Origin of the sequence: Streptomyces sp. NPDC051109 (genome assembly GCF_044455885.1) — a bacterium.
GTDB lineage: Bacteria > Actinomycetota > Actinomycetes > Streptomycetales > Streptomycetaceae > Streptomyces.
The window spans coordinates 1-115,343 of the sequence record NZ_JBITFF010000018.1 but is presented as its reverse complement, the minus strand read 5'-3'; the positions used below and the strand labels follow the sequence as shown (position 1 = coordinate 115,343).

Here is a 115,343-nt window from a genome sequence, read left to right as displayed (position 1 = left end):
GGCTTTGATCCGCGATGACGTCCATGGCCCGATGTTCGCAGTGCGCGCACCGGCCGGGGCAGTGAGCGGGCTCATCGGTTCGTATGACAGACGTCATGGCACCCGGCCCCTGCTGTACGGCAGCGCCGTTCGGCCGGGCGGTGCGGATCCACGGGGTGTTCGGCGTGGTTCCGGGTGGCGGACCCGGGGGTTCCCGGAGCCTGGGCGCCGGGGGGCGGCTCCCCCTCCCTCGGTACTCCCTCCCCCGACAGGTACTGAACGCCGGTGGGTCGGCTTCGGTCCCTGTCCCTTCAGTCACTGCATAAACCTGCAGGTCAGCGGGTTGAGGCCGGTGGTCCAGGGACTGAAGGGACCCAACTTTCCAGTTATGAGCCGGATATGAACTACCAGGCTTCTTATATGCCTGCGCGCATACACGCACGCACGTAAAGAGCGGAAGTAGTCATTCCCAGTCCCTTCAGTCCCTGAGCCGACAGGTGCGAGGCTCTGACCTGCATGTTTGTTCAGGGACTGAAAAGAGAGGGACTGAACGAGGGGCTGAGTGGTTCAGTACCTGTCTCGGGGCCGGCCTGCTGACGCGCCTCCGGGGGCTCCGCCCGGCACGCCGTCCTTGCGCCGTACTCGAGGGTGACTGGAGGCCCCGGTCGAAGGGCGGGGGCCTGGTCGCGACACGCCCGGGGTGACAGCCAAATCGAAGACGTAACTTTTCTGGACGAACCAGGGTAGAACTTCAGGGACCGAGGGACTGAAGGGACTGAATTCTCGATATAGCGATGCCTGCCGCCCGAGCCCCCGCAGTCCCTGCGGTAATCTCCGCGATAGTGAATCTTCAGTCCCTCTGGTCCCTGAGGCGCAGGTCAGCCAGCCTGTACGCCAGGGACCGGGCCGGGGACACGAATAGCCGCCCCCGACACCGTGTCAAGGAAGAGCCAGTGCTGGTCCATCCCGAGAACCCGCGCCGCGGCGTGACCGGCGGGACGGCGCTGGACGTGGCGGCCTGGCTGGCCTCGCGCGGCTATCCGGTGCACCCCCTGGCCCCGGGGACCAAGACGCCCGCCGCGAACTGCCGGGAGTGCACGGGCCGTCAGCACTCCCCCGAGGCGTGCCCCTGCCATGCGCAAGGCCGTTGGTGCCACGGGTTCCACGCGGCCACCACCGACCTGGCCACCCTGCGCGAATGGTGGCGCAGGGAGCCCGAGTTCGGCATCGGAGTGGCCTGCGGCGCCGCGGGGCTCGTCGTCATCGACGTGGACGCCCACGCGACCGAGCTGCCCGACCGGCAGCGGCTGCTGCCCGGCATCCCCATCGACGACCGTGTCGACCTGACCGGACTGCAGAGCGGATTCGACACCTTGGCGCTCCTGGCCGCCCACCGGTCCCGGCCCGACCCCTGCGAGGACGCTTCGACCCTGCGGGTCCGTACGCCCTCCGGGGGGATGCACATCTGGTACCGGGCGCCCAAGGGCGGTCCGAGACTGCGGTGTTCCAGCGGGTCGAGCTCCAGGGTCGCGCTGGCCTGGCAGGTCGACGTACGGGCCGAGGGGGGCTACATCGTGGCGCCGACGACGCGCACGGCCGCCGGTACGTACCGGGCGCTGCCCGGGGCGCGGCTGCCGGCGCCCCTGCCGCTGTGGCTGGCCGCCGAGCTCGTCCGCACCGGGCACGTGGACTCCCCCGCGCCCACGGCGCCTTCCACGCCCTCCCCCCGCCCTTCTGCGGCCCCCGGACCGGCGTCGGGCCGTCCCCTGCGCGGCGGCCGGCAAGAGGCCGGGAGGCGGCTGCTGAAGGGCCTTCTGGAGGAAGTCGGGTCCTGCGGGGCGAGTCCGTCCGGAACGGCCTTCAGCGAGAAGCTCAACCGGGCGGCCTTCACCGCGGGCGGGCTCATCGCCGGCGGCCACCTCGACGCGGTGGAGGGCCGCCTGCTCCTGCTCGAAGCGGCGGGCAGGGCGCGGCCCCACCAGTCGCGCCGCAACGTCCTCATCGTCGACTCAGGGCTGCGCGCCGGAAGCGATCGGCCGATCCACCCCAAGGAACGCACATGAGCAGCGCCAAGAGCACGGGGTTCAACGCCCAGGCGGCGGCGGAACAGCTCGCCGCGTTCACGGCGGAGACGACCGTCGAGCCGGGTGCGTCCGGTGGGCCCGGGGTCGCGGCTGCCGGGTCGTCGGCGCCCACGGCGTCCGCCGTGTTCGCCGCCGCGGCCGCGCGCGGCAGGCGACGCCTGCCCGCGCAGCAGAACTCGGCCCCGCCCCCCGGGGGCGGGGGCGCCGCCGACTTCATCCAGACCGGCCTGCTGCACAACCTGAGCGACCGCGGCAACGCCAAGCTGTTCGCCCACCTCCACCACGACCGGTTCCGCCACGTGGAGGGGCTCGGCTGGTACGTCTGGGACGAGTACCGCTGGAAGCGCACCGGCGGCGAGAAGGCCGCCATCTGGGCCGCGGGCGACATGGCGGAGGAACTGCCCCTCCACGACCCGCGCGGCGCCTTCACCGACCGGGAGCTGGCCCAGCACCGCAAGCGCGCGATGTCCACCTCGGGCGTCAAGGCCATGCTCACCCAGGCGAAGGCCTCCCCCGAACTGGCCCTGGACCCCGACACCCTGGACGGCGACAAGTACGCGCTGTGCACCCCGGCGGGCGTCGTGGACCTCCGTACGGGCGACCTGCACAAGCCGGACCCCACGCGTGACCTGCACTCGCGCGCCACCCACCTGGCGCCCGAGGCGATGCCGACGCCCCGCTTCCACCGCTTCCTCGACGAGACGTTCGGGGACGACGAGAAGGGGCAGGAGATGATCAATTTTCTTCATCTCCTGCTCGGCTACTCCATCACCGGAGACGTCGGCGGGCAGGTCCTGCCCTTCCTCTACGGCGTCGGCGCGAACGGCAAGTCCGCCCTCCTCGACGTCGTCATCAAGATCCTCGGGGACTACGCGGACGTGGCGCCGCCCGGCTTCCTGATGGAGCGCGGCAAGTTCAACGAGCACTCCACCGAGCTGACCGAACTGCACGGCCGGCGCCTGTTCGTCTGCAGCGAGCTCAAGCCGCACGACAAGTTCGACGAGGCCCGGGTCAAACTGCTGACCGGTGGAGACCGGCTCAAGGCCCGGCGGATGCGGCAGGACTTCTTCAGCTTCGAGCCCACGCACAAGCTCTGGCTGCTCGGCAACCACCGTCCCGAGGTCGGCACCGGCGGACATGCGTTCTGGCGCCGCATCCGGCTCATCCCGTTCGAGAAGGTCGTCCCCGACCACCGCAAGATCGACAACCTGGCGGAGACGCTCGTGCAGGAGGAGGGCCCCGGCATCCTCCACTGGATGATCCAGGGGGCCAAGGCGTATCTCGCGTCCAAGCCGGCCCTGACCGGGCCGAGCGTGGTGCGCAGCGCCACGCAGGCGTACGCGACGACCGAGGACCACATCGGCCGGTTCCTCGCCGAATGCTGCACCACGGGCGGCACGGACCTGCCCGATCCGCGCGACCTCAAGGTCGAGCAGGGCGCCCTGTACCGCGCGTACAGTGCCTGGTGCCTCGACGGCGAGGGGCTGCGCCCCGCGACCACGCGCGCGTTCGCGACACGCATCCGCGCCGAGGTCGGTGTCGCCTCGCCCAACGAGATGCTCCGCTCGAACGGGCAGAAGTTCTACCCCGGACTGGCTCTGCTGGCCGATGAGGAGCAGACTCCGCGCGAGGCGAACAGGGCAACCACGACGTGATCGGACGATGGGTGATGCCGCCCCGGGGTGGGCACGCCTACGATGGACCAGGACGATGAACAGACCCACCACCCGGCTGCGGCCCGCAGGGCCCAGCTGCATACCGGCATCGGCGCCGCCGCCCGCGGCGTGGAGGGACCAGGGGCCCCACCGGGCCCACGTGATCGAGGAGGGACCCAGGCCATGAGCTCGCTACTGACATCAAGCGATCTCGCCCACGAGGACAAAGTGGTGTGGCTGGAGGACCCCGAAGAGCTCGACTACGTGCGCCAGGCCCTGGACAAAACGCCCCGCCGCCGGGGCAAGCCGCGCTATCACCGCGACGGGCGCATGATCGGCTTCACCGAGCTCGGCGACACCGCCGAGGCGGACCCGGACAGCGGCCTGCAGAAGCGGCGCGTCTTCTACCTGCTGCCGCACGACCGGGACGCCGAGCCGCACGGCCTGTACCGGGAGGGCGCACCGGGCGAGGCGGTCGACCCGCGGACGATCGGGCCGCGGCAGGTGGGCAGGAAGACCGAGCGCTCGCAGCGTGGCCTGTCGGCGCCCACGGTCGCGTGACGTGCGTCGGTGTGCGGGGCGCGGTCGCGTGGTGCGGGTCGGCTGAGGTCGGTCTGCTGACTTCCGGATTCCTGGTCTCCGTTTCTGATTCCTGATTCCGTTTTTCGGTCCCTTGAGTCCCTCCGGTCCCTGTTCGGTCCCTCTCCTGTCCCGGCTCCGGCGTCAGGACGGGGCGAGGACGCAGAACTCGTGGCCCTCCGGATCGGCCAGCCACGTCCACGGGACGGCGCCCTGGTCGGGGTCGGGGTCGAGGTCGGTGGCGCCGAGGGCCCGCAGCCGGGCCGCCTCCGCCGCTGCGTCGTCACCGGGGTACGGCAGCAGGCCGAGACGGACGCGGTCCGGCACGGTCTTCACGTCGGGCGTGCGGATGAATTCGAGGTACGGGCCGGCCCCCTCGGCGGAGCGGAACACCGCTTGGTCGTCGCTCACCCCGTGCAGGGTCCAGTCCAACGCCTCGCCCCAGAACCGGGCCATGGCCCGCGGATCCGCGCAGTCGACCACCACCGCGGCGATCGGCCCGGTGTCCCGGTAGACCTCCCGGGGCTCCAGCACGCAGAACTCGTTGCCCTCGGGGTCGGCCAGGACCGTCCACGGGACGGCGCCCTGGCCCACCTCGGCGGGTTTCGCACCGAGCGCGCGGAGGCGCGCGACCAGCTCCGCCTGATGGGCCGCGGAGGTGGTGGCGAGATCGAGGTGCACACGGTTCTTGGTCGCCGTCTTGGGTTCCGGGACGGCGACGACGTCGATGCCGACGGCGACCGGGTCCGGCCGGCCGGAGGGGCCGGCGGGCCCGACGTACGTGGTCGGACCGGGTGTTCCGGCGCACACGCTCCAGCCGAGGGCCTGCGCCCAGAACCGGCCGACGGCCGAGTCGTCGAGAGCTTTGACGTTCACCTGGACGGGTCGCAGTGCCATGCCGGTGATCTTATGCACGCGCTCTGTCACGTCACATCTCGGTCACTTCAGACCCTGCGGGCGGTGGTCCTCAGAACGCGAAGTCGACGTAGTCGATGTCGGTGAACTCCACCAGCAGGCCGCCGGCGCGGGCGCCGTTGTCCTTGAAGTAGATCTCCTGGAGCCCTTCCGCCGCGATGGCGCGGAGCTGTGCCTCGCCGGCGCCGGCCTCCTGGGCGGCGAAGAGGCGGCCCGCGTACTCCGGGGGAAGGTGCTGGGTGATCCGGCGCATGCGGCCGTCGTCGGTGGTGCCGGGGGCGGCGGTGAAGCCGAAGCGGGCGCGGGTCTCGATGACCAGGCCGGTCGTCCGGGCGGCCTTCGTACGGGCGCGTTTGCGCACCAGGGGCTGCCAGCGGCGGCGCACCTCGGACTCCAGGCGGGCGGCGAGGGCCGGCTTGGGCTGCCTGAGCTGGTCCTTGACGTAGCGCTCGACCGTGCGCTGGGAGATGCCGAGCAGGCGGGCCGCTTCGCGGGTGGACTTGAGCTGCTTGACGAGGAAACGCATCTGGGCGCCCGCCGACTTGGGGACGGGGCGGGTGAAGTGCTGTTCGTCGGCGCGGGTGAGGCTGTCGTCGATCTCGGGCATGTCCGGCTACTCTCCGTCGGCCGCGGCGTCGTGGCCCTTGATGTGGCGGGCGGGGTTGAGTCCCTGGTCGAGCATCTCGACGGCCCACAGCAGGGGCTGGGTGCCCTCGTGCTTGACCATGCCGGGGCTGACGCCGATGCGGAAGCCGCCGGGGAGCGGCTTGCCCTCGGGGGTGCGGGGGAGGAAGTCGAGGGGGCTGGGGCCGTCGGAGAGGTACACCGCGCAGTCGGAGAGGACGGCGATGGGGTGGAGTCCGGCGGCGGCGAGCGCCCGCATCTTGCGGTGCATGTTGACGCGTGCCGTAGAGATGACGGCCGCGCGGATGTCGGGGCGCCAGGTGGGGCGTTCGAGGGCCGGCCAGGGTTCGCCCGGGCGGTACGCGGCGCCCTGGGGGCGTTCGCGGAGCTTGCCGATGCCGCCCTTGACGGTGGACTTGATGGCCGAGAGGACCGGCTTCAGGACGGGGTCGGGGTGCTCTTGGAGCTCGGCCATCGCCGCGAGGAACTCGGGCTCGGGGAGCGCGGAGGTGACGCCGAGGTCCGCCATGGTGGCCACGTACGCGTCGCGCAGCCGGGTGTACCAGGCGTCGAGGTACGGGCCGTGGTCCGGGCGGAGCCAGGCCTCGGTGGGGTGGACCGGGTGGCCGAGCTCCTGGGCGTAGGCGAGGGTCGGGGTCGCGTACCAGGCCGGGCCGGCGGGCGGGTGGCCGTTGGGGGTGAAGGGGCTGGGCAGGCGCGGGTCGAGTTCGAGGGAGGAGAGGTCCGCGAGCCAGCAGCCGGGGACCTTCGGGTCGAAGCGCGGGGCCCGGGTGTGGACGGCGGGGCCGAGGCCGACGGGAAGGCGGTTGGCCGCCGCGGCGAAGGCCATGTTCACGTCGATGCCGACGGCGTGGCTGCGGGTGCACTCGGCGTCGGTGAGGAGCTGGGGGTCGCGGATCCAGTCGTACGCCTCCTCGTCGAGGACCTGGTCCGGGGTGCGCTGGTGGGCGCGGGGGTACAGGGCGGCGACGACGGGGTGCTCGTCGGGGGCCTCCGGGGGAGCCGGGTCGACGGGGCGGGTGAGGGAGCCGGCGACGGGTGCGGACTCCCAGACGTTGGTGTCGGGGTTGCGGGCGGCGCGGGTCGGCGGGCGCAGGGCCGTCATGAGTTCGAGGCCGGAGACGGCGGTGGAGCCGCGGGGGGTGAGGACGCGGGTGGCGTACGTGGTGAGCAGCGCGGCGAGTTCCGGGGCGGGGAGCTCGGCGGTGTGCTCGCCCCAGGCGCGGGCGTCGAGGGCGCCCCAGGGAAGGATCGCGAGCTGGACGCACTGGCGGCCGGTGGTGGGGGAGGCCGGCCGGTAGATGCGGGGCCAGGGACCGAAGCCGCGGCGGGTGAGCTGCCACTTGGCCTTGGTCAGGAGCTTGAGGGTGGGGTGGTCGTCCGGGAGGCGCAGGGTGCGGCGGTCTTCGAGGGTGGGGGGAAGGCCGAGCGCCTCGGCGGCGGCGGAGGTGAGGACGAGCAGGGGGTCGCCGTCCTTGCCGTTGCGGTGGAGGCGGGGGGAGCGGAGGTCGGCGTCGGGGCCGAGGGCCCAGGCGATGAGGGTGGGGAGGTCGGTGCGGGCCTTGGGGGGAAGGGGGAGGAGGAGGCCGGAGGCGGCGTGGGCCTTGTCGGTGCCGTCGAGGACGGCGAGGGGGCCGTTCCCTTCCAGGGGGGTGGGGAGGGGGGCCTTGGCCTTGGCGGGCCGCCGGGGGGCGGGGGGAGCGTTAACGGCGTTAACGCCGTTAACGGTCGGAGGCGCTGCCGCCGGTGCCGGGGGGGTGACGGCGCTCACGGTCGGAGGGGCCGGAGAGGGGGTGACGGCGTTAACGGCGTTAACGGTGGGCGGGGCCGGAAACGGAGACGGCGTCGGGGCGTTAACGGCGTTAACGGTCGGCGGGGGCGCCGGGGCAGGTGCAGGTGCAGGTGCAGGGGACGGGGCGGTGACGTCGTTAACGGCGTTAACGCCGTTAACGGTCGGGGTGGGGTGGAGGGTGGAGAGGCCCTCCAGGAGGCGGGCGTAGGCGGCGCGCTTGGGGGCGCGGGGGGCCGTACGTCCGGTCTCCCAGGACGTGACCGTTTCGCGGCGGACGGAGAGGGCCTTGGCGATCTGGTCCTGGCTCAGGCCTGCGGCTTCGCGCAGGCGCTTGCGCTCGTCCGGGTGGGGGAGCGGGTCCTGGGCGGCTTCCTCCAGCAGCGCGTCGACCGCTGCGAAGAGGCTCTCTTGTTCGTCGGGCATCGGTACCTCCGGGTGCAGCCTAGGTGAACCGCACGGTTGAACGCACATGAAACGCACGTGGGGGCGTTGACGGCATTAACGGCGTTAACGCCCCCGGCGTGGGTGTTGCCTCGGATGCCGCGCTCAGAGTCGCTGCATCAGGAGCTCGGTGACGGCCTTGAGGTCGTCCGGGGTGAGGTGGGCCGTCAGGCCGTCCGCGATCGTCTCCGGGGAGTCCGTCGCGATCGTGATCCGGGGGGCGGCGGGTGCGGGGGACCGGGTGGGTTCGGGTGCCTGCGCCTCGGTCCGACCGTTAACGGCGTTAACGGTCGGAGGGGCAGGGGCAGGGGCAGGGGCCGGGGCCGGGGCGTTAACGGCGTTAACGGCGTTAACGGTCGGCGGGGGGGTGTGCGTGCGCTGGCGCGGCGGGTTGGCGGCGTTCAGCGTCTCGTCGGCCGCCGCCTCCTGCCGCTCCTGGGGGAGGCGCCCGATCCGGCGGGCCGGCTCGACCTTGAGCTCTCCCGTGTCGACCTTCTCCTGGAGGGCCGGGGTGAGGTTGAGGAGGGTGAGGCGCTGGGAGACCCAGGCCGCCGTCTTGCCCAACCGCTTCGCGACCTGGGCCTGGGAGCCGTGGACGTCGACGAGCTCCTGGAGCGCACGGGCCTGGTCCATGGGGGCGACGTCCACGCGGTGGACGTTGGCGATCAGGGCCGATTCCAGGATGTCCGCCGCGGAGGCGGAGAGGGCGTCGTTGACATGGATGTGCATGGTCTTCAGCCCCGCCAGCTGGGCCGCCGCGAGACGGCGGTTGCCGTCGATGACCACGTACGGGGCGCGGCCCAGGCCGTCGGTCTGGCCCGGGTGGGCTTCCATGAAGGCCATGCGGGTGGCGACCGCGAGGGGCTGGAGCTGGCCGCGGGAGATCAGGGACTGGGCCAGCTCGTCGAGTTCGGTGAGGTCCTCGCGGAGGTTGAACGGGTTGTGCGCGAGCGCCTCGATCGGCACCTCGGACGGGGCCGCGATGCCGGACGTGGGAGCTCCGGTGGCCTCCGCGATCGCCGCGCGACGGGGGCTGACGCCGACCGGCTGGGCTCGTGCGAAGGATGCCGAGACCCCGAGTTTGTCGGCCTTGCTCATGAGATCTCCCTGGCGAGGGCGCGCAGGGCGATGGCCTGGTCGCCCTTGGGTGAGTAGACGAACAGCGGCTGCTTCACGCGGACGGCTTCGCGCTGTTCCTTGAGGTCGGGAACGATCGCGACGACACGCGGATCCTTTATGTCCATCCAGGCCTGGAGCGAGGAGGTCGCGATGTAGCCGCGGCGGCCGTCGTAGAGGTTGACGACGAGCCCCAGGTAGTCGATGTCCAGGCTGAGGTCGTCGCGCAGGTCGTTGATCTGGGAGGTGAGGAGGTCGTACGCGTCGGCCGACGAGTCCTCCGCCTGTACGACGATCAGCGCGCCGGAGGCGCCCGGCTGCTCGGTGTCGCGCCGGCGCCCGTAGTAGATGGCGGCGTCCATGCTGAGGCCGAGGCTCGGCGGGCAGTCGATGAGGATGACGTCGTACTCGGACTCGACGGGGGCCAGGGCGCGTTCGAGGGCGGCCTCGCGGGCGCGGACGGTGGAGAGGCGGACGTCGAGGAGGAAGGCGTCCGTGCAGGCGGGCAGGAGGTGGAGGCGGTTGCCGAAGCGCCGGTCCGGGACGGGGACGATCAGGTCGGCGAGGGGGCCCTTGGCCTCGCCGGCCATGTGGCAGGTGAGGCTGTCGCCGCCGATGGGCAGCGGCTGCTGGCCGAGCTGCTTGGTGAGGTGGCCCTGGGGGTCGAAGTCGACCAGCAGGACGCGCATGCCCAGGCCGGGGAGGTCTTCGAGGTCGAGGGGCGTGGTCTCCGGGGGCTGGTGCCCGCCCTCCCTGCCGTCCTCGCCGTCTTCGGCCGCCGAGAGGCGGGCCAGCTGGCGGGCGATGCGGACGGGGTGGAGGCTGTCCGGGTCCTCGGCGAGGGCCTCGGCGGTGCCGGCGGTGATGGCGGTCTTGCCGACGCCGCCCTTCTGGTTGCACACCACGATGCGGCGTACGACGGAGGGCCGCTTCACCGTGGGCGCCGGGTTCATCTCCAGCCAGAGGCGGACCGCTTGGGCGAGACCTTGGATGAGGGAGACGCCGCGGTCCTTGGAACCGGCGCGGAAGGACTCCCACTGGCCGGAGGGCAGCCAGGTGGAGAACGATTCGGCGCCAGAGGTGTCGACGGGGGAGGGGGCCGAGGCGAGGGCGCTCCAGTGGGCGATTCCCTGGTGGACGGCGTCCTGGATGTCCACCCGCAGTTGGGCGGTGCGGATTTTCAACTCCTGGCGGAGCCACGGGGGGAGCTTGGAGACGACCTTCTCTCGGTCGCTCTGAGACGAGGGCGAAGTCATGAGAGGGACTTTACTAACGTTCGTGGGCCGATGTGCGCGCCACGCTTGGGTTTTGCTAACGAAATGGTCCGTCGTTGCGTAGCGGAGTGGGTGTGGGACCGGGAGTCACGGGATCCGGGTACGCGACAGGGCGGCCTCGCACACGCCGTAGCGAGCACCCCCGTGGTTCACCACGGCGTGTACGAGGCCGCCCTGGATACGCCGTCAGCCGACCGCTACGGGCGGGGAGTCCGGGGCGGCGGTCAGCCCGAGTTCGGCCCGGCACTCGGGCGAGCCGGCCGGGTCGAAGCGGGGGAGGCGGCCTGCGGGGACGATGCCGGGGAGGAGGAAGTTCCACAGGTCGATGAGCCGGGTGTGCAGGTCTTCGCGGCCGGTGCGGACGTGCGAGGTGACCTGGATGCCGGTGAACGAGCCGACGAGGAGCGTCGAGAGGTCGTACAGGTCGAGCGACGGGAAGACGTCCCCGCGGTCCTGGGCCGGCTTCAGGCAGGCGAAGGCGGTGTCGATCCAGGCGTTGTACGGGGTGGGGTCGGGGTTGGTGAAGGAGCCGAACTCGATGACGAGGCGGATGGCGGCGCGGATGCGGACGTTGGAGCGCAGGCCGTGCGCCATCTGGTGGGTCAGGTCGATGACCGTCTGGAGGCCGGGTTCCTCGATGGCGGGTACGCCTTCGGAGACCTGGAACTGCTCGTCCATCAAGGTGCGGGCGAGGGCTTCCTTGGACTGGAAGTGGAAGTACAGGGCGCCCTTGGTGACTCCGGCGTGCTTGACCACGTCGCTGAGGCTGGCGGCGCCGAAGCCGAAGCGGTCGAAGGCGATGGCCGCGCCGTCGAGGATCGCCTGCCGGGTGATCTCGGCACGTTCCTGACGGGCCCTTGCCATGTGGGGGTCTCCTGGTGCTTCTCCGCTTGCGGTGTGCCGGTCGTCCTTGCCGGTGTGCGGGCCCTGACCACTGCTGCGGTGAAGGCTCGTACAAAGTTCAATTTAGTCAGGCGATGCCAAAGAAAACCAGTCGGCAAGTACTTTTCCATGGGGTGGGGTTGACGGTTTGTCGGGGACTGGGGCGGTTTTCGCTATTACGCTTTGGGAGGACGGGCCGGATTCGGGCCGCGCGACCGTTAACGGCGTTAACGCCGTCAACGCCGGTGGTGCGGACCCCTGGAAGTGCGGGGCGGTTCGTTGCCCGGGCGGGGGCTTCGGCGCAAGCCTGTGGTGGTGGGAGCGTCACGTGATCCGCTCGAAGCCGTGCTGGTGGCCGTACCCGTCGTCGTTCTCGCGTGCGGTGTGGCCGGCGCCGTGATGCGCAGACTCGGGCAGACGGCCGTGGTTGGGGAGATCCTGGTGGGGATCCTGCTCGGTCCCTCGTTGCTCGGGTGGCTCTGGCCGGCGGGGAGCCGGTGGATGCTGCCGGGCGAGGTCCTTCCGTACCTGGGGGTACTGGGGAACCTGGGGCTGCTGGTCTTCATGTTCCTGGTCGGCCTGGAGCTCGATCCCGGGCTGCTGCGGGGGCGCGGGCGGGCCGTGGCGGTGGTGAGCCAGGCGAGCGTGTGGATCCCCCTGGGGTTCGGGAGTCTGCTGGCGCTCGCGATGTACGGCACCCTCGCGCCGGAGGGGGTCGGGCGCGCCGAGTTCGTGCTGTTCGTGGCCGTCGCGATGAGCGTGACGGCCTTCCCGGTGCTGGCGCGGATCCTCAAGGACCAGGGGCTCTACGGGACGCCGGTGGGGGCGCTGGCGATGGCGTGTGCGGCGGTGGCCGACGTGGTGGCGTGGTGCCTGCTGGCGTTGGTGGTGGCGATGGCGCAGCCGCTGGGGGGCGGGGGAGGCGGCGGGTGGGGGGCCGTCGGCATGGGGGTGCTGGCCGGGGTGTTCCTGGCGGGCATGTGGTGGGGGGTGCGGCCCCTGCTGGCGTGGGGGATCGCGCGGTGGGCCCCGGATACGGAGTCCGGTGCCGGCTCCTCCTCCGGAGCCGGGGCGGTGGTGGGGCTGTGCAGTGGGCTCTGCCTGGCGGCGTACGCGACGAACGCGATCGGGGTGCACGCCCTGTTCGGGGCGTTCGTGTTCGGGGCGGTGGTGCCGAGGACGGCGGTGGTCGAGGCGGCGGCGGAGCGGATGCGCGCGTTCGCGGTGCCGGTGCTGCTGCCGTTGTTCTTCGTCGGGAGCGGGCTGAGGACGGACGTGGGGCTGCTGGGCGGCGGCGCGGTGGGGCTGTGGGCGGTGGCGGTGCTGGCGGTCGCGGTCGTCGGGAAGTGGGGCGGAGGGGCCGGGGCCGCGCTGCTGGCCGGGCAGCCGGTGCGGGACGCGGTGACGCTGGGGGCGCTGATGAACTGCCGGGGGGTGACGGAGCTGGTGGTGCTGAACGTGGGGCTCGGGCTCGGGGTGATCGGGGCGGAGCTGTTCACGGCGCTGGTGCTGATGGCTTTGGTGACGACGGCGGTGACAGGGCCCGTGGTACGGGCCCTGCGGGAGAGGGAGAGGGAGAGGGAGCGGGATCGGGAGCGGGGGGCCAAGGCCGACACGGTCGGCAGCCTTCGGCGTTAACGCCGTTAATGATCCACAAGGAGGGGCGCCGCCCGCGTCAGCGGCGTTAACGCCGTTAACGGTCCGACCATGGCTGTCCGGGTTCCGGCCGGGGTGGGCCCCGGCGTCAACGGCGTCAACGGCGTCAACGGCGTTAACGGCGTTAACGGTCCGGGATGTGGAAACGGGGAGTGCGGGAGGCGTGTGCCGGTGAGCGCGGGTGGTTCCGCAACGTCCTGAACGATGGAGACTTACGCGGACACCTCCCGGCGAACGCCGCCGAGTCGCTCGCTCACGGGGTGTGCGGGGTGGTGGCGGAGTCCAGGGCGGTGAGTGCTGCCGGCCAGGGGAAGTGGGGCGGGGCGTCGGGGCCGGCCGGGCCGGGGACGAAGCCGCCCTCGCCGTAGAGGACGGTGACGCCGGCGCCGCGCAGGGTGGCCAGGGACTGGTCGAACTGCGGGTGGGCGGCGAGGGCGGCGTTCATGCAGGGCATGGTGACCACGGGAGTGCCCTTGCCGATCGCCTCGGCGGCGACGCCGGCGGCGAAGCGGTCGGTCAGGCCGAGGGCCCAGGCGTTGAGGGAGTTGAAGGTGGCCGGGGCGAAGAGCAGGGCGTCGGCGGGCGGCCATACGTCTGGCTCGCCCGGGAGTTTGTACTGCCAGCGCACGGGATGGCCGGTCAGGGCGGCCAGGCCGTCGAGGCTTCCTGAGAGCCAGTGCGCGGCGGTGGGCGTGAGGCCGAGGCAGACGTCCCAGCCGCGGGACTGCGCGTCCTCGATCACGTGGGCCACGTCGAAGACGGGCGGGGCGGCGGAACAGAGCAGGTAGAGAGTCCTCGTGGGGGTCATACCGACATGTGATCACATTGCTTGATCTCGGCCCTAGTTGAGGGGCTGTGATCGGCCACTTTGCGCGGAGCGCGAGTGTTTTCGTCGTGCGGCGATGAGTTCCGCTCCCCGGTGGGGTCTACCCCTGGACAGAGGATGACATCCGATACGACAGGAGCACGTCGAGATGAGCGAGCCGGTCAAGGGCCCTGCCAGTTACTTCCCTTCGATCGAGAAGAAGTACGGGCGCCCCGTCGCGGAGTGGAAGGACTTGATCCGGTCCTCGCCGCTGTCCAAGCACATGGAACTCGTCTCCTGGCTCAAGGCCGAGCACGGAGTGGGGCACGGTCACGCCAACGCCCTCGTCGCGCACACCCTCGCCGAGGACGCGGGACGGGCCTGATCCGCGTCTGGACGCTCGCGTATGGAGTTGAGCTTTTCGGCGATGTCGCGTCTCGCCGGAGCGGGCTTGACTTGAGCCATGACACGGACACACGCATCTACGGATCATCCGGCTGCCGCCCTCCTCATCGGGGGGAACGGCAAGACCGGGCGGCGGGTAGCGGAAAAGCTCCGGGCCCAGGGACGTCCCGTGCGGATCGGATCGCGGACCGGGGCCCCCGCCTTCGACTGGAACGTACCCGGGACCTGGGGACCGGCACTGGAGGGCGTCGACCGGGTGTACGTGACCTACCACCCGGACCTCGGCTTTCCCGGGGCCGCCGAGCAGGTCGGGGCGTTCTCGGAGGCGGCCGTGGCCGCCGGGGCGGGCCGGCTGGTCCTGCTGTCCGGCCGGGGCGAGGAGGCCGCTCGGCGTGCGGAGGAGCGCCTGAAGGCGTCCGGCGCCGAGTGGACGGTCGTCAGGGCCAGCTGGTTCAACCAGAACTTCGACGAGGACTTCTTCCTGGAGCCCGTACGGGCCGGGGAGATCGCCCTGCCGACGGCGGACGCAGTCGAGGCCTTCATCGACACCGACGACATCGCCGACGTGGTGGTGGCCGCGCTCACCGACGACCGGCACGTCGGTCGGACGTACGAGCTGTCCGGGCCGCGGCTGATCAGCTTCGCCGACGTCGCCGCCGAGCTGTCGAAGGCGACGGGGCGCGAGATCGCGTATGTACCCGTCTCGGACGCGGAGTACCGGGCGGTGCTCCGCGCGAACGGCCTGCCGCAGGAGTTCGCCGACCTGTTCGCGCAGATCCTCGACGGGCGCAACGCGCACCTGGTGCACGGGGTGGAGGAGGTGCTCGGCCGGAAGCCGAAGGACTTCGCCGACTACGCGCGCGAGGCGGCGGCGAGCGGTGTCTGGGAGGTTTGAGTCTCCGGCACGGGCCGGGCTCGCGGGGGAGGATGGGGCCATGGACACGCTGACCGGTCTCCTCGAAGGCCCCAAGGCCCGGGGTGCCTTCCTCCTCAAGACCGTCTTCAACCCGCCCTGGGCGGTACGGATCGAGGACCGGGCCCCGCTGTCGGTGGCCACGATGGTGCACGGAGCGAGCTGGCTGCTCCCCGAAGGCGGCGAACCGGTACGGATCGGCCCCGGGGACGTGGCCGTCATACGGGGACCGGAGCCGTACACGATCGCCGACTCCCCGGACACGCCGGTGCAGATCAGTGTGGACCCGGACCAGCGGTGCAGCACCGAGGGGGGCGAGGACGTCACCGAGAGCATGGCGCTGGGCGTGCGCACGTGGGGCGCGGAGTTCCGGCAGCCCGGGTCGGCGGTGATGCTGAGCGGCACGTACCAGGCGCCCAACGAGATCGGCCGCCGGCTGCTGGGCGCGCTGCCGACGGTCGTGGTCCGGTCGGCGGCGGCCGCGGACGCCACGCTGATCGGGCTGCTCGCCTCGGAGATCTCCCGGGACGAGCCGGGCCAGGAGCTGGTCCTGGACCGGCTGTTGGACCTGCTGCTGATCGGGGTGCTGCGCACGTGGCTCGCGGATCCCGGCTCGGGGGCGCCGGGCTGGTACCGGGCGCAGGGCGATCCGGTGGTCGGCCGGGCGCTGCGGCTGCTGCACGAGAACCCGGCCCACGGCTGGAGCGTGGAGGAGCTCGCCCACAAGGCCGGGGTCTCGCGGGCCTCGCTGGCGCGGCGGTTCACGGAGCTGGTGGGGGAGCCGCCGATGGCGTACCTGACGGGGTGGCGGCTGGCGCTGGCCGCCGATCTGCTGCGGGAGCCGGACGCCACGGTGGCGACGGTGGCCCGGCGGGTGGGGTACGGGTCGGCGTTCGCGCTGTCGACGGCCTTCAAGCGGGTGCGGGGCGTGAGTCCGCAGGAGTTCCGTACGGGGGCGGCGGCCGCGCCGGCCCGGTCGGCGGACGCCGTCGCCGCCGGGCCTTCGCGCACGGTGGTCCTGCCGGGTACGGCTCAAGCCGGCGGGAGGTCCAGTACCGCTACGGTCTGGCCGCCGCTCAGCTCGCCGGTGAGCCGGAAGCCCAGGCCCAGGTAGAACGGCTCGGGCGTGCCGGGGCCGGGCTCCCATGTCACGTACGCCCGGTCGGCGCCGCGGCGGCGGAGCTCGGCGGTGACGGCCTGCACCGCGAAGCGGCCGTAGCCCTTGGCCTGGTGGGCGGCGGAGACGTTCAGGCGCCAGATGCCCGAGCGGATGTCGGCCGGGTCGCGCTCCGGGTCCCAGGCGATGTCGACGAAGGCCATGACGAAGCCGACCACCTCGTCGCCGTCGACGACGGCTCGCGCCCACGCGGTGTCCCCGTGGACGTAGGCCTCGGCGAGGGACTTGACGACGGGGGAGACCAGATGGTCCTGGTCGGGCCGTACCCGGACCGCGCACACCGCATCGAAGTTGGCTGCGGTGACCGGCTCCAGGCGGAGTGCGGAGGTGCTCATGGCCGCACCCTAACCGAGGGCGCGTCCCGCGCGGACGGCGGATGTTCCGAGAGGGAACCGACAGCGGAGAAAAGGAGCTTCACATGCGGACGGACATCGCCGCCGACGGCGGCAGCCGGATCGCCACCGCCCTGCTCATGGTCTCGACCGTGCTCGTGGGCCTGATGGCGGGCCTCTTCTTCGCCTTCGACGTCTCGGTGATGCCGGGGCTGGCGCGCGGCGACGACCGGACGTACGTCACCGCGATGCAGAACATCAACGCGGTCATCGACGGCAACGCGCTGTTCGGCGCGGTCTTCGTGGTGGCCCCGCTCGCCGCCGTCGCCTCGGCGGCCGTGGAACTGCGCAGGGGGCGGCGCGGGGTCGCGGTGTGGGTGGGGGCGGCGGCCGTGCTGTACCTCCTCGTCCTGGTGATCACCTTCACCGTGAACATCCCGCTGAACAACGACCTCGCGGACGCGGGCGACGCGGCCCGGATCGCCGACTCCTCGATCGTGGACCGGTTCAAGGGCACCTGGGTCGCCGCGAACATCGTGCGTACGCTCTGCTGTACGGCGGCGCTGACCGCCCTCGTCCGGGCGCTGGTGCTGTACGGGCGGGGCCACCGCCCGGTGACGGAGCCGCAGGGACCGCGCGTCAGAGGCGGCCACTGAGGACCAGGGCCCAGGCCAGGCAGCCGAGGGCGATCGTGCACAGCAGCGTCCGCCAGTGGTTGGCCCGCACCCAGCGGGACTCGAAGGCCCGGCGGACGGCGGCCGGGTCGGCGATGCGCTCGACGGGGCCGGCCCGGTCCAGGGCGTTGTTGAGCGGGACGTTGACCCGGCCCGTCACCGCGAGCTGGAGGACGTACGCGACGAGCGCGGCGATCAGCGGCGGCGCCACGGAGCCCGCGCCCGAGGCGAGGTGCAGGACCAGCGCGAGGGCCGTCAGCAGCAGGGAGCCGAGGAAGACGGTCATGAACAGGCCGTTGACGATGGCGACGTTGACGCGCTGCATCACCAGGATGAGCGTACTGTCGTCCGAGCGCCGCAGCGCCGGCATCACGGACACGTCGAAGGCGAAGAACAGGCCCGCCGTCAGGCCCACGAGCACGGTCGCGGCGACGAGTACGACGAGTCGTGCGGTGTCCACGTCCTGTGCCCCCTGCTGAATCGGATCGGCTGCGCGCGGTCGTCCACGGGTCAGCCGATCGTAGGGGCACCCGGGGTGTCCGGGGTGGAGGGCGCTTCGGAAAAGTGCGCGTGTGCGTACAGACTCCGCCCGGAAGCGACCGGTGCTCGCGGACCTGATGGCACCATGCACGTGCCGTCGTCTACGCACCCGCACTCCCCGGAGGACACACGTGAAGGACTCGAAGGACACGCTGGAAGCACTGCGGGCCGAGATCGAGCGCCGCAACCCCGCGCAGCCGGAGTTCCACCAGGCGGTGCGGGAGGTCCTGGAGACCCTGGCGCCCGTCTTCGCCGCGCGGCCCGAGTACGCGGATCCGGCGGTGGCCCTGGTGGAGCGGCTGACGGAGCCGGAGCGGCAGATCGTGTTCCGGGTGCCGTGGCAGGACGACCGGGGCCGGGTCCACGTCAACCGCGGCTACCGCGTCGAGTTCAACAGTGCGCTGGGCCCGTACAAGGGCGGTCTCCGCTTCCACCCCTCCGTGGACATCGGGGTGGTGAAGTTCCTGGGCTTCGAGCAGATCTTCAAGAACGCGCTGACGGGGCTGGGGATCGGCGGCGGCAAGGGCGGCAGCGACTTCGACCCGCGCGGCCGCTCGGACGCCGAGGTCATGCGGTTCTGCCAGTCGTTCATGACCGAGCTGCACCGGCACATCGGTGAGCACACCGACGTGCCCGCGGGTGACATCGGCGTCGGCGGCCGTGAGATCGGCTACCTGTTCGGCCAGTACCGGCGCATCACCAACCGCTGGGAGGCCGGCGTGCTGACCGGCAAGGGGGCCGGCTGGGGCGGCTCCGCGATCCGGCCGCAGGCCACCGGCTACGGCAGCGTCCTGTTCGCCGCCGAGATGCTGAAGGTACGGGGCGAGTCGCTGGACGGCCTGTCGGCGGTGGTCTCCGGCTCGGGCAATGTCGCGCTGTACACGATCGAGAAGCTCCAGCAGCTCGGTGCGAACCCGCTGACCTGCTCGGACTCCCAGGGCTACGTCGTCGACGACAAGGGCATCGACCTCGCGCTGCTGAAGCAGGTCAAGGAGGTCGAGCGCGGGCGGGTGAGCGAGTACGCGCAGCGGCGCGGCTCCTCGGCGCGGTACGTGCGGGGCGGGCGGGTCTGGGAGGTCCCGGCGGACGTGGCCTTCCCGTCCGCCACGCACAACGAACTGGACGGCCAGGACGCCCGTACGCTCATCGCGAGCGGCGTCAAGGCGGTCTCCGAGGGCGCCAACATGCCCACCACCCCGCAGGCGGTACGGATCCTGCAGGAGGCCGGGGTAGCGTTCGGGCCCGGCAAGGCCGCCAACGCGGGCGGGGTCGCCGTCAGCGCCCTGGAGATGAGCCAGAACGCCGCCCGCACCGCCTGGAGCGCGCAGCGCGTGGAGGACGAACTCGCGGGCATCATGCGCTCGATCCACGCGGTGGCGTACGAGACCGCCGAGCGGTACGGGGCGCCGGGCGACTACGTGACGGGCGCCAACATCGCCGGTTTCGAGCGGGTCGCCGACGCGATGCTCGCCCAGGGCGTCATCTGAGCGACGGGCCGACACGCGGGCGGTGGGTCCGGGGCTCCGGCTCCGGACGCCGCTCCCCGAGCCCCTGTGGGGCAGCTGGGCCGTAGCCTGGGGCCGAGCTGCCGGAGTGACCACCGAGGGGGACGTGACCGTGCTGACGGCGTTGGACGGGGTGTACGGGGATCGGAAGGACGCGGTCTCCGTCGCGGGGCGGAGCGCCTCGTACGAGGAACTGCTGGGTGCGGCGCGGGCGGTGGCCGCCGACGTGGCCGGGGCGAAGTCCTTCGCGGTGACCGCGACGGCCTCCCTGGAGACCGTCGCCGCCGCGGTCGGGGGGCTGCTGGCCGGGGTGCCGTTCGTACCGCTGCCGCCCGACGCCGGGCCCGCGGAGCGCGAGCACATCCTGCGGGACTCCGGGGCCGAGGTCGTGGAGGTGGACTTCGCCCGGCGCTCCGACTGGACCGGGCGCGCGGCCGCGCCCGAGGACCCGGCGCTGGTGCTGTACACCTCCGGGACCACGGGTGCGCCCAAGGGCGTGGTCCTGACCGGCGCGGCCCTCGCCGCCGACCTCGACGCGCTGGCCGGCGCCTGGCAGTGGAGCGCCGAGGACACCCTCGTGCACGGGCTGCCCCTCTTCCACGTGCACGGGCTCGTGCTCGGCGTGCTCGGGGCCCTGCGCACCGGCAGCCGCCTCGTGCACACCGGGCGCCCGACGCCGCAGGCGTACGCGGACTCGGGCGGAAGCCTGTACTTCGGGGTGCCGACCGTGTGGTCCCGCATCGCCGCGGACCCGGAGGCCGCGGGCGCGCTGTCCGGGGCCCGGCTGCTGGTCTCGGGCAGCGCGGCGCTGCCCGCGCCCGTGTTCCGGGACCTGGAGCGGCTGACCGGGCTGCGGCCGGTGGAGCGGTACGGGATGACGGAGACGCTGATCACGGTCAGCGGGCGGGCGGGCGGCGAGGTCCGGCCCGGTACGGTCGGCACCCCGCTGCCGGGGATCCGTACGCGCATCGCGGCCGAGCCGGGCGCCGGGATCGGGGAACTCCAGCTGACCGGCCCGACGCTGTTCGCCGGCTACCTGGGCCGCCCGGAGGCCACGGCGGCCGCGTACACCGAGGACGGGTGGTTCCGTACGGGCGACATCGCGGCCGTGGACGAGGCGGACGGCGTGCACCGGATCGTGGGGCGGGCCTCCATCGACATGATCAAGACGGGCGGGTACCGGGTCGGCGCCGGCGAGATCGAGAACGCGCTGCTGGACCATCCCGCGGTGAGCGAGGCGGCGGTGGTGGGGGTCCCGGACGCGGACCTGGGGCAGCGGATCGTGGCGTTCGTGGTGGCGCAGGGAGTGACGGGGGAGGACCTCACGGACTTCGTCGCCGCGCACCTGTCCGCGCACAAGCGGCCGCGGGAGGTGCGGTTCGTGGCGGCCATCCCGCGCAACGCGATGGGCAAGCCGCAGAAGAAGCTGCTGCTGACGGGGGAGTACGGACCGCAGGCGGGCTGAGGGGACGGTAGCGCCATGTGGCGCCATGTGGCGCCACGTGACGCCATTCGGTGCCACATGGCGCCCCCATAAGTGCGTCTGTGGGTGCTGGATCCTTCCGACCTGAGGAATTACTCCGGTGTTTGCGCAGTTGGGAGCCAGTTCCTGGAGTCTGGCGCCATCGATGGTGCCATGAAGGCTTGCAAGTGGTGCCATCGTGGTGCCATTATTGGGTCATGGACCTCACGCCCTATGTCGACAACCTTCGCCGCGAGCTCGCGGTGGCCGCCGAAGCCGGTGGGGAGGAAGCGCGCAACCTGGCCGATCGCCTCACGGCTCCGCTGGAGTCGGCGACCCGGCTGACCATGCTCAACGTGCTGTCCGCCGCGATGGACGAGATCACCCGCGAGCTCGCGCCCGGTTCGGTCGACGTACGGCTGCGCGGGCTGGACCCGGACTTCGTGGTGACGCTGCCGCCCGCGGAGGGCGGCGCCCCCGCCGGGCCGGCCGCGCCGTTCGAGCCGCTCCCGGCCCCGGCCCCGGTCGTGGCCGACGGGGACGAGGGCAGCACCGCCCGGGTCAACCTGCGCCTGCCGGCCCACCTCAAGGCGCGCGCCGAGGAGGCCGCGAACCGCGAGGGCCTGTCCGTCAACGCCTGGCTGGTGCGGGCCGTGTCGGCAGCGGTCGACGGCGGCGCCCGGCCGCGCCCGGCGGAGAAGGCCAAGAGCGTCGGACAGAGCATCACCGGCTGGGTGCGCTAGCTCAAAGCCCGCCCGCACACACACGTACGCACGCACGCAATAGCCACCACTTCATCCCACTGACCCAAGAGGACGGGACAGCCATGCCTTCTTTCGACACTCCCGAACCGATCTCGGCCACGGCGCGCGTGGAGGCCGGTTCCATCCAGTTCGTCGCCGGAGAGCGCACCGACACCGTCGTCGACGTGCGCCCCCGCGACCCGAAGAAGGACCTGGACGTGCGGACGGCCCAGCAGACCGAGGTCGCCTGCTCGGGTGGCGAACTGACCGTCAGGACGCCCAAGTCCAACATGTTCGGCCGCACGGGAGTCGTCGACGTGACCGTCGAACTGCCCGCGGGCTCGCGCATCGACATGACCGGCTCCTGGACCCAGGTGTTCGGCGAGGGCCGGCTCGGCGAGGTCCGCGTGAAGACCTCGTCCGGCGACGTACGCCTCGACACCACCGGCCCGCTGCACCTGAAGGCCTCGCACGGGTCCATCACCGTCGACCGGGTCGAGGGACCGGCCGAGATCACCACCAGCTCCGGCAGCCTGCGCGTCGGCCTCGTCGACGGGCCGGCCGTCCTGAAGAACTCGCACGGCACCACGACCGTCGGCGCCGCGATCGGCGAGCTGCGGGTGAGCGGCGCCAACGGGGACATCGAGATCCGGCGGGCCGAGGACTCGGTCACCGCCACCACCGCCCACGGCACGCTGCGCGTCGGCGAAGTGGTCCGCGGGACCGTCCAGTTGGAGACGTCGTACGGAGCCATCGAGGTCGGCGTCCGCGAGGGCACGGCCGCCTGGCTCGACGTCACCTCCACCTCCGGCCAGGTCCGCAACGGGCTGACCCCGTCCGAGAGCCCCGAGGGCGGCGAGGAGACCGTCCAGGTCCGCGCCCGTACCCGGCACGGCAACATCGACGTCCGCCGCGCCCAGGCCTGAGCACCGGACACCCCGCCCCTCTTCAGTTCATCTTCCCGAGCCTTCGAAATGGAGGGCCTCATGCCTTCTTCTGTCATGCCCACGCCAAGGCAGGCCGGCGGTCACGCGTCGCCCGCCGCCGTTTCCACCACCGGTCTGCGCAAGTCGTACGGCGACAAGACCGTCCTCGACGGAGTCGACCTGCACATCCCGGCCGGGTCCGTGTTCGCGCTGCTGGGGCCCAACGGAGCCGGCAAGACCACCGTCGTGAAGATCCTCTCGACGCTCATCTCCGCCGACGGCGGGCAGGCCCGGGTCGCGGGCCACGACATCGCCACGGCGCCGGACGCGGTGCGCGCCGCGATCGGCGTCACCGGGCAGTTCTCCGCCGTCGACGGGCTGATCACCGGTGAGGAGAACATGCTCCTCATGGCGGACCTGCACCACCTCCCCCGCAGCGAGGGGCGGCGTGTGGCGGCCGAGCTGCTGGAGCGCTTCGACCTGGTGGCGGCGGCGAAGAAGCCGGCGTCCACGTACTCGGGCGGCATGAAGCGCCGCCTCGACATCGCCATGACGCTGGTGGGCGACCCGCGGATCATCTTCCTCGACGAGCCGACCACCGGCCTCGACCCGCGCAGCCGCCACAACATGTGGCAGATCATCCGCGAGCTGGTCACGGGCGGCGTCACCGTCTTCCTCACCACGCAGTACCTGGAGGAGGCGGACGAGCTCGCCGACCGCATCGCCGTGCTCAACGACGGCAGGATCGCGGCCGAGGGCACGGCGGAAGAGCTCAAGCGGCTGATCCCCGGCGGGCACGTCCGGCTCCGCTTCTGCGACCCGGCCGCGTACCAGAACGCCGCCGCCGCGCTGCGCGAGGCCACCCGGGACGACGAGGCGCTGTCGCTGCAGATCCCCAGTGACGGCAGCCAGCGCGAGCTGCGCTCCCTCCTCGACTGGCTGGACTCCGCCGGCATCGAGGCGGACGAGCTGACCGTGCACACCCCCGACCTCGACGACGTGTTCTTCGCCCTGACCGGCGGCGACAAGGGCGACCAGAGCAACCACAGGAACCACAGGAACCAGAGCAACCAGAGCACCGAGACCAAGGAGACTTCCCGATGAGCTCGCTCGCCCTCGCCGTCCGCGACTCGTCCACGATGCTGCGCCGCAACCTCCTGCACGCACGGCGCTATCCGTCCATGACGCTGAACCTGCTGCTGACGCCGATCATGCTGCTGCTGCTCTTCGTCTACGTCTTCGGCGACGTGATGAGCGCCGGCATGGGCGGCGGCGCCGACCGCTCCGCGTACATCGCCTACCTGGTGCCGGGCCTCCTGCTGATGACCGTCGGCTCCACCACCATCGGCACCGCCGTGTCCGTCTCCAACGACATGACCGAGGGCATCATCGCCCGCTTCCGCACGATGGCGATCCACCGCGGCTCGGTGCTCGTCGGGCACGTCGTCGGCAGCGTGCTGCAGTCGGTCGTCAGCGTGGTCCTGGTGGGGGCCGTGGGCGTGGCCATCGGCTTCCGCTCCGTGGACGCCACGGCCCTGGAATGGCTCGCGGCGTTCGGGCTCCTGACGATGTTCGCCCTGGCCCTCACCTGGATCGCGGTCGGGATGGGCATGGTGAGCCCGAACGCCGAGGCGGCCAGCAACAACGCGATGCCGCTGATCTTCCTCCCGCTCATCTCCAGCGCGTTCGTCCCGGTGGACGCGATGCCGGGCTGGTTCCGGCCGATCGCCGAGTACCAGCCGTTCACGCCGGCCATCGAGACCCTGCGCGGGCTGCTGCTCGGCACCGAGATCGGCGTCAACGGGTGGCTGGCGCTCGGCTGGTGCCTCGCGCTCACCCTGCTCGGCTACTTCTGGTCGAAGGCGGTCTTCGCCCGGGACCCGAAGTAGCCGGGAAACCGGCCCGGCCCAGCCGGGCCGCTCCGGGGCGGCGTACTCCGACACCACGTCGGGGTGCGCCGCCCCTGCGCGTCGTTCCAGTCGCTGCTCGTTTCCCGCCGGAGCGGGGCTCCAGACACGCTCAAGACGGCCCGGAGCGCGCCGGGCGGGGGGCAGCGACTGAGGAAAAGCGACTGAGCGACTCTTCGGTCGCTCTCAGAGCGAAAGAGAAAGCCCAGGTCAGATGGTGTGGCCAGGGGAAACAGCGACTGAAGCGACTCAGGGCCCGGGTATATGGAGACATTGGCGTGCGCGTTGCGCATGCGCGTGTGCGCGTCATATATAGGGGTCTTGAGTCGCTTCAGTCGCTGTTTTGCCTTGCGCAAGGCTGTGACCTGGTGTTCTGTGAGCGACTCACCGAGCGACCGAACGAGACTGAGTCGCTGTGCGTTCAGTCGCTCGGTCGCTGGGGCTCCTCGTGGAGACGTACACGTGTTCTGGCTCATATGCCTCTCGCCTCCTGGTGGTTTCGCTAATCTGTTTGTCGGGCGTTGAGTCGCTTCAGTCGCTGATGGGGGAAGTGAATGGCAGCTGAGCTGCGGGTTTCGCGCAGCGACCCAAGGCGGTTCACGAGAGCTGCCGCGGTCGTGCCGCAGCCTCTGACGACCGGCATGTGGTGCGCGCGCCAGGGGTGGCCGGTTCACCCCCTTGCGCCGGGCCGCAAGACGCCTGTGGGCAACTGCGAGTCGTGCCGCGTTCCGGGCCACGACCGCGGAGCCTGCGCGTGCCTGCGGGCGGGCCGCTGGTGCCACGGGTTCCACGCCGCCACCCTCGACCGCGACCGGATCCGCCAGTGGTGGGGCGCGCGTCCCGATCTCGGGGTCGGCGTCGCCACTGGTCCGGCGGGGCTCGTCGTCATCGACATCGACGCGCACGCCCGCGAACTCCCCGGGCGCGAGCGGCTGCTGCCGGGCATACCCATCGCCGACACCGTCGACCTGACCGGGCTGGCCAACGGGTTCCACACCCTGGGCGTGCTGGCGGCGTTACGCGGAGCCACGAGCCCGGCGGACGACGAGACCACCATGCGCGTACGGACCCCGTCGGGGGGCCTGCACGTCTGGTACCGCAACGAGGGCGGTCTGCGCTGGCAGTGCTCCGCCGGGTCGGGCAGCGGCCGGGCGCTGGCCTGGCAGGTCGACGTACGGGCCAACGGCGGGTACGTCGTGGCTCCGGGGACCGTGACCCCCGCCGGGGTCTACCGGCCGCTGGGAGCCGTACGCGGGCCTGCGCCGCTGCCGGGCTGGCTCGCGGGAGAGCTGGAGCGCACCGGGCACCTGCCCGCCGAGGCCCTTCCCGGGCCCCGGCCCGTGCCGCCGCGGGCCCGGCAGGCCGTCATCGCGGCGGGCGGGGGACGAGCGGCGTCGGACCGGGTGCTCGCGGGAGTGCTGGCCGAGGTGGCCGGCTGCGCGGCGGTACCCGAAGGGGCGGCGTTCTCGGAGAAGTTGAACCGCGCGGCCTACACCGCCGGGGGACTCGTCGCCGCCGGGCACCTCGCCGAGGCCGAGGCCCTGCGGGCCCTGGAGGACGCGGCCGAGCTGGCCCGCCCCGGGCAGGAGGGCCGCTGCCGCGCCATCATCCGCGGCGGGCTCAGTGCGGGCCTGGCGCGCCCGCTGGCCCTCCGGGGCCGCGTGTGAGGCCGCATGTGAGGCCGGAAAGCGACAGCATGCTGACCGGTTTCGACGAACAGCCCGGTTTCGACGTACAGGCCGTCGCGGCGCAGATCCTCGCACAGCCCGTACCGGCGCCCCGCGCCCCCCAGGAGTGCCTGGAGCCCTCCGCGTACGCGCCCGGCCGGGAGACGGCCGACGGCGGCCCCGCAGAGGCCCTGGAGCCCCTGGGCGCCCTGGCGGTGGCCGCGGCGGGCGGCGAGGCGACGGCCGAGGGACTGCTGCCCGACACGCTCACCGACCGCGGCAACGCCAAACTGTTCGTCAAGCTCTACCGCAACGACTACCGGCACGTCCCGGGCATCGGCTGGTACCGCTGGGACGGCACGCGCTGGCAGATCGACGAGGACGACACCGTCATGTGGTCCGCGGGCGACCTGGCCGAGTCCATGGCGACCACCGACCCGCGCGACGTCCATCCCGCGACCGCGCTCCAGCAGCACCGCCGCCGCGCGCTCAGCACCAGCGGGATGAACGCCATGCTCACCCAGGCGAAGTCCGCCCCGGGGATGGTGCTCAACGCCGCCCGCCTGGACGCCGACCCGTACGCGCTGTGCACGCCGGCCGGTGTCGTGGACCTGCGGACCGGCCGCGTCCGACCCGCCGAGCCCACGAAGGACTTCCACTCCCGCTCCACGTCGGCGGCCCCGCGGCAGATGCCCACGCCCCGCTGGAACCGCTTCCTGACCGACACGTTCGGCGAGGGGCCCGAGGGCGCGGAGATGATCGACTTCCTCCAGCTGCTGCTCGGCTACTCCGTCACCGGCGACGTCGGCGCCCAGGTCATGCCGTTCCTGTTCGGCTCCGGCAAGAACGGCAAGTCCGTCCTGCTGGACGTCCTGATGAAGCTGCTCGGGGACTACGCGGACGCCGCGCCCCCCGGGTTCCTGATGTCGCGCCCGTACGAGGGGCACCCGACCGACCTCGCCGAACTCCACGGCCGCCGCGTCATCGTGTGCAGCGAGGTCAAGCCGGGCGACCGTTTCGACGAGGCCCGGGTCAAACTGCTCACCGGCGGCGACCGCATCAAGGCGCGCCGCATGCGGCAGGACTTCTTCAGCTTCGAGCCGACGCACAAGATGTGGCTGCTGGGCAACCACCGGCCCGAGGTCGGCACCGGCGGTTTCGCGTTCTGGCGGCGCATGCGGCTGATCCCGTTCGAGCGGGTCGTCTCCGACGACCGCAAGATCGACAACCTGGCGGACGTGCTCGTCACCCAGGAGGGCCCGGGCATCCTCAACTGGCTGATCGACGGCGCCCGTCGCTACCTCGGCGGCGACCGCGACCTCACGGGACCGGAGCGGGTCCGCATCGCGACGACGGCGTACGCGGAGACCGAGGACCACACCGGGCGCTTCATCGGCGAGACCTGCCGGCTGGAGGCCGATCTGCGGGCGGAACAGGCGCAGCTCTACGCGGCCTACAGGCGCTGGTGCCAGAATGAGGGCGCTCCGGCGATCTCGTCCCGGGCCTTCGCGGCGAGGGTGCGCGAATCGGTGGGACTGGCCTCGCCGAAGGAAATGATCCTGTCCAACCAGCGCAAGTACTACCCGGGCATCGGCCTGCTCGCGGACGAGGAGAGAGTGTGAGCGCCCTCATCGCAGAAGACGAGCTCGTCCACGAGGTGGACCTCGTCTGGCTGGAGGACATCAGCCGGCTCGACTACGTCCGCCAGAGCCTGGACCGGCTGCCGACGCGGCGCGGACGGCCCGCGTACCACCGCGACGGGCGGATGGTCGGGTACGCGCTGCTGGGGCCGAAGGCGAAGCCCTCGCGCTCCTCCGGCACGTTCCGGCGGCGGGTGTTCTGGCTGCTGCCCCACGACCGGGACACCGCCCCGGAGGGGCTGTACGCGACCGGGGCGCCGGCGGAGGCCGTGGACGCGCGGACGCTGGCGCCGGGCAAGAAGGGGCGCAAGACGGAGCGTTCGGAGGGCGGCCCGATGTCCTCGGCGGTGCGCGGACTGCTTCCGTAGCAGGGGCGGCGGATAGCCCAGTGGTCCCCGTTCCTCCTTGGAAAAGAAACAGGACACCCGGTATATTTCCGCGCCTGAGGGGTCGTCAACGGGGAGGCAGTCGCTGTGCAGGTGGAACGTGGGGCGCGGGCGCAGGTCGCTGTGGTGGGAGGCGGGCCCGTCGGAATGCTCGTGGCGGCCGAGTTGGCCGCGTTCGGAGTCGACACGGTGCTCCTCGAATCCCGCTCCGGCGTGTCCGACCGGCCCAAGGCGACCACGCTGCACGCCCGGGCCGTGCAGTGCCTGGCCCGACGCGGCCACCTGCCCGCGCCGGCCGCCCCGTATGCCGCCGCCCGGGGCGGCCGGGCCGCAAGCCCCTTCCACTTCGCCGGGCTGTCCGGCCTGTTCATCACCGCTCCCGAGAGCGAGCCGGAGCCGATCCTCAAGTGCCCCCAGGCGCGGCTGGAGCGGGAGTTCGAGGAGCGGGCGCGGGCCGCGGGCGCGCGGATCCTGCGCGAGCACCGGGTCACGGGGCTGGTCCGGGAGGCGGACGGCGTGCGGATCGAGGCCGAGGGGCCGCACGGGCCGGTCGCGTACGAGGTGGGGTACGTGGTGGGGGCGGACGGTGCGCGCAGTACGGTCCGCGATCACGCGGGCATCGGCTCCGAGACTCATCCGGCGACCATCTCCGCGCTGATGGGCGCGGTCCGGCTCGCCGAACCGGACGCACTGCCCGCGGGCTGGCACCGGACCCCGCGCGGCTGGATCGTGGCCAAGGGCGACGACGAGGGGAGGACGCACCTGCGGACGCTCAACTGCGCCGGGGCGCACGCCGACCGGCACCTGCCGCCCACGCTGGAGGAACTGCGCGCGGAGGTGTCCTGGATCGCCGGACGGGAGGTCGCGATGGACGAGCCGCGCTGGCTCGGCCGGTTCAGCGATTTCGCCCGGCTGGCCCGGACCTTCCGCGAGGGGCGGGTCTTCCTGGTGGGGGACGCGGCGCACGTGCATTTCCCGATCGGCGGGCAGGGCCTGAGCACCGGGGTCCTCGACGCCCTCAACCTGGCCTGGAAGCTGGCGCTCGCGGTGCGCGGGGAGGCGGGCCCGGAGCTGCTCGGCACCTACGACGCCGAGCGCAGGCCGGTAGCCCGGCGGGTCATCGAGAACACCCGGGCCCAGCTCGCGCTGATGCGGCCGGGCCCCGAACTCGACGCCCTGCGCGGGGTGTTCTCGGGGCTGCTGGCGCAGGACGGCGCCCAGGGGCATCTCGGCGGGCTCATCAGTGCGCAGGACACCGTGCTCCCGGCGGTGCTCCCGGCGCAGCCCGGGCCTTCCTGCCCGAGCGCAGGAACGTTTCTGTACAACGCCGTGCTGACCACCTCGACCGGCGAGACGGACGTCATCCGGCTGCTCCAGGGCGGCCGGCCGCTGCTGCTGCTCCTCGGGGACAAGGGCGCCGTCCACCGCGAGGAGGCGCGGGGCTGGGAGGGGATCGTGCGCGTGGTGCACGCCCGGCCCACGCCCGACGTGCCGTACGAGGCCCTGCTGGTGCGCCCCGACGGGTACATCGCGTGGGCACCGGGAGGCGCGGACCTGGGCGCCGCGCTGTCGGTGTACTTCGCCGCGAGCGCCCGGACGGGGTGCGCGTGACGGAGCGGGGGCCGGCGATCCGCCGGCCCGGTCCGGCGGACTGCGGACGCCGGGCCTCAGCCCGCGGTGGCGAGCGCCTGGTCGTCCGCCGTCTTGCGGGCCTCGGCGTAGACCGCGGCCCCGCGGGTCTCGGCGAGGTCGAGCGAGGCGAGGACGGAGGGCACCACGACACTGGGCAGCAGGTGCCGCATCAGGGCCGAGACCCTGGCGACCAAGTCACCGTAGTCGCAGATGGCCTGGGACATGGACTGGATGCCGGCGAACGAGCCCACGATGACGTCCGCGGTCTCGGGCACGACGACGTGCGGCAGCAGCTCGCCCTGGGCCTGCGCCTTCTCCAGCAGCGTGCAGCCGACCTCGGCCCAGCGCACGAACGGGCCGCTGCGGTCGAGGCCCTGCGCCAACTGGTCCATGGACAGCCGTACGCCGGCGCGCACCATGGAGTCGGTCTGCAGGCGGTGGGCGTGCAGCATGACCACGTCCACGATCTCCTGCACCTTGGAGGCGCGTTCGGGGACCATGAGCTGCTGGTCCTGTTCGGCGAGCACCCCCTGGGCCAGGTCTTCCTTCGACTGGAAGTGGAAGTAGAGCGCGCCCTTGGTCACTCCGGCCGTGCCGAGGATCTGGGAGATCGTGGCGGCTTGGTAGCCGTGCTCCTCGAAGACCCTGGCCGCTGCGGAAAGGATCGCCTGCCGTGTACGGACGGCCCGGACTTGCTCAGCCACTGTGCCTCCTCCCTTCCTCGGGGGTGTTCCCGTGTGGGCCACAAAAAAACCGCCCAGTTCGTATCTTACAGCGAGTGACGCGCATCGGTCGCAGGCGGCCGAAGAAGAACGTCACCTCAGGGAGGAAAGCCCATGATTCTCGTCACTGGTGCCACCGGGACGGTCGGCCGTGCACTGGTCGGCCGACTCCCCGCGGGCGTGCCGGTCCGTGTTCTGGCGCGTGAGCCGGCCCGTGTCACGGGCGCGCCCGCCGCGGCCGAGATCGTCCGCGCGGATTACGGTGATCCGCGCTCGCTCGCGCGCGCCCTCGACGGGGTGGGCTCCGCCTTCCTGGTGACCAGCCGTGTCGGGGACGACGACGAGCGCTTCGTACGGGCGGCGCTGGCGGCCGGGGTGCGGCACGTGGTGAAGCTGTCGGCGGCGGCGGTCACGGACCGGCGGGCGGATGACGCGATCACCCGGTGGCAGCGGACGACCGAGGACCTGCTGCGCGGCTCCGGGATGGACTGGACCCTGCTGCGCCCGCGCGCGTTCATGTCCAACGCCCTGTCCTGGGCGCGGTCCGTCCGGTCGGACGGTGTGGTGCGCGCCCTGTACGGGGGGTCGATCAACGCGTGCGTCGATCCGCGCGACGTCGCGGAGGTGGCGGCACGCGTCCTCACCGAGGAGGGGCACACGGGGCGGGCCTACACGCTGACCGGGCCGCGGGCGATCAGCGCGGTCGAACAGACGGCCCAGCTCGCCGAGCTGCTGGGCCGTCCGCTGCGTTTCGAGGAACTCGGTCCGCAGCAGGCGCGAACCGCGCTGGCCGCGCGCTATCCGCAGGAACTCGCCGAGGCGATCCTGGCCGGTGCCGAGCGCCAGTGTGCGGGGGCGAAGGCCGGGGTGGATGTGACGGTCCCCGCGCTGCTGGGCCGTCCCGCGGGCACCTTCCGCGGGTGGGCCGAGGCACATCTGAGTGCCTTCTCGTCCCCGTGAAGGTGCCCTGCGGTGGTGCGCCTTCCCGTCCGCCGCCGGTCAGAGGCCGTGCTCTCCCGCGGTCACGGTGGCCCTGAACACCATGACGCCGTCCTGGTGCCCGGTCACCAGCACCGTCTCCTCGCCGTCGGGACCCCCGGGGAGCCGGTGCGCCTCGATCATGCAGGGCGAGTCGAGTTCGGCGTACCGCTTGAACTCGGCGGCGATGCTCAGCGGGAGGTACGAGGACCGCCCCAGTGCTGAGGCCGTTGCCTGCCGGGCCGCCTCGAGCAGCACCATGCCCGGTACGTGGTCCACCGCGTGCTCGAACAGTATGGGGTGGCGCGTGTCCACCCTCAGCTGCCAGCGGTCGGTCTCGCCCGTGGGGGAGAGGACCACGTCCATGGGCGACATGCGTCCGACGCTCTGCGGCGCGGCCGGGCTGATGAGCGGCAGCTGGTACCAGTCGCCGCCGAGGTTGTGGCCGCCGCGGACGCGCCGGTACACCCCCGGTGCCATGCAGGAGAACGAGCCGCCACCGGTGGCGACGACGTTCCCCTCGCGCCGCAGCACCGCCTCGAAGCGCAGACCCGACACGTTCCTGCCGCGCCGCTTGACCTCCGTGCAGACGACCTCGATGTCGAGTGCGGCGGGGGCCCAGCCCACCCGCAGGTGCTGCGGGTGCACGGCTATGTCGATGTCCCAGACGATGAACTGGTGGCCGAGGGGGACGCCGAACTCGGCATGGCCCAGCAGCATGCCGATCTGCCGGATTGTTTCGCAGCCGATCAGCGGATCGTGGTAGCCGTCCGCGACCGGCGTGAAGAAGCTGTGCCCCCGGGGCCATTGGGCGGTCAGCTGGAAATGCGTGTCGTCCACCCGCTGCCAGTCGGTCAGGACGACCTCGGCGACGGAAGCCCGGTGCACTAATTCCTTCGGCACGGTGAACGTCAGCGACGGGAAACGCGTGGAGAGGTCCCTCGTGGGCTCTTCGCCGACCGTTGTGCGCTCAACTTGGAATGTGCTCGCAGACATTGCTCCCCCTGGGCTCCGCTGGCGAGAAGGGCGTGATTGCCTCTGGCTGGGAAAGATACATACCAACCGGTTTAATTTCCAGCGGTATCTGACCATCCGCTCGTGTGAATGCGGATGCTTTCATTCCGAATAGAAGGTTTCCGCTGGTCAGGATCATTCTCCTCGCCTCTGCCTCAGTCTAGCCGCGCGCTGTGGGGCCTTTCGGGGTATCGGGTGTGTCGAGTGCGGGCTGAGCGTTTCTCGAGCCTGCTGATCAACGGTGTCCGAATGTCACCGGTCCGGCGCGTTCTCCGGTCAACCTCGCTCGATGTTCGGCCGCGTGAGCCCTCTTGCTTAAAAACCGCACAGACGGTTTGTTATAGTGAGGCCCTGGAGCGCGCGACAGCATCGCGACGCTCCGCAGCCAGCACCCGCCGGCCCGCCTCCACAGGCGTGGCACGCCTCGCAGTGACGGAGCAGTCGATGGTCAAGCAGGAACGCGCGGCGCGCACCCGTGAAACTCTGATCCGGTCCGCAGCCGAGACCTTCGACCGGGACGGCTTCTCGGTGGCTTCCCTCACCGCCATCAGTTCGCTGGCCGGGGTGAGCAACGGGGCGCTGCACTTCCACTTCCCCAGCAAGGCCGCGCTGGCGCATGCCGTGGAGGAGGCGGCGCTGACCCGGCTCCTGGCGCTCACGGGGGACGCCCGCCCGGAAGAGGACGTGTTCCGGGCCGGGTCGAGCCGTGTGCAACTCATCGTCGACGTCACCCACGGCCTCGCGGCGGCGTTGCGCGCCGACCCGGTGCTGCGGGCCGGGTTCGCACTCAGCGGCGACCTGTCCCGGCCGCGCCCGGGCGACCTGCGCGAGCGCTGGCGCGGGTGGGTCGAGGCGACGCTGCGGCAGGCGGAGGAGGACGGGGAACTGCGTCCCGAGGCGACGGCCGGGGACGTGGTGACCGCCGTGGTGGCGGCCACCGTGGGCTTCGAGGTGCTCGCCGTACGGGACCGCGCGTGGCTGTCGGCGGCGACGGTGACCAGGTTCTGGCGGCTCCTGCTGCCGACGGTCGTACCGGCGGGCCGGCTCGCCGGCTTCGAGGCCGCCGGGACGCTCCGCCCCTCCGCGTAGTCGTCGCGCCAGTCCCTCTGGTCCCTCTCCACTCCTGTGGCTTCGGCCGGGTGGCGGGACAGTGCCCCAGCCCCCCCGCTCGTGCGCGAGGGCCGGGGCCGCTTCGTCTGGGGTGCACGGGTGGGGCCGTGGTCCACCAGGCTTGAGCAGAGACTTCGCGGTTTGTTTTGCCCCATCTAGGGCTGTCCCTGAGGGAGTGCGGAGCGAAGCTGCAGCGGCGCCCGGACTTCATTGATCCCATGAAAGTGCAGGTGGGAGCCTAACTGTGAGGGATCGTTAGGTGAACTAAGAAACAAAACAGCGCGGTCGGTTTCGTATTGACAAACCGCCGGTCCTGTTTTTTACTGGCGAAGTCTCATCCACGGACAGGGGAGTACGGCGTGGACATCGAAGTACTGGGCACACTGGCGGTGCGCGAACGCGGAGTCTCCGTGACGCCGACCGCCCCGAAGCCGCGACAGGTGCTGGCGCTGCTGGCGCTCCATGCCGACCAGGTCGTCCCGGTCTCGGCTCTGATAGAGGAACTGTGGCAGGGGGCGCCTCCGCGCAGCGCGCGGACCACGCTCCAGACCTACGTCCTGCAGCTGCGGGCCCTCATCGCCACCGCCCTGGAACAGGGCGAGGACGAGGACGAAGCCGCCCCTGCGGGGCGGCGCACCGCCAAGGACGTGCTCGTCACCCTGCCCGGCGGCTACCTGCTCAACAGCGGCGGCGGCACCAGCGACGTCCGCGAGTTCGACCGGCTGGCCGGCATGGGCTACCGGGCGATGGACGCGGGCGACTTCCCGAACGCGGCCCGGCTGCTGCGCGAGGCGCTTGCACTGTGGTCCGGACCGGCCTTCGCCGACGTACCCGGCGGCATCCAGCTGGACATGGAGACGCGGCGGCTGGAGGAGACCAGGCTCTGCGCACTCGACCAGCGGATCGAGGCCGATCTGCGGATCGGGCGGCACCGCGAACTGCTGGCCGAACTCACCGTGCTGGCCAGCCGCTACCGCACCCACGAGAACCTGCACGGCCAGTTCATGCTGGCCCTGCACCGGTCCGGGCGCCGCGGCGAGGCCCTCGACGTCTACCAGCGCCTGCGCGCCACGCTCGTGCGCGAGCTGGGGCTGGAGCCCTCGGTCGCCCTGCGCCGACTGCAGCGTTCCATCCTCATGGCCGGTCCCGAGGCCCCCGTGGCGGCGGAGACCAACAGCGAGCGACTCGTACGCGTGGGCTGAGATGGCCGCCGCACGCGAGACCGAAACCGGGAACGCTGCCGGGACCGGGGCCCGGGGCCGGAGGCGCTTCCGGACCACGGACCGAGGAGGCAGCGCCGTGCAGGAGAGGTCGGAGCGGACCCGCAGGAAACTCGTCCACGCGGGCGCCGAGATGTTCCACCGCAACGGTTACGCGAACGCGACGCTCTTGGAGATCGCGGCGTTCGCCGGAGTGACGAAGGGGGCGCTGTACTTCCACTTCGCCTCCAAGGACGAACTGGCGGAGGCGGTACAGCTGCGCGGCTGCGAGCTGCTGCGCGAATCGGTGCGCGAACTGCGCGCATCCGGCCGCTCCCCGCTCCAGACACTGGTCGACACGACGCACTGGCTCGCGCTCAACCTGCGTGAGGAGCCGGCGATCCCGGCCAGCTTCCGCATCACCAAGGAGTGCGCCGGGCTGCCCGAGCTCGCCACCGACTTCCACCGGATCTGGCTCGCGGAGGTCTGCGGACTGCTGCGCGAGGCCCGGGACGCGGGTGAACTGCGTGCGGAGGGCCGCTGGGAGAGCATCGAATCCCTGGTCGCCGCGGCCGCGTGCGGCATCGAGGCGCTGGCGGCCACGGGCATGCCGTACGCCGAGTTGCAGCGCCGGGTGTCGGGGCTGTGGTCGCTGCTGCTGCCGAGCCTGGTGCCCGAAGGCGCGGAACGGGAGTTCCGGGTCGGGATGCCCGACCCCGACATGGCGCCCGGGCGGGTGGGGGACGCGGCGAACGAGGCCCTGCACGCCGGGGTGCACCACTCGTCCCGTCCGGTGTTCTCCGGCAGCAGCGCCTGACCGTGAGCCTGACCGTGACCGTGTTCCACCCGACGGCTTGGAGGAGCCTGCGATGACGATGGATCATCCCGGGGACGTACTGACCGACCTCATCGGAGTGCTCGGCGACGTCCTGCGCGTCAAGGCGGAGAAGATCGACCCCGAGCAGACCTTCCAGTCCATGGGGCTCGACTCCCTGCTGGTCGTGGAGTTCGTGGCCGTCGTCAACACCAGGTACGGGCTGCGCGTGCGCGCGACCGACCTCTACGACTTCCCGACCCCGGTGTCCTTCGCGCGCGAGGTCGCGCGGGCCGCGAGCAGCGCGGGCGCCGCGCCCGCGCCGGCTCCCGCGCCGACCGAGCCGGTGGCCGCGGCCGGGCCGGCGCCCGCCGCGGCGGGGCACGAGGCACCGGTCACCGCCTCCGCCCGGCAGTCACCGGCGGCCGCAGCGGCGACCCGGATCGCGGAGGTGCTGCGCGAGCAGCTCGCGGGGATCCTGTGCTGCGACCCCTGGGACATCAACACCACGGCCGCGTTCAACGTGCTCGGTGTCGACTCGATGGTGGGCGCGGAATTCATCGCCGTCGTCAACCGCAGCTTCGGCCTCCATGAACGGTCCGTCCTGCTGTACGAGCACCCGAACCTCGCCGCCATGGCCGCGTACATCGCGACGCGGACGGGGGCGGCGGCGCAGGCGGTCCAGGCCGTGCAGTCCGTGCAGGCCGTGCAGGTGGCGCAGGACTTCGCCCCGGCCCCGCGGACGCAGGCGCCGGCCCTCCGGCCGGCCGGTGCGTGGTCGGCCCCGGCTGCCACCGCCACCGCCGCTGGCGCCACGGCTCCTGCAGTCACGGCTGCGGCGCCCGGCGCACGGTCGCTCGCGGGCGGCGACCTCGACACCCTGCTGGACGCGATCCGCGACGACCGGCTCACCGTGGACGAGGCCCTCGTGCTGCTCGGCCGCCGCGGCTGAAGCCGATTCACCGGACACCCCAGAAGGAGTACGTCCAGATGGACGAGAAGGAAGTCCTGACCCGGTTCAAGAACGGCCAACTGGACCGGGCCCAGGTCGCCGCGCTACTGACCGGCGCCGGCACCGGGACGGGACCCGTCGTCCTCGCACTGTCGGACCTCCCGCCGCATCCCGCTCCGGCGCAGCCGGCCGCGGAGCGGGCCGCGCAGCCCGTCGGAGAGCAGGTCGCCGTCGTCGGGATGGCCGGGCGCTATCCCGGGGCGTCCGACCTGGCCGCGTTCTGGCGGCAGGTGCGCGGCGGGTACGACAGCGCCTCGACCCCGCCGCCCGGCCGTCCGGGGGACGAGGTCGGCCACTACCTCGAGCGCGTACAGGACTTCGACCCGGAGTTCTTCGGGATCGACGCGCACGAGGCCGCCCTGATGGACCCCCAGGAGCGGCTGTTCCTGGAAACCGCGTGGGAGGCCCTCGAGGACGCCGGCTGCACCGGCGGCCGCCTCGACGCCCTGACCGCAGCCGACGGGACCCCGCGCAGCGTGGGCGTGTTCACCGGCGCCGGGCCCGGTGACTACGCGCTGCTCGCCGCCCGTACGTGGAGCCGCGAGCGGCCCCGTCCGATGCCGCGGGGCGGCCAGTGGAGCCTGCCCAACCGGCTCTCGGCCCTGCTCGGCCTGACCGGCCCCAGCCAGTCGGTGGACACCGCGCAGTCCTCGGTCCTCGTCGCCCTGCATCTCGCACTCGGCGCCCTGCGGCGCGGCGAGTGCGCCGCCGCGCTCGTCGGCGGCGCACGGCTGCTGCTGCACCCCTCCAGCCGGCACCCCGGCGCGGGCGAGGGCGTGGGCGCGCTGCTGCTCAAGCCGTTGCCGCGGGCCCTGGCCGACGGGGACACCGTCCACTGCCTGGTGCGCGGCAGCGCGGTCGGCCACACCGCACCCGACCCGACGGCCCCCGGCCCGGGCCGCAGGTCCCGGGCCGCTGGCGCGCGGACGGGGAATGCGGGCGGGCGGACGGCCGCCGCAGCCGTACGGGAGGAGGCTGCGACCGTGCCGGGACGGCCCGGGGTGCCTGCGGGGCGGGTGTTGCGGGAGGCGCTGCGGGTTGCCGGACTGGAGGAGGATGCAGCCGGCGTCCGCGAGGATGCCGGGGCCGTGCGCGGGCTCGTGGGGGACGCGGGCGCCGCCACCGGAGCCGCCGTGCTGACACGGGCCGTGCTGCAGCTGGGGCACCGGGTCCTGGCGCCCGGGCCGGACCGCGTCGAGGCACGGCCCTGGGAGAGCGAGGGGCGCGGGCCGCGGCGGATCTGCGTCGGGGTGCGGGGCGCGGGCGGTGCGGACGCGGAGGTGGTACTGGAGGAGTACCCGCCGGCCGCCGAGTCGCACGCGGCCTCCGACCGGGTCTGCGCGGGCCCCGAGCTGTTCTTGCTGTCCGCCCCCACCCCATCCCATCTGGCCTCCACCGCACGTCGGTTCGCCGAGATGCTGCGCGGGAGCGCGCCGGTGCCGCCGCTCGGCGGGCTCGCCTCCGCCCTGCGGACCGGGCGGGCCGCCATGGACTGCCGGTTCGCGGCCGTCGTCGGGGACACCGGCGAACTGCTGCGGGTCCTGGAGGAGTTCGTACGGGACGGGGCGCCCTGCGCCGATCTGCGCGGCGGCGGCGCCGACCCGCTGGGGCTGGGGGCCGTACCGGAGACGGACGGGTACCTGGCCGCGCTCTGGCAGGCCGGGCACCTGCACCAGCTGCGGGGGCTGTGGCTGTCCGGTCTCGACGCCGACTGGGCGGCGCTGGAGGCGGCCCGGGGGCCGTCCGCCGCGGGGGTGGCGCTGCCCGCGTCCGCGTTCCTGCGCGTACCGCTGTGGCTGGGCGGCGAGGAGGGGCCGGCATGACGACGCTGCCGCTCGACCCGGTGGGACCGGGGGAGAACGAGCCGGCCCCGGTCAACCTGTGGTTCTGCCCCAACGAGGACCTCGCTCCGGGGATCGCGGCGACCTTGGCCTCGTACTGGCTGGACGAGAACGAGCAGGAGGTGGCCGGCCGGTTCCTCTTCGAACGCGACCGCCGGCAGTACCTCGTCGCGCACGCGCTGGTGCGACGGGTGCTCGCGCTGGAGACCGGCATTCCGGAGGCCGAGGCGATCATCTGGCGCTCCTCGCGCGGGCGGCCGTTCCTGCAGACGCCGGCCGGGGGGCTGCCGCGGGGGGCCGACGCGCTGGACTTCAACCTCTCGCACGCCAACGCGTACAACCTGCTGGGGGTTTCGCGGGGGCTGCGGATCGGTGTGGACGTGGAGCGGCTGGACCGGGGCGACCGGGGGCTGGACAACATCATCGCGACGTTCTCCGGGGAGGAGCAGGACTGGATCGCCAGTGCCGCGCCGGGCCGGCCGCGGGACCGGCGGGCGCTGAGGCTGTGGACGCTGAAGGAGGCGTACTCGAAGGCGCGGGGGCTGGGTCTGGGGCTGCCGTTCGACTCCTTCGCGTTCGCGCTGGCGGAGGACCGGGGGGTGCTGTCGTTCCGGCCGCCGGCCGACGACTCGGCGTGGCGGTGGCGGTTCCTGGAGGTGGAGCCGGTGCCGGAGGTACTCGCGGCGGTGGCGGTCGAGGTCGACTCCGAGCGCCCGCCGGCGGTCCACCTCCACCACGGATTCCCCTGGGGCCGCGCAGCCCCCCGCCGCCTGGTGCTCCCGGCCCCGGCGAGCGTCTGACCCGCCCCGGCCGGCTCCCGGAACACCTCGCCCCCCTCTCGCCGGCGGCGAGGCGCTGCCGGGAGCCGGCGGTGCAGTGCGCCGAAGCGGATGCGGTCATGGGTTCCGCGGGTCGCGGTTCACGCGGGGGGCAGGGCGGGCGGAAAACCGCTCGAGATGGAATTGAGGGGCGGGTTATCCCGGGCGCCATCGTGCGTCGGGAGGTTGGAAATCGAGCGGTGATCGAGTGTGGCGGGGGAGCATTTCATCCTTGGTCTTCGATGGAATGGGAGAAGCGGGCGTGGGCGGGGAGAGCGGCATTCTCGAGGTCGGCGACGGGGTCCACGCCTATGTGCAGCCGGAGGGCGGGTGGTGCCTGAACAATGCGGGGATCATCAGCCAGGGCGGGTCCAGTGCGCTCGTCGACACCGCCGCCACCGAGGAGCGGGCCCGGAAGCTGCGGGCGGCCGTGCTGCGGGTGGCGGGGCGGGCCCCCCGGGCGCTCGTCAACACGCATTTCCACGGCGACCACACCTACGGGAACTTCCTCTTTCCGGAAGCGCTCACCATCGGGCACGAGCGGACCCGGGCCATGGTCCGGGCCGCAGGGCTGCACATGGCCGGGCTGTGGCCCGACGTGTGCTGGGGGGACATCGAGATCCGGCCGCCCGAACTGACCTTCCGGGACCGGACGACGCTCCACGTGGGGGAGGTCCGGGCCGAGCTCGTCCACATCGGACCGGCCGCCCACACCACCGACGACACCGTCGTCTGGCTGCCCGACCAAGGCGTGCTGTTCACCGGCGACCTCGTCATGAACGGGGTCACCCCGTTCTGCGTCATGGGGTCGGTCGAAGGGAGCCTGCGGGCCCTGGAGCGGCTGCGGGGGCTGGGCGCCACCACCGTCGTGCCCGGTCACGGGCCCGTCGCTGGGCCCGAGGTGTTCGACGCCAACGAGGGCTACCTGCGCTGGGTGCAGGGGCTGGCCAGGGAGGGCGTCGCGGCCGGGGTGACCCCGCTGGAGCTGGCCCGTGGTACCGACCTCGGGGCGTACGGGGAACTGCTCGACCCCGAGCGGCTGCTGCCCAACCTCCACCGCGGCTACGTGGAGGCACAGGGCCTGCTGCCCGAGGGATCACCCCTCGACGTCGGCGCCCTGTTCGAGGAGATGACCGCCTTCCACGGGCGGCCCCTGGAGTGTCACGCCTGAGGTCAGGCTGTTCAAGCGGCGCACCAGCCGCTCCTGCTCGCGCGCCAGCGCCTCGATCCGCGTGCCCAGGCGGGCTATCGCGCTGCCGAGCTCGTGGAGCGAGACGTCCGGGTCCGGCATCGACAGGGAAGGGGAGTGGTGGAGGATCGCCTCCATGCGCCCCCGCAGGGCCGGGCCCGGTTCCACGCCGAGTTCGCCCACCAGCCGGCGGCGCGCGCGCTCGTACACGCCGAGTGCCTCGGCCTGGCGGCCGCAGCGGTACAGGGCCAGCATCTGGAGGTCGTAGAGCCGCTCGCGCACCGGGTGGCGGGCTGTCAGCCGCTCCAGCTCCCGGGCGGCCTCGGCGGACCGCCCGTTGCGCAGGTGGGCGTCGTACAGCGTCTCCAGCGTGGTCAGCCGCAGCTCCTCCAGCCGCTCCGCCTCCCGCCTGCACAGGGGCCCCTGCCCGCTGCCCTCCAGCGCCGGGCCGCGCCACAGGGCGAGTGCGTCGCCGAGCAGTTCCGCCGCCCGAACGGGATCGGCGGCGAGCGTTGCCCGGCCCGTCGAGGAGAGGTCGTGGAAGCGGTGGGCGTCCGTCCGCGTCGCGGAGCGTCCCAGCGCGTAGCCCGTCGTGTGGGTGGAGATCGGGTCGTGGCCCGCGGCGGCGTGGAGCAGGCGGCGCAGGCGGGCCACATGGGCGTGCAGGGCATTGGCCGCACCCGCCGGCGGGCGGTCTCCCCACAGCTCGTGGATGAGCCGCTCGGCGGGAAGCACCTGGCCGGCCCGGACCACCAGGGCGCCGAGCAGCGCCCGCTGTTTGGCTCCGGAGGGTGCGACATACGTCCCCGTGCGGCGGTCGAGCACGTTCACCGGGCCCAGGACGCGGAAGTCCGCTCGGGTGTCGTCGTCCACGGTTCCGCTGCCCCTTCCCGGCGGAAATGAAATATGTGCCGGTTCTCATGCCCTGAGCGGAATCTACCATCGTGTTTTCAGCGTGCAACCATTTGGGACGGAGGGTGGCTCGATGCCTGCTCGAGAATTCGGGGACTGCGTACCGGCCACCGATACGGTGCCGGAGTCGAAGGCTGAAAATCGATGGGAACTCGACGAAATACGGAGGACACCGTGAAGATTCAGGTTCTGGGTCCGTTGAGTGCCGAGGTCAACGGGGGCTCGATTGTTCCGACGGCTGGCAAGCCGCGCCAGATCCTGGCGCTGCTCGCGCTCTATCCGGGGCGGGTGATGCCCGTGCAGACCCTCATGGAGGAGATCTGGGGCACCGACCTCCCGCAGAGCGCGCTCACCACGCTGCAGACGTACATCCTGCAGCTGCGCCGCAGACTCGGCACGGCCATGGGGCCGGGCGTTCCGGGCAGCGCCAAGGACGTCCTCGCGACCCGGCACGGCGGCTACCTGCTGCAGATTCCGCCGGACGCGGTCGACGTCCACGAGTACGAGACCCTCATGGCGGGCGGACAGCACGCGTACGAGGAGGGGAACGACGAGGCCGCGTCCGACCTGCTGCGCAAGGCGCTCGGACTGTGGAACGGCCCGGCGCTGGTCGACGTCCGCGTGGGGCCGATCCTGGAGATCGAGGTCATGCGGCTGGAGGAGAGCCGGCTCGTGACGGTCGAGCGGCGCATCGACGCCGACCTGCGGCTCGGCCGCCACGTCGAGGTCATCGCCGAGCTGGCCGAGCTGATCGCCCGGCACCCGCAGCACGAGGGCCTGCACTCGCAGGCCATGGTCGCGCTGTACCGCTCCGGCCGCCAGGCCACCGCCCTGGACGTCTACCGCAGGCTGCGCAACCGCCTGATCGACGAACTCGGAGTGGAGCCGTCGCCGCAGCTGCAGCGCCTGCACCAGGCGATGCTGACGGTGGATCCGGCGCTGGACGTGGTGGCGGGGCCGCGCCGCGGGTCGACCTTCGACCTGTACGCCGCCTAGGCGGCCGGGGGTGCCGTGCGGGCGCCCTCGGCCGCAGGCTGCCGCACCGCCGCACCGCCGCACCGCCGCACCGCCGCACCGCCGCACCGCCGCACCGCCGCACCGCCGCACCGCCGCACCGCCGCACCGTCGTCCCCGCCCGTCCCGCCCCGGTACGGGGCCGCCCACCGTCCGCACCGCGTCCCGGCCCCCGTGCACACCGATTCGAGCCGGTCTCAAGCGCCTTCGGTGAGGGTCGAGGCCTACGCGGTGGGGTTCCTGGGAGGTGGCGATGGGCGACGGACAGGCCGTACGACTGCACTGTTTCGCACACGCGGGGGCCGGAGTGTCCTCGTTCTACCGGTGGGACAAGCTCGCCGGGAGCGGAGTGAGGACCACGCCCTGGCTGCTGCCCGGGCGCGACGAACGGCGCCGCGAGGTCCGGCTGACCACCCGCGACGAGCTCCTGGCCGACCTCAAGCCGCTCTTCGAGCAGATCGCCGACGAGCCCGGCGCCCCCTACGTCCTCTACGGGCACAGCCTCGGCGCGACGGTCGCCCTCACGGTCGCCCACGCCGCCCTGGAGTACGGGCTGCCGGCGCCCGCACTGCTGGCCGTCGGTGCCAGCCCGCCGCCGGACCTGCCGGCCGCCCTCGCGAACTCCGCCGGGCTGCCGGACGAGGAACTGCTGCGCGTCCTGGACCGCTTCGACGCGCTGCCGCCCGGCGTACAGCCGGGAGACGTGTGGTTCCGGTCCGTATTCCCCGTGCTCCGCGCCGACCTGCGCCTCGCCCGCAACCTGCGGGCCGCCGCCGTCGCGCCGGTCGCGCCCGGCCCCGTGCCCGTACCGGTGCTCGCGGTCACCGGCACCGAGGACCCCCTCGTGGGCCCGGCGGCCGCCGCCGGCTGGCAGCGCTGGACCACCGGCCGGCTCGTACGGCGGACCGTGCCCGGCGGCCACTTCTTCGTCCGGGGCACCGAACTGCCCCGGATGCTCGGCCGGGCCGCCCGCATCGTGCTGCGCCAACACCACACAGAACACGGGGACCGATCATGAGACGCGTTGTCATCACGGGCATCGGGGTCGTGGCCCCGGGACGCCCGGGCACCAAGGAATTCTGGTCGCTGCTGACCGACGGCCGGACGGCCACCCGCGCCATCACCCTCTTCGACGCCTCCGGATTCCGCTCCCGGATCGCCGCCGAAGCCGACTTCGACCCGCAGGAGTCCGGGCTCACCGCGGAGCAGGCCGGCCGCCTGGACCGCGCCGCCCAGTTCGCCGTCGTCAGCGCCCGCGAGGCCCTCGCGGACAGCGGCCTGGCCGGCTCGTACGACGCCACGCGCACCGGGGTCACCCTCGGCAGCGCGCTCGGCTGCACCACCGGCCTCGACACCCAGTACGGGGTGGTCAGCGAGCAGGGCACCCGTACGCTCGTCGACCACACCAAGGCGGTGCCCCACCTGTACGACTACTTCGTCCCCAGCTCCATGGCGGCCGAGGTGGCCCGTACCGTCGGGGCCCAGGGGCCCGTGGCGCTCGTGTCCACCGGCTGCACCTCCGGCCTCGACGCGATCGGGCACGCCGTCGACCTCGTCCGCGAGGGCAGCGCCGACGTGATGGTCACCGGCGCGGCCGAGGCGCCCATCACGCCGATCACCGCCGCCTGCTTCGACGCCATCCGCGCCACCTCCACCCGCAACGAGGAGCCGGAGACCGCCTCGCGGCCCTTCGACCGCACCCGCAACGGGTTCGTCCTGGGAGAGGGCTCGGCGGTCCTCGTCATCGAGGAGTACGAGCACGCGCGTGCGCGCCATGCCCACATCTACGCCGAGATCTCGGGTTTCGCCTCGCGCAGCAACGCGTACCACATGACCGGCCTGCGGCCCGACGGGATCGAGATGGCCGCCGCCATCACGGCCGCGCTCGCCGAGGCCGAGCTGGTGCCCGGGGACATCGACTACATCAACGCGCACGGATCCGGCACGAAGCAGAACGACAAGCACGAGACCGAGGCGTTCAAGCGGAGCCTGGGGCAGCGGGCGTACGAGGTCCCCGTCAGCTCGATCAAGTCGATGATCGGGCACTCGCTCGGCGCGATCGGGGCCCTCGAAGTGGCCGCCTGCGCCCTCGCCATCGAGCACGACACCGTCCCGCCGACGGCGAACCTGCACGAGCCCGACCCGGCCTGCGACCTCGACTACACCCCGCTGACCGCCCGGCGGCAGCGCACCGACGCCGTCCTGACCGTCGGCAGCGGCTTCGGCGGGTTCCAGAGCGCCATGATCCTGACCAGCCCGACCCTGAAGGCGGACCGATGACCACCGTTCTCGCCGCCCCGATCGCAGCCCCCTCCCCGGGGGCTTCCCGTACCGCCGCCCCCGTCGTCACCGGCATCGGGGTCGCCGCCCCCAACGGGCTGGGCACCGAGGCCTGGTGGTCCGCCGTCCTGCGCGGCCGCTCCGGCATCCGGCCGGTCAGCCGGTTCGACGCGAGCGGCTACCCGGCGAAGCTGGCCGGGGAGGTGCCCGGATTCGTCGACGCCGAGCACGTCTCCAGCCGGCTCATGCCGCAGACCGACCGCGTCACCCGGCTCTCGCTGGCCGCCGCGAAGGAGGCACTCGACGACGCCGGGGCCGATCCCGCGCAGCTGCCCGAGCACGCCGCCGGCGTGGTCACCGCCAACTCCTTCGGCGGCTTCGAGTTCGGCCAGCAGGAGCTTCAGGCGCTGTGGAGCAAGGGCGGCCAGCACGTCTCCGCGTACCAGTCCTTCGCCTGGTTCTACGCCGTCAACAGCGGTCAGATCTCCATCAAGCACGGCCTGCGCGGGGCCTCCGGAGTGATCGTCTCCGAGCAGGCCGGCGGGCTCGACGCGATGGCCCACGCCCGCCGCCAGATCCGCAAGGGCGCCGAGCTCGTCGTCACCGGAGGCATCGACTCCGCCCTCTGCCCCTGGGGCTGGGCCGCCTATCTGGCCGGCGGCGGGCTCACCGACAGCGAGGACCCGGCCCGCGCCTATCTGCCGTTCGCCGAGGACGCGAGCGGCCACGTCGCCGGCGAGGGCGGCGCGCTGCTGGTCCTGGAGGGCGCCGAGGAGGCCCGCCGGCGCGGCGCCCGCGTCCACGGCGTCCTCGCCGGGCACGCCGCCACCTTCGACGCCGACGGGGCCTCCCGGCTCGGCGCGGCCGCGGAACTGGCGCTGGCCGACGCGGGCGTCCACCCCGACGAGATCGACGTCGTCTTCGCCGACGCGGCGGGCGAACGCGGAGCCGACCGCGCCGAAGCCGAGGCCATCGCCGCGCTGTTCGGCCCGTACGGGGTGCCCGTCACCGCGCCCAAGTCGATGACCGGGCGCCTCGCCGCCGGGGGCGCCGCCCTCGACGTGGCCGCCGCCCTGCTCACCCTGCGCGACCAGCTGATCCCGCCGACCACCGGGACCGAGCTCCCGGCCGAGGAGTACCGGCTGGACCTGGTCACCGGCGCGCCCGCCCCGGCCACGGGGCTGCCGCTGCGGACCGCGCTCGTCCTGGCCCGCGGCCGCGGCGGCTTCAACTCCGCCGTGGTCGTACGCGCCGCCGACGCCTGACCCGTACCCGGAACACGCCACCCACCAGAAACAGAGGGAGACCATGGAGCGGCTGGAACTCGACGACCTGAAGCGCATCCTGCGCGAGTGCGCGGGCGAGGAGGAGGGCGTCGACCTCGACGGCGACGTTCTCGACCTGAACTGGTTCGAGCTCGGCTACGACTCGCTCGCCGTCCTCCAGACCACGGGCCACATCGAGCGCGAGTACGACGTGCTCCTCGACGAAGAGGCCCTCGACGACGCCGACACCCCCCGCCGCTACCTCGCCATGGTCAACGAGGTGCTCTCCGCACGGGCAGCGGCCTGATTCCGTGATCCAAGAACCCCCCACCACCGACACGGGCGCCACCCTCGACACCGACGTCTGCGTCATCGGCGCCGGCCCCGCCGGGCTGGCGCTCACGCTCATGCTGCTGCGCTCCGGAGTCCACGTCACCCTGGTCGAACGCTCCACCGCGTTCGACCGCGAGTTCCACGGGGAGATCCTCCAGCCGGGCGGCCAGCGCATCCTCGACGAGCTTGGCGTCCTGGCCGGGGCGACGGCCCGCGGCGCGGCCCGCATGCGCGGGTTCCAGGTGCTGGAGCGGGAGCGGGTGCTGCTCGACATCGACTACGGGCGGCTGCGCGCCCCGTACGACCACCTGCTGGCCCTCCCGCAGCCCCACCTGCTGGAGGAACTCCTCGCCGCCTGCCGGGAACTGCCGGGATTCACCCTGCTCGAGGGGCACCGGATCGCCATGCTCCGCCAGAAGCGCCCGGACGGCCCCTGTACGGGCGCCGTGGTCAACGGCCCCGACCGGGTGCCCGTCACCGTGCGCGCCCGGGTGGTCGCCGGCGCCGACGGCCGGTTCTCCAAGACCCGTGCGCTCGCCGGCATCGACGCCGGGCGTCGGGAATCGCGCACCCACGAGGTGGTGTGGTCATCGCTGCACGTGCCGGGCGGGGCCACCGGGCAGGCGCGGGTGCACCGCGCGGCGGGCGGCGCCGTACTCGTCCACGACAGCCACCCCGGCCGGCTGCGGATCGGCTGGATCTTGCCGCACGGCGTCCGGCGCGGCGCCGTGCGGCGCGGCATCGAGGGCATCCGGGGGGAACTGGCCGGGGCGCTGCCGCAGTACGCCGACCTCGTGCACGAGCAGATCACCTCGATGGCCGACCTGACCCTGTCCGACGTGTTCGCCTCGCACGCCGGGGAATGGGTGCGCGACGGGCTCGTCCTGCTCGGCGACAGCGCCCACGCCCACGGCCCGATCGGCGCCCAGGGCATCAACCTGGCCCTCCAGGACGCCGCCGCGCTGCACCCCGTGCTCGTCTCCGCGCTGGCCGACGGGGAGCCGACGGCGCGGCGCCTCGCCCCCTACCGAGACCGGCGTGCCCCGGCCGCGGCCGCCGTGCAGCGCATGGAGGCCGTGCAGGCCCGCTCGCTGTTCGGCGGGGGCGGGCCGGCCGCCGCGTTGCTGCGGGCGAGGGCCGCGGCGGTCGTCACCCGCACCCCGATCGGCACGAAGATCACCCGGGAGGTCGCGTACGGCCAGGATCCGGCGGAGGTCCGCACCGACCTGTTCCCGGTGCTGCAGGTCAACCGGTCCCTGTGACGGTGCGTCGTGGCGGGCCGGCCTGATCTTCCTGATCCGGCCTCGTACATATCGATATGGCCAGAACAGGACAGATTCGGGCGGCTGCGTGAATCGGCCTGAAAATGGGGCAGTTCTCCATGGAACTTGCCAACTTTCACGTAGAACAAGACATTCGGAGTCCTAGGCTTGCCTTTTTGCCAGACCTTGCCTGAGAATTGACTTGTACTTGACCCGCCCTTCTCGGAGGCGTTCCAGGGGTGTGCATTGAGGAGGGAGGGGCGCATGGACGGAGCCATGACCGTGGTGATCGCGCCCGGCTCACCGCTCGCTCTCGACCTGCTCGGCCCCCTCGACGCCCCGCTCCTGGCCAGCGCGCTCGCCATGGCCGCCCCCTGTGAGCCGACGCTGCGCCGGCACACCGCGACCCACCACACCCTCCAGCTCACCTGCCGGCCCGGTGAGCGGCCCGCCGAACGGCCCGGCCTGGCCGGCCGGCTCGCGGACCTGCTCACCGACCCGGCTGCGGGCGACGGCCGACCGGGCCGGCGGTCGGGCGTACCGGCCGCCGTCACGCAGCTGCCACCCCCCGGCCGGGCGGAGCACCAGGCGGGAGCGGCCGCCGGGCTGCCCGCCTCCACCCGCCAGCGTGAGGTGCTGCTGGACGCCATGGCCGCACCGGCCGGATCTCAGCTCCACGTCGGGCAGCTGCACCTGCGCTGGTACGGGCCGCTGGACCGGCACCGGTTCGACCAGGCCTGGCAGGCGGTCTGCGACCGCGAGTCCGTGCTGCGCGCCGCGTTCGCCCCGGGCCCCGGCCGGGGCGGCAGCGGGCCCGTCGTCACCGTGCACGAGCGGGCCGAGATACGGGTGCGCCACGATCCGTACGAGCCCGACGGAGCGGTCGACGGGGCGGCCGGCTGGGCCGCCGTGCTCCGCGCCGACCAGGAGCAGCCCTTCGACCTCGGCCGGCCCGGCCCGCTGAGCGTCCACTGCGTCGAGGGACCGCCCGGAGCCCACGCCCCCGACGCCCGGATCGTCCTGACGTACCACCAAGCCCTGCTCGACGCCCCGAGCGTGCACATGCTGCTGCGCGCCTTCCTGCGGGCGTACGCGGCCGACGGCCGCGCCGCGGGCGGCGAGCGCCGCCCGGGGCTGCCCGACCACCTGCGCTGGCTGGGCGCCCGGGACCAGGGCCCGGCCCGCGAGTTCTGGACCCGGGCCGCCCCGGCCGCCGGGGCCCGTACGCTGCCGGCGGTCGCCCCGGTGGCGGGCCCCGGTCCGGCTCCGGACCCCGCTCCGGCACCTGCGGGCGGCGGACGGTACGGCCGGGCCGTGGAGCGGCTCAACCCCACCGAAGCGTTACGGCTGCGGGGATGGGCCGCCTCGTGCGGGGTCGCGGAGAGCACCGCCCTGCACGCGGCCTGGGCCCTGCAACTGCACCGGGCCGCCTCGCCCGGCGCGGGCGGCGAGAGCGTCCCGGTCGCCTTCGGCGTGAGCGTCTCCGGCCGCGGCATATCCCTCGAAGGCGCGGACCGGCTGCCCGGCCCGCTCCACAACCCGCTCCCGCTGTCCGCGGACGTGGACCCGGGGGCACCGCTCGCCCGGCTGCTGACCGATCTCCGGGACCGGTCGCTGGGCCTCGCCGCGTACGAGTGGGTCTCCGCCGGGCAGATCCGCGAGCAGATCCGCGGGAGCGACGGTCCCGCGCAGCCGCCGCACACCGAATCGCTGATCACCTTCGAGCGGGTGCCCGTCTTCCCGGGTGCGGACGGTGTGGGCGATCCGCTTCACGAGGAACTGGCCGCGGCCGACGTCCGCGTGGGGCCCGCGGAGACCGTCGAGGCGCACACCGGGCTGCCGTTCGTCCTCACCGCCCGCCACGACCGCGCGGGCGGCCTCGTCCTGACCGCCGACAGCGACCGGGCCCGCCTCGCCGACGCCGACGCGGCCCGGATCCTCGAGCAGACCGCGCTCCTGCTGCGCGAGCTCCCCGAGACCGACCTCCACCGCGCCACCGTCGCCGACGCGCTGACGCTGCTCGAAGGCCTGCCGCTGCCGGGCGCGGTGGCCGCACCGCACCCGGCCGCGCCCCGGCTGGTCACGCTGCGCCCCGCCGCGTATCCCGGCGCAGGGACGGTGTTCCTCGTACCGCCCCCGGACGCCCCGGCGGAGTGCTACGCGGGGGTGGCGCGGTCCCACCGGGGACTGCAGGCGCTGGTCACCCTCGATGCCCCCGCCGACGCCACGGCCTGCCTCGAGGCGCTGCGGCCGTTCCTCACCGCGGGCGAACCGCTGCTGCTGGGCTGCTTCTCCGGCGGCGGAGCCGTGGCGTACGAGGTGGCCGAGCGCATCGGCGCCCACGGCTGGCGGGCCCCGCTGGTGTCGATCGGCGGCACCGCCGACGGCGGCCCCGCCTCGGCCCAGAACCTCTCCCGGGCCCTGTGGGCCGCCGCCCACCACGAGTCGTAGCGGGGTCGGGGCGGCAGGTCCGGACTCGGCCGGACGGGACGATCCCGCCACCCACCCGCCCGAGGGTGGGGCCAACCCCGGGCACACGGGGCGGTGCACCCGTTCGGGGGTACGGCGCGGAGGTTCACGGAGGGATCTGCCAGGGTGGTGGGTCATGTGGACCTTCACGGTCCTGCGCACGCGAGAGGGGAAACGTCATGACCGAGGCCGAACTCAGGGCACTGTTCGACGAGATCGACACGGACGGCGACGGACGGATCAACATCGTCGAACTGGCGGAGGGCTTCAAGGCCGAGGGCGCCCAGGGGCACCTCGCGGAAGAGGTCAAGAAGGCCATGGCGGCCGACGCGAACCACGACGGGGTCCTCGACTTCGAGGAGTTCCGGACGCTGCTGAAGTAGCGGACTCGCGAACGGCCCCCGTACAGCCCGGTGACAGGGCCGGACGGGGGCCGTCCGCTTTCCGCGGTGCCCGGAGCACCCCTGCTCCCGCCGGAACTCCCGCCGCCGGCCGCACGGTCAGGGGAGGTCGTCGCGCGTCACCAGGCGGTGGGCGACCTGCCAGCCCTCCGGGGCGGGGACCAGTACGTCCTCCATCACGCACACCCGGTGCACCTTCGACTCGCCGCCCCGCGGGGTCAGGTACACGAGCGCGTAGCTGCGGGTGTGCACCGTGCCGTCGGGCTGCGGCCGCGCGTCCAGCATGCCGAGCCAGTGCCGCAGCAGCTCGCCGCTGCCGGCGTGTACCTCCGCGTTGCGCCGGACGTTAGCGGCGAGGGCCGCGCGCCCGACCACCGGCGCGGGCAGCGTCGGCACGTCGAAGACGGCGTCCTCGGTGAAGGTCCGCGCCCACGGCTCGGCCTCGAACGAGTCGAAGAGCTGCATCTGGCGTGAGTAGAACTGCTGGACCTCCGCGTACAGCGGGCCGAACTCCCTCACTGCCGCCGTCGTCGTCGCTGTCATGGGGGAACTCCGTTCCATCGGTTTCCGACAGCATCCGCACCGCAGATCGAGCGCTCTTCGAAGACTCCTCAAGCGCCGCTGCCCAGGCTGGGCCGACACGTCCAGGGGTGGCGCCGCAGCCGCGGCCGCCCCGTCGGGAGCCAGGAGGAGAGCACCATGGCGAGATTCGCGTACCCGGAACTCCCGCTGGACGGCCTGCTGCGCCGGGCGGCGGTCCGCGACCCCGCAGGCCTGGCGGTCCGGACCGCCACCGGCACCGGCTTCGCGACGACGGTGACCTTCGCGGAGCTCGACGCCCGCGCCGACCGCTTCGCCTCCTACCTTGAGCACACCCTCGGCCGGCGCGGGGCGAGGGTCGGGGTCGCCAACGTCCTCGACCCCGTCTTCTCCGCCGCCTACTACGGGACGGTGCGCAGCGGCAACACGGTGGTGCTGGTGAACCCGCTGATCAAGCAGGCGGGCCTGCTCCACGTCCTGCGGACCGCCGAGGTCGAGGTGGCCTTCGTACCGACCGCCACCGCCGAACTCCTCGTCAAACTGGGCGACCGGCTGCCGCACCTGCGCTCCGTCGTCGTCACCGACGCGCCCGACGGCGTGGTCCCGGGCGACGCCCTCCCGCTGGCGGAGGTCCTGGCCCGCGCGCCCGAGCGCACGGAGCTGCCCGGGGCCGTCGACCTGGACTCGGTCGCCTGCATCCAGTTCACCACCGGCACCACGGGCCGTCCCAAGGGCGTGCGGCTCACCCACCGCAACCTGGTGGCGAACGCCGCCCAGACCGCGGCCGCGCACAACCTCGGCAGCGACTCGGTCACCCTCAACCACCTGCCGCTCTACCACACCATGCACCTCAACTCGGGCGTCTACGCGGGCGCCTGCCAGGTGCTGTGCACCGACCCCGAGCCCCTCGCCTCGCTCGCCGCCTCCGCCCGCGCCGAGGCCACCCACTACTACGGGCTCCCCGCGCGCCTGCACCGCCTGGCCCAGGACGAGCGGCTCACCGACGACTTCCCGGCGGGGCGCCGCCTGACCGCGGTGCTCTCCGGCGGCACCGCCCTGTCCCCCACTGCCGCCCGCACCCTGCGCGCCCGCCTCGGCGTGCCCGTCATCCAGGGGTACGGGCTGGCCGAACTCTCCCCGCTCTCCCACTGCCAGGACCCGCGCAGCCCCAAGAGCGGCTCGGTGGGGCCCGCCGTACCGGGCACCGAATGCCGCATCACCGCCGTGGGCACCGGCACCCCGCTCGACGTGTACGCGACCGGCGAGGTCCAGGTACGCGGGCCGCAGGTGATGGCCGGCTACCTCGACGACAGCGCCCCCTCGCCGATCGACGCGGACGGCTGGTTCTCCACCGGGGACGTCGGGTACCTGGCCGAGGACGGCGTGCTGTTCCTGGTGGACCGGCTCGACGACGTCTTCAAGTACGACAACGAACTCGTCTCGCCCAGCGGGATCGAGGACGTCATCGGCGCCGACCCGCGCGTCGCCGAGTGCATCGTGGCGGGCTGGCCCGATCCGGTGCACGGCGCGCTCGTGTGGACCGGCATCGTGCTGCGCGATCCCACCGGGCCCGGCCTGCTCGACGTCCTCGACTCCATCGTCGAGCGGGCCAACGCCCGCCTGAACGACCACGAGCAGATCCGCCGCGTCGAGGTGCTCGACGCGGTGCCGCGGTGCCCCGTCGGCAAGCCCGAACGGCGCACGCTGCGCCAGAGCCTGCGCGGACGGGCCGAGGCGGAGGCGGTGGCGGCGTGAACCCGTCCGGCCCGCACGGCCCGCGCACTTCATCCCGTACGACCAGAGGAGCGACCACTGTGGCGAGCAACGCCGGTACACCCCCGACGGCAGGGTCCCCCCGGGTACTCGTGGTGGGGGCGGGCCCCGTGGGCCTGACCGCCGCCCACGAGCTGGCCCGCCGGGGACTGCGCGTGCGCGTCGTCGACGCCGCCCCCGGCCCGGCCCCCACCAGCCGCGCGGTCGCGGTCCACCCGCGCACCCTGGAGACCTTCGACCAGATGGGGGTCGTGGACGGGGTGCTCGCGCGGGGGCGCAAGAACCGGGCCTTCACCATGTTCGCGCGCGGCAGCCGCCTGGTCCGGCTCGAGGCGGACTACCGCTCGATGCCCACCCGGTTCCCGTACACCGTCGTCATCGGCCAGACCGAGACGGAGCAGGTGCTCCGCGAGGCCGTGGCCCGGCTGGGCGTCACCGTCGAATGGGGCGTGCGGCTGACCTCCCTCGAACAGGACCGGCACACCGTACGCGCCCGACTCGAGCACGCCGACGGCCGTGCCGAGGAGTACGAGGTGCCCTGGCTGGTCGGCTGCGACGGCGGCCACAGCACGGTGCGCAAACAGCTCGGCCTCCCCCTGCTCGGCGAGTCCAGCGAGACCTGGGCACTGGCCGACGCGGCCGTCTCCACCGACCTGCCGCCGGACACCATCTACTGGGCGCACACCGGCAGCCAGGCCCTGATGATGGTCCCCTACCAGCGCGAGGGCTACTGGCGGCTGCTCGACACCGCGCCCGCGGGCCGGACGGAAGGGGCGCGCGAGGCCGCGGAGCGCTTCTCCGAGAAGCTGAGCGCCGGGCTCGGCCGCCCGGTGCGGGTGGGCGAACCCGACTGGACCTCCGTCTTCACCTTCCAGCAGCGCATGGTGCCGCGCATGCACGAGGGCCGCTGCTTCGTGGCGGGCGACGCGGCCCACGTCCACAGCCCCGCCTCTGGACAGGGCATGAACACCGGTATTCAGGAGGCCTACAACCTGGCCTGGAAACTCGCCATGGCCGCCCGGGGGCAGGCGGGCAGGGAACTGCTCGTCACCTACGGGCAGGAGCGCGTCCCGATCGGCAGGAAACTGCTGGGCTCGACCCGCAAGGCCACCTTCCTGGTCCAGTTCAAGAACAGCCTGGCAGGCGTGGGCCTGCCCATCGCCTTCACCTTCGTGCGTGCCGTCGCGCCGCTGCGCCGTGCCATCCAGCGCAAGGTGCTCGGCGGTATGTCGGGGCTGCTGGTGTCGTATCCCGAGAGCCCGCTGACCACGCCCGACCCGCTGATGCCGGTGCCCGCGGGCTCGCGCGCGGCCGCCGCGGCCGCCCTGCACCCGGACGACCCCGGTTGCGGGGCGCTGCGCGCCGAACTGCGCGACACGCGCTGGTCCCTGGTGTGGTCGGCGGGCGGAGCGGGCGAGGGCGGACGGGTCGCGGCCGCGGCGGCGAACACGCACGGCACGTGGCTGTCGGTGCGGACCGTGTACGGCGCGGACGGCGCCCGGACCGGCGGCGGGCCCGGGCCGCTGGCGGACCCCGAGGGGCTGCTGCGCGGTGCGCTGGGGCTCGGGGCGGGCGGCTGGGTGCTGATCCGGCCCGACGGCTACGTCGCCGCCGGAGGCTCGGAGCTGACCCGGCGCGTGCTCGCCCGGGCGCTGGCGCCGCTGGGCGCGCCGGCGATGCTCCCGGACGTGATCCGCGATGCGGAGCGGCCCGTCCGGGTTTCCCCGCAGCTGGTGTTGGCCGCCGCCGCGGCCGCGTCCGCCGGGGCCATCGGCATGGTGCCGGTCCTCGATCCCTCCTCCACCGCGTCTCCAGAACTCCAGGACACGGTCGAGACCTCACCACGCGTTCTGGAGGGGACACGATGACCACATCGTCAACACCGTCAGCGCTGCCGACGGCGCCGGAGAAGCCGGTCGCCCTGGTCACCGGCGGCACGAGCGGCATCGGCCTGGCGGTCGTACGGGACCTGGCCGCGCGCCGGCACCGGGTGTTCCTGTGCGCGCGGACCCCGCAGGACGTCAAGCGGACCGTCGAGGAGCTGCGCGCCGAGGGCCTGGACGTCGCCGGCGCCGCCGCCGACGTCCGCTCCCGCGAGGCGGTGGCGGAGCTGGTCGCCGCCGCCGTGGCGGAGTGGGACGCCCCGGTGTCCGTCCTGGTGAACAACGCCGGGCGCAGCGGCGGCGGTCCGACCGCCGACATCAGCGACGAGCTCTGGTACGACGTCATCGACACCAACCTGAACAGCGTCTTCCTGCTGACCCGGGAGGTCCTCAAGAACGGGGGCCTCGGCGGGGCTCCGTGGGGACGGATCATCAACATCGCCTCCACGGCCGGCAAGCAGGGCGTCCTGCTGGGCGCCCCCTACTCGGCGTCCAAGCACGCCGTCGTCGGCTTCACCAAGGCCCTCGGCAAGGAGCTGGCCCCGGCCGGGATCACCGTCAACGCCGTGTGCCCGGGCTACGTGGAGACCCCGATGGCGCAGCGCGTGCGGGCCGGCTACGCGGCGGCCTGGGACACCACGACCGAGGCCGTGCAGGAGCAGTTCGAGGCGAAGATCCCGCTGGGCCGGTACGCGACCCCGCAGGAGGTGGCGGCCATGGTCGGCTACCTCACCACGGACCTCGCCGCCTCCGTCACCGCACAGGCGCTGAACGTCTGCGGCGGGCTGGGGAACTTCTGATGGCGGCCGAGCGGGTGCACCGCACCGTGCACGAGACCGAGGTGGCCGCCCCTGCGGGCGTGGTCTACGGACTGATCGCGGACCCCGAGCAGTGGCCGCTGTACTTCCCGCCCAACGTGCACGTGGAGCGGCTGGAGTTCGACGGCGTCAACGAGCGGCTGCGGATGTGGGCGACGGCCAACGGCCAGGTCAAGTCCTGGAGCTCGCGCCGCGTGCTCGACGCGGCCGCGCGGCGCATCGAGTTTCGACAGGAGGTGCCCGCGGCCCCGCTGTCGGCGATGGCGGGCACCTGGATCGTCGAGCCGCTGGGCGCCGAACGGTCCCGGCTGACGCTGCTGCACGACTTCTCCGTCGAGGGCGACCGGGCGGAGGACGTCGAGTGGGTCGAGCGGGCCACCGACACCAACAGCCGTGCGGAGCTGGCGAACCTGGCGAAGCTGGGCGAGGGCTGGGGCAGGCTCGACGAACTGGTGATGTCCTTCGAGGACCGGGTGGACGTGGACGCCCCGCCGGAGCTGGTATACGCGTTCCTCGAGCGGGCCGAGCAGTGGCCCGGGCTGCTGCCGCACGTCTCGCGGCTGGAGCTGACCGAGGATCTGCCCGGTGTGCAGGTCATGGCCATGGACACGCTCACCGCCGACGGCTCCGCGCACACCACCGAATCGGTGCGGGTGTGCTTCCCGGCGGCGGGCCGCATCGTCTACAAGCAGACCCGCACCCCCGCCCTGATGTCCGCGCACACCGGTGTGTGGACCGTGACCGGCGGCGCGTACGGTTCGACCGTCGTCTCCCGGCACAGCGTCGTGCTCCGGGCGGAGGCCGTCACCGGGGTGCTGGGCCCCTCGGCCGACCTCGCGGCGGCCCGCAGGTACGTCCGCGAGGCTCTGGGCCGCAACAGCACGGCGACCATGACGTACGCCAAACAGCATGCGGAATCGGCGCTCGCGCGCTGAGGCTCCAGGCCGTCTCGAGGGGGACTCGGGCGGTCACAGACAGGCTCTGGACCAAGTGTGAGGGAAAGGTGTGGCGATGTCCGTCCAGCAGGTCCACCGAACGTCCTATGCCGTCGATGTGAACGCGCCGGCCGGCGTGGTCTACGGTCTGATCGCGGACACGACGCAGTGGCCGCTGTTCATCCCGCCGAGCATCCACGTCGAGCGGCTCGACTTCGACGGCTCCCAGGACCGGTTCCACATGTGGGTCACCGCGAACGGGAGCGTCAAGTCCTGGCTTTCGCGCCGGATCCTGGACGCGCCCCGCCTGCGGATCGACTTCCGCCAGGAGGTCCCGCCCGCTCCCGTCGTCGCGATGGGCGGCAGCTGGATCGTGGAGCCCCGGGGCGCCCACCGCTCGCGACTGACCCTGCTGCACGACTTCGCAGTCGCCGCCGACCGGCCCGCCGACGTCGACTGGACGAAGCGGGCGACCGACGCCAACAGCCGTGCCGAGCTGGCGCAGCTGAAGGAGGCCGCCGAGCGCTGGACCCGGCTCGACGGCCTGCTGCTGTCCTTCGAGGACTCCGTACGCATCAACGGACCGGCCGATCTGGCATACCAGTTCCTCTACGGGGTCGCCGACTGGCCGCAGCGCGTCCCCCACGTCTCGCGCGTGGCCGTCACCGAGGACGAGCCCGGCGTCCAGCTGCTGAGCATGGACACCGTGACCGCCGACGGAGCGGCACACACCACCGAGTCCGTGCGGGTGTGCTTCCCGCACGCGGGCCGCATCGTCTACAAGCAGACCGCGACGCCCGCCCTGATGGCCGCGCACACCGGTGAGTGGTCGCTGATCCCCGACGAGACCGGGGTGACCGCGATCTCCCAGCACAGCGTGCTGTTGCGGGAGGAGGCCGTCGAGCGGGTCCTGGGCCCCGGTGCCGGCCTCGACGACGCCAGGTCGTACGTGCGCGAGGCGCTCGGCCGCAACAGCACCGCGACCCTCAACCTCGCCAAGCGGTACGCGGAAACGGCCATCCGCACCCTGTCGGGAGCGGCGTCGACGTAGCCTCGGCCGCCCGAAGCGGCGGCCGCCCTCCTCGACGGTGGCGCTCCGGCACGGCTCCGGCGGCGTGTCAGTGGCGCGTCAGCGAAATGTGGGTGCCCCGCGCATACTCGACCCCTTTGAACCGTGCGGCCACCCGGCGCCGCGACCGGACGAGGGGGAGCGGATGAACGCTGCCATGGCCGTGGTGATCGCGCCCGGCTCCGCCCCGGAGCTCGAGCTGCGCGGGCCCCTCGACGAGGACGCGCTCGAGGAGGCCCTCGCAGGGCTGCCCTCGGGCACGACCACGCTGCGCCGCCACACGCCGACGCACCATACCCTGCACCTGCCCCGGCAGCACTCGCCGGCCGGCACCGTGGCGGACCTGCTGACCACGCCCGGAGCCCGGCCGCGGCGGACACCCGCCCGGCCGCAGGCTTCGCGGACGGCGTGGGCGGGGGCCGCGGAGGGACCTGCCGGGCAGGAGGCGTCCGGCGGCCCCGGCGGCCGCGGTGGCCCGGCCGCGCATCCCCTGACCGGCCTCCCGGCGAGTGCACGCCAGCGCGAGGTGCTGCTCGACGGCCTGACCGGCAGGCCCGGCGCCGGCCTGCACGTCGAACAGCTCCACTGGCGCTGGTACGGGCCTCTGGACACCGGGCGGTTCCACGCGGCCTGGCAGCGGGTCTTCGCACAGGAACCCGTGCTGCGCGCCGCGTTCGGAGACCAGGCACGGGCGGACGGCCGCGACACCACCCCCCGGGTCCTCGTCCACCCGCACGCCTCGCCGCAGATCGTCCGGCACCCCCACGGAACCGCCGACTGGCACTCCCTGCTGGTGAGCGAGCGGCTGCGCCCCTTCGACCTGCGGCGGCCCGGGCTCATGCGGATCGCCCTGCTGGACGAACGGGCGGGGTCCGCCGGGCCGACGCGCATCGCCCTGACCTACCACCACGCCATGCTCGACGGCTGGAGCGTGCGCCTGCTGCTGCGCGCCTTCTACCGCGCGTACCGGGCCGAAGGGCGGCCGACCGGAGGCGAGCGCCGGCCCGACGTGCGCGATCACCTGCGGTGGCTGGCAGGCCAGGACCTCGCCCCGCCCCGCGCGTTCTGGTCCCGCGCCGCGCCGCCGCCCGGCTGCCACACCCTGCCCGGGCCGCCCGCGGCCGCGCCGACCGCAGAAGGCGGGGGCCGCCGCGGCCGCGGACTCGCGAGGGAGCGGCTGACCCCCTCCGAGGCGGCCCGGCTGCGCGAGTGGGCCGCCGGGCGGGGCGCCGCGGAGAGCACGGCACTTCACGCGGCCTGGGCCATGCTGCTGTACCGCTACGGCGGAGCGGGCGCGCTACCCGCCCCCGCCCCCGCCCCCGCCCCCATCGCCTTCGCCATGGCCGTGTCCGGCCGCGGCATCGCCCTGGAGGGCGCCGCCGGCATCCCGGCCCCCCTGCGCAACGCGCTGCCCGTCCACGTCGAGGTGGACCCCGCCGCCCCGCTGCCGGCGCTGCTGGCCGACCTGCGCGACCGGGCCCTGGGCGCGGCCGCGTACGAATGGGCCTCGGCGGGCCAGATCCGCGAGTGGAGCGGACGGACGGAATCCGGCGGCCTCACGCAGTCGCTCCTCGTCTTCGAGACCCCGCAGGGCCGGCCGCCCGAACGGGATGGCGGGGACCCGCTGTGGAGCGAACTCGCGGCCGAGGGGGTCAGGGTGGACCCGCCGCGGACCACGAGCCCCTCCACGCCGCAGCCCCTCGTCGTCAGCGCGCACCACGACGCCGAAGGCGCCCTGCTGCTGACGGCCGTCAACGACCGTACGCGGGTCGCCGACGAGGTGGCGGCCGCGGCACTCGCCCGTACCGCCCAGCTGCTGCGCGCGTTCCCGGTGCTCGGCGACGGCACGACCCCCATCGGGGAGATCCTGCGGACCCTGGCCGACCTGCCGGCGGCAGGGGCCGCGGCGCCCGCCCCGGTCCCGCCCGCCGGTCCGCGCACGTTGCGGGCGGCCGGGCACCCCGACGCCGGCACGATCCTGCTCATCCCGCCGCCCGCCGCGCCCGAGGACTGCTACGACGGCCTCGTACGCGCCTACCGGGGCCCGCGGGCGCTGACCACCGTCGCCGCGCCGGCCGATGCGCAGGCATGCCTGGCCGCGCTGCGCCCCACGCTCGCGGCCGGCGGACCGCTGCTCCTCGGCTGCTTCTCCGGAGGCGGGAGCGTCGCCTACGAGGTGGCGCAGCGCATCGCCGCCCACGGCTGGCTGCCGCCGCTCGTGGCCATCGCGGGCACGGCCGACGGGAGTCCGGAGTCGGTGCGCCGCCTGGCGCGCACCCTGGTGGCGGCCGGGCGGCCGGGGTGAACGCGAAGACCCGACACCGTCGGGGGGCCGTGTCGGGGCCTTCGCGTCCAGTCCGGCCGCCGCGGTTCGCAGAAGTCCGGATCTACCCGTGCCGCGGGGCCGGGGGAGCGTCTAGGTTGAGCGGATGAGCCTGCTCGCGATCAGCGACCTGCACGTGGGTCACCCGGAGAACCGCAAGATCGTCGAGGACCTGCGGCCGGTGTCCGATGACGACTGGCTGCTCGTCGCCGGGGACGTCGCCGAGACGAGCGAGCTGATCGAGTGGGGACTGGCCACCTTGAGCCGGAACTTCTCCACCGTGGTGTGGGCGCCGGGCAACCACGAGCTGTGGACCCCGCGCGAGGACGAGGTCCAACTGCGCGGTGCGGAGCGCTACCGCCACCTCGTGGAACTGTGCCGCGGCCTGGGAGTGCTGACCCCGGAGGACCCGTACCCGGTGTGGGAAGGGGCCGGCGGACCGGTGACCGTCGCGCCGCTCTTCGTGCTGTACGACTACAGCTTCCGCGTCCCGGCGGCCCGGAGCACCGAGGAGTCCCTTGCGCTCGCGCACGAGAAGGGCGTGGTGTGCACCGACGAATTCCTGCTGCACCCGGACCCCTACCCCAGCCGGCAGGCCTGGTGCCGGGCGCGCGTCGCCGAGACGGAGCGTCGCCTGGCCGCCTGCGACTCCGCCCTGCCCACGGTCCTGGTCAACCACTACCCGCTGGTCCGTGAGCCGACGAGGATCCTGCACCATCCGGAGTTCGCCCAGTGGTGCGGGACCGAGCTCACCGCGGACTGGCACCTGCGCTTCCGTGCGGCGGCCGTCGTCTACGGGCACCTGCACATTCCCCGCTCCACCGTTTACGACGGCGTCCCGTTCGAGGAGGTCTCGGTCGGCTACCCGCGCGAATGGCGCCGCCCGGGCCACCCGCGCGACGTGCCGCGGCAGATACTGCCGCGCGGTTGACCCGCGCGGTCGGCACGGGCGGTCGGCACGCGCTCGCTCCGGTGCGGGCCCTCAGCCGCGGAGCGCGGACCGCCAGGTGTCGAAGGCTGCGAGCAGGGAGTCCTCCCAGCGGGAGAGCACGGTCGCGCCTTCCAGCGCGGTGGCGCCCAGCGGGTTGCCGAGGACACCGTTCGGGGAGACGGCGCGCACGCCCGACTCCATCAGGACGGGCAGCACCTCCGCCAGCGGGCGCCCGTCGCCGGGCACGGCGTCCTGCATCCGCACCGCACGGGGCCGCAGCGCGAGCATCACCGAGGTTTCCGTGCGGCCCGCGTGACTGTCCCGCGGATCGCCGGACGGTGACCACGCCAGCACCTTTCGGCCCTCACCGCGCAGCAGGGCCACCGCGGCCCGCAGGGGGACGGCGTTGCCGCCGTGCCCGCTGATCAGCACCACCCCGTCGAACGCGTCCGCCGACCGTACGAGTTCGACCAGGAGCAGCTCGAGGGCGGCCCGGCCGATGGAGAGGGTGCCGGGGAAGCCGGCGTGCTCCCCGCTGGACCCGTACGGCACGGCGGGCGCCAGCACCACGTCGGGGCGCCTCCGCTCGAGCGCCCCGGCGAGTGCGGCCGCGATCTCCGTGTCCACGGTGAACGGCAAGTGGGGGCCGTGCTGTTCGGTGGATCCCAGCGGCACCACCAGCACGCCGGGGGCGCCGGGCGCGGCGTAACGCGGCCATGCCGCGCGGTCCAGGCCGCTCATACCGGCGTACCCGTCCCCTCATCCGCGCGACCGCCGGCGCCCGTGCGGCGGGCGCCGTGCACGGCCAGGTCGGGCCGCAGCGGCCCCGTCGTACGACCGCGCAGCGCACCCCACCAGACCCCGGCCCCGTACGCCAGGTCGTCGGCCGTGGACAGGGCCGTCCAGCGCACGGGGTCCAGGTCCGGTCGGACCCGGTACCAGCGGGAGAGGTGCCGGGCGCAGGCGACGGCCAGCAGCAGCCGGCCGCGGGGGTGCACCGCCAGGACGGGCCACCAGACGCGGCCGGCCGCCTCGGCCAACAGGCCGCCCGCACCCGCGTGTCCGCGCAGCGCCAGGGAGAGGGAGACCCCCGCCGGAACCCCCGAGCGGGACAGCTTGCGGGGGAGCAGGGCCGCCGTACCGGCTGCCACGGCCAGCCCGGCCAGCGGCCGGCCGGCGGCGACGGCGGCCCAGGACAGCGCGCTCCAGGGGGACATGCGCACCGGGGCCACGGCCGGGCCGTGCCGCCGGTGCAGCGGGGCGGCGGAGGTGCCGTAGCCGAAGCGCTGCCGCGCCCAGGCGCGCCACGTGCGCCGCGGGGCGTGGTGGACGACCGCATCGGGGACGTAGCGGACCTCGCCTTCCGCGGCCAGGCGCCAGACCAGGTCCACGTCCTCGCCGAAGCGCATCCCCTCGTCGAACCCCCCATGAGCCTCGAGGGCCCGGGTGCGTACGACCAGGGCCGCCGTCGGCACGTACGGCACCCGGGTGCCCGGACGGACCGCCGAGGGGAGGGGACCGAGGTCCAGCGGGGAGCGGTGTTCCTCGTAGCGCTCCCGTACGGAAGGGCCCGGCGCGCTGCGCACGCGCGGGGCCGCGGCCCGCACCCCGGGATCCTCGAACTGCCGCAGCAGCGGCTCCAGCCAGCCGGGCTGCGGACGGACGTCGGCGTCGAGGAAGCACACCAGCTCCGTCGAGGCCAGACGCCAGCCGGAGTTGCGGGCCGCCGCCGGACCCCGTGCGGCGGCGTGGCGCACGGCGGCCCCGTCCACGGGGACGGCCGAGCCGTCGTCCACCACCACGACGCGGCCCACCGGCCCGATGGCCGGCAGGAGTTCGGCCAGGGCCCGGGCATGGTCGCGGACGGGTACCACCACCGTGACGTCCGCGGGGGTGAGGCGGCCGCCCGCCGGGTGCGGGTGGGCCAGCCCCGCCCGCACCAGGCGGCCGGCCAGCTGCCGGTGCGCCGGCCGGTCCGCGACCGGGGATCCGGCCAGCCAGCCGTCCGCCAGCCGTGCGCCGGCCGCGGTCAGGCGCAGTACCCGGCACGGCGAGCCGCCGAGCAGGACGCGGCCGCCGGCCAGGCGGCGCAGCCCCGGGTCGGGTGTCAGGAGGTACGCGCTCATGCGGTGAAGCCCCCGTCCGCGTGGACGACCGTTCCGGTGATGGCGGAGGACTGCTCGCTGCACAGCCAGCACACGGCGGCCGCGACCTCCGCCGGGTCCAGCAGCCGGTCCACCAACTGGTGGACGGCGAACTCCTCGACGTCCGGCAGGCCGTAGAGCGCCGCGCTCGCGTCGAGCATGGCAGTGCGCGTGGAGCCGGGGGAGACGGCCGTGGCGGTGACGCCCGTTCCGCGCAGGTCCGCGGCCAGGCCCCGGACCAGGCCCACCACGCCGTGCTTGGCCGCGTTGTACGCCGCCAGGTGCCACAGGCCGCGATGGGCCGCGGCCGAGGCCAGCGCCACGAACCGGCCCGAACGCGGCCCGGGCCTGCGCAGCAGTGCGGGAACGGCGGCCCGTGCCAGGTTGGCGACACCGCGCACACCGGTTTCGAACAGGGCGTCCCACTCCTCGTCCGGGGTGTCCCACAGCGGGCGCCCGCCCGCGATGACCGCGGCCGCCGCGACGGCCGCGTCCAGCGCGCCGAACCGCTCCTCGGCGAGGGCCACCGCGGCGCGCAGCGCCTGCAGGTCGCGGACGTCGGCAACCACGTCGACGACCCGGCCCGGCCAGCGAGCGGCGAGCGCCGCCAGTTCCCGCCGGCTGCCCATCGCGTACGGCACGCCCGGCAGGTCCGCGCACCGGTCGGCGGCGACCACCTGCCAGCCCGCGCCGGCCAGCTGCTCCACCACGGCGGCGCCGATCCCGCGCGCGGCGCCCGTCACCAGCGCGACCCTAGGCACCGGCGCCCTCCGCCGTGCCGAGGTAGCCGTGCCCGCGCAGGTAGCCGAGGAGTTCGTCGACGGCGTCGGCCGGGGTCGACGGTGTGACGAGCCGCGGCGGGGTGCGCTGCTCCAGGGCCCCGGTCAGGGCCAGCAACCGCTCGCGGGGGTCGGCGGCGTCGGGCGCCGGGCACACCACGGGCCGGGGCCGGTACGGACGTACGGCGCCGGTCCGCACCCGGCCGGGTGCACCCGCGCCCTCGGCCCGCACGGCCGGGACGGGGGCAGAGTGCGCCGCCAGTACGGCGGGCAGCGCCGCCCGCCGCAGCGTCGCGCTGTGGGCCTCCACCGAGCAGACCGCGGGCAGGGTCACGTCGAGCAGCTCGCGGCGCCCGCCGTCCAGGCGCCGCACGGCCCGCAGGACGGCGCCGTCGGAGCCGAGTGCGACCAGCCCGGTGGCCTGGGCCGCGCCCAGCAGACCGGCCAGGACGGCGGGCGTGGCCGACGTACCCCAGCGGGCCGAGCGGTCCCCGCACACGATGAGGTCCGGGCTGCCGAAACGGCGGCGTACGGCGTCCAGCAGGGTCCGCGCGACCGCCTCCGCGTCCTCGTCGGGGCCGGTGACCCGCAGGACGTCCGCGGCCCCGCAGGCCAGCGCCTCGCGCAGCATGGCCTCGGCGGCGGGCGGGCCCACGGTGACGGCGACGCAGCGGCCGCCGAGCAGCTCGGCCAGGCGCAGCGCGTGCTCGAGTGCGCTGCGGTCGGCGGCCGGGGCGCCTCCCGCGAGCACGTCGCTCTCCACGGCTCCGGTCAGCGGGTGCACCCGGGTGCGCCCGGTGTCCCACCGCAGCGCTGCCACGACCAGCACGGCGCTCATCCCTTCCGGAAGACGACGCCGCGGCCGCCTTCGGGGTAGCTCCAGCTGATGGCACCGTCGGCGTCGCAGACGAGGTAGCAGGTGCCGCATTCGAAGCACTGCTCGTGGTTGAAGACGAGGCCGCCGTCGGCGGTGGGCACGAAGAGCTTCGCGGGGCACGCGTGCAGGCAGGCCCGAGTCGTGCAGCCGCGGCAGACATCGGTGTCGACGGTGATGTGCGCGTTCGGCGAGACCCGGAACTCGACGGTGTCCATCCGGTCTTCGAACGCCGTCCCGTACGGTTGCGGCGTGCCCTTGGCGGTGGTGGTCATCCGAAAGTCCTCAATCCGTTGAGCGCGTCGGCCACCAGGTGGCGGGTGCGGACGCCGTGGCGGCGGGCCGCGGTGCGCAGCAGCCGCACGGCACCCGGCTTCGGGCGCGGGTTGTCGACGTGGAAGAGGCCCTGCACCACGTCGCAGATCAGGGCCGGGTACTGCTGCTGGAACCGTTCGGAGAACAGCAGGCCCGGGGCCCGGCGCAGCTTGCGGTGGTCGGCCAGGACGAACGAGGTTTCCAGCATCCGCCGGTAGCCGGACAGGCCCATGCGGGAGCAGTCGCCGCGGGCCACCGCCGCCGCGGCGGCGCGGCCCGCGTACATGCCGGCACCGAGCGCGAAGTTGACGCCCTCGAGCCAGATGCCCGCGGCCAGGCACATGGCGGCGGCGTCCCCGGCGACCAGGATCCCGTCGCCGATCAGGTCGGGGATGGTGTCGTAGCCGCCCTCCGGGATCAGATGGGCGGAGTACTCCTTCAGCTCCGCGCCCCGGATCAGCGGGGCGACGGCCGGGTGCGCCTTGAGATCGTCCAGGAGGTCCTCGGGGCGCACCTTGGCGGCCGCGAGCCCTTTGAGGCCGACGACGACGCCGACGCTGACCGAGTCGAGGTGCGTGTACAGGAAGCCGCCGCCCGGGACGGACCGCGTACAGCCCAGGATCTCCAGGTCCACGCCCTCCCGGCCGGTGACGGCGAAGCGTTCCTCGATGACCTCCCGGGGCAGTGCCAGGGTCTCCTTCACACCCAGCGTGGTGTGCTCGGCCTTCGGCCCGGAGGGGTACAGGCCGGCTTCCTTGGCCAGGAAGGAGTTCACGCCGTCGCAGGCGATGACCACGGATGCGGTGAGGTCTCCGTCGGGGCGGTCCGTACGGACGCCCGTCACCCTGCCCCGCGCGTCGCGCAGCAGCCCCGTCGCGACCGTCGAGGTGACGAGGACGGCGCCCGCCTCCACGGCGAGGGAGGCGAGCCAGGAGTCGAACGCAGCGCGGTGGACCGTCGCGCCGTTGTACGGGGGAGCGCCCCAGTCCTGGCTGCGGAAGTCCACGGTAAGGGCCTGGTTCTCGGTCATCACCATGGTCGAGCGGCGTGTCACCCAGCGCTCGACGGGCATCTTCTCCCACCAGTTCTCAACGAGTTCGTCGAGGATGCGCCCGTAGACGACCCCGCCGTAGACGTTCTTGGAACCGGGGAAGGGGCCGCGCTCGACCAGGGCGACCGTGCGGCCCGCGCGGGCCGCCTCCAGGGCGGCCGCGCAGCCGGCGGGACCGGCACCGACCACGATCACGTCGAACATCGGGTCAGTCATGGGTGACTCCCAGGCGGCGGGCGAGCTCGTCGACGACGGCGGGCACGTCGGCGACGATGCCCAGGTCGGCGAGTTCGGTCATCGGACAGGACGGATCGGTGTTGACGCTCACCACGTGGCGCGGCCGACCGAGGCCGCCGGTGTGCTGGGCGGCGCCGGACACTCCGAAGGCGATGTACAGCTCGGGGTCGATCACCACGCCCGTCGTGCCGATCTGCCGCTCGTGGCCGAGCCAGCCCGCGTCGGTGACCACGCGGGTCCCGCCGAGGCAGGCGCCGAGCGCCGCACCGACCGCGGCGAGCCGCGCCGTCGACGCCTGGCTGCCGAGCCCCGCGCCGGCGCCGAACACCCGCGGCGCCTCCGAGAGATCGGCCGTACCGGGCTCCGGTTCGATGACCTCGCGCACGCGGGCGTCGGCCACCGGAGCGGGCGCCTCGGGCAGGACGAGGGTGACGGGCTCACGGACCGGCGTGGCGGGCAGAGCCCCGCGTACGCCCGGCACGAGGGTGGCCACGAACGGGCCGTCGACGGCGAGTTCCACCAGCGCCTGGTCGTCCCAGCACAGTACGTCGGCCCCGCCCGGGGTCACGGCCACCGCCCGGGCCAGCAGCGGACGGTCCAGTGCGAGGGCGAGGCGGGGGGCCAGATCGCGGCCGTCCGGTGAAGCGGGCAGCACCACGACCGGCACGTCCGCCAGCAGGGGTGCCAGGGCGGCGGCGAGCGCGCCGGGCGCCGTACGGGCGTCCTCGGCCCGCCAGACGCGTTCGGCGGAGCTCAGCGCGGCGCAGGCGCGCGCGGTGCCGTCGCCGACAAGCAGCGCCGCACCGCCCGCCTCGGCGACGGCCTCGTCGCTGCCGACGGGCAGCCGGCCGCCGCGTACGACGACCACCGCGACGGCCTCGCCGTCCACGGCCGGCCGGCTCACAGCGCCACCGCCACGCGGTGGCCCTCGATGACCGCTGCGTGCGCACGGCGCGGGGCGACGCAGTCACCCACGCGGTGCACGGCGAACGGAGCGTCCTTCAGCTCGTGCCACAAGGAGTCCTCCGGTGTCTGGTGCGTGGCGCACACCACCCAGTCGGCGCGCACCTGCTCGGTGGCGCCCGTGGTGTGGGTGAGGACCTGCAGCTCCACGCCGCCGTCCGCCGGTTCGGCCGCCGCGCCGACGACGACCCTGTCCGTCTGCTGGCCGATGCCCTTGGCGTGCGCGCGGATCTGGAAGGTCTCCATGTCGAGGGTGATGCCGAGGTCCTGCCCGACGACCATCGCGGAGGTGATGACGGTGACGCGGCAGCCGCGGTCGGCCAGCAGCTCGGCCACCGAGGTGGCCTGGTGGAAGCCGAGGTCGTCGACGATCACGACCTCGCCGGACGGGGCGGCCCGGCCCTCCAGCACGTCGCGGACGTCCACGACGCGCTCCAGCCCGCCGGACCACCACGGCGGCGCGGGGCGCGCGCCGGTGGCCAGGACGACGGCGTCGGGTGCCTCGGCGCGCAGCGAGGCGGCCGTCGCCTCGGTGCCGGTCCGGATCGTCACCCCGCGGCGCCTGCACTCGGCGGCGAGATTGCGTACGACGTCCAGGAACTCGGCGCGCGACGGTACGGTCGCGGCCACCGCGACCTGGCCGCCGGTCGCGCTCCGGCGCTCCAGCAGGGTCACGTCGTGACCGTGTTCCGCGGCCGTGGCAGCAGCCTGGAGTCCGCCAGGGCCGCCGCCGACGACCAGCACCCTCCGGGGCCGGCGCCCGGGGACGGGCAGGGGAAGCGGCACGGACTCCCGGCCCGCCCGCGGGTTCTCGATGCAGCCCAGCCAGCGGTTCAGGCCCATGCGCCCGACGCACTCCTGGTTGCAGGACAGGCAGGTGCGGATCGCGGAGGTCTCGCCCGCGCGGGCCTTGGCCAGGAAGTCCGGGTCGGCGATCTGGCCGCGTACGACGCCGACGAGGTCGCAGTGGCCCTCGGCCAGCGCACGTTCGGCCTGGACGGGGTCCTTGATCCGGCCGACGCCGATCACCGGGAGGTCCACCGCGCGCCGGATGGCGTTCGAGATGAACAGCGCGTATCCGGCCGGGATCGCCATCGAGGCCTCGATCATGTACAGCGTGGACGTGGCCACGCCGATCGAGGTGTTGATGTAGTCGACCTTGCCCGTCGCCTCGACCATCCGGGCGACCGCGACGGCCTCGTCGATGGTGGTGCCGCCCTCGATCAGCTCGTCGCCGCAGAGCCGGACGCCCAGCGCCCGGTCGGGGCCGATGGCTTCCCGCACCGAGCCGATGATCTCCAGCAGGATCCGGGCGCGGTTCGCGAGGGAGCCGCCGTACTCGTCCGTGCGGTGGTTGGTGGCGGGGGAGAGGAACCCGCGGACGATGGAGGAGTGCGAGCACTGCAGCTCCACCCCGTCGAACCCGCCTTCGGCGCAGTGCCCGGCGACCGTGCCGTAGCCCGCCACGATCTCGGCGATCTCGTGTGCGTCGACGGCCTTGGGCACCTCGCGGAAGAGCGGGTCGGGCACCGGGGACGGCGCCCACACCGGCAGCCGCGAGTACATGCCCGACGCCTGCCCGCCGTTGTGGTTGAGCTGCGCGATGATCGGCACGCCGTGGGCGTGCACCGCCTCGGTGATGCGCCGGTACCCGGGGACGGCCGCGCGCCGGAACCCGTGGATGAGCTTTTCGTACGGCCAGTCCGTCGGGTGGGTCGAGTGCTCCTCGGTGATGATCAGCCCGGCCCCGCCGGCGGCGCGGGCCGCGTAGTACGCGGCGTGCTGCTCGCTCGGCAGCCCGTCCTCGGCGTAGTTCGTCAGATGGGCGGAGAACACCACACGGTTGGCGACGGTGAGCGGGCCGATCCGCAGCGGACTCAGCAGATGGCGCAGCCGCCCGGGATTACTGCTCATGACACCACCTGGAACTCGCGGACGGGCACGGCGGGCAGCACGGTCGCGGCGTCGGCGCCCGACACGGCGAGCGCGGCGCGCCGGCCCTCGAGCACCGCCTCGTACACGGTGCGGGGGGCCACCCGGTCCCCCGCGGACACCGCGCCCGCAGGCGGGGCGGCCGGGTCCGGCATCCGGTGGCCGCAGTGCACGACCGCCGCGCACGGAATCTCGGTCCGTACGCCGGTCAGCGCGTCCGTGACCACCACGTGGTCAGGGTGGACCTCGCGCAGTACGCTGCGCCGGGCCTGGACCACGCCGGCCTGCTGGAGGCGGGAGTTGGCCGGTGCGAGGTCGCCGGTGACGGCCAGCTGGGTGCCCACGACCTGGTCGCGCGTGATGACGGTGACGGTGCGGCCGGCCGCGGCGAGCAGCTCCGTGACGCCGACGGCGACCGCGTCGCCCACCGTGTCGTACACCGCGACCGGACCCTCGGGCAGCGCGGCGGCCGGCTCCGGCGCGCCGAGCACGTCGGCGACGTCGAGGACGGCCGCGCCGTCGTGCACCGCGTAGTCGCGCGGGCCGGGCACCGAGCCGGTAGCCAGGATCAGGCCGCCGGCGGCGGCCTCCAGCTCGGCCGCGGAGGGCCGCGTACCGGTCTCGACGGTGACGCCCAGGCGTTCCACCTCGGCCGTCAGCCAGTGCGCGAGCCGCGCCAGCCGCTCCCGTCCCGGGACCCTGGCGGCCAGGTGCAGTGTTCCGCCCAGGCGTTCGGCGGACTCGACGAGCCGCACCGGGTGGCCGCGCAGCGCCAGCACGCGGGCCGCCTCCAGCCCGGCGGGGCCGCCGCCGACCACCAGCACCGGTCGGCGGGCGCGGGCGGCACCGCCGTCGGCGGACTCGACCGGCCGGTCCCGGGTCTCGTGGCCGCTGCGCGGCTCCGCGGTGCACGAGACCACCGGGTTGCGGTTGTCGCGCACCTGGCAGCGCTGGTTGCCCAGGGTGCAGGGGCGGATCCGGTCGGCGTGCCCGGCGGCCAGCTTGCGGACGAACTCCGGGTCGGCGATCTGGGCCCGGGTCATCTCGACGAGGTCCGCGACCCCGTCGGACAGGGCCCGCACGGCGGGCTCCGGGTCGACGACGGAGCCCTGCAGGACCACCGCGCAGTGCCCCTCGACGGCATCGCGGACGGACCGGCACAGTTCCGTGTTGAAACCGGGAGGCGTGTGCGCGTCGGGGCGGGTCGCCGCCGTGCCCATCGCCGAACCCCTCACCACCACCAGCAGGTCCACCTCCGGGGCGATCCGCCGGGCGAGCTCCGCACCGGCCTCGGGCGTGATTCCGGCCCAGGGCGCCAGCTCGTCGCAGCTCAGCCGCAGCGCGAGGACGCGCTCGCGGCCGATCCGCTCGCGCACTGCGGCCAGCACCTCCACCAGCAGGGCGGCCCGGTCGGTGCCGTACGCGTCGTCCCGCTGGTTGGTCAGGCCCGACAGGAACTGCCGCAGCAGCGCGTGCTGTCCGGCGTTGACCTCCACACCGTCCAGACCGGAGGCGACGGCCAGCTCCGCGGCCGCCGCGAACGCGCCGACGACGGAGTCGATCTCGGCCTGCTCCATCTCCATCGGCATCTCGCGGCTGACCACGTCCGGCACCCGCGAGGGCGCCCACAGCGGCTCCTGGGAGTACGCGGAGGAGCCCTGCGAGCCGCTGTGCCCGAGCCCGGCCAGGACCAGCGCGCCGTACGGGTGGCAGGCGGCGGCCGTCGCCGCCCAGCCGGGGCCGCACGCGGTGGCCAGCGGCGCCCGTTCGTAGGGCCAGTCGGAGGCGAGGACGCTCGCGGTCTCCGTGACGATCACGCCCGCGCCGCCCGCGGCCCGTCGCCCGTAGTAGGCGACGTGCCGCTCGGACAGGGCACGGGCGGTGCCCAGGTTCGTCTCGTGCGGACCGAAGACGACACGGCTCTGCGCGCTGCGGCCGGCCAGGACGACGGGGCCGGTCAGCTGGCTCACAGCCGGAACCCGGCGAGCGGGCTGGTGTCGCAGGGCCGGGCGACCGGGGCCGGGGATTCGGCGGGTGGCCCCCAGCCGATCGACACCGGCACCGCCGCGGACTTCGGCCGGCGGGTGCGGTGCGAGTGGTCCTTGTCGGGGCGGGGCCGGGCCGTGCCGGCGACCAGTTCGAGGGCCCGCTCGCCATGGCCCTGCACGCACTCCGGATCCGGGCCGTCCAGCGGCAGCCCGGTGAAGAACTTGGCCGCCGGGCAGCCCCCGCGGCAGGAGTCGAAGGCGGAGCAGGAGGAGCAGGCCCCGGCGGGCTGCGGGCTGCGCAGCCGCGCGAACAGCTCGGATCCGCGCCACACCGAGGCGAAGCCGCCGGCGTCGCGGACGTTGCCGGCCAGGAACTCGTCGTGGATGGCGAACGGGCAGGCGTACACGTCGCCGACCGGGTCGATGAGGCAGACCACCCGGCCCGCACCGCACAGGTTCAGACCCGGCAGCGGGGTGGAGCCCAGCGCGTTCAGGTGGAAGAAGGAGTCGCCCGTCAGCACGTTCTCGCCGTTGGCGAGCAGCCACTTGTAGAGCACCATCTGCTGGTCGGCGGTCGGGTGCAGGTCGTGCCAGACGTCGGCGCCGCGCCCGGAGGGCCGCAGCCGGGTGATCCGCAGCTGCGCCCCGTACTGCGCGGCCAGCGCGGCGAACTCGTCGAGCTGCGGGACGTTGTGCCGGGTCACGGCCACACTGATCTTGAAATCGCGGAAGCCCGCGTCGCGCAGATTGCGCATCGCGGTCACCGCCATGTCGTACGAACCCTCGCCGCGCACGGCGTCGTTGACCTCGGCGCTGGCGCCGTCCAGGGATATCTGTACGTCGACGTAGTCGGTGGCGGCCAGCCAGCGGGCCCGCTCCGGGGTGATGCGCAGGCCGTTCGTGGAGAACTTGACGCCCACCTGGTGGGCGACGGCGTACTCGACGAGCTCCCAGAAGTCGGGGCGCACCGTCGGTTCGCCGCCCCCGATGTTGACGTAGAACACCTGCATCCGCTGCAGCTCGTCGATCACGGCCTTGCACTCGTCGGTCGTCAGCTCGCGCGGGTCGCGGCGGCCGGACGAGGACAGGCAGTGCACGCAGGAGAGGTTGCAGGCGTAGGTGAGCTCCCAGGTGAGGCAGATGGGAGCGTCCAGCCCCTGCTCGAAGTGGTCGACGAGTTTCATGCGCGTACCTCACTCTCGCGGGGCTCGATGGTCCCCGCGGTCAGCAGTCCGGCCAGCGCCCGGCAGTACTGGGCGTGGTGGTCGGCCGGCACCCCGGCGGCCGTGAGCGCGCCGAGCGCGTCCGGCAGCTCCGCCAGCCTGCGCACGGTGCCCACCAGCGCAGGCGTCTTCAGGAACGACAGCCGCCGGGTGCGGAAGTCGTAGGCGAGGGCCCCGAACGGCTCCGGGCGCAGGGACACGCTCGGGCTGAGGCGGTAGGGGAGGCGGGGGTCGAAGACGTTGGTCACAACGGGCCTAGTAGACGCCGCACATGCCGTCGATCGAGACCTCCTCGACCAGCAGCTCCGACTCGACCGCGGCGTCCTGCGGACCGCCTTGGCCGGTGGACCCGGCGCCCGTCGCGAGAGCTCCTTCGGCGGCGCTCTGGTCGGCTGGACTCATGACGTCTCACATCCTTCACGGGAGGTGGCAACAGCACGGAGGGGGTGGGTAGCCCCATGGTCGAGTTCTCCTCGAGCCGCGATGCTCGGAGCACTTGAGGCGCAATCGAACGAGGAGGACGGAATGCGGATCCTGGCAGCCGACGGAGTGAGCGGTACCGCCCTGGCGAACGGCCGGATGGACCTGCGCAAGGCGGGCAGGGAGGAACTCCGGTGCAGCCCCGTCGGCACCGCCATGTGGATGGCGCTGCGGCACAGCGACGGATTCCTCGACCGTGCCGCGGCTTCGCTCGCCGAAGCCTGGCAGACCGACGAAGGAAAGGTCCGCACCGCCATGGCGATCTGGGCGGAGCGGATGGTGGACACCGGGCTGCTGGAGGCCGCGCAGTGACTGTCGCCGTACCGGCTGGCCACGCTGTACCCCCGTTCTCCCCGGTGTCCGACCGGCTCGCACCCGTACGAGCCTTCGCCTAAGGTTTCCGTGCGCACGACGCCCGGAAAACCCTTATGGCCCCCTAAGCCGATATGCCGCCCAGCGCTTTTCCGGCTACCGCGGAAATGGCGCGGCGCAGAGGAAATGCGCTCCACCCCTAGGGATTCCCCGCCCCTGCGCCGCGGACGTGTAGGGGGCCCCTGACGTGGGCCTGCGCCCGTCGGTTAGGGGATAGCGCAAACGGATTCCCACCGGCTCCGACGGTAGAACTGCTGAGAGCGGTGCATCAAGCATCGTCATCAATGAGGTAGGGAGGGCCCCAATGGGCCGGGTGGAACACAAAGTCGTGGTGATAACCGGTGCGGCTCGCGGGCAGGGCCGCAGCCACGCGGTCAGGCTGGCCGAGGAAGGCGCCGACATCATCGCGATCGACCTCTGCGAGGACGTCGACGTCGCCACGTACGCGCTGGCCACGCCGGAAGAGCTCGACGAGACCGTCAAGCTCGTCGAGAAGACCGGCCGCCGCGCCGTCGCCAAGCGGGTCGACGTCCGTGACGCCGTCGCGCTGCGCAAGGCCATCGACGAGGGCGTCGCCGAGCTCGGCGGACGCCTGGACGCGGTGATCCCCAACGCCGGCATCCTGCCGCTGGGCCAGGGCCCGGTGGACGGCTACACCACCACGCTCGACATCAACCTCGTCGGCGTGTTCAACACCGTGCACGCCGCGCTGCCGCACATCGGCGAGGGCGGCTCCGTCATCCTCGTCGGCTCGGTCATGGCCTTCACGCCGTACGGCCCCGAGGACGCCATCGCCGGCCCCGGCATGGGCGCGTACAAGTTCGCCAAGCACACGATCGTCGACTACGTGACCTCCCTGGCCGCGCAGCTCGGCCCCTCCGGACGCCGCGTCAACGCCGTGCACCCGACCAACGTGGACACGCCGCTGCTCCTCAACGACACGGTGTACCGGACCTTCCGCCCGGACCTGGAGAGCCCGACGCAGGAGGACGCCCTGCCGGTGTTCGCCTCCATCCAGTCGATGCCGGTCCCCTACGTCAGCGCCGACGACGTCTCCAACGCCGTGGTCTACCTCGTGTCCGACGAGTCCCGCTACGTCACCGGAACCAACATCCGGATCGACGGCGGCGCTCTGGTCAAGCAGGGCCGGTGACTTTCGTTGTCCCTCCTGGCCCAGGCCTCTGACGAGGCGGCGCGGTACCGCGCCTACGGGCCGCGCCACATAGACGACATCGCGGCCCGCTACGGGCTCGACGACGCATCTCGCGAGACGGTGCGGCTCATCTCGATGGTCTTGCCCTTCAGGGTGAACGAATACGTCCTGGAGCAGCTCATTGACTGGCAGCGGCTTCCCGACGATCCGATGTACCAGCTGGTCTTCCCGCAGAAGGGAATGCTGAACACCGAGGACGAAAAGCGCCTCGCCGTGCTCGCGGACCAGAGGGACGCCGCTGCCAAGAGGGAGCTGCGGGAGACGGTGCGCGACATCCGCGCCCGCCTCAATCCGCACCCCTCGGGGCAGATGAGCCTCAACAAGCCCAGTCAGAACGGGGTGGAGCTGCCCGGGCTGCAGCACAAGTACCGCGAGACGGTGCTGTACTTCCCCGGGCAGGGCCAGACCTGCCACGCCTACTGCACGTACTGCTTCCGATGGGCGCAGTTCGTGGGCGACGCCGACCTCAAGTTCTCGGCGCCCGACCCGAGCGGGCTGATCACCTACCTCGGCGAGCACCCCGAGATCAACGACGTCCTGGTCACGGGCGGCGACCCGATGATCATGACCACGGACCGGCTGCGCACACACATCGAGCCGCTGCTCGGCGTGGACACGCTGCAGACGATCCGGATCGGCACCAAGTCGGTCGCCTACTGGCCGCAGCGCTTCACCACCGACCAGGACGCGGACGACGTCCTGCGCCTGTTCGAGCAGGTGATCGCCTCCGGTAAGAACCTCGCGGTCATGGCGCACTTCAGCCACCCCCGCGAGCTCTCCACCGACATCGCCCGCAGGGCGATCTCCCGGATCAAGTCCACCGGTGCGCTGGTCTACTGCCAGGCTCCGCTCATCGCCCACGTCAACGACGACGCGACGGCATGGCGGGACATGTGGAAGACCGAACTGGCGCTCGGCGCGGTCCCCTACTACATGTTCGTCGAGCGGGACACCGGCCCGCACGACTACTTCAAGGTCCCCCTGGCCAAGGCGGCGGGGATCTTCCAGGAGGCCTACCGGCAGCTGCCGGGACTGGCCCGCACGGTGCGCGGCCCCGTGATGTCGGCAACCCCCGGCAAAGTCGCCGTGGACGGCATCCAGGACACCGCAGAGGGGCGCTACTTCCAGCTGCGCATGCTCCAGGCCCGCAACCCCGCACTGGTGGGACGGCCGTTCCGGGCGCTCTACTCGGACACCGCCGCCTGGGTCGACGAACTCGAGCTGGACCCCGCCACCGATCTGGACATCGCCGAAGCCTTCCTCGGCTCGGCCGCCGCCCGCCTGCACAGCGCCGGCCCCGCCGAGAACACCCACAGCTGAAAGGAGCCGAACGATGACCGCCCGCAGAGTGTCGCCCAACCTCCTGCTCAACCAGGCAGTGGCCAGGCGTCAGGCGCAGGGTGAATCGCTCGTCCACCTCGGGTTCGGTGAGGCGCGCCTCCCCGTGTTCGCCCCCCTGGCGGCACGCCTCGCCGCAGGATCGGCCCACAACGCCTACGGACCCGTGGACGGCGGCTCCGAGGTCAGGGAGGCCGTCGCCGGGTACTTCACCCGGCGGCGGCTCCCCACCACCTCCGACCAGGTGGTCGTCGCCCCCGGCAGCAAGCCCCTGCTGATGGCGGTCCAGCTGGTCGTACCCGGTGACGTGATGATCCCGCGCCCGGCCTGGAACACGTACGCCCCCCAGGCGGCCCTGGCCGGCAAGCGCGCGTTCGGCGTCCCGATCCCCGACGACTGCGGGGGCGTCCCCGACCCCGCGAGGCTGCGGCAGGAGATCCGGGCCGCCCGGGTCCTCGGCCACGACCCGCGGATCCTGGTACTGACCCTGCCCGACAATCCGACCGGGACCCTGGCCGGACCGGAGCGGATCCGTGAACTCTGCGCCATCGCGGAGGAAGAGGACCTGCTGATCGTCTCGGACGAGATCTACCGGGACATCGTCCACGACCCGGCCACCCCGTTCCTGAGCCCCGCCGAGGTCGCCCCCCACCGCACGGTGGTGAGCACCGGACTGAGCAAGACGCTCGCCCTCGGCGGGTGGCGCATCGGCGCGATGCGCTTCCCGGAAGGGGACCGGGGCCGGCAGATCCACGACGGCGTGGTCTCGGCCGCCAGCGAGGTGTGGTCCACGCTGGCCGCACCGATGCAGGAAGTCGCGGCGTACGTCTACAACGAGCCGCCGGAGATCACGGCCAGGCTCGCGGCCAGCGCCCGGCTGCACGGTGCGGTCGCCCGCCGGGTGCACGGGATCATGACCGGCGTGGGCGCCGAATGCCGCCCGCCCACCGGGGCCTTCTACGTCTACCCGGACTTCGAGCCGCTGCGCGGGACCCTCGCCAGGAAGGGCATCACGGACTCGCTCTCGCTCTTCGAGCACCTCTTCGACGAGTACGGCATCGTGGTGCTCGCCGGCCACCAACTCGGCGACGACGAGCGGGCACTGCGCTTCAAGGCGGCGACGAGCCTGCTCTACGGAGCGACCCGGGCCGAGCAGCAGGCGGCACTCGACGCCGCGGACCCGGTGCGGCTGCCGCACATCAGCGCTGTCCTCACCCGGATCGAGGAAAGCTTCGTGAAACTGACCTCGTAGGAGGCCGAACAACCATGGACAACGACGTCCGCCGCGGTACCGCGGTGGTCTTCCCCGGCATGGCGCCGTCCCCCTACAAGGACGTCGCGCGCTTCATGCTGGTCAACCCGTTCGCCAGGAAGCTCCTGGGCGTGGCCGAGGAGGTCCTCGGCTACGACCTGCTGGAGCGCTTCGGCGCCGACCCGGACGACTATTCGGAGTACGCCCAGGTCGCGTTCCTCGTGAACAGCGTCGCGCTGGCCCAGATGTCCGAGGACGCCGTGGGTGCCCGCCCCGACGTCTGCGTGGGGGCCAGCTTCGGCGGGAAGGCAGCGGCCGTCCACTCGGGCGCGCTCGGCTTCGCCGACGCCGTGCGCATGACTGCGCAGATGACGCGCTACGAGACGCAGTACTTCGCCGAGCACCACACCGACATCGTCACGCAGTCCTTCGCGCGCACGCCGCGCGAGCAACTCGACGTCATCATGGCGGAGCTGACGGAACTCGGCGAGTGGCACGACATCTCCTGCCACATCGACGACGACTTCTGGATGCTGTCCCTGCGCGACGGGATGGTCGAATGGATCAAGGAACGGCTGCGCGCCCTGGGCGGGATGCCGATCTACACGATGAACCCGCCGATGCACTCCAGCGCCTTCGGCGGGCTGAAGGACCTCATCGAGGACAACGTCTTCCCCGACCTCACCTTCCGCGACCCCGACCTGCCGGTCCTCGCGGACCAGGACGGCCGGTCGCTGAAGACCGCCGCGGACGTCCGCACCATGCTCCTCGACGGCTACGTACGGCCGGTCGTGTGGCCGGCCGTCGTGGACACGCTCAAGGAGCTGGGCGTGGGCACCGTCCGGGTGGCGGGCCCCGACAGCCTGTTCGGCCGGGTGCCGCGCACCACCCGCAACTTCGAGGTGGTCCGGCTCACGCCCGACACGGCCATGAGGCCCGTCACGTCGCGACGGCGCCCCCGGCCGGCCTAGGGCGCGTCCGCAAAGTCCCGCCTGTCCCTGCGGGCGGACGGCGCTGCTTCGCGGACACCCCCAGGCCGCACGGCCGCCCTTCGCCCCGCATCGGCCGCGGCGAAGGGCGGTCACGCCTGGTCCCGCACGATCAGGCGGAGACCAGGGAGGCGATGCCGCTCCACAGCACGCCCGGGGTGGCGAAGTTCTCCATCCGCATCATGTCATCGACAAAGCGAATCTTGTAGGCGTCCTCCAGGTCGGCCATGAGAGAAACCGTGCCCATGGAATCGAGACCCAGGTCGCGCAAATCATCGTTTTCCTGAAGGGCCTGGCCCGACGGCAGGTACGGAAGATTCTTGCGGAGAATCTCCTCGAACTGTGCATCCCACATGAAGTACTCCGATTCGTCGCGGTAACCGCGGTCCAGCGGTTGATGGCCCGCACCTCCATGAGTAAGTCGGCGACCGGAATGGACGCAACCCTTCCCACCCCCTATTCCGAGAAACCGGAGGCACAATGGAAGACACCGTGGGGCAGCCGCTGTACGAGCGTTTTCTCACCGGGCTGCAGATATCGCCGCGCCGAGCCGCGGTCCGGGCCGGAGGCAGGACCGTCAGCTACGAGGAGGCCCACGAGACGGCACTGGGCTGGGCCGGCGACCTGCTCGCCGGAGCCGATCGTCCTCCCCGGGCCGTCGGCGTACTGACCGGCAAGGGAGCCGACTCCTACCTCGCGCTCCTCGCCGGGCTCTACTCCGGTGCCACCCTGGTACCCCTGCACGCCGACTTCCCCGCCGCCCGCACCCGCCGGATGCTGGAGGACTCCGGGGTCTCCGCCGTCATCGCCGACGCCCGCGGCCTGGCCGCCCTGGGCGAGACCGGGCTCGACCTCCCCGTCCTCGTCGCCGGCGAGGACGCGGGCGGACCCACTGCCCTGCGCCGCATCGCCCGTGGCGCCCGCCCGCTGGACGCGCCGCGACCCGTCACCCCCGGCGACCCGGCGTACGTGCTGTTCACCTCGGGCTCGACCGGGCGCCCCAAAGGCGTGCCCATCACCCACGCGAGCGCACAGCACTACTTCCAGCTGATGGACAAGCGCTACGACTTCACCGAGGAGGACGTCTTCTCCCAGACGTTCGACCTCAACTTCGACTGCGCCATGTTCGACCTGTTCTGCGCCTGGGGAGCCGGCGCCACCGTCGACTCCATACCGGTCCAGGGCTTCCGGGACCTGCCGGAGTACATCGCCCGCAGCGGTATGACCGTGTGGTTCTCCACCCCGAGCGCGATCACCCTGCTCCGCCGCCTCGGCGGGCTGAACCCCGGCTCCATGCCCGGACTGCGCTGGAGCCTGTTCGCCGGCGAGGCGCTGCGCCAGGACGACGCCGCCGACTGGCAGGCCGCCGCGGCCAACTCCACGCTGGAGAACATCTACGGCCCCACCGAGCTCACCATCACCATCACCGGGCACCGCTGGGAGCCGTCGACCTCACCGGACCTGTGCGTCAACGGCCTGGTCCCCATCGGCTCCGTCCACGAGGGCCACGACCACCTGCTGCTCGACCCCGAGGGCCGGCCGACCGGAACCGAGGGCGAACTGCTCATCACGGGGCCCCAGCTCACCGCCGGGTACATCAACCCGAGCGACGACGAAGGCCGGTTCCTGGAGCACGAGGGGTCCCGCTACTACCGGACGGGCGACCGGGTCCGCAGGCTCCCCGACGGCGAGCTGATCTACCTCGGCCGCCTCGACTCGCAGGTTCAGGTGCAGGGGTGGCGCGTCGAACTCGCCGAGGTCGAGCACGCGGCCCGGGGCTGTGAGGGCGTCCAGGACGCGGTCGCCGTCACCCGGACCACCGACGCGGGAGGGGAGCTCGTCGTCTTCTACACCGGCGAGCCGACACCGGCCGCCGCCCTCGCCCGCGAGCTGCGGGCCGTACTCCCCACGGGCATGCTGCCCCGCTACTTCCGGCACCTGGAGCAGTTCCCGCTGAACTCCAACCGCAAGACGGACCGCAAGGAGCTGGCCGCGCAGGCGGCGGCGCTGCCGTAGCGGCCCGACGCACACGACAGGGGCCCGGGGGCCGCCCGTACGCATCTCGTACGGGCGGGCCCCGGGCCTTCGTGCAGGGCCCCTCGCTCAGGAACCGGAGCGGGCGTACCGCGCGGCCAGCGCCTTGCGGTCGGTCTTGCCGTTGGACGTGACCGGCAGCTGCTCCACGGGGATCAGCCGCGCCGGAACCATGTAGTGCTGCAGGGTCTTCTTGCAGAACGCGGCCAGCGCCGCCTCCGAGAGGCCGGGGCCCTCCAGGGCGGGGACGACGAAGGCGTGCAGGGCGAGTTCACCGTCCGCGAGCGGGAGCGCGAGCACGGCGGCCGCGCTCACCTGCGGGAACTCCAGGATCGCGCGCTCGACCTCGCCGATCTCCACCCGGTTGCCCCGGATCTGCACCTGTGAGTCGCGGCGGCCGACGAAGTACAGCTCGCCGCCCTCGCCCGCGTACGCGAGGTCGCCGGTGCGCAGCACGATCCTGCCGGACTGCGGATCGAGCGGGTCGGCCACCAGCGCCCGGGCGGTGGCCTCGGGGTCGTCCCAGTAGCCGGTGAACAGCGCCGGGCTGTAGAGGTGGATCTCGCCCACGGTGCCCGGTTCGTCGACCGGCCGCCCCTCCTCGTCGAACACGAGCATGTCCGCACCCCGGTGGGCGTGGCCGATGGACAGCTTCTCGGTGTCCTCGGGGAGGGGGTTGGGGACGTCGGTGAACGAGGCCGCCATCGACTCCGTCGCGCCGTAGCAGTTGACGATGCGGACCTTGGGCAGCAGCTCCTGGAGCCGGCGCAGCTCCGGAAGCGGGAAGTTCTCCCCGCAGAACAGGATGCCGCCGAGCCGCGTGAGGCCGGCCAGCAGCTCGGGCTCGTGGCGCAGCACCGGCCGCCAGATGGACGGGACCCCGTCGACGTGCGTGACCTCGGCCTCCTCGAGCAGGCTGAGGAAGCGCCGCGGGAAGTACAGGACGGCGCGGGGTACGGGCACCACCGCGGCCCCGCTGCCCAGGGCCAGGCCGATGTCCAGCAGCGAGAAGTCGAACTGCAGCGGCGAGGTGGTGGCCACCCGGTCGTCGGCGGTGACGATCTCCTCGGCGATCATGCCCTGGTAGAAGGCGGTGACGCCGCGGTGGCTCATCACGACGCCCTTGGGGCGGCCCGTGGTGCCCGACGTGAAGATCATGTACGCGGTGTCGGTCTCGACGGGCTCGCGGCGCCGCCGCACCCGCGGCTGCGGGGCGCGTTCCAGTACGATCCCGCCGGCGTCGAAGCGGGCGGTGCCGATCGACGGCTCCAGGCCTTCGCGCTTGCCCTCGGGGCCCTGCAGGTGCAAGGCAGGCGAGGTGGCGTCGGTGATCGAGCGCAGGCGCTGTTCGGGGGTCTCCGGGCTGACCGGGACGAAGGTGGCGCCCACCTTGGAGCAGGCGAGCAGCAGGGAGATGGCGGCCGCCGACGTGTCGGACTCGAGAATCACTTTGTCGCCGACGCCGATACCGAATTCCCTGAGGGAATTCGCGTACGCGTCGGCCAGTTCCTCGAGCCGACGGTAAGTCGTGGTGACCAGGCCCCCGGATCCCGAGAGTTCCACGACGGCGGGGCGGTCGGGCGTGCTCCGCCCGGCCGCCAGCATGAATTCATGAAGCAGCATTAGCACAGCTAAGCAGCGCGGCCGTGCCCGGGAACAGGGAGACGGAACACCCTAGGGGGTACCGGGGGTGAATCGGCCGAAGGTCAGAGGTCGGGCGTGGGGTGCGTAGGGGTGGGTCGCCATACCCGCCCGTCGGTACGTTCGAACGCACCGCGCGCCCGCCGTAGTCGTGAATTCTTCGCCGCATTGAAACAGGTAATCCGGGGGTTGAGACAGAACGATGGATGTCGACAAAGTCGTCGCCGCGCTGCGCCAGTCGTTGATGGACAACGAACGCCTGCGCAAGCAGAACGACCAGCTGGCCGGCGCGACCACCGAGCCCATCGCCGTCATCGGCATGGCCTGCCGTTATCCGGGCGGCGCCGATTCACCGGAAGAGCTCTGGCGCCTCGTCGAAGAGGGACGCGACGCGATCTCGCAGTTCCCGGCCGACCGCGGCTGGGACACGGACTCCCTCTACGATCCGGAGCCCGGGGCACCCGGCAAGAGCATCACCCGCCAGGGCGGGTTCCTCTACGGGGCGGGGGACTTCGACGCCGAGCTCTTCGGCATCTCCCCGCGCGAGGCCAAGGAGCTCGACCCGCAGCAGCGGCTGCTGATGCAGACGGCCTGGGAGGCACTGGAGAGCGCGCGGATCGACCCCCTGTCCCTCAAGGGCAGCCGCACCGGGGTCTTCGCCGGGCTGATGTACCACGACTACGAGGGGGCGGACGGCAGCGGAAGCCTCGTCAGCGGCCGCGTCTCCTTCACCCTGGGGCTCGAGGGCCCCGCCGTGAACGTCGACACCGCCTGCTCCTCCTCGCTGGTCACCGTGCACTCCGCGGCCCAGTCCCTGCGTACGGGCGAGTGCTCGCTGGCGCTCGCCGGCGGGGTGACGGTCATGTCCACGCCACAGACCTTCACCTACTTCAGCGCCCAGCGCGGCCTGTCCGCCGACGGCCGGTGCAAGGCCTTCGCCGCGGCGGCCGACGGCACGGGCTGGGGCGAGGGGGTCGGCATGCTCGTCCTCGAACGGCTCTCCGACGCGGTGCGGAACGGGCGCCGGATCCTGTCGGTCATCCGCAGCTCGGTGACCAACCAGGACGGGGTCTCCAGCGGCATCACCGTCCCCAACGGGCCGTCCCAGCAGAGGCTGATCCGCCGTGCGCTGGATCAGGCGGGTCTGGGGACCGACGACGTCGACGTCGTGGAGGCCCACGGCACCGGCACCCGGCTCGGCGACCCGATCGAGGCGCAGGCGCTCCTCGCCACCTACGGGCAGGGCCGCACGGCCGACCGCCCCCTGTGGCTCGGGTCGGTCAAGTCGAACATCGGCCACACCCAGGCGGCCGCCGGCGTCGCCGGAATCATCAAGATGACGATGGCGATCCGCCGCGGCGTGCTGCCCGCCACCCTCCACGTCGACGCGCCCTCACCCCAGGTGGACTGGGAGGCCGGGCACGTACGGCTGCTGACGGAGAACCGGGAGTGGCCCGAGACCGGACGCCCGCGCCGCGCGGGGGTCTCCTCCTTCGGCATCAGCGGGACCAACGCCCACGTCATCGTCGAACAGGCGCCCAGCGGCGGCGCGGAGCCGGTGGCACCCAACAAGGAGGTGGCCTGATGGCACACACGCTCCAATCCCCGGTCTTCGTCAACCCGGCCGACACCGAGGGCTTCCGGCACGTCCTCGGGCACTTCTGCAGCGGGGTCACCGTCATCACCGCGATCGACCCCGCGACGGGAGCGCCGGTGGGGTTCACCTGCCAGTCGTTCACCTCGCTCTCCCTCGACCCGCCGCTGGTCGCCTTCACCGTCTCGGACGGATCCGCCACCTGGCCCCGCATCGAGCCGTCGGGTGCCTTCTGCGTCAACGTCCTCGCGGCCGACCAGCAGATGCTGTGCCGGTCCTTCGCCCGCAGCGGCACGGACAAGTTCGCCGGTGTCGAGTGGAGCCCCGGACCCGGTACCGGATCGCCGCGACTGGCCGGAACCCTCGCATGGATCGACTGCCGGATCGAGGCCGTCCATCCGGGCGGTGACCACAGCATCGTGGTCGGACGGGTGCAGGCGCTCGATGCAGCCAGACCCGGTTCCGTCGAACCGCTCCTCTACTACGAGGCCGGATTCCGCTCCCTTTCCGCCCCCACCCCCTAGCCCCGCACGCCTTACCCCGATACCCCCCTGATGCCTTGCGGCACCCCCCTGTCCTTCGCTCCGAGGGCTCCAGGGCCGCCGGTGCTGCCCCTACCGTCTTGCTTGCCAAGGAGAGGAAACGAAATGCGATTCGGGCTCAGCTACCACCACCAGCTGCCCAGGCCGTGGGCCGCCGACAGCGAAGAGCGGATGTTCAACGAGGCCCTCGAGCAGATCGAGCTGGCCGACCGCATCGGTCTGGACTACGCCTGGGCCACGGAGCACCACTTCCTGGAGGAGTACTCGCACTCCGGTGCGCCCGAGGTCATCCTCGCCGCCGCGTCCCAGCGGACCAAGAACATCCGTCTCGGCCACGGCATCGTCCAGCTCCCCGGCGCGGTCAACCCGCCGGCCCGCGTCGCCGAGCGCATCTCCACCCTGGACCTCATCTCCGGCGGCCGCGTCGAGTTCGGCACCGGCCAGGGCAGCTCGCAGCTCGAGCTGGGCGCCTTCAACGTCGAGCGCACCACGAAGCGCGAGCACTGGCGCGAGGCCCTCGACATCGTCGTGCGCATGATGACCGAGGAGCCCTTCACCGGTCACAAGGGCGAGTTCTTCGACATCCCGCCGCGCAACGTGGTCCCCAAGCCGAAGCAGAAGGACCACCCGCCGCTGTGGCTGGCCTGCAGCGCCCGTGACACCATCGAGAACGCCGCCCGCCTCGGCCTCGGCGCGCTCTCCTTCTCCTTCTCCTCGCCCGACCAGGCGAAGGAGTACGTCGACACGTACTACTCCATCCTCAACTCGGAGGAGTGCCGCCCGGCCGGCCGCACGGTCAACCCGAACTTCGCCGTCGTGGTGCCGTTCATGTGCCACGAGGACCAGGAGACCGCGCTCGACCGCGGCCTGGAAGGCGCGCACTTCTTCGCGTACTCGCTGATGCACTACTTCGTCTTCGGCCAGCACAAGCCGGGCCAGACGGACGTGTGGCAGCAGTTCCAGGCGACCAAGGAGATGCTCGGCTTCACGCGCGAGATCCCGGCGCCGGACGACACCCCGAAGGCGCCCGGCGCCGAGCAGATGCTGGAGCAGATCACCTCGCTGCGCCGCGGCATCGGCACGCCGGAGCAGATCATCGACCTGCTGCGCCAGTACGAGGCCGCCGGCGTCGACCAGGTGATCTTCTCGGTCCAGATCGGCAAGAACAAGCACGAGCACATCATGGAGTCGCTCGAGCTGTTCGCCCGCGAGGTGCTCCCGCACTTCACCGAGGGCCGCGAAGAGCGCGAGGCCGAGAAGGCCGCCCGCCTCGAGGTCCCGATCAAGGAGGCGCTCGGCCGCGTCGAGATCAAGACGAACGACGCCTCGGACTTCGTGATCGACAACGAGCTCGCGATCATCTCGCAGGGCTCCTGACCGGCTCCGGCCGAACAGGCGGGCCGGCCCGGCCCCGGCCGGCCCGCCGAAACCTGCTTCAACCCGCGGGCGCACCGTACCGACGGTGCATCAGGGGCCGGCTCCGCACGGCCGTTCCCGCACCCGGTCGGTAATACGTTCGTACTGGAAACCTGTCCTATACGGACGACCGGATTGGCTATACGTATGGATAGGACGTGTACATGAATCCCGACATGAATCAGTTGCAGCCGAAGGCGGGGCGCAAGGAATGGATTGCGCTCTTCGTGCTCCTTCTGCCTCTGCTGCTCGTTTCCATGGACGTATCGGTGCTGTACTTCGCGGTGCCGTACATCAGCGAGGAAATCTCGCCGAGCAGCACTGAACAGCTGTGGATGTTCGACATCTACGGATTCGTTCTGGCCGGCACGCTGCTGACGATGGGCTGGCTCGGCGACCGCATCGGCCGCCGCAAGCTCCTGCTCATCGGCACCGTCGGCTTCGGCCTGGCCTCGGTCGCCGCGGCCTACGCCTCGAGCCCGCTGATGCTCATCATCGCCCGCGGTGTACTCGGCATCGCCGGTGCGGTGCTGACGCCCACGACCGCCGGTCTCATCCGCAACATGTTCCACGACGAGAAGCAGCGCCAGACCGCGGTGGCGATCTGGACCGGCGGCCTCGCCGGCGGCATCGGTCTCGGCCCGGTCATGAGCGGTCTGCTGCTCGAGCACTTCTGGTGGGGCTCGGTCTTCCTCGTCAACCTGCCCTTCATGGCGATGCTGCTGATCCTGACCCCGCTCCTGGTGCCCGAGTCCCGTGACCCGAACGCCGGCCGCTTCGACTGGATCAGCTCCTTCCTCTCCCTCGCCGCGATCCTCCCGATCATCTACGGCATCAAGGAGTGGGCGGCCAACGGCGTCAACGGCACCCGCATCGGCGCGATCGCCGTGGGTGTGGTCATCGGCCTGCTGTTCGTGCTCCGCCAGCGCCGCCCGGACCCGATGATCGACCTGAAGCTGCTCGGCCGCCGCGAGATCAACGGCCCGGTCTTCAGCAAGATGATCGCCATGTTCTGCCTGGTCGGCATGTCTGCCTTCACCGCCCAGTACCTCCAGTCCGTGTACGGCCTGACCCCGCTCGTCGCCGGCCTGTGGAGCCTGCTCCCCTCGGCGGGCGTCAGCATCACCACCCCGATCGTCACGATCCTCCTCAAGAAGGGCGTGCACCGCTCGATCCTGGTCAGCGTGGGCTATGTCATCGGCATCGCGGCCTTCGCGGTGCTGACCCTGGCCACCCCCGACTCCGGAATCTGGGTCATCCTGCTCTCGGCGGGCATGCTCGCGGGCGGCCTGGTCATCGTGATGACCCTCGCCACGGAACTGCTCGTCGGCTCCGCCCCGCCGGAGCGCGCCAGCATCGCCGCCGCAACCCTGGAGACGGGTGCCCAGCTCGGCGGTGCACTCGGGCTCGCGGTCATGGGCTCCGTCGCCGGCGCGGTCTACCGCGACGAGGTCGTGGGCGCCCTGCCGAACGGGCTTTCGGAGTCGGCCACCGGGGCGGTCGAGCAGACCCTGGGCGGGGCCGTCGCGGTCTCCGGCCAGCTGCCCAAGGAGATCGGCGACGCCGTCCTCGGCGCGGCCCGGGAGGCCTTCACCAACGGAGTCCAGACCACCGCCTACATGTGCATGGCGCTGCTCGCCGCCGGTACGGTCTTCGCCGCGACCTACCTGCGCAAGGTCAACGTCCGTCCGGACGCGGTCAACCCCGACCTGATCGTGGACGCACCGGTGCTGCAGGACGCCCCTCTGCGCTGATCCACCCGCCACCGGCCATTCACACATCCCCCGCAGACGGGTGGCCGGCCCTGAAAGCGATGACTCCCGCCGGAATTCCGGCGGGAGTCATCGCCTTTTTCCGCGGAAACAGGTACCCCGAATATCGCGCAGCGCCGGACCTAGGGGTGGATCAACCTCCTTCAGGGGGTCTGTGCTCTGGCCCCTCCGGACTCCGCGTCAGTTGAATGAAAGGCGCACAGGCGGGATGCCGCCGCGCTGGTCCGATTGAGACTTGGAGAGCAAAAACAGTGATCAAACTCCCTGAGGCCGACGGGACGCTGACCGAGTACCACCCCAACCAGTCCCCGCGAGTGGCCACTCCCGACAGCAGCCCCTTCCGCAACCGGTCCCCGCTGGCGACCGCGCACATCCTGGGCGACCCGCTGGCCGGCAACGAGCCCTTCGGGCCGCCCATGGGTCCGCCGCCGCCGGCGGCCGTCGACTGGGACGCCACCCTCGAGGTCCGCCGCAACCTCTGGAAGCACGGTTTCACCCTCGCCGAGGCGCTGGACACCGCGCACCGCGGCATGGGCCTCGACTGGCCGGCGTCCGTGGAGCTGATCAACCGCTCGGCGGCAGAGGCCAAGGCCGTCGGCGGCAAGCTGGCCGTCGCCGTCACCACCGACCAGCTCAACCCGTTCGCCCCGGCCTCCCTCGAGGACATCACCAAGGCGTACGAGCAGCAGCTCGAGGTCGTCGAGGGCGCCGACGCGTCCGCCATCATCATGTGCAGCCCGCAGCTGGCCCCGCTGGGCCAGGGTCCCGACGCGTACGCCGAGCTCTACGGCTCGCTGCTGCGCCAGGTCTCGAAGCCGGCCGTCCTGCACTGGGTCGCCTCCGACTGGAACCCGGGCCACACCGGCTACTGGGGCCACCAGGACCTCGACGCGGCGCTCGACACCCTGATCGACATCGCGAAGAACAATGCCGACAAGGTCGACGGCATCAAGATCGCCGCACTGTTCCTCACCCCCGAGCGCCAGGTGGAGATCCGCCGCCGCCTCCCGGAGGGCATCCGCTTCTACACCAGTGACACCGAGAACTACTCCGAGCTGCTGGTCGGCGACGAGCAGGGCTTCAGCGACGGCCTCACCCCGGTCTTCGGCGCGTTCGCCCCGATCGCCGCCGAGGCGCTGCGCGCGGCGGACGCCGGCGACCTCGCCCAGGCACGCGCGCTCCTCGACCCCACCCAGGAGCTCTCGCGCCACCTCTTCTCCGGGTTCGGCCGCAGCATCATCTTCTTCAAGACCGGCCTGGCCTTCCTCGGCTGGCTCCGGGGCGAGACCAGCCACTACCAGATGGTCTGGGGTGAGTCCTCGGCCCGCTCCCTGCCGCACCTGGCGAAGCTGTACCGCATCGCCGACAGCCTCGGCACCCTGCCGGACCCGGCGCTCGCCGAGCGCCGCTTCCGCGCCTTCCTCGGCACGTACGGAATAGAGCAGTGACCGCCGCGGTCGTACTCGGCGGCGGCATGGCCGGACTGCTGGCCGCGACCGTGCTCGCCGACCACGTCGACGAGGTCGTCGTCGTCGAGGGCGACCAGTACCCCGACGCCCCCGGACCGCGCCGCGGCCTGCCCCAGGGACAGCACAACCACCTGTTCATGAAGGGCGGCGCCGACGCCCTCGACGAACTGCTGCCCGGCACCACCGCTCTGCTGCGCGCCGCCGGCGCCAAGCAGCGCGGCCTGCCGCAGGACATCCTCACGCGCGGCCCGCGGGACTGGTTCGAGCGCAGCCACACCGACACCTGGCTGCTGCTCATGAGCCGGGCCGTGCTCGACGACGTCGTGCGCGGCCAGGCGCTGAAGAACGAGAAGCTGAAGGTCCTGCAGAACACCAAGGTCATCGGCCTGGTAGGGGACGCGCGGCGGGTCACCGGCGTGCGCATCGAGAAGGGCGGCCGCGAGGCCGGCCAGTCCGTGACGGAGGAGACGCTCGCCGCGGACTTCGTCGTCGATGCCACGGGCCGCCGTGCCCGCACCCCGCAGTGGCTGCAGGAACTCGGCGTCGCCGCAGCGGCGGAGGATGTCGTCGACGCCGGCTTCGCCTACGCCAGCCGCTGGTACGAGGCCCCCGAGGGCACACCGGAGGACTTCCCCGGCGTGATGATCCAGGTCCAGCCGGGCACCGGCCGGCCGGGCCGGGGCGTGGCCCTGCTGCCCAACGAGGGCAACAAGTGGATCGTGACCCTGTTCGGCTCCAAGGGCGGCGAGCCGCCCACGGACGAGGAGGACTTCGCGAACTACACGGGTGACTGGGACCACCCCGTCATTCCCAAGCTGCTCGCGAACGCCACCCCGCTCACCGAAATCCGCTCCTACCGCGGCATGCAGAACCGCTGGCGGCACTACGAGAAGGCGGCGATGCCCGAGGGCTATCTCGTCGTCGGCGATGCCAACGCGGCGCTGAACCCCACGTACGGAACGGGTATGACCGTATCGGCCAAGAGCGCGCTGGAGCTGCGGGCCGAACTGCGCGCGGGCGGCGGTCTGACACCGGGCCTGGCCAAGCGGGTTCAGGGCCGGATCGCCAAGATCGTGGCGTTCGCGTGGCAGACCTCGGCGGGCAACGACGTGTTCTTCCCGGGTGTGCAGACCTCCGTTCCGGTCAAGGGCGAGAAGTTCCAGACCTGGCTCGCGGCCCGCATATCGCAGGTGGCGGCCCGCAATCCGGTCGTCTGCAACATCGCCTTCACCGTCGGCACGTTCGTCGCGCCGGTGAGCCGGATGTTCTCCTTCGCCTATCTCTGGCCCGTCCTGCGCGGCCCCCGGAAGCCGGCCCTCACGGCCGATCAGGCCATCGCCCAGTTCCCCGGATTCGGGAATCTGCTCGACGATGCCCGTACCGAAGGACGGGTACCCGTGTCCCACCCCCAGTAGCACCCCGATAGGGGGCCCGCCCGTCCACATAAGGGTTGGCTCCCTACGGTGCGCTGAATAGCGTCATTTCGACGGCACCCGCAGGGTGCCGTCACGGCTTTCAAAAGAGCTCTGGACATCTCGAGGAGGGTGCCCCGCATGAGCGGCGACCAGGAATTCTCCGTTTCCGACCGGAATTCGGGGGAGCATGGCGTTCCGGGCGGGGCGGCTCCCACTCCCGCAGTGATCCCCTGGGTGCTGCACGGCACCGGCGAAGCGGCGGTCCGTGCCCAGGCGCTGAAGCTGAGCGCCTTCCTCTCGGAGCGCGGCCCGGACCGGCAGGCACCCAGCCCGCACGACGTCGGCCTCTCGCTGGTGACCACACGCGCCTCCCTCGCGCACCGCGGCGTGGTCCTCGGCACCGACCGCGAGAGCCTCCTCGAAGGCCTCGACGCCCTCGCCGCCGGCGGCCTCGGCGGTACCGTGGTCACCGGCCCCGTGACGGGCGGCAGCTCCACCCCCGCGGTCTTCGTCTTCCCCGGCCAGGGCTCCCAGTGGCAGGGCATGGCCGTCGAACTGCTCGACACGGCGCCGGCGTTCGCCACCGCTCTGGCGCAGTGCTCCGCCGCGCTGGACGCCTTCACCGACTGGGACCTGGAACAGGTGCTGCGCGGCGAGCCGGGCGCACCGACCTTCGAACGGGTCGACGTGGTCCAGCCCGTGCTGTGGGCCGTCATGGTCTCGCTGGCCGCGCTGTGGCGCTCGTACGGCGTCGAACCGGCGGCCGTCGTCGGCCACTCCCAGGGCGAGATCGCCGCCGCGTGCGTGGCCGGAGCACTCACCCTCGAGGACGGCGCCCGCGTGGTCGCCCTCCGCAGCCAGCTCATTGCGGAGGAACTGGCCGGCCAGGGCGGCATGATGTCCGTACCGCTGCCCGCGGCCGAGCTGGAGACCCGCCTCACACCGTGGCAGGGGCGCGTTCAGCTCGCCGCCGTCAACGGCCCGGGCTCCACCATCGTGGCCGGCGAGAACGCCGCGCTCGACGAGGTGCACGAGAACCTCACCGCGCAGGGCGTCCAGGCACGCAAGATCCGCGTGGACTACGCCTCCCACTCGCACTACGTCGAGGCGCTGAAGGACAAGCTGCACGCCCTCCTGGCCCCCGTCCGCCCGCGCCGCTCCGACATCGCCTTCTACTCGACGGTGACCGGCGCCCTCATCGACACCTCCGAGCTCGACGGCACCTACTGGTTCACCAACCTGCGCCAGACCGTCCGCTTCGAAGCCGCCACCCGCGCCCTGCTCGCCGACGGCTACGGCCTGTTCGTCGAAGCCAGCCCGCACCCCGTGCTCCGCAACGGCCTCGGCGAGACCTTCGAGTCCGCCGGCGCCCAGGCCACCGCCGTCGGCTCGCTGCGGCGCGACGACGGCGGGCTCCTGCGCTTCGCCACCTCCCTGGCCGAAGCCTCCCTCGGCGGCGCGCCCGTCGCCTGGACCGACTTCTTCGCCGCCGACGCCCGCGTCACCGACCTCCCCACGTACGCCTTCCAGAACCGCCGCTACTGGATCGACTCCACCACCGGGGGCGCCGACGTCACCGCCGCCGGACTCGACCCCGCCGCCCACCCGCTGCTCGGCGCCGTCATCACCTCCTCCGCCTCCGGCGAGACCGTCTTCACCGGCCGCGTCGGGCTCTCCTCCCACCCGTGGCTCGCCGACCACGAGGCCCTCGGCAGCGTGCTCGTCCCCGGTACCGCCTTCGTCGACCTGGCCCTGCGCGCGGGCCAGCACACCGGCAGCGGGTGCGTCCGCGAACTCACCCTCCAGGCACCGCTGGTACTGCCCGCAGACGGCCGGCTCCAGCTCCAGGTCACCGTCGGAGCGCCCGACGAGGGCGACGGCCGCCCCGTCACGATCCAGTCCCGCGGCGAGAACGGCGACCACGCCTGGACCCGCCACGCCACCGGCATCCTCGACGCCCACGCACCGCTCGCCACGGCACTCGCCGCGGACCTGGCCTCCTGGCCGCCGCCCGGCGCCGCACCCGTACCGCTGGACGGGGCCTACGAACGGCTCCTGGACCGCGGTTACGCCTACGGACCCGTCTTCCAGGGCCTCAAGGGCCTGTGGCGGCGCGGCCGCGACCTCTTCGCCGAGGTCGAGCTGGACGAGCAGGCGCACACGGACGCCGCCCGCTTCGGTCTGCACCCCGCACTCCTCGACTCCGCCCTGCACGCCGAACTCCTCGCAGGCGAGGACGCGTCCGGCGACACCGTCCTGCCCTTCGCGTGGACCGGCGTCACCCTGCACGCCGTCGGCGCCACCTCGCTGCGCGTCCACCTCGCCGAGGCCGGACCCGACGCCACCCGGATCACCGCCGCCGACGGCACCGGCGCGCCCGTCCTCACCGTCGACTCCCTCGTCGCCAGGGCCGTCTCGCCGGAGCAGCTCGCGGCTGCCGGGGCGGGCAGCGGCCCCGAGCCGTACGCCGTGCGCTGGATCCCGGTGTCGACGACCGAGGGCGCCGCGGAACCCGCCGCCGGCAGCTGGGCGGTCGCCGGAACCGGCGCCGCCGCCGACGCCCTCGCCGCGGCACTGGGCGCCGACACCCACGAGGACCTGGCAGCCCTCGCGGACGCAACCTCCGAGGCCCCGCCCCAGGTGGTCGTCGCGCTGCTGGCCGGATCCGCCGAGCCCGGCGACGTACCGTCCGCGGTGCGCCGCACCACCGGCCGTGCCCTGGAGCGCGTCCAGTCCTGGCTCGCCGACGACCGTTTCGCCGACGCCACCCTCCTGCTGGTCACCGGCGGCGCCGTCGCCGCGTCCGAGGACGGCGTGCCGGACCTGGCCCAGGCCCCGCAGTGGTCCCTGCTGCGTTCGGCCCAGGCCGAGAACCCCGGCCGGTTCGTCCTCGTCGACACCGACGCCGACCTCGCCGCCGGTACGGCGCCCGGTGCGGGCGCCCTCGCCGCGGCCCTCGCCACCGGGGAGCCCGAGACCGCGCTCCGCGACGGCGAGGTCCTCGCCCCCCGGCTCACCGCCGCCGATCCCGCTCCCCGCGCGGAATTCGACCCCGAGGGAACCGTCCTGATCACGGGCGGCACCGGAGGCCTGGGCGCACTCGTCGCCCGCCACCTCGTCACCGAGCACGGCGCCCGCCGCCTGCTGCTCACCAGCCGCCGCGGCCCCGCCGCGCCCGGCGCCGCCGACCTGCGCGCCGAGCTGGCCGAACTGGGCGCCGAGGCCGAGATCGCGGCGTGCGACACCGCCGAACGCGACTCCCTCGCCGCCCTGCTCGCCGGGATCGACCCGGCCCATCCGCTCACCGCCGTCGTGCACGCCGCCGGCGTCCTCGACGACGGCCTGATCGGCTCCCTCACCGCGGAGCGGCTCGACAGCGTCCTGCGCGCCAAGGCGGACTCCGCCTGGCACCTGCACGAGCTGACCCGCGACCTGGACCTGGCCGCCTTCGTCCTGTTCTCCTCCATCGCCGGGACGCTCGGCTCGGCCGGCCAGGCCAACTACGCCGCCTCCAACGGCTTCCTCGACGCCCTCGCCGCCCACCGCCGGGCCGCCGGTCTCCCCGCCGTGTCCATGGCGTGGGGCCTGTGGGCCGACGGCACCGGAATGACCGGCCACCTCGACGAGGCCACCGTCGCCCGCATGCGCCGCGGCGGGTTCCCGCCCATCGCCGCGGCGGAAGGCCTCGCCCTCTTCGACAGCGCGTTCACCGGCACCGCGGACGGCGGATCGCTGCGCGTCCTGCTCAAGCTGGACACCGCGGCGCTGCGCGCCGCCGCGGGCTCGGGCACCGTACCGGCCCTGCTCCGCTCCCTGGTCCGCGTCCCGCTGCGGCAGGCCGCCCAGGCCGACCGCGGCGAGGCCTCCTTCGGGGACCGGCTGGCCTCCCTGTCCGGCGGCGAGCGGACCAAGGCCCTGCTCGATCTCGTACGCCGCCAGGTCGCCGAGGTCCTCGGTCACGGGAGCATCGACGCCGTCGACCCCGACCGGGCCTTCAAGGAGCTCGGCTTCGACTCTCTCACCGCCGTCGAGCTGCGCAACCGCGTCAACGCGGCCACCGGGCTGAGGCTGCCCCCCACCCTCGTCTTCGACTACCCGAGCGCCCGCGCCCTCGCCCGGCACGTGGAAGGCCAGTTCGCCGGCACCGGTACCGTCTCCGGCGCCGGCCGGGCCGCCCCGGCCGCAGCCGCGGCCGACCCGGACGAGCCGCTCGCCATCGTCGCCATGGCCTGCCGCTTCCCCGGAGGTGTGGAGTCGCCCGAGGACCTGTGGAAGCTGGTCGCGGACGGCACCGACGCCGTTTCCGCCTTCCCCGCGGACCGCAGCTGGAACATCGACGAGCTCTACCACCCCGAGCCCGGCACGCCCGGCCGTACGTACACCAAGTCCGGAGGCTTCCTCCACGACGCGGCCGACTTCGACCCCGGCTTCTTCGGCATCAGCCCCAACGAGGCGCTGGCCATGGACCCGCAGCAGCGTCTGCTGCTGGAGACCTCCTGGCAGCTGTTCGAGCGGGCGGGCATCGACCCGGCCACCCTGCGCGGCAGCTCCACCGGCGTCTTCGCCGGCATGATGTACCACGACTACGCGGACAGCAGCGCGGCCGGATCGATCGTCTCGGGCCGCCTGTCCTACCACTACGGCCTCGAGGGTCCGGCCGTCACGGTCGACACGGCCTGCTCCTCCTCGCTCGTCGCCGTCCACCTGGCCGGGCAGGCGCTGCGTTCCGGCGAGTGCTCGCTCGCCCTCGTCGGCGGAGTCACGGTCATGGCCACCCCCGGTGTCCTCATCGAGTTCGGGCAGCAGCGCGGCCTCGCCGCGGACGGCCGGTGCAAGCCGTTCGCCGACGCCGCCGACGGCACCGGCTTCTCCGAGGGCGTCGGCCTGCTCCTGCTGGAGCGGCTCTCCGACGCCCGCCGCAACGGCCACCAGGTCCTCGCCGTCGTGAAGGGCTCCGCCGTCAACCAGGACGGCGCGAGCAACGGCCTGACCGCCCCCAACGGCCCCTCGCAGCAGCGCGTCATCCGCCAGGCACTCGCCTCGGCCGGCCTGTCGGCCGCAGACGTCGACGCGGTCGAGGCGCACGGCACCGGCACGGTGCTCGGCGACCCGATCGAGGCCCAGGCCCTGCTCGCCACCTACGGCCAGGACCGGACCGGGGACCGGCCGCTGTGGCTCGGGTCGATCAAGTCGAACATCGGCCACGCGCAGGCCGCCGCCGGTGTCGCCGGTGTCATCAAGATGGTCGAGGCCATGCGCCACGGGGTCCTGCCCCGCACCCTGCACGTGGACCGGCCCTCGCAGAAGGTCGACTGGGAGGCCGGCGCCGTCCGGCTGCTCACCGAGGCCCGTGACTGGAGCGCGGAAGGACCCCGCCGCGCGGGCATCTCCTCCTTCGGCATCAGCGGAACCAACGCCCACGTGATCATCGAGCACGTGCCCGACGAGGAGCCCGCGGCCGCCGCTCCCGAATCCGCGCCCTCCGGGCCGGAAACCGCCGAGGACACCGGGGCCGTCGCCTGGCTGCTGTCGGCGGCGGGCGGCGAAGCCCTCGCCGACCAGGCCCGCCGCCTGGCCGACCACGTCGCCGGCCGGCCCGGGCTGCGCCCGGTGGACGTCGCGTACTCCCTCGGCACCGGCCGCCCGCTGCTGAGCCACCGTGCCGTCGTCGTCGGGGAGGACCGTGAGGAACTCCTCGGCGGGCTCGCCGCGCTCGCCGGGCGGCCGCCCGCCGCCACGGCGGCCTCCGGCCCCGCCGGGTCCACCGCCTTCCTCTTCACCGGCCAGGGATCGCAGCGGCCCGGTATGGGGCGCGGACTGTACGACGCCCACCCGGTGTTCGCCCGGGCCGTCGACGCCGCCGCCGAGGCCCTCGACCCGCACCTGGAGCGGCCGCTGCTCGAGGTCATGTGGGGCACGGACGCCGAGCTTCTGAGCCGCACCGAGTACGCCCAGCCCGCCCTGTTCGCCCTCGAGATCGCCCTGTTCCGGCTCGCCGAGTCCTGGGGCATCCGCCCGGACTACCTCGCCGGGCACTCCGTCGGCGAACTCGCCGCGGCCCGCGCCGCCGGCGTCTTCGGCCTCGAGGACGTCGCAGCGCTCGTCGCCGCCCGCGGCCGCCTGATCCAGAACCTGCCGACCGGCGGCGCCATGGTCGCCATCGGGGCCGCCGAGGCCGAGGTCGTGCCGTTCCTGACGGACGCCGTGTCCCTCGCCGCCGTGAACGGCCCCTCGTCCGTGGTGGTCTCCGGAGCGGCGGACGAGGTCCTCGCCCTCGCGGCCCGCTTCGAGGCGGACGGCCGCAAGACCGGAAGGCTCCGGGTCAGCCACGCCTTCCACTCGCCGCTCATGGAGCCCATGCTCGACGAGTTCCGCACGGTCGCCCGCAAGATGGCCTACCGCAAGCCGGCCATCCCCGTGGTCTCCACGCTGACCGGCCGGCTCGCCACGGCCGAGGAGCTGGGCGACCCCGAGTACTGGGTCCGGCACGTACGCGGCACCGTCCGCTTCGAGGACGCCGTGCGCACCCTCGACGCCCACGAGGTCACCACGTACCTCGAACTCGGCCCCGACGCCGTCCTGTCCTCCCTCGGCGCGGACTGCCTCACCGGCGGGCGCGACGTCGCCTTCCTGCCCGCCCTGCGCCGCGACCGGTCCGAGCCGCGCGAACTGGTGGCCGCCGCCGGCCGGGCCGCGTCCCGCGGCGTGGCCGTCGACTGGAGCGCCGTCCACGCCCGGCGGCAGCCGCGCCGCGTCGAACTGCCCGGGTACGCCTTCCAGCGCCGCCGCTACTGGCTCGACTCCGTGGCCGGCAGCGGCGACGTCGCCACCGTCGGCCAGCAGAGCGCCGGACACCCGCTGCTCGGGGCCGTCGTCGAACTGCCCGACACCGGCGGCCTCGTCCTGACCGGTCGGCTCTCCGCCACCGGCCAGGCCTGGCTCACCGACCACGACCTGCTCGGCACCGTGCTGCTCAGCGGCGGCGCACTCGTCGAGCTGGCGCTGCACGCCGCGGCCCGCACCGGCTGCGCCGGACTGCGGGAACTCGCCGTCGAGAGCCCGCTCGTGCTCCCCGAGGGCGACACCGTCGACCTGCGCGTCACCGTCGGCGCACCGGACGCGTCCGGCGCCCGCCCGGTCTCCGTCCACTCCCGCACCGGCACCGGCCAGGACTCCGGCTGGCGCCGCAACGCCACCGGCACCGCCGTCCCCGGTCACACCCCCGGTCAGACCCCGGAAACCGGCGCCGCCTGGCCGCCCGCCGGCGCGACACCGCTGGCCACCGACCGTGCCTACGAGGAACTCCTCGCCCGCGGTTACGGATACGGGCCCGCCTTCCAGGGGCTGCGCGCCGCCTGGCAGCGCGGCGGGGAGCTCTTCGCCGAGATCGGGCTGCCCGAGGGCGCGGACCGGGACGCGGACCGCTTCACCCTCCACCCGGCCCTGCTCGACGCCGCCCTGCACGCCCAGCGGCTCACCGCGGACGCCTCCGCGCAGTTCGACTCCGACTGGCAGGGCGTCGCCCTGCACACCACCGGCAGCCGCGAGCTGCGCGTTCACCTCGCCCCGGCCGAGGACGGGGGCACCACGCTGGCAGCGAGCGACACCAACGGGCGGTCGGTGCTCACCGTCGACCGCGTCGCCTCCCGCCCGGTGACGGCCGCCGAGCTGACCGCGGGCCGGGGCATCGCCCAGGAGGCGCTCTTCCGGCTCGACTGGCAGAGCGCGCGCCCGGCCGCGGTCCGGACCCGTCCGCAGGGCATCGCGGTGCTCGGCACCGACCGGCTCGGCCTCGGCGAGGACGTACCCGCCCACCGGGACCTCGAAGCGCTGCTGGCCGACCTCGCGAAGGGTGCGGCGCCCGAAAGGGTGGTCCACCTCGCCGAGGGACCCGACGCCGCCCCCGAGACCCTCGCCCTGCTCCACCACTGGACCGCCGACGAGCGGCTCGGCGTCCTGCCGCTGGCCATCGTCACCCGCGAACACAGCGCCGCCGCCGGCATGGTGCAGGCCCTGGTCCGCACCGCGCGCGCCGAGAGCGGCTGCCCGCTGACCCTGATCGCCCTCGACGGCTCGGACGAGTCGCTGCACGCCCTGCCCGCCGCCTTGGCCCTGGACGAGCCGGAGACCGCGCTGCGCGCCGGCACGGTCCTCGTCCCGCGGCTCACCCCGGCCCCGGCCCCCGTCGCCGCGCCGGCCTGGGACCCGCAGGGAACGGTCCTGGTCACCGGTGCCCCCGGCACGGCCGGCGCGCTGGCCCGCCACCTGGTCACCGAGCGGGGTGTACGGCACCTGGTGCTGGCCACCGAGCAGGGCCTCGCGGCGGACGCCGAGGGGCTGATCGGGCCGGACGCGGAGATCTCCGTGGTCACCACCGACCTCACCGACCCCGCAGCGGTCGCCGCGCTCCTCGCGGCGATCGCCCCGGAGCACCCGCTGACCGCGGTCGTCCACACGGCCCACGACACCGCGGACGGCTCCTCGTTCGCCGGGTTCACCGCCGACCGCCTCGCCGCCGCCGGCCGGCCCGACCGGGCCGCATGGAACCTCCACAAGGCGACCGGCGACAGCGCCCTCGCCGCCTTCGTCCTGGTCTCCTCGGCCGAGGCGCTGCTCGAGGGCGACGGGCAGGCCGGCAACGGCTTCGCCCAGATCGGCTTCGAGGCCCTCGCCGGGCACCGCCAGAGCCGGGGCCTGCCCGCCACCGCCCTCGCCTACGGTCCCTGGCGGGCGCCGGGAACGGCCGCCGCACCCCAGGAGCGGGCCGGGCTGCCCGCGCTCACCGCCGAGGAGGGACTCGCCCTCTTCGACGCCGCCCTCACACAGGCGGCGGCGACAACACTGGCCGCCGTCCGCCTCGACCGGGCCGCGCTGCGCACTCGGCCGGAGGAACTCCCGTACGTCCTGCGCTCCGTGGTCCGCACCCCGGCCCGCTCCGCGGCGCCCGCCGACGGCGCCTCCCTCGCGGAGCGGCTGGCGGGGCTGAGCGCGGACGAGCGCGAGCGGACCCTGCTCGCGCTGGTCCGCGAGCACGTCGCGGCGGTGCTCGGCCACCCCGACCCCGAAGCGGTCGACCCCGAGCGCGCGTTCCAGGAACTCGGCTTCGACTCCATGGCGGCGGTCGACCTGCGCAAGCGCCTCGGCGCCGCCACCGGGCTCTGGCTGCCCGCCACCCTCGTCTTCGACCACCCGACCTGCCGGGCCGCGGCCGGCTACCTGGACGGCGTGCTTGCCCCGCAGGACGCCGACGGCGCCCGCCCGGTGCTCGACGAGACCGACCGGCTGGAGACCGCCCTCGCGGCCGCCGCCCCAACCCCGGCCGAAGCGGCCAGGATCACGGCCCGCCTGGAGGCCCTGCTGCGCAAATGGCGTGACGCGCAGGACGGTGCCGCCACCGCGGAGACAGACGACGAATTCGCCTCGGCCACGGACGACGAGTTGTTCCGGGCCCTGGACGATCTTGAGATTGGTTGATGTGCCATGTCGACGAACGAGGACAAGCTCCGCGACTATCTCAAGCGCGCCACGTCCGACCTGCAACAGAGCAGGCGGCGGCTGAGGGAGGTCGAGGCCAAGGAGCACGAGCCGATCGCCATCGTCGCGATGGGCTGCCGCTTCCCGGGCGGGATCAGTACGCCGGAAGAGCTGTGGGAGATGGTCTCCGAAGGCCGCGACGGCATCTCGTACCTGCCGGAGAACCGCGGCTGGGACACCGCGGGCCTCTACGACCCCACACCGGGCACACCGGGCAAGTCGTACGCTCGTGAGGGCGGCTTCCTGCTCGACGCCGGCGAATTCGACGCCGACTTCTTCAAGATGAGCCCGCGCGAAGCGCGCGAGACGGACCCGCAGCAGCGGCTCCTGCTGGAGACGGCCTGGGAGGTCCTGGAACGGGCCGGCATCGCACCGGACTCCCTCAAGAACACCTCCACAGGCGTCTACACCGGGATCGTCTACCACGACTACGGCGACGGCGGCACCGGCAGCATGGCCAGCGTCGCCTCCGGCCGGATCTCGTACTGCCTGGGCCTCGAAGGCCCGGCGATCACCGTCGACACCGCCTGCTCCTCCTCCCTCGTCGCCCTGCACCTGGCGGCCCGCGCCCTGCGCGCCGGCGAGTGCACGCTCGCCCTCGCGGGCGGCGCCACCGTCATGTCCTCCCCCTCGTCGTTCGTCGGCTTCAGCCAGGACCGCGGGCTCGCCCCGGACGGCCGCTGCAAGTCCTTCTCCTCCGACGCGGACGGCACCGGCTGGGGCGAGGGCGTCGGCCTGCTCCTGCTGGAGCGGCTCTCCGACGCGGTCCGCAACGGGCACCCCGTACTCGCCGTGCTCCGCGGATCCGCCGTCAACCAGGACGGCGCCAGCAACGGACTGTCCGCGCCCAACGGCCCCTCACAGCAACGCGTCATACAGGCCGCGCTCGCCGCCGCCCAGCTCTCCGCCCACGAGATCGACACCGTCGAGGCGCACGGCACCGGCACGGTGCTCGGTGACCCGATCGAGGCCCAGGCCCTGCTCGCCACCTACGGCCGGGGCCGGCCCGAGGGCCGCCCCCTGTGGCTCGGCTCCTTCAAATCGAACATCGGCCACGCGCAGGCGGCGGCCGGTGTCGGCGGAATCATCAAGATGGTCCAGGCGATGCGCCACGACCTGCTGCCCCGGTCGCTCAACATCGCCGGACCCAGCACCGAGGTCGACTGGACCGCGGGCGACATCGAGCTGCTCACCGAGGCCCGGCCCTGGCCCCGGGGCGAGCACCCGCGCCGGGCCGGCGTGTCCTCGTTCGGCATGAGCGGCACCAACGCGCACGTCATCATCGAGGAGGCGCCCGCCCCCGCACCGGCCGAGACGGCCGGCACCGCCGACACCGCGGACGCCGCCGGCACTCCGGCCCCTGCGGCGCCGAAGCGGCTCGTCCCCGTGCTCCTCTCCGGCCAGAGCCCCGACGCCCTCACCGACCAGGCCCGCCGGCTCCTCGCCCACCTCAACGCCCGCACCGGCGACGAACCCGGCGTCCTCGACCTCGGCTTCTCACTGGCCACCACCCGCGCCGCGCTGCGCCACCGCGCCGCCGTCGTCGCGGCCGACCGGACCGAACTCGGCCAGGCCCTCGAGGCGCTCGCCGCCCGGGAGCCCTACCCCGGGCTGTCCACCGCCGCGGTCACCGAAGGCCGCACCGCGTTCCTCTTCACCGGCCAGGGCGCCCAGCGCACCGGCATGGGCCGCGAGCTGTACGAGGCCTTCCCCGCGTTCGCCGAGGCCCTGGACGAGGCCACCGCCGAGCTGGACCGGCACCTGTCGCACCCCCTGCGCGACGTGATGTGGGGCGAGGACGAAGCCGCCCTGAACCGTACCGAGTTCGCCCAGCCCGCCCTGTTCGCCGTCGGAGTGGCCCTCCACCGCCTCCTCGGCTCCTGGGGAGTACGCCCCGACTTCCTCGCCGGCCATTCGGTGGGCGAACTCGCCGCGGCGCACGTCTCCGGCGTACTCACCCTCGCGGACGCGGCACGCCTGGTCGCAGCCCGCGGCCGACTCATGCAGGCCCTGCCCGCCGGCGGCGCCATGGCCGCACTCCAGGCCACCGAGGAAGAGGTCTTCCCGCAGCTCAGCGGCACCGTCGCGATCGCGGCCGTCAACGGCCCCCGGTCCGTCGTGATCTCAGGCGACGAGGAGGCGGTCCTCGCGGTCACGGCGCACTTCGACGCCCTCGGCCGCAAGACCAAGTGCCTCGGCGTCAGCCACGCCTTCCACTCCCCGCTCATGGATCCGATGCTCGACGAGTTCCGCACGGTCGCCGAGAGCATCACCTACGGCACCCCGGCCGTCCCCGTCGTCTCGAACGTCACCGGCACCCTCGCCGGCGACGAACTCTCCACCCCCGACTACTGGGTCCGCCACGTGCGGGAAGCCGTCCGCTTCGCCGACGGGATCGGCTTCCTCGGCGCCAAGGGCGTCACCACGTACGTCGAACTCGGCCCCGACGCCGCCCTGTCCGCCACCGGACCCGACTGCACGGCGCCGGACACCGACTCCGCGTTCGTCCCCCTGCTGCGCCGCGGCCGCCGGGAGGAGCGGGAACTGCTCGCCGGCCTCGGCCACCTCCACGTCCGCGGCCTCCCCGTCGACTGGAGCGCCTTCTACGCGGGAGGCTCCGCCCGCCGCGTCGACCTGCCCACCTACGCCTTCCAGCGCCGCTGGTACTGGCAGGACACCGACACCACCGCGCCGCGCGGCGCCGCCGACCCGGCCGACGCCACCTTCTGGGACAGCCTCGAAGGCGCGGACCTCCCCGTCCTCGCCGGCCGCCTCGGCGTCGACCCCGCCGCCCTCGGCGAGGTCGTGCCCGCGGTGACCGCCTGGCGCCGAACGGTGCGCGAAGCCCACACCGTCGACTCCTGGCGCTACCGCGTCGCCTGGCAGCCCGTACCCGAGGAGACCTCGGCACGCCTCGACGGGACCTGGCTGCTCGCCGTACCCGCGGGCATGTCCGACGACGAACGCGTACGGACCGTCGCCGCCGCCCTCGAAGCGGGCGGGGCCGCGGCCGTCGTACGGATCGAGACCGGCGAAGAGGACCGCACCGCCCTCGCCGCACGGCTCCGCGCCACCGACGCCGCCACAGGGGCCGCCGGAGTCCTCTCCCTGCTCGCCCTGGACGACCGCGTCCACCCCGCCCACCCCTCACTGACCCGCGGCACCGCCGCCACCCTCGCCCTCGCCCAAGCCCTCGGCGACACGGGCAGCCGCGCCCGGCTGTGGAGCACCACCACCGGTGCCGCCACCGTCGACCCCGCCGAGCCCACCGACCCCTGCCAAGCCCTGCTGTGGGGAACCGGCATCGGCCTCTCCCTCGACCAGCCCGACACCTGGGGCGGCCTCGTCGACCTGCCCGCGACCCTCGACGCCCCGGCGGCCCGCCGCCTGGTGTCGGCCCTCGCCGGAACGGCGGGCGAGGACCAGCTCGCGGTCCGCGCCCGGGGCCTCTTCGCCCGCCGCATGGTGCACGCCCCCCTCGGCGACGTGCCCGCTCCCCGCGACTGGAAGCCCCGCGGCACCGTCCTCATCACCGGCGGCACCGGAGGACTGGGCGCCCATGTCGCCCGCCTCCTCGCCGGCCTCGGCGCCGAACACCTCGTCCTCACCAGCCGCCGCGGCCGGACCGCCGCCGGAGCAGCGGAACTCGAGGCCGAACTCACCGCCCTCGGCTGCCGCGTCACCATCGCCGCCTGCGACGCTGCCGACCGCGACGACCTGGCCGCCCTGCTTGCCGCAGTCCCCGAGGACACCCCGCTCACCGCAGTCGTCCACGCGGCCGGCGTACTGCAGCGGCTCGCCCCCGCCGCCGAACTCGGGCTGGAGGAATTCGCCGAGGTGGGCCGCGCCAAGGTGCTCGGCGCCGCACTCCTGGACGAACTCCTCGGAGACCGGCCCCTCGACGCCTTCCTCCTCTTCTCCTCCGGCGCGGCCGTCTGGGGCAGCGCCGGCCAGGCCGCCTATTCGGCCGCCAACGCCTACCTCGACGCACTCGCCCACCGGCGCCGCGCCCAGGGCCGCGCCGCCACCTCCATCGCCTGGGGCTCCTGGGCGAGCGGCATGGTCGACGACGAGATCACCTCCGTCATGCAGCGCATCGGCGCCCCGCCGATGGAGCCGGAACTCGCCCTGCGCGCCCTGCGGACGGCCCTCGACCACGAGGAAAGCCACCTGGTGGTCGCCGACATCGACTGGTCCCGGTTCGCCCCCGTCTACACGACGGCCCGCCCGCGGCCACTGCTCGACGCACTGCCCGAGGCCCGCGAGCTCGCCGCCCCGGACGGCACCGGCGACGCGTCGAGCGGGGCAGCGGACTCCGCGCTCGCGGAGCGGCTCGCCGCCATGCCGCCCGCGCAGCAGACCAGGACCCTGCTGGAGCTCGTACGGACGCACGTGGCCGCCCTGCTCGGTTACGGCACCCCCGCCGAGCTGGAGCCCGGCCGGGCCTTCACCGACCTCGGCTTCGACTCCGTCGCCGCCACCGACCTGCGCAACCGGCTCGGCTCCGCCACCGGCATCGCCCTGCCCGCCACCCTCGTCTTCGACCACACCTCCCCCGCGGCCGTCGCCGAGTACCTGCACCAGCAGCTCTGCAAGGACCAGGCGGGAGAGGTACTGGGCCTGCTCTCCGAACTCGACCGGCTCGAACTCGCACTGGCCTCCCTCACCCCGCAGGAGGCCGAGGACCACGGCATCGCAGCGCGACTCCAGGACCTTGCGACCAGGCTGAGGAACCGTGGGGGGTCCGCCTCACCCGGTGCCGACGGCGACTTCGGCAGCGACATCGGCGGGCTCGACGACGCTTCCGCCGAGGACGTCCTCGCGTTCATCGACCAAGAACTCGGCCTGTCCTGAAAAACGATCAGTTGTGTTGGGGTCCCACCGGGGACTGAAAGGTGTTGTGAGGCTGGGATGGCTGACGACGGCAAGCTCCTCGAGTATCTGAAGCGTGTGACCGCCGACCTGGCACAGACGCGCCGCCGGCTCCAGGAGGTCGAGTCCGCGGACAACGACCCCATCGCCATCGTGTCGATGGCGTGCCGGTACCCGGGCGGCGTCGAGTCGCCCGAGCAGCTGTGGCAGCTCGTCGCCGACGGCGCCGACGCGGTCGCCCCCTTCCCCACCGACCGCGGCTGGGACCTCGACGCCATCCTCGGCGACAGCGAGTCCGCGGGCTCCGGCACCAGCTACGTCGGCGAAGGCGGCTTCCTCTACGGCGCCGGCGAGTTCGACGCCCCGTTCTTCGGGATATCGCCGCGCGAGGCCCTCGCCATGGACCCGCAGCAGCGGCTCATGCTCGAGGTCTCCTGGGAGGCCGTCGAACGCGCCGGCGTCGCCCCCGACAGCCTGCACGGCGGCCGGGTCGGCGTGTTCGTCGGCTCCGGCTTCCAGGACTACGGCGACCTCCTGTCCGCAGCGCCCGAAGCCGCCGAGGCATACCTCGGCACGGCCACCGTGGCCGCAGTGATCTCCGGCCGCATCTCGTACGCCCTCGGCCTCGAAGGCCCCTCCCTCACCATCGACACCGCCTGCTCGTCCTCGCTGGTGTCCGTACACCTCGCCGCCCAGGCCCTGCGCAAGCGTGAATGCAGCCTCGCCCTCGCCGGCGGCGTCATGGTGATGTCCACGCCCGGCCCCTTCATCGCCTTCAGCAAGCAGAAGGGACTCGCCGCCAACGGCCGCTGCAAGGCGTACTCCGACAGCGCGGACGGCACCGGCTGGGCCGAGGGCGCGGGCATGCTCGTCCTGGAACGCCTCTCCGACGCCCGCCGCAACGGCCACCCGGTGCTCGCCGTGGTACGCGGCTCCGCCATCAACCAGGACGGCGCGAGCAACGGCCTCACCGCCCCCAACGGCCTCGCCCAGCAGCGCGTCATCCGCCAGGCCCTCGCCGCGGCGGGCATCCCCGCCGCCCAGGTGGACGCCGTCGAAGGCCACGGCACCGGCACCACCCTCGGCGACCCCATCGAGGCGCAAGCCCTGCTCGCCACTTACGGCCAGGGCCGCCCCGAAGGCCGCCCGCTGTGGCTGGGCTCGCTGAAGTCGAACATCGGCCACGCCCAGGCCGCGGCCGGCGTCGGCGGGATCATCAAGATGGTCCAGGCGATGCGCCATGGCGTCCTGCCCAAGACCCTGCACGTCACCGAGCCGTCCAGCCACGTGGACTGGACGGCCGGGGACGTACGGCTGCTCGACGAGGCCGTCGACTGGCCCGAGACCGAGCACCCGCGCCGGGCCGGCATCTCCGCGTTCGGCGTCAGCGGGACCAACGCCCACGTCATCGTGGAAGAGGCCCCGGCCGCCGAGGCACCCGCCGAGGAAGCACAGGAGAGCGCACCCCCCGCCGCATGGGCCGACGGGCTCCCGCTGCCCTGGATGGTCTCCGCGCGCAGCGCCGCGGCGCTCGCGGGCCAGGCCGACCGCATCGCGCCCTTCCTCGCCGAGGCGGAACCGCTCGACCTCGCCCACTCGCTCGCCACCGGGCGTTCCGCGCTGGAGCACCGGGCGGTCGTGCTCGCCGAAGACGCCGCCGACGCCCTCGCGGCGTTCACCGCGCTGGCCGCGGGCGAACCGCACCCGGCGCTCCAGACCGGCCTCGTCGCCGAGGGACTCACCGCTTTCCTGTTCACGGGTCAGGGTGCGCAGCGGATCGGTATGGGGCGTGAGTTGTATGGCGCGTTCCCGGTGTTCGCTGCTGCCTTCGATGCGGTGGCGGGGGAGCTGGACGGTCATCTGTCGCGTCCGCTGCGTGACGTGGTGTGGGGTGAGGATGCGGATGCGCTGAACCAGACGGAGTTCTCGCAGCCTGCCCTGTTCGCTGTCGAGGTGGCTCTGTTCCGCCTGGTGGAGGCGTGGGGGGTCTGTCCGGACTTCCTGGCCGGTCACTCGGTGGGCGAACTGGCCGCAGCGCACGTCGCGGGGGTGCTGTCGCTCGAGGACGCGGCGCGTCTGGTGGCGGCCCGTGGCCGTCTGATGCAGGCACTGCCGTCCGGTGGTGCCATGGTCGCGATCCAGGCGACCGAGGAGGAAGTCCTCCCGCACCTGGTCGACGGTGTGTCCATCGCTGCCGTGAACGGGCCGTCTTCCGTCGTGGTCTCGGGTGATGAGGCTGCCGCCCTGGCGATCGGTGCGCACTTCGAGGCGCAGGGTCGCAAGACGAGCCGTCTCAAGGTCAGCCACGCGTTCCACTCGCCGCTGATGGAGCCGATGCTCGACGAGTTCCGGACGATCGCTGAGGGTCTGACCTATGGTCAGCCGGCCATCCCGGTCGTCTCGAACGTGACCGGCACCCTCGCGGGTGAGGAACTGTCTACTCCCGAGTACTGGGTGCGGCACGTTCGTGAGGCGGTGCGGTTCTCCGACGGTGTCCGCTTCCTGGAGGCCGAAGGCGTCTCCCGGTTCTTGGAGCTGGGTCCGGACGGTGTGCTGTCGGCGATGGCGCAGCAGTCCCTGGAAGGGGAGAACGTCCTGACCGTTCCGGTGGTCCGCAAGGACCGCCCGGAAGCCCCGGCGCTGCTGACCGCGCTCGGTCAGCTCCACGTCCGCGGCACCGCCGTCGACTGGACGGCGTTCTTCGCCGGTACGGGCGCCCGCCGCGTCGAGCTCCCCACCTACGCCTTCCAGCACGAGCGCTACTGGATCGTTCCCGAAAGCGGCATCGGCGACGTGGCTTCGGCCGGTCTCGACTCCGCCGATCACCCGCTGCTCGGCGCCGCCGTCGTCCTCGCCGACTCCGAGGGCGTCGTACTGACCGGGCGCCTGTCCGTCACCACGCACCCGTGGCTCGCCGACCATGTGGTCGGCGGATCCGTCTTCTTCCCCGGCACCGGTTTCGTGGAGCTGGCCATCAGGGCCGGCGACCAGGTCGGCTGCGGAGAGGTCGACGAGCTGACCCTGGAGGCTCCGCTCGTCCTCCCCGAGCGCGGCAGCGTCCAGTTGCAGGTCGCCATCGGCTCACCTGCGGAGGGCTCGCAGGCCCGCCCGTTCAGCATCCACTCCCGCCCCCAGCACGCCGAAGCGGACCTGCAGTGGACCCGGCACGCCGCCGGTGTGCTCCGACCCCAGACCGCCGGGACCGTCACCGGCACCACCCTCGAGCCGTGGCCGCCGCTGAACGCCGAGCCCATCGACCTCGACGGCCACTACACGACCCTGTCGGAGGCCGGACTCTCGTACGGCCCCGTGTTCCAGGGCCTCAAGGCCGCCTGGCGGGCCGGTGACACCGTCTATGCCGAGGTCGCCCTGCCGACCGGGGCGCACGCCGACGCCCAGCGGCTCGGCCTCCACCCGGCGGCGCTGGACGCCGCCCTGCACGCGATCGTCTTCACCGGCGCCTCCGCGGAGCAGGCCGCCATCCCGTTCGCGTGGAGCCAGGTCGTCCTGCACGCCTCGGGTGCCGCCAACCTCCGCGTCCGGCTCACCCGTACCGGTGCCGACAGCGTGACGCTCGCCGTCGCCGACGGCGCCGGCCAGCCCGTGGCTTCCGTCGGCTCCCTCACCGTACGGCCCATCTCCGCCGAGCAGATCGCCTCCGCGAGCTCCCCGCAGCACGACTCCCTCTACCGGACGGACTGGACCGCCGTCCCCGCGACCGACGGCGCGGACCCCGCGGCGAGCCGCACCCTCATACTGCACAGCAAGCCCGGCACCGACGCCGAGGCCCTGCACCGGGCCGTCAAGGACGCGCTCGACTTCCTGCAGAACGGCCTCGCCGACGCCGACGAACCGCAGCTGGCCCTGGTCACGCAGGGCGCCGTCGCCCTCGACGGCGAGGACGTCACCGATCTGGCCGGCGCGGCCGTCTGGGGTCTGGCCCGTTCCGCACAGTCCGAGAATCCGGGCCGCATCGTCCTCGTCGACACCGGCGTCGGCGGCGCGCAGGAAGGCCGCGACCAGGCCCTCGACATCGCGCTCGCCACCGGGGAGCCCCAGATCGCCGTACGCGCCGGAGTGCCGTACGCCGCCCGCCTCGCCCGGGTCTCCGCGCCGGCCGAGGCCCCGGCCCCCGCTTTCGGCCCCGACAGCATCGCGCTGCTCACCGGAGCCACCGGCAGCCTCGGATCCCTCCTGGCCCGCCACCTGGTCACCCGCCACGGCGTCCGGCGCCTCGTGCTCACCAGCCGCCGCGGCCAGGACGCGCCCGGGGCGACCGAACTGTGCGCCGAACTCACCGAGCTGGGAGCAGAGGTCACGCTCGAAGCCTGTGACGCAGCCGACCGCGAAGCGCTGGCCCGGCTGCTCTCACGCACCACGCCGACCGCCGTCGTGCACCTCGCCGGTGTCCTCGACGACGGCATCCTGACCTCCCTCACCCACGAGCGCGTCGACTCCGTACTCGCGCCCAAGGCCGACGCCGCACTCAACCTGCACGAACTCACCGCGGGCATCGACCTGACGGCGTTCGTCCTCTTCTCCTCGGGCGCCGGCACCCTCGGCACCCCGGGACAGGGCAACTACGCCGCGGCCAACGCCTTCCTCGACGGGCTCGCCACCCACCGCCGTGCCTCCGGCCTGCCCGCGCACGCGCTGGCCTGGGGCCCCTGGACCGGTGGCATGGCCGAGACGCTCGCCGACACCCATCACGCGCGGATGTCGCAGGGCGGCATCTTCCCGCTGGCACCGGCGGAAGGCCTCGAGCTCTTCGACGCGGCCGTCGCCACCGACGCGCCCACGATCGTCCCCGTCAAGTTCGACCTCCCGGCCATCCGCAACGCGGGCGACACCTTCCCCGCACTGTTCCGCGGTCTCGTCCCCGCCGCCCGCCGGCGCACCGCCCGGGACAGCGCCGCCGGATCCGGCTCCCTGCGCCGTCAGCTGGCCGGACTGCCGGAGGCCGAGTGGGAAACCACCCTGCTCGACCTCGTGCTCAACCGCGCGGCCCTCGTCCTCGGCTTCGGCTCGGGCCAGGCCGTCGAGGCCGAGCGCGCCTTCCGGGACCTCGGCTTCGACTCGCTGGCCGCCGTCGAACTCCGCAACGGCCTCAACAGCGATACGGGGCTGCGCCTCCCGGCCACCCTCGTCTTCGACTACCCGACCCCGACGGCCCTGGCCCGACACCTGCTGGAGGAGCTGTCCGGCCTCGGCGAGGCCGCGGCGACCCCGCTCACGCCCGGGCTGGCCCCTGTCGACGACGACCCGATCGCCATCGTCTCGATGGCCTGCCGCTACCCCGGCGGCGTCGAGTCGCCGGAGGCGCTGTGGCAGATGGTCGCGGGTGGCGTCGACGGGATCACCGAGTTCCCGACCGACCGCGGCTGGGACACCGACGCCCTCTTCGACCCGAGCGGCGAGCGCGAGAACACCAGCTACATCCGCGAGGGCGGATTCCTGCACGACGCCGCGCACTTCGATCCGGCGTTCTTCGGGATCAGCCCGAACGAGGCGCTCTACATGGATCCGCAGCAGCGGTTGCTGCTGGAGGCTTCGTGGGAGGTCTTCGAGCGGGCGGGCATCGACCCGGCGACATTGCGGGGCAGCTCGACGGGCGTGTTCGCCGGCATGATGTACCACGACTACGCCGCGAACAGCGGCACGGGCGCCATCGCGTCCGGCCGCGTCTCGTACGTCTTCGGGCTGGAGGGCCCGGCCGTCACGGTCGACACGGCGTGCTCGTCGTCGCTGGTCGCCCTGCACTGGGCGATCCAGGCGCTGCGCACCGGTGAATGCTCGATGGCGCTCGCCGGCGGCGTGGCTGTCATGGCCACTCCCGAGGCCTTCGTCGAGTTCAGCCGCCAGCGCGGCCTCTCCCAGGACGCGCGGGCCAAGTCTTTCGCGGCCGGCGCGGACGGCACGGTGTGGGGTGAAGGTGTCGGCATGCTGCTCGTGGAGCGGTTGTCGGATGCGCGTCGCAACGGGCATCCGGTGCTGGCGGTGGTGCGTGGTTCGGCGGTCAATCAGGATGGTGCGAGCAATGGTCTGACGGCTCCGAACGGTCCTTCGCAGCGGCGGGTGATCCGGCAGGCGCTCGCCTCGGCCGGGCTTTCCACCGCGGACGTGGATCTGGTCGAGGCGCACGGTACGGGCACCACGCTGGGTGACCCGATCGAGGCCCAGGCCCTCCTGGAGACCTACGGGCAGGAGCGTCCGGAGGGGCAGCCGCTGTGGCTGGGTTCGCTGAAGTCGAACATCGGCCACACGCAGGCCGCCGCGGGTGTCGCGGGCATCATCAAGGTCGTCGAGGCGATGCGTCACGGTGTTCTGCCCAAGACGCTGCACCTCGATGGTGACGAGCCCTCGCACCAGGTGGACTGGGAGGCGGGCGACGTAGAGCTGCTGTCCGAGGCTCGGGAGTGGCCGGAGCTGGGGCGTCCGCGCCGGGCCGGTGTCTCCTCCTTCGGCATCAGCGGCACCAACGCGCACGTCATCATCGAGCACGTAGAGGAAGCCGCGCCGGTACCCGCCGGATCCGCCGCCACGGCGCCCGCGCCGTGGGTCCTTTCGGCGAAGTCGGCCGAGGCACTGCCCGCCCAGGCCGCCCAGCTGCTCGCGCACATCGAGGCGAACGACGGCCTGGACCTGTTCGACGTGGCACTGTCGCTGGCCACGACCCGCCCGGCCATGGAACACCGTGCGGCGATCGTCGGTGAGACCCGTGAGGAGCTCCTGCACGGCCTGGCGGCGGTGGCCGAGGGCCGTGGTCAGGCCGTGGGGCGCAGCGCCAAGGGTCGTACGGCGTTCTTGTTCACGGGTCAGGGTGCGCAGCGGATCGGTATGGGGCGTGAGTTGTATGGCGCGTTCCCGGTGTTCGCGGCCGCCTTCGATGCGGTGGCGGGGGCGTTGGACGGTCATCTGTCGCGTGCGCTGCGGGATGTGGTGTGGGGTGAGGATGCCGATGCGCTGAACCAGACGGAGTTCTCGCAGCCTGCCCTGTTCGCTGTCGAGGTGGCTCTGTTCCGCCTGGTGGAGGCGTGGGGGGTCCGTCCGGACTTCCTGGCCGGCCACTCAGTGGGCGAGCTGGCCGCCGCGCACGTGTCGGGGGTGCTGTCGCTCGAGGACGCGGCGCGTCTGGTGGCGGCCCGTGGCCGTCTGATGCAGGCCCTGCCTGCGGGCGGTGCCATGGTCGCGATCCAGGCGACGGAGCAGGAAGTCCTCCCGCACCTGGTCGATGGTGTGTCGATCGCTGCCGTGAACGGGCCGTCGTCCGTCGTGGTCTCGGGTGATGAGGCTGCCGCGCTGGCGATCGGCGCGCACTTCGAGGCCGAGGGTCGTAAGACGAGCCGTCTGAAGGTGTCGCACGCGTTCCACTCGCCGCTCATGGAGCCGATGCTGGCCGAGTTCCGGAGCATCGCGGAGAGCCTCACCTTCTACCCGCCTCGGATTCCGGTCGTCTCGAACGTGACCGGCACCCTTGCCGGCGAGGAGCTGTCCACGGCCGAGTACTGGGTGCGTCATGTCCGTGAGGCGGTGCGGTTCTCCGACGGGATCCGTTTCCTGGAGGGCGAAGGGGTCTCGCGGTTCTTGGAGCTGGGTCCGGACGGTGTGCTGTCGGCGATGGCGCAGCAGTCCCTGGAAGGGGAGAGCGTCCTGACGGTTCCGGCGGTCCGCAAGGACCGTCCGGAGGCCCCGGCGCTGCTGGCCGCGCTCGGTCAGCTCCACGTCCGCGGCACGGCCGTCGACTGGACGGCGTTCTTCGCCGGTACGGGCGCCCGCCGCGTCGACCTGCCCACCTACGCCTTCCAGCGCCAGCGGTACTGGGTGGACACCCTTCGCTACTGGGCCGACCCGTGGGCCGGCGCAGGCTCCGGCGGTGGAGCGGCAACCGGTGTCGATGCACTCGACCACCTCCTGCTCGGCGGAGTCGTCGAATCACCCGACGCCGACGGACCGGTGTTCACCGGACAACTGTCGCTCGCCACTCATCCGTGGATCGGCGACCACCAGGCCTTCGGCAGCGTCCTGCTGCCCGGGACGGCCTTCGTGGAACTGGCTCTGCGAGCCGGAGAGCACGTGGGTCTCGACGGCCTCGCCGAACTGACCCTGCAGGCACCCCTCGTACTGCCCGAACAGGGAGCCGTGGTGCTGCGGGTCGCCGTCGGCGTCACCCGTGCCGACGGCAGCCGTTCCGTGCGGATCCACTCGCGGGCCAAGTCCGGCGACGAAGCATGGCAGCTCCACGCCGACGGCCTGCTGGCCTCCGATGTGGCCGCCCCGGCGCACGATCTCGCCCAGTGGCCGCCCGCCGACGCCGAACAACTGCCCGTCGACGGCGTCTACGAGCGGCTGCTCTCGCGCGGCCTGGGCTACGGCCCGACCTTCCAGGGCCTCAAGGCCGCCTGGCGGGCCGGAGACACAGTCTACGCCGAGGTCGAACTGCCCGAGGAGGCGCACGAGGACGCCGACCGCGTCGGCATTCACCCCGCCCTCCTCGATTCCGCCCTCCACGTCGGCCTGATCGGCGACTCCGCCGAGGACGACGCCGCAGGTGCGGACGAGGGCGGCGCCCTCGTGCCCTTCGCCTGGAACGCGGTGGCGCTGCGCGCCACGGGTGCCACCTCGCTGCGGGTGCGCGTCTCGCCGACCGGTCCGGACAGCCGCGAGCTGACCGTCGCGGACAGCTCCGGCAACACCGTCCTCAGTGTCTCCTCACTGGTGGCCCGTGAGGTCTCGGCCGAGCAGCTCGCGTCTGCCGGCGCCGACCGCGGACCCGTCTCGTACGAGGTGGACTGGGCGCCCGTACCGGTCTCGGCCGTCATCCCGCCCACCGGTACCGACTGGGCCGTGGTCGGCCCGGACGTGCTGGACCTCGGAACCGGTGCCGCGCACCACGCGGACCTGACCGCCCTGCTGGCCACGATCGATGCCGGCGGGGACGTGCCGGCGCACGTGCTGTTCCCGGTCCTCGCGGAGATCGACGCGGAAGTCCCGGCCGAGGCGCACAGGGCCGCGCACCTGGTGCTGCAAGCCGTGCAGACCTGGTTGGGCGACGAGCGGTTCGCCGCCTCACGGCTCGTCGTCGTGACACGCGGTGCCGCCGGACCCGATGCCGGCCGCGCGGCGCAGACCCTGGCACCCTCCGTGGTGTGGGGCCTGGTACGGGCCGCGCAGAGCGAGAACCCCGACCGCTTCGCGCTCGTGGACGTGGACGGCTCGGCCGAGTCGCACCAGGTGCTCGCGGCCGCGGTCGCCGGTGGCGAGTCCGAGGTGGTCCTGCGGGCGGGCGCGGTGCTGGTGCCCCGTCTGGTGAAGGCGGTGCACGAGACCTCCGCCTCCGCCGTCGCCTTCGACGCCGAGGGCACGGTGCTGGTCACCGGCGGTACGGGTGGTCTGGGCGCGCTCGTCGCCCGCCACCTGGTCTCCGAGTACGGGGTACGGCACCTGCTGCTGACCAGCCGCCGGGGCGTTGACGCCCCCGGCGCCGCCGAGTTGCAGGCGGAGCTGGCCGGGCTGGGCATCAGCGTCACCGTCGTGGCGTGTGACGTCTCCGACCGCGAGGCGCTGGCTGCCGTACTGGCGGCGGTGCCGGCGGAGCACCCGCTGACGGGCGTCGTCCATTCCGCCGGTGTCCTGGACGACGGTGTCGTCGGGGCCCTGACCCCGGAGCGGTTCGACACCGTGCTGGCGCCGAAGGCCGACGCGGCCTGGCACCTGCACGAACTCACCCGCGCCATGGACCTGTCCGCCTTCGTCGTCTTCTCCTCCGTCGCCGGCACGCTCGGCGCGGCGGGACAGGCCAACTACGCGGCGGCCAACGTCTTCCTCGACACCCTCGCCGCCCACCGGCGGTCCTTGGGACTGCCCGCGGTGTCCCTGGCCTGGGGCCTGTGGGAGTCGGGCATGGGCGGGCACCTCGACGAGGCGACCGTCCGGCGGCTGCGCCGCCAGGGCTTCCCGCCGCTCTCCGTTGAGGAGGGCCTCGCGCTCTTCGACCGGGCACTCGGCTCCGAGGCCCCGCTGAACGTCCTGCTCCGGCTCGACTTGGCCGCCCTGCGCGCCCAGGCCGCTACCGGGAACTCCCTGCCGATGCTGCGCGGCCTCGTCCGTACGCCGCTCCGGCAGACCGCCCGCAACGGCGCGGCCGGCGCGGGCTCGGGCCTCGGTGCACAGCTCGCCGGGATGCCCCAGGACACGCGGGAACGCTTCCTCGTCGACCTTGTCCGTGCACAGGTCGCCGAGGTGCTCGGCCACGCGTCCGCCGATGCCGTCGAGGCCGGACGTGCGTTCAGCGAGCTGGGCTTCGACTCCCTGGCGGCCGTCGAACTGCGCAACCGCCTCAACGAGGTGTCCGGCCTGCGTCTGTCGGCCACGCTCGTCTTCGACTACCCGACCTCCGAGGCGGTCGCCGGTCACCTGGCGGCTGAGCTGACCGGGTCCGTCGAGGGCGGCGACGCCTTCGCCGCCGCGACGGTGCTGGACGACGACCCGATCGCAATCGTGTCGATGGCGTGCCGCTACCCGGGCGGCGTCGAATCGCCGGAGGACCTCTGGAAGCTGGTAGCAGACGGTGTGGACGGGATCACCGAGTTCCCGTCGAACCGCGGCTGGGACCTCGACGAGATCTTCGACCCGAGCAAGGAGCGCCCGAACACCAGCTACGTTCGCGAGGGCGGATTCCTCCACACCGCAGACGAGTTCGACCCGGCGTTCTTCGGGATCAGCCCGAACGAGGCCCTGCACATGGATCCGCAGCAGCGGTTGCTGCTGGAGGCTTCGTGGGAGGTCTTCGAGCGGGCGGGCATCGACCCGGCGACGCTGCGGGGCAGCTCGACGGGCGTCTTCGCCGGCATGATGTACCACGACTACGCGGACAACACGAACACCGGATCGATCGCTTCGGGCCGTCTCTCGTACGTCTTCGGGCTGGAGGGCCCGGCGGTCACGGTCGACACGGCGTGCTCGTCCTCGCTGGTCGCCCTGCACTGGGCGATCCAGGCGCTGCGTGCGGGGGAGTGCTCGATGGCGCTCGCCGGCGGTGTGGCCGTCATGGCCACCCCGGACGTGTTCGTCGAGTTCAGCCGCCAGCGCGGTCTGTCGGCCGACGGCCGATGCCGCTCCTTCGCGGCCGGTGCGGACGGCACCGCCTGGGGCGAGGGCGTCGGCATGCTCCTTGTGGAGCGGTTGTCGGATGCGCGTCGCAACGGGCATCCGGTGCTGGCGGTGGTGCGTGGTTCGGCGGTCAATCAGGATGGTGCGAGCAATGGTCT

82 protein-coding genes and 1 pseudogene are annotated in these 115,343 nt (G+C 73.2%); 56 read left to right on the top strand and 27 right to left on the bottom strand.

Annotation, left to right across the window (positions count from 1 at the left end):
• The first annotated feature begins 989 nt into the window (after positions 1-989).
• The 3 genes from ACIBAD_RS28180 to ACIBAD_RS28170 all read left to right on the top strand — a co-directional run bounded on the left by ACIBAD_RS28180 (position 990) and on the right by ACIBAD_RS28170 (position 4,279).
• Entirely contained in the window at positions 990-2,042 is a 1,053-nt protein-coding gene (locus ACIBAD_RS28180; RefSeq protein WP_398909398.1) for a bifunctional DNA primase/polymerase, read from the top strand.
• Complete coding sequence (locus ACIBAD_RS28175; RefSeq protein ID WP_134076351.1) at positions 2,039-3,718, top strand: phage/plasmid primase, P4 family; 1,680 nt, start codon at positions 2,039-2,041, stop codon at positions 3,716-3,718. The genes ACIBAD_RS28180 and ACIBAD_RS28175 overlap by 4 nt, the downstream gene beginning before the upstream one ends.
• A 183-nt stretch (positions 3,719-3,901) precedes the next feature.
• Positions 3,902-4,279 carry a DUF6009 family protein gene (locus ACIBAD_RS28170; RefSeq protein ID WP_030872546.1) on the top strand — a complete coding sequence of 126 codons (378 nt, stop codon included), beginning with the start codon at positions 3,902-3,904 and terminating at the stop codon, positions 4,277-4,279.
• A gap of 162 nt (positions 4,280-4,441) precedes the next feature.
• On the opposite strand, the gene ACIBAD_RS28165 is transcribed toward ACIBAD_RS28170, so the two are convergent.
• The 6 genes from ACIBAD_RS28165 to ACIBAD_RS28140 all read right to left on the bottom strand — a co-directional run bounded on the left by ACIBAD_RS28165 (position 4,442) and on the right by ACIBAD_RS28140 (position 11,344).
• On the bottom strand, positions 4,442-5,194 hold the full coding sequence (locus ACIBAD_RS28165) for a VOC family protein (protein ID WP_398909327.1): 753 nt from the start codon (positions 5,192-5,194) through the stop codon (positions 4,442-4,444).
• 70 nt (positions 5,195-5,264) lie between these two features.
• Positions 5,265-5,819 (bottom strand): telomere-protecting terminal protein Tpg, encoded by a 555-nt coding sequence (gene tpg, locus ACIBAD_RS28160; protein WP_134076349.1) that lies wholly within the window; start codon positions 5,817-5,819, stop codon positions 5,265-5,267.
• Positions 5,820-5,825: 6 nt separating this feature from the next.
• Positions 5,826-8,072 carry a telomere-associated protein Tap gene (gene tap / locus ACIBAD_RS28155; protein WP_398909324.1) on the bottom strand — a complete coding sequence of 749 codons (2,247 nt, stop codon included), beginning with the start codon at positions 8,070-8,072 and terminating at the stop codon, positions 5,826-5,828.
• 123 nt (positions 8,073-8,195) lie between these two features.
• A complete protein-coding gene (locus ACIBAD_RS28150; protein WP_398909322.1) occupies positions 8,196-9,188 on the bottom strand; it encodes a ParB/RepB/Spo0J family partition protein in 993 nt (330 codons plus the stop codon).
• A complete protein-coding gene (locus tag ACIBAD_RS28145) occupies positions 9,185-10,462 on the bottom strand; it encodes a ParA family protein (protein WP_134076346.1) in 1,278 nt (425 codons plus the stop codon). The genes ACIBAD_RS28150 and ACIBAD_RS28145 overlap by 4 nt, the downstream gene beginning before the upstream one ends.
• A gap of 204 nt (positions 10,463-10,666) precedes the next feature.
• A complete protein-coding gene (locus tag ACIBAD_RS28140; RefSeq protein WP_134076345.1) occupies positions 10,667-11,344 on the bottom strand; it encodes a ScbR family autoregulator-binding transcription factor in 678 nt (225 codons plus the stop codon).
• Between the two features lie 333 nt (positions 11,345-11,677).
• Between ACIBAD_RS28140 and ACIBAD_RS28135 the strand changes: the two genes are divergently transcribed.
• Positions 11,678-13,000 carry a cation:proton antiporter gene (locus tag ACIBAD_RS28135; RefSeq protein WP_398909320.1) on the top strand — a complete coding sequence of 441 codons (1,323 nt, stop codon included), beginning with the start codon at positions 11,678-11,680 and terminating at the stop codon, positions 12,998-13,000.
• A 271-nt stretch (positions 13,001-13,271) separates the two neighbouring features.
• On the opposite strand, the gene ACIBAD_RS28130 is transcribed toward ACIBAD_RS28135, so the two are convergent.
• On the bottom strand, positions 13,272-13,826 hold the full coding sequence (locus tag ACIBAD_RS28130) for a flavoprotein (RefSeq protein ID WP_398909318.1): 555 nt from the start codon (positions 13,824-13,826) through the stop codon (positions 13,272-13,274).
• Positions 13,827-13,992: 166 nt separating this feature from the next.
• On the opposite strand from ACIBAD_RS28130, the gene ACIBAD_RS28125 reads away from it, so the two are divergent.
• The 3 genes from ACIBAD_RS28125 to ACIBAD_RS28115 all read left to right on the top strand — a co-directional run bounded on the left by ACIBAD_RS28125 (position 13,993) and on the right by ACIBAD_RS28115 (position 16,255).
• The gene (locus ACIBAD_RS28125) at positions 13,993-14,208 is read left to right on the top strand and encodes a DUF4287 domain-containing protein (protein WP_134076342.1); all 216 of its coding nucleotides are present in this window, start codon (positions 13,993-13,995) and stop codon (positions 14,206-14,208) included.
• A gap of 78 nt (positions 14,209-14,286) precedes the next feature.
• Positions 14,287-15,123: an NAD(P)H-binding protein gene (locus tag ACIBAD_RS28120; RefSeq protein WP_134076341.1), complete on the top strand. Its 837-nt coding sequence runs from the start codon at positions 14,287-14,289 to the stop codon at positions 15,121-15,123.
• Between the two features lie 40 nt (positions 15,124-15,163).
• Positions 15,164-16,255 (top strand): AraC family transcriptional regulator, encoded by a 1,092-nt coding sequence (locus ACIBAD_RS28115; RefSeq protein ID WP_398909316.1) that lies wholly within the window; start codon positions 15,164-15,166, stop codon positions 16,253-16,255.
• On the opposite strand, the gene ACIBAD_RS28110 is transcribed toward ACIBAD_RS28115, so the two are convergent.
• Positions 16,174-16,653 carry a GNAT family N-acetyltransferase gene (locus ACIBAD_RS28110; protein WP_134076339.1) on the bottom strand — a complete coding sequence of 160 codons (480 nt, stop codon included), beginning with the start codon at positions 16,651-16,653 and terminating at the stop codon, positions 16,174-16,176. The genes ACIBAD_RS28115 and ACIBAD_RS28110 overlap by 82 nt on opposite strands.
• A gap of 83 nt (positions 16,654-16,736) precedes the next feature.
• Between ACIBAD_RS28110 and ACIBAD_RS28105 the strand changes: the two genes are divergently transcribed.
• Positions 16,737-17,306, top strand: a complete 570-nt coding sequence (locus ACIBAD_RS28105) for a DUF1772 domain-containing protein (protein ID WP_398909313.1) — start codon at positions 16,737-16,739, stop codon at positions 17,304-17,306.
• Here ACIBAD_RS28105 and ACIBAD_RS28100 read toward each other — a convergent pair.
• Positions 17,290-17,784, bottom strand: a complete 495-nt coding sequence (locus tag ACIBAD_RS28100) for an anthrone oxygenase family protein (protein WP_134076337.1) — start codon at positions 17,782-17,784, stop codon at positions 17,290-17,292. The two genes, ACIBAD_RS28105 and ACIBAD_RS28100, sit on opposite strands and share 17 nt — an antisense overlap.
• A gap of 211 nt (positions 17,785-17,995) precedes the next feature.
• Between ACIBAD_RS28100 and gdhA the strand changes: the two genes are divergently transcribed.
• The 10 genes from gdhA to ACIBAD_RS28050 all read left to right on the top strand — a co-directional run bounded on the left by gdhA (position 17,996) and on the right by ACIBAD_RS28050 (position 29,711).
• Entirely contained in the window at positions 17,996-19,351 is a 1,356-nt protein-coding gene (gene gdhA, locus ACIBAD_RS28095) for an NADP-specific glutamate dehydrogenase (protein ID WP_398909311.1), read from the top strand.
• Between the two features lie 130 nt (positions 19,352-19,481).
• Positions 19,482-20,834, top strand: a complete 1,353-nt coding sequence (locus ACIBAD_RS28090; protein ID WP_208329184.1) for an AMP-binding protein — start codon at positions 19,482-19,484, stop codon at positions 20,832-20,834.
• Between the two features lie 215 nt (positions 20,835-21,049).
• Positions 21,050-21,574: a toxin-antitoxin system HicB family antitoxin gene (locus ACIBAD_RS28085; RefSeq protein WP_134076335.1), complete on the top strand. Its 525-nt coding sequence runs from the start codon at positions 21,050-21,052 to the stop codon at positions 21,572-21,574.
• Between the two features lie 83 nt (positions 21,575-21,657).
• Entirely contained in the window at positions 21,658-22,500 is an 843-nt protein-coding gene (locus tag ACIBAD_RS28080; protein WP_134076334.1) for a DUF4097 family beta strand repeat-containing protein, read from the top strand.
• Positions 22,501-22,560: 60 nt separating this feature from the next.
• Complete coding sequence (locus ACIBAD_RS28075) at positions 22,561-23,604, top strand: ATP-binding cassette domain-containing protein (RefSeq protein WP_398909308.1); 1,044 nt, start codon at positions 22,561-22,563, stop codon at positions 23,602-23,604.
• Positions 23,601-24,389 carry an ABC transporter permease gene (locus ACIBAD_RS28070; protein WP_398909306.1) on the top strand — a complete coding sequence of 263 codons (789 nt, stop codon included), beginning with the start codon at positions 23,601-23,603 and terminating at the stop codon, positions 24,387-24,389. The genes ACIBAD_RS28075 and ACIBAD_RS28070 overlap by 4 nt, the downstream gene beginning before the upstream one ends.
• A gap of 659 nt (positions 24,390-25,048) precedes the next feature.
• A complete protein-coding gene (locus ACIBAD_RS28065; RefSeq protein ID WP_398909396.1) occupies positions 25,049-26,074 on the top strand; it encodes a bifunctional DNA primase/polymerase in 1,026 nt (341 codons plus the stop codon).
• A 29-nt stretch (positions 26,075-26,103) separates the two neighbouring features.
• Complete coding sequence (locus ACIBAD_RS28060; RefSeq protein ID WP_398909304.1) at positions 26,104-27,696, top strand: phage/plasmid primase, P4 family; 1,593 nt, start codon at positions 26,104-26,106, stop codon at positions 27,694-27,696.
• Entirely contained in the window at positions 27,693-28,082 is a 390-nt protein-coding gene (locus ACIBAD_RS28055; RefSeq protein ID WP_134076330.1) for a DUF6009 family protein, read from the top strand. The genes ACIBAD_RS28060 and ACIBAD_RS28055 overlap by 4 nt, the downstream gene beginning before the upstream one ends.
• A 105-nt stretch (positions 28,083-28,187) precedes the next feature.
• Positions 28,188-29,711: an FAD-dependent monooxygenase gene (locus ACIBAD_RS28050; RefSeq protein WP_398909301.1), complete on the top strand. Its 1,524-nt coding sequence runs from the start codon at positions 28,188-28,190 to the stop codon at positions 29,709-29,711.
• Between the two features lie 56 nt (positions 29,712-29,767).
• Here the strand turns inward: ACIBAD_RS28050 and ACIBAD_RS28045 are convergent, their stop codons facing one another.
• Positions 29,768-30,436, bottom strand: a complete 669-nt coding sequence (locus ACIBAD_RS28045; RefSeq protein ID WP_134076328.1) for a ScbR family autoregulator-binding transcription factor — start codon at positions 30,434-30,436, stop codon at positions 29,768-29,770.
• 132 nt (positions 30,437-30,568) lie between these two features.
• Here ACIBAD_RS28045 and ACIBAD_RS28040 point away from each other — a divergent pair, with 132 nt between their 5' ends.
• The gene (locus ACIBAD_RS28040) at positions 30,569-31,414 is read left to right on the top strand and encodes an NAD(P)H-binding protein (protein ID WP_398909299.1); all 846 of its coding nucleotides are present in this window, start codon (positions 30,569-30,571) and stop codon (positions 31,412-31,414) included.
• A gap of 39 nt (positions 31,415-31,453) precedes the next feature.
• Here the strand turns inward: ACIBAD_RS28040 and ACIBAD_RS28035 are convergent, their stop codons facing one another.
• Positions 31,454-32,428: a ScbA/BarX family gamma-butyrolactone biosynthesis protein gene (locus tag ACIBAD_RS28035; protein WP_134076326.1), complete on the bottom strand. Its 975-nt coding sequence runs from the start codon at positions 32,426-32,428 to the stop codon at positions 31,454-31,456.
• A gap of 432 nt (positions 32,429-32,860) precedes the next feature.
• Between ACIBAD_RS28035 and ACIBAD_RS28030 the strand changes: the two genes are divergently transcribed.
• The 7 genes from ACIBAD_RS28030 to ACIBAD_RS28000 all read left to right on the top strand — a co-directional run bounded on the left by ACIBAD_RS28030 (position 32,861) and on the right by ACIBAD_RS28000 (position 40,411).
• Complete coding sequence (locus tag ACIBAD_RS28030; protein WP_398909296.1) at positions 32,861-33,535, top strand: ScbR family autoregulator-binding transcription factor; 675 nt, start codon at positions 32,861-32,863, stop codon at positions 33,533-33,535.
• Positions 33,536-33,915: 380 nt separating this feature from the next.
• Complete coding sequence (locus ACIBAD_RS28025; protein ID WP_134076325.1) at positions 33,916-34,758, top strand: AfsR/SARP family transcriptional regulator; 843 nt, start codon at positions 33,916-33,918, stop codon at positions 34,756-34,758.
• Positions 34,759-34,855: 97 nt separating this feature from the next.
• Positions 34,856-35,572 (top strand): ScbR family autoregulator-binding transcription factor, encoded by a 717-nt coding sequence (locus ACIBAD_RS28020; RefSeq protein WP_208329176.1) that lies wholly within the window; start codon positions 34,856-34,858, stop codon positions 35,570-35,572.
• Positions 35,573-35,624: 52 nt separating this feature from the next.
• Positions 35,625-36,521, top strand: coding sequence for a phosphopantetheine-binding protein (locus tag ACIBAD_RS28015; protein ID WP_398909293.1), 897 nt, complete (start codon positions 35,625-35,627; stop codon positions 36,519-36,521).
• Between the two features lie 38 nt (positions 36,522-36,559).
• Positions 36,560-38,404, top strand: coding sequence for a polyketide synthase (locus ACIBAD_RS28010; protein ID WP_398909291.1), 1,845 nt, complete (start codon positions 36,560-36,562; stop codon positions 38,402-38,404).
• A complete protein-coding gene (locus tag ACIBAD_RS28005; protein WP_398909290.1) occupies positions 38,401-39,222 on the top strand; it encodes a 4'-phosphopantetheinyl transferase family protein in 822 nt (273 codons plus the stop codon). Before ACIBAD_RS28010 ends, ACIBAD_RS28005 begins: the two co-directional genes overlap by 4 nt.
• A gap of 265 nt (positions 39,223-39,487) precedes the next feature.
• Positions 39,488-40,411, top strand: coding sequence for an MBL fold metallo-hydrolase (locus ACIBAD_RS28000; RefSeq protein WP_398909394.1), 924 nt, complete (start codon positions 39,488-39,490; stop codon positions 40,409-40,411).
• Here ACIBAD_RS28000 and ACIBAD_RS27995 read toward each other — a convergent pair.
• Positions 40,337-41,302, bottom strand: coding sequence for an AfsR/SARP family transcriptional regulator (locus tag ACIBAD_RS27995; protein ID WP_134076321.1), 966 nt, complete (start codon positions 41,300-41,302; stop codon positions 40,337-40,339). The two genes, ACIBAD_RS28000 and ACIBAD_RS27995, sit on opposite strands and share 75 nt — an antisense overlap.
• Before the next feature lie 213 nt (positions 41,303-41,515).
• Between ACIBAD_RS27995 and ACIBAD_RS27990 the strand changes: the two genes are divergently transcribed.
• The 8 genes from ACIBAD_RS27990 to ACIBAD_RS27955 all read left to right on the top strand — a co-directional run bounded on the left by ACIBAD_RS27990 (position 41,516) and on the right by ACIBAD_RS27955 (position 50,347).
• On the top strand, positions 41,516-42,337 hold the full coding sequence (locus ACIBAD_RS27990; protein ID WP_134076320.1) for an AfsR/SARP family transcriptional regulator: 822 nt from the start codon (positions 41,516-41,518) through the stop codon (positions 42,335-42,337).
• 271 nt (positions 42,338-42,608) lie between these two features.
• Positions 42,609-43,373, top strand: a complete 765-nt coding sequence (locus ACIBAD_RS27985) for an alpha/beta fold hydrolase (protein WP_134076319.1) — start codon at positions 42,609-42,611, stop codon at positions 43,371-43,373.
• Positions 43,370-44,635, top strand: coding sequence for a beta-ketoacyl-[acyl-carrier-protein] synthase family protein (locus ACIBAD_RS27980; RefSeq protein ID WP_134076318.1), 1,266 nt, complete (start codon positions 43,370-43,372; stop codon positions 44,633-44,635). The genes ACIBAD_RS27985 and ACIBAD_RS27980 overlap by 4 nt, the downstream gene beginning before the upstream one ends.
• Positions 44,632-45,900, top strand: coding sequence for a ketosynthase chain-length factor (locus ACIBAD_RS27975; protein WP_134076317.1), 1,269 nt, complete (start codon positions 44,632-44,634; stop codon positions 45,898-45,900). Before ACIBAD_RS27980 ends, ACIBAD_RS27975 begins: the two co-directional genes overlap by 4 nt.
• Positions 45,901-45,943: 43 nt before the next feature.
• Positions 45,944-46,207, top strand: a complete 264-nt coding sequence (locus ACIBAD_RS27970; protein ID WP_134076316.1) for an acyl carrier protein — start codon at positions 45,944-45,946, stop codon at positions 46,205-46,207.
• 4 nt (positions 46,208-46,211) lie between these two features.
• Entirely contained in the window at positions 46,212-47,495 is a 1,284-nt protein-coding gene (locus ACIBAD_RS27965; protein ID WP_398909286.1) for an FAD-dependent monooxygenase, read from the top strand.
• Between the two features lie 264 nt (positions 47,496-47,759).
• The gene (locus tag ACIBAD_RS27960; protein WP_134076315.1) at positions 47,760-49,946 is read left to right on the top strand and encodes a condensation domain-containing protein; all 2,187 of its coding nucleotides are present in this window, start codon (positions 47,760-47,762) and stop codon (positions 49,944-49,946) included.
• Positions 49,919-50,347: an EF-hand domain-containing protein gene (locus ACIBAD_RS27955; RefSeq protein WP_398909283.1), complete on the top strand. Its 429-nt coding sequence runs from the start codon at positions 49,919-49,921 to the stop codon at positions 50,345-50,347. Before ACIBAD_RS27960 ends, ACIBAD_RS27955 begins: the two co-directional genes overlap by 28 nt.
• A gap of 117 nt (positions 50,348-50,464) precedes the next feature.
• On the opposite strand, the gene ACIBAD_RS27950 is transcribed toward ACIBAD_RS27955, so the two are convergent.
• On the bottom strand, positions 50,465-50,908 hold the full coding sequence (locus tag ACIBAD_RS27950; RefSeq protein WP_134076313.1) for a nuclear transport factor 2 family protein: 444 nt from the start codon (positions 50,906-50,908) through the stop codon (positions 50,465-50,467).
• Positions 50,909-51,064: 156 nt separating this feature from the next.
• On the opposite strand from ACIBAD_RS27950, the gene ACIBAD_RS27945 reads away from it, so the two are divergent.
• From ACIBAD_RS27945 to ACIBAD_RS27915, 7 genes are all read left to right on the top strand, one after another.
• Positions 51,065-52,660 carry a class I adenylate-forming enzyme family protein gene (locus tag ACIBAD_RS27945; RefSeq protein ID WP_134076312.1) on the top strand — a complete coding sequence of 532 codons (1,596 nt, stop codon included), beginning with the start codon at positions 51,065-51,067 and terminating at the stop codon, positions 52,658-52,660.
• Positions 52,661-52,719: 59 nt separating this feature from the next.
• Positions 52,720-54,546 (top strand): FAD-dependent oxidoreductase, encoded by a 1,827-nt coding sequence (locus ACIBAD_RS27940; protein ID WP_134076311.1) that lies wholly within the window; start codon positions 52,720-52,722, stop codon positions 54,544-54,546.
• Positions 54,543-55,361 carry an SDR family NAD(P)-dependent oxidoreductase gene (locus tag ACIBAD_RS27935; protein ID WP_134076310.1) on the top strand — a complete coding sequence of 273 codons (819 nt, stop codon included), beginning with the start codon at positions 54,543-54,545 and terminating at the stop codon, positions 55,359-55,361. The genes ACIBAD_RS27940 and ACIBAD_RS27935 overlap by 4 nt, the downstream gene beginning before the upstream one ends.
• A complete protein-coding gene (locus ACIBAD_RS27930; RefSeq protein ID WP_398909280.1) occupies positions 55,361-56,314 on the top strand; it encodes an aromatase/cyclase in 954 nt (317 codons plus the stop codon). Before ACIBAD_RS27935 ends, ACIBAD_RS27930 begins: the two co-directional genes overlap by 1 nt.
• 76 nt (positions 56,315-56,390) lie before the next feature.
• On the top strand, positions 56,391-57,365 hold the full coding sequence (locus ACIBAD_RS27925; protein ID WP_134076308.1) for an aromatase/cyclase: 975 nt from the start codon (positions 56,391-56,393) through the stop codon (positions 57,363-57,365).
• 163 nt (positions 57,366-57,528) lie between these two features.
• The gene (locus ACIBAD_RS27920) at positions 57,529-59,688 is read left to right on the top strand and encodes a condensation domain-containing protein (protein ID WP_398909277.1); all 2,160 of its coding nucleotides are present in this window, start codon (positions 57,529-57,531) and stop codon (positions 59,686-59,688) included.
• 124 nt (positions 59,689-59,812) lie between these two features.
• Complete coding sequence (locus ACIBAD_RS27915) at positions 59,813-60,637, top strand: metallophosphoesterase (RefSeq protein WP_134076306.1); 825 nt, start codon at positions 59,813-59,815, stop codon at positions 60,635-60,637.
• 51 nt (positions 60,638-60,688) lie between these two features.
• Here ACIBAD_RS27915 and mftE read toward each other — a convergent pair whose 3' ends face one another.
• From mftE to mftA, 12 genes are read right to left on the bottom strand one after another with little or no spacing between them, the layout of a single operon-like run.
• Positions 60,689-61,378, bottom strand: a complete 690-nt coding sequence (mftE, locus tag ACIBAD_RS27910) for a mycofactocin biosynthesis peptidyl-dipeptidase MftE (protein WP_134076305.1) — start codon at positions 61,376-61,378, stop codon at positions 60,689-60,691.
• The gene (gene mftF, locus ACIBAD_RS27905) at positions 61,375-62,763 is read right to left on the bottom strand and encodes a mycofactocin biosynthesis glycosyltransferase MftF (protein WP_134076304.1); all 1,389 of its coding nucleotides are present in this window, start codon (positions 62,761-62,763) and stop codon (positions 61,375-61,377) included. The genes mftE and mftF overlap by 4 nt, the downstream gene beginning before the upstream one ends.
• Positions 62,760-63,524, bottom strand: coding sequence for a mycofactocin-coupled SDR family oxidoreductase (locus tag ACIBAD_RS27900; protein ID WP_398909274.1), 765 nt, complete (start codon positions 63,522-63,524; stop codon positions 62,760-62,762). The genes mftF and ACIBAD_RS27900 overlap by 4 nt, the downstream gene beginning before the upstream one ends.
• Before the next feature lie 10 nt (positions 63,525-63,534).
• A complete protein-coding gene (locus ACIBAD_RS27895) occupies positions 63,535-64,389 on the bottom strand; it encodes a mycofactocin-associated electron transfer flavoprotein beta subunit (RefSeq protein ID WP_398909271.1) in 855 nt (284 codons plus the stop codon).
• A 5-nt stretch (positions 64,390-64,394) separates the two neighbouring features.
• A complete protein-coding gene (locus ACIBAD_RS27890) occupies positions 64,395-64,709 on the bottom strand; it encodes a ferredoxin family protein (RefSeq protein ID WP_398909269.1) in 315 nt (104 codons plus the stop codon).
• Entirely contained in the window at positions 64,706-66,016 is a 1,311-nt protein-coding gene (locus ACIBAD_RS27885) for an FAD-dependent oxidoreductase (protein WP_398909267.1), read from the bottom strand. The genes ACIBAD_RS27890 and ACIBAD_RS27885 overlap by 4 nt, the downstream gene beginning before the upstream one ends.
• Positions 66,009-66,941: a mycofactocin-associated electron transfer flavoprotein alpha subunit gene (locus ACIBAD_RS27880; RefSeq protein ID WP_398909264.1), complete on the bottom strand. Its 933-nt coding sequence runs from the start codon at positions 66,939-66,941 to the stop codon at positions 66,009-66,011. The genes ACIBAD_RS27885 and ACIBAD_RS27880 overlap by 8 nt, the downstream gene beginning before the upstream one ends.
• Positions 66,938-68,914 (bottom strand): mycofactocin system FadH/OYE family oxidoreductase 2, encoded by a 1,977-nt coding sequence (locus tag ACIBAD_RS27875; protein ID WP_398909262.1) that lies wholly within the window; start codon positions 68,912-68,914, stop codon positions 66,938-66,940. Before ACIBAD_RS27875 ends, ACIBAD_RS27880 begins: the two co-directional genes overlap by 4 nt.
• On the bottom strand, positions 68,911-70,902 hold the full coding sequence (locus tag ACIBAD_RS27870) for a mycofactocin system FadH/OYE family oxidoreductase 1 (protein WP_398909260.1): 1,992 nt from the start codon (positions 70,900-70,902) through the stop codon (positions 68,911-68,913). Before ACIBAD_RS27870 ends, ACIBAD_RS27875 begins: the two co-directional genes overlap by 4 nt.
• Entirely contained in the window at positions 70,899-72,104 is a 1,206-nt protein-coding gene (gene mftC, locus ACIBAD_RS27865) for a mycofactocin radical SAM maturase (RefSeq protein WP_398909258.1), read from the bottom strand. Before mftC ends, ACIBAD_RS27870 begins: the two co-directional genes overlap by 4 nt.
• Positions 72,101-72,391: a mycofactocin biosynthesis chaperone MftB gene (gene mftB, locus ACIBAD_RS27860; RefSeq protein WP_134076296.1), complete on the bottom strand. Its 291-nt coding sequence runs from the start codon at positions 72,389-72,391 to the stop codon at positions 72,101-72,103. The genes mftC and mftB overlap by 4 nt, the downstream gene beginning before the upstream one ends.
• A 7-nt stretch (positions 72,392-72,398) precedes the next feature.
• Positions 72,399-72,545, bottom strand: coding sequence for a mycofactocin precursor MftA (gene mftA / locus ACIBAD_RS27855; protein ID WP_398909255.1), 147 nt, complete (start codon positions 72,543-72,545; stop codon positions 72,399-72,401).
• A 123-nt stretch (positions 72,546-72,668) separates the two neighbouring features.
• On the opposite strand from mftA, the gene ACIBAD_RS27850 reads away from it, so the two are divergent.
• From ACIBAD_RS27850 to ACIBAD_RS27830, 5 genes are all read left to right on the top strand, one after another.
• On the top strand, positions 72,669-72,935 hold the full coding sequence (locus tag ACIBAD_RS27850; RefSeq protein WP_398909253.1) for a PqqD family protein: 267 nt from the start codon (positions 72,669-72,671) through the stop codon (positions 72,933-72,935).
• A gap of 364 nt (positions 72,936-73,299) precedes the next feature.
• Complete coding sequence (locus tag ACIBAD_RS27845; RefSeq protein WP_398909251.1) at positions 73,300-74,148, top strand: mycofactocin-coupled SDR family oxidoreductase; 849 nt, start codon at positions 73,300-73,302, stop codon at positions 74,146-74,148.
• A 6-nt stretch (positions 74,149-74,154) separates the two neighbouring features.
• Positions 74,155-75,528 carry a lysine 2,3-aminomutase gene (locus tag ACIBAD_RS27840; protein WP_134076292.1) on the top strand — a complete coding sequence of 458 codons (1,374 nt, stop codon included), beginning with the start codon at positions 74,155-74,157 and terminating at the stop codon, positions 75,526-75,528.
• A 13-nt stretch (positions 75,529-75,541) separates the two neighbouring features.
• Positions 75,542-76,798, top strand: a complete 1,257-nt coding sequence (locus ACIBAD_RS27835; protein WP_398909249.1) for a pyridoxal phosphate-dependent aminotransferase — start codon at positions 75,542-75,544, stop codon at positions 76,796-76,798.
• 14 nt (positions 76,799-76,812) lie between these two features.
• A complete protein-coding gene (locus ACIBAD_RS27830) occupies positions 76,813-77,769 on the top strand; it encodes an ACP S-malonyltransferase (protein ID WP_166682216.1) in 957 nt (318 codons plus the stop codon).
• Positions 77,770-77,899: 130 nt separating this feature from the next.
• Here ACIBAD_RS27830 and ACIBAD_RS27825 read toward each other — a convergent pair whose 3' ends face one another.
• Positions 77,900-78,142, bottom strand: a complete 243-nt coding sequence (locus ACIBAD_RS27825) for a phosphopantetheine-binding protein (RefSeq protein WP_134076290.1) — start codon at positions 78,140-78,142, stop codon at positions 77,900-77,902.
• Positions 78,143-78,267: 125 nt separating this feature from the next.
• Here ACIBAD_RS27825 and ACIBAD_RS27820 point away from each other — a divergent pair, with 125 nt between their 5' ends.
• Entirely contained in the window at positions 78,268-79,803 is a 1,536-nt protein-coding gene (locus ACIBAD_RS27820; RefSeq protein WP_398909245.1) for an AMP-binding protein, read from the top strand.
• 87 nt (positions 79,804-79,890) lie between these two features.
• On the opposite strand, the gene ACIBAD_RS27815 is transcribed toward ACIBAD_RS27820, so the two are convergent.
• Complete coding sequence (locus ACIBAD_RS27815; RefSeq protein ID WP_134076286.1) at positions 79,891-81,444, bottom strand: AMP-binding protein; 1,554 nt, start codon at positions 81,442-81,444, stop codon at positions 79,891-79,893.
• Between the two features lie 220 nt (positions 81,445-81,664).
• Here ACIBAD_RS27815 and ACIBAD_RS27810 point away from each other — a divergent pair.
• The 9 genes and pseudogenes from ACIBAD_RS27810 to ACIBAD_RS27770 all read left to right on the top strand — a co-directional run.
• A pseudogene (locus ACIBAD_RS27810) lies at positions 81,665-83,023 on the top strand (type I polyketide synthase); the annotation flags it as partial.
• A gap of 23 nt (positions 83,024-83,046) precedes the next feature.
• On the top strand, positions 83,047-83,580 hold the full coding sequence (locus ACIBAD_RS27805; protein WP_134076282.1) for a flavin reductase family protein: 534 nt from the start codon (positions 83,047-83,049) through the stop codon (positions 83,578-83,580).
• Between the two features lie 123 nt (positions 83,581-83,703).
• Positions 83,704-84,975, top strand: coding sequence for an LLM class flavin-dependent oxidoreductase (locus ACIBAD_RS27800; protein ID WP_134076280.1), 1,272 nt, complete (start codon positions 83,704-83,706; stop codon positions 84,973-84,975).
• A 266-nt stretch (positions 84,976-85,241) separates the two neighbouring features.
• A complete protein-coding gene (locus ACIBAD_RS27795) occupies positions 85,242-86,768 on the top strand; it encodes an MFS transporter (RefSeq protein WP_398909241.1) in 1,527 nt (508 codons plus the stop codon).
• Positions 86,769-87,037: 269 nt separating this feature from the next.
• Positions 87,038-88,234 (top strand): DUF993 family protein, encoded by a 1,197-nt coding sequence (locus ACIBAD_RS27790; protein ID WP_398909239.1) that lies wholly within the window; start codon positions 87,038-87,040, stop codon positions 88,232-88,234.
• A complete protein-coding gene (locus ACIBAD_RS27785) occupies positions 88,231-89,670 on the top strand; it encodes an NAD(P)/FAD-dependent oxidoreductase (protein ID WP_398909237.1) in 1,440 nt (479 codons plus the stop codon). The genes ACIBAD_RS27790 and ACIBAD_RS27785 overlap by 4 nt, the downstream gene beginning before the upstream one ends.
• Before the next feature lie 138 nt (positions 89,671-89,808).
• Positions 89,809-99,144 (top strand): SDR family NAD(P)-dependent oxidoreductase, encoded by a 9,336-nt coding sequence (locus tag ACIBAD_RS27780; RefSeq protein WP_398909235.1) that lies wholly within the window; start codon positions 89,809-89,811, stop codon positions 99,142-99,144.
• Between the two features lie 6 nt (positions 99,145-99,150).
• Positions 99,151-104,058 carry a type I polyketide synthase gene (locus tag ACIBAD_RS27775; RefSeq protein ID WP_398909232.1) on the top strand — a complete coding sequence of 1,636 codons (4,908 nt, stop codon included), beginning with the start codon at positions 99,151-99,153 and terminating at the stop codon, positions 104,056-104,058.
• A gap of 96 nt (positions 104,059-104,154) precedes the next feature.
• On the top strand, positions 104,155-115,343 hold an 11,189-nt coding region (locus ACIBAD_RS27770), incomplete at its 3' end, for an SDR family NAD(P)-dependent oxidoreductase (protein WP_398909392.1).

Bases quoted from the DNA above. Each gene is read 5' to 3' on its own strand.
- ACIBAD_RS28005 (WP_398909290.1), top strand. From the start codon at position 38,401: ATGACGACGCTGCCGCTCGACCCGGTGGGACCGGGGGAGAACGAGCCG.
- ACIBAD_RS27820 (WP_398909245.1), top strand. From the start codon at position 78,268: ATGGAAGACACCGTGGGGCAGCCGCTGTACGAGCGTTTTCTCACCGGG.
- ACIBAD_RS28015 (WP_398909293.1), top strand. From the start codon at position 35,625: ATGACGATGGATCATCCCGGGGACGTACTGACCGACCTCATCGGAGTG.
- ACIBAD_RS28165 (WP_398909327.1), bottom strand. From the start codon at position 5,194: ATGGCACTGCGACCCGTCCAGGTGAACGTCAAAGCTCTCGACGACTCG.
- mftC (WP_398909258.1), bottom strand. From the start codon at position 72,104: ATGAAACTCGTCGACCACTTCGAGCAGGGGCTGGACGCTCCCATCTGC.
- ACIBAD_RS27835 (WP_398909249.1), top strand. From the start codon at position 75,542: ATGACCGCCCGCAGAGTGTCGCCCAACCTCCTGCTCAACCAGGCAGTG.
- tpg (WP_134076349.1), bottom strand. From the start codon at position 5,819: ATGCCCGAGATCGACGACAGCCTCACCCGCGCCGACGAACAGCACTTC.
- ACIBAD_RS27830 (WP_166682216.1), top strand. From the start codon at position 76,813: ATGGACAACGACGTCCGCCGCGGTACCGCGGTGGTCTTCCCCGGCATG.
- ACIBAD_RS27885 (WP_398909267.1), bottom strand. From the start codon at position 66,016: ATGACTGACCCGATGTTCGACGTGATCGTGGTCGGTGCCGGTCCCGCC.
- ACIBAD_RS27875 (WP_398909262.1), bottom strand. From the start codon at position 68,914: ATGAGCAGTAATCCCGGGCGGCTGCGCCATCTGCTGAGTCCGCTGCGG.
- ACIBAD_RS27960 (WP_134076315.1), top strand. From the start codon at position 47,760: ATGGACGGAGCCATGACCGTGGTGATCGCGCCCGGCTCACCGCTCGCT.
- ACIBAD_RS28080 (WP_134076334.1), top strand. From the start codon at position 21,658: ATGCCTTCTTTCGACACTCCCGAACCGATCTCGGCCACGGCGCGCGTG.
- ACIBAD_RS28120 (WP_134076341.1), top strand. From the start codon at position 14,287: ATGACACGGACACACGCATCTACGGATCATCCGGCTGCCGCCCTCCTC.
- ACIBAD_RS28035 (WP_134076326.1), bottom strand. From the start codon at position 32,428: ATGTCTGCGAGCACATTCCAAGTTGAGCGCACAACGGTCGGCGAAGAG.
- ACIBAD_RS27780 (WP_398909235.1), top strand. From the start codon at position 89,809: ATGAGCGGCGACCAGGAATTCTCCGTTTCCGACCGGAATTCGGGGGAG.
- ACIBAD_RS27935 (WP_134076310.1), top strand. From the start codon at position 54,543: ATGACCACATCGTCAACACCGTCAGCGCTGCCGACGGCGCCGGAGAAG.
- ACIBAD_RS28000 (WP_398909394.1), top strand. From the start codon at position 39,488: ATGGGAGAAGCGGGCGTGGGCGGGGAGAGCGGCATTCTCGAGGTCGGC.
- ACIBAD_RS28145 (WP_134076346.1), bottom strand. From the start codon at position 10,462: ATGACTTCGCCCTCGTCTCAGAGCGACCGAGAGAAGGTCGTCTCCAAG.
- ACIBAD_RS28115 (WP_398909316.1), top strand. From the start codon at position 15,164: ATGGACACGCTGACCGGTCTCCTCGAAGGCCCCAAGGCCCGGGGTGCC.
- ACIBAD_RS27970 (WP_134076316.1), top strand. From the start codon at position 45,944: ATGGAGCGGCTGGAACTCGACGACCTGAAGCGCATCCTGCGCGAGTGC.
- ACIBAD_RS28170 (WP_030872546.1), top strand. From the start codon at position 3,902: ATGAGCTCGCTACTGACATCAAGCGATCTCGCCCACGAGGACAAAGTG.
- ACIBAD_RS28010 (WP_398909291.1), top strand. From the start codon at position 36,560: ATGGACGAGAAGGAAGTCCTGACCCGGTTCAAGAACGGCCAACTGGAC.
- ACIBAD_RS28065 (WP_398909396.1), top strand. From the start codon at position 25,049: ATGTGGTGCGCGCGCCAGGGGTGGCCGGTTCACCCCCTTGCGCCGGGC.
- ACIBAD_RS27850 (WP_398909253.1), top strand. From the start codon at position 72,669: ATGCGGATCCTGGCAGCCGACGGAGTGAGCGGTACCGCCCTGGCGAAC.
- ACIBAD_RS28150 (WP_398909322.1), bottom strand. From the start codon at position 9,188: ATGAGCAAGGCCGACAAACTCGGGGTCTCGGCATCCTTCGCACGAGCC.
- tap (WP_398909324.1), bottom strand. From the start codon at position 8,072: ATGCCCGACGAACAAGAGAGCCTCTTCGCAGCGGTCGACGCGCTGCTG.
- ACIBAD_RS28075 (WP_398909308.1), top strand. From the start codon at position 22,561: ATGCCTTCTTCTGTCATGCCCACGCCAAGGCAGGCCGGCGGTCACGCG.
- ACIBAD_RS27980 (WP_134076318.1), top strand. From the start codon at position 43,370: ATGAGACGCGTTGTCATCACGGGCATCGGGGTCGTGGCCCCGGGACGC.
- ACIBAD_RS28140 (WP_134076345.1), bottom strand. From the start codon at position 11,344: ATGGCAAGGGCCCGTCAGGAACGTGCCGAGATCACCCGGCAGGCGATC.
- ACIBAD_RS28060 (WP_398909304.1), top strand. From the start codon at position 26,104: ATGCTGACCGGTTTCGACGAACAGCCCGGTTTCGACGTACAGGCCGTC.
- mftE (WP_134076305.1), bottom strand. From the start codon at position 61,378: ATGAGCGGCCTGGACCGCGCGGCATGGCCGCGTTACGCCGCGCCCGGC.
- ACIBAD_RS27915 (WP_134076306.1), top strand. From the start codon at position 59,813: ATGAGCCTGCTCGCGATCAGCGACCTGCACGTGGGTCACCCGGAGAAC.
- ACIBAD_RS28130 (WP_398909318.1), bottom strand. From the start codon at position 13,826: ATGACCCCCACGAGGACTCTCTACCTGCTCTGTTCCGCCGCCCCGCCC.
- ACIBAD_RS28125 (WP_134076342.1), top strand. From the start codon at position 13,993: ATGAGCGAGCCGGTCAAGGGCCCTGCCAGTTACTTCCCTTCGATCGAG.
- ACIBAD_RS27930 (WP_398909280.1), top strand. From the start codon at position 55,361: ATGGCGGCCGAGCGGGTGCACCGCACCGTGCACGAGACCGAGGTGGCC.
- ACIBAD_RS27985 (WP_134076319.1), top strand. From the start codon at position 42,609: ATGGGCGACGGACAGGCCGTACGACTGCACTGTTTCGCACACGCGGGG.
- ACIBAD_RS27975 (WP_134076317.1), top strand. From the start codon at position 44,632: ATGACCACCGTTCTCGCCGCCCCGATCGCAGCCCCCTCCCCGGGGGCT.
- ACIBAD_RS27815 (WP_134076286.1), bottom strand. From the start codon at position 81,444: ATGCTGCTTCATGAATTCATGCTGGCGGCCGGGCGGAGCACGCCCGAC.
- ACIBAD_RS27845 (WP_398909251.1), top strand. From the start codon at position 73,300: ATGGGCCGGGTGGAACACAAAGTCGTGGTGATAACCGGTGCGGCTCGC.
- ACIBAD_RS27925 (WP_134076308.1), top strand. From the start codon at position 56,391: ATGTCCGTCCAGCAGGTCCACCGAACGTCCTATGCCGTCGATGTGAAC.
- ACIBAD_RS27920 (WP_398909277.1), top strand. From the start codon at position 57,529: ATGAACGCTGCCATGGCCGTGGTGATCGCGCCCGGCTCCGCCCCGGAG.
- ACIBAD_RS27800 (WP_134076280.1), top strand. From the start codon at position 83,704: ATGCGATTCGGGCTCAGCTACCACCACCAGCTGCCCAGGCCGTGGGCC.
- ACIBAD_RS28105 (WP_398909313.1), top strand. From the start codon at position 16,737: ATGCGGACGGACATCGCCGCCGACGGCGGCAGCCGGATCGCCACCGCC.
- mftA (WP_398909255.1), bottom strand. From the start codon at position 72,545: ATGAGTCCAGCCGACCAGAGCGCCGCCGAAGGAGCTCTCGCGACGGGC.
- ACIBAD_RS27805 (WP_134076282.1), top strand. From the start codon at position 83,047: ATGGCACACACGCTCCAATCCCCGGTCTTCGTCAACCCGGCCGACACC.
- ACIBAD_RS27890 (WP_398909269.1), bottom strand. From the start codon at position 64,709: ATGACCACCACCGCCAAGGGCACGCCGCAACCGTACGGGACGGCGTTC.
- ACIBAD_RS27775 (WP_398909232.1), top strand. From the start codon at position 99,151: ATGTCGACGAACGAGGACAAGCTCCGCGACTATCTCAAGCGCGCCACG.
- ACIBAD_RS27945 (WP_134076312.1), top strand. From the start codon at position 51,065: ATGGCGAGATTCGCGTACCCGGAACTCCCGCTGGACGGCCTGCTGCGC.
- ACIBAD_RS28110 (WP_134076339.1), bottom strand. From the start codon at position 16,653: ATGAGCACCTCCGCACTCCGCCTGGAGCCGGTCACCGCAGCCAACTTC.
- ACIBAD_RS28040 (WP_398909299.1), top strand. From the start codon at position 30,569: ATGATTCTCGTCACTGGTGCCACCGGGACGGTCGGCCGTGCACTGGTC.
- ACIBAD_RS28175 (WP_134076351.1), top strand. From the start codon at position 2,039: ATGAGCAGCGCCAAGAGCACGGGGTTCAACGCCCAGGCGGCGGCGGAA.
- ACIBAD_RS28085 (WP_134076335.1), top strand. From the start codon at position 21,050: ATGGACCTCACGCCCTATGTCGACAACCTTCGCCGCGAGCTCGCGGTG.
- mftF (WP_134076304.1), bottom strand. From the start codon at position 62,763: ATGAGCGCGTACCTCCTGACACCCGACCCGGGGCTGCGCCGCCTGGCC.
- ACIBAD_RS27825 (WP_134076290.1), bottom strand. From the start codon at position 78,142: ATGTGGGATGCACAGTTCGAGGAGATTCTCCGCAAGAATCTTCCGTAC.
- ACIBAD_RS28070 (WP_398909306.1), top strand. From the start codon at position 23,601: ATGAGCTCGCTCGCCCTCGCCGTCCGCGACTCGTCCACGATGCTGCGC.
- ACIBAD_RS27950 (WP_134076313.1), bottom strand. From the start codon at position 50,908: ATGACAGCGACGACGACGGCGGCAGTGAGGGAGTTCGGCCCGCTGTAC.